The organism is Pontibacter sp. E15-1 (assembly GCF_022601975.1).
In the GTDB taxonomy this organism is placed as follows: Bacteria; Bacteroidota; Bacteroidia; order Cytophagales; family Hymenobacteraceae; genus Pontibacter.
Map to the genome: position 1 here is coordinate 1 of NZ_JAKVIR010000027.1, position 85,987 is coordinate 85,987.

The window sequence follows — 85,987 nt, forward strand, 5'->3', positions numbered from 1 at the left end:
AACTACGAGGGCTACATGCTCAAACTCATCGAGGCCTTTAACCCGGTGGCCGCCGAGGGGGTGATGTGCCGCAACACAGTGTCGGTGGGCTGGGATGGCTATCTCTACGACTGCGACTTTAACCAGATGCTGGAACTGAAGGTGGCCAAGGGCGCGCCGCAGCACATCCGGGAGTTTAACGTGGCGGCGCTGGATGAGCGCAACATCATGCTCAACCAGCACTGCTACGGCTGCACGGCAGGGGCAGGCTCGAGTTGCGGGGGCGAAACCGTGAAATAAGCAGTTTTCTGAAAACATTTGCAGCTGTGTTTGTTCTACTTATGAAACTGCCTATGCAACAGCCACTTATACCCGACGCTGAGAGGCGCCTAAACGGATGATTTAAATTATCGCTAATCCAAAACAAGCATGCGAAACCTTTTGATGATCATACCTCTGGCCTTCATTCTGGTGCTGCCCGCCTGCGGACAAACCACAGACAAAGCATATGACCTGATGCTAAAAGGGATGTATGGGGATGAAGTTTCGCGGATAACGCCGGCGCAATTGCACCAGCAGCTGCAGGACACAAAGGTAAAACCTCTACTCCTCGACACCCGGACCCCGGCGGAGTATAGGGTGAGCCATTTGGCAGGCGCCAGGTTCACGGCTTACAATACGTTCAGGGTTTCGCAACTGCAGGATGTGCCGAAGGACGCGCGCATCGTGGTCTACTGCTCCGTGGGGTATCGCAGCGAGCGGGTGGGGGAGAAGTTGAAGAAAGCAGGCTACAAAAATGTGCAGAACCTGTATGGCGGTATCTTTGAGTGGGTAAACGAGGGGTATCCGGTATACAACCAGCACGGCAAAACCAACCAAGTGCATGCCTACTCAAAAGCGTGGGGTGTTTGGCTACAGGAAGGAGTAAAAGTATATGAGTGAAAAGTTACTGTTATTATTTGTGCGTAACCCTGAACTGGGGAAAGTAAAAACGCGCCTGGCCGCTTCCGTGGGACCTGAGAAGGCACTTGCGATCTATAAGAGGCTCCTGGAGCATACCTTTGCCGTTACCCGGGAGCTTGCTGTACACAAAGAGGTATGTTATTCTGATTATCTGGACGAGCAGGACCTTTGGCCCTCCGAACTTTACGCGAAGCGGGTACAGCCGGACGGTGACCTGGGCGAGAAAATGGAGGCGGTTTTCGCCACGGCTTTTGAGGCGGGGTATAACTCGGTGGTAATCATTGGCAGCGATTGCCTGGAGCTAACCCCAGCCATACTGCAGCAGGCCTATGACGAACTGACGCGGCATGACGTGGTGATTGGGCCCGCGGCAGACGGCGGTTACTACCTGTTGGGTATGAACCAGCTGTACCCGGCGCTGTTTCGGAACAAGGCGTGGAGCACAGAGCAAGTGCTTCCGGCAACCCTCCAGGACGTCAAGGCGCTGCAGCTTTCCCATTCCCTGCTTCCCTGCCTCTCGGATGTGGACCATGCGGAAGACCTCCAGCATACTGGCCTGCTCTAACCGTAAGTTTGCCCGAATTATACGATGCGTGTGTTACTCCAGCGTCAGGTGCGGCATCACGTCGTAGCCATACACATCGTCCCGGAACTGCACCTGCTGCGCTCCATCTGCCCAGGCCGTAAGGTAGACAATGTATAGGGGCAGTGGCTCATGCACTCTCAGGTAGTGGTTGGGCTTAGATTTCATCCAGATTTTGTCAATCTTCTCCGTAGAGTACCCAGACCCTTTTTCCAGGAGGTAATAGGCCAGTTCTATCGGGCGCTCCAGCCGGATACACCCATGGCTAAATGCCCGGTTCGGGTACGTAAACAGAGCTTTATTAGGTGTGTCGTGCAGGTATTGGGGGATAGGGTTCGGGAAGGGGAACTTGACCTGGCCTAGCTCATTCTCACTGCCGTCCAGCTGCACAATCCGGTAAGTATAATTCGTTTGGTCGATCTTGTCCCAGTCTACGCGCCAGGGGTTTACACGCACCCAGCTGTTCCCGATCGGTTTTTCCAGCTTCATGTTCTTTCTTGCCAGGTAACCGGGGTTGCGCCTCAGGATCGGCACTATCTCCTTCACGGCAATAGAGGTGGGCAGGTACCAGTATGGGTTCAGCACCACAGTGGTGAGCCGGCTTTTGATTGGGATGGTAGCCAGGCTGGGCTTGCCCACGATCACGCGCATTTCCATCACCTGCCGCTCGTCTTCCAGCACATGCAGGGTATAATCCGGGATGTTGATCACCACGAAAGCCGGCGCGGGATCCCCAAAAAAAGAATCCCAGCGGGCAAAGCTCTGCTGCAACTGCCAGAGGCGGTAGGAGGGCGGCACATTCAGCGCCCTGACCGTCAGAGGGCCCAGCACACCGTCCGGCACCAGCCCATGGCGCTGCTGAAAGCGTTTGACGGCTGCCACCATGGGAGCCGTGTACAGCATGGAAGGCAGAGTTGTGTCAGGGAGCAGGTCACCGGTCAGCGTCAGGTTCTGTTTTAGCGGGATCACATACTGACTGCTGTCGCCGGGCCGCAGCAGGAGCCTATGCGGAAGTGATTTCCAGCTGTCAGCCTCCGCAAGCGCCTCATACATCAGGATGGCTTGCTCCAGGTTGGCCTTGCTGAAGGGAGACAGGGATGTGTGGGTTTCCTGGGCATACCCCGCTTGGGCTGCCGCATACAAAAGCCAGAGGATGAGAACACGTGCCATGGCGAAAAAATTATATACTCCCTCCTCAAGTATACGCTGGGTGCTATGTTTCGGACATGCCGTATGCGCAGGTGGCGCGTCTTTGCCTTAGGGTTGGGAATGAGGGCAAAGTGGCTCATGGAGAGAGAACTAGCACGGCTCTGCTTGCCTGTTCGCCAGGCTTCAGCATCCGATCACGAAACAAAAGACAGCATCTTCAGTTTGAAAGGCAAATCCCGTGTCATACCTTGCGCTGGCAGGAGATTTGACGACCCGGACCACCATTTAACAAGCAGTAGATTACATGGCAACTGTTATCCAAAAAAGTACACTTCAGTTTTTAGTGGCGCTCACCGAACATAACACCCGGGAGTGGTTTAATGAGAACAAGGACAGGTATGAGGCTGCCCGAAAAAACCACATCAGCTTTCTGGAAGACCTCCTGCAGGAGATGCAGCATTTTGAGCCGGCCGTGCGGGGGCAGAAGGGCAAAGACCTGGTGTACCGGATTTACCGCGACGTCCGGTTCTCGAACGACAAGCGGCCATACAAAGACCATTTTGGAGCCTATATAGCAGAGGGAGGCCGGAAATCGGTATACCCTGGCTACTACCTGCACCTGGCTGGCAACAACAACTCCTTTGTGGCCGGGGGGCTCTGGATGCCCTCGGCGCCGCACCTGAAAGCCGTGCGTCAGGAAATCGACTACAACCTGGGGGCCTTCGAAGCGATTGTGGAGGCACCAGCGTTCAAAGCCATGTTCGGCGACCTGCGGGGCGAGAAACTCAAGACAACGCCAAAAGGGTATGAGAAGGAGAACCCGGCCATCGGTTACCTGCGGCACAAGAGCTGGAACGCCATCATGCCCCTGTCTGATGCGGCTGTATTGCAGGATGATTTTCTGCAAACGGTTTTACACGCTTTCCAGGCCCTGAAGCCGCTGAACGACTTCCTGCAGCAGCCCTTGCTGGACGTGGGGAAAGAAGGATGACATACCTGAAGTGCAGATCACGGACGATGCCTTACCGAGTGTTAGGGTTGCGCAAGCGTGTCTGCCTGCCCGTCTGGCGCCACCAGGTTGGCATGGCGACGGCGCTGCCGGTAGAGGTATAGCTCAACCAGCAGCCACAAAAACACCAGGGTATACTCCAGTGCCACCAGTGCAAGGTCTTCTGTGTAGGCACTTGTGCGGTATGTGGCGTAAGAGAGCAGAATCAAGCCCGACCAGGTAACGGCATACCGGAAGTGGCTCATGGCCGTAAGGGCCAGCAGCGTGGTGATATACCACGGATGTACCGTTGTGGCCAGAAAGAAGTAGAGTGTGAGCGCCGCCGCCATATACCCCGACAGCCTGCGCACAGAGCCTAGCTTTCTGACGGAGGCCATCGCCACGATCCCGCCCAGGGTAGCCAGCGACAGCAGCGGCCCCAGCAAATGGATCACGTTATACCCTGCAAACCGGAACCCCAGCCAGCGCAGCAGGTAGTACACGCTCGCGTTAAACTCGAACCGCTGAAAGTAAAGGTCCAGGCTCTGAAAGAAGTTACGGAGCACAGCCACAGAAACCAGCGGGTAAAACAGGGCGATTACCGTTAAAAGCACGACCCCGCCGAACAGTAGAAATTTCTGCAGACCAAGCTTCCGGAGCAGGAAAGGCAGAAACATGAGTGGGAGCAGCTTGGTGCCAATCGCAAGGCCCATAGCCAGCCCCGAGACGGCCAGGCGCTGCTGATAAAAGAGCTGGTGCAGGCTGAGCAGCAGGAAAAAAATCATAAGCCCCTCGAAGTGCAGGTTGCCTACCAACTCCAGGATCACCAGCGGGTTCAGGGCATATAGCAAGACGTTTTTGTCCGGCAAACCCATCTTTCGCATCAGGCGGAGCAACAGCAACACACTGCCCGCCTCCGCCAGCAATAACACAACCCGCATCACAATAATGTTGGCCAGCAGGTTGCCCGGAAACAGCTTGACGGCCAGCCAGAAAATGCCCTGCGCCACCGGCGGGTACACGCTGTAATACTCCGCGGAATTCAGCTGGAGGTATAACTCCCCGGTAATCCCCGCGACCGGGGCCATGCCAGCCTCCATATAAGCGCTTGGGGTATACTGGTAAGGGTTTAGCCCCGCATGCAGCAGGCTTCCATCCCATACAAACCTGAAGTAGTCGTCGGAGAGGGCGGGGATGGCCGCCAGAAAAAGCAGCCGGAAGAAAAGGGCCGCCGCAATGCCGTGCCACAGCGGCAACCTGCTGTTGATGAGGTATAGGTAGCAGGCAAACACCAGGGCATACAGGGCCAGAAGCTGCGTGAAGTCGGCACGGGGCGTGCTGTAGGCCAATGCCGCGTAAGCAAGAGCCGATACTGCCATCACCCCATAATTTACCGTGTTGCTTTTTTCCATATGCTAGCCGCGCCTGCTGTGTGAGAGCGAATATATGAAAACGGCACCAAACCCAAACGCAAGCAGCACATGGAAAGGCAACTGCTCGTACTGGTGCCAACTGAAAGCCAACCAGATTCCGAAAAGGAAATAAAGCGCCAGCAAGCCTTCCAGGGCCGTTACCAGGCTGATGCTTTTGAGGCGGTAGGCGTGCTTCCGCCAGGTATCCCGCGCTGCCAGGATGTTATACTTGGGTGTCCGGATGAACGGGGTTTTCCGGCCCATATACCCTTCCAGCACCGCCAGGCTGTTGTGCAGCGAAAGCCCCATCGAAATAGAAAGAAAAAGCAGAAACTCCGGCACAAACGCCAGATTGCTGCGCCACCCCCCCGTGCTATGGGCTCGTTGCGCCGACCAGTAGAAGGCAACGAGCCCAGCCAGGCTCAGGAGCAGCGCATACCCTAGCTTATAGAGCGGAGAAAGCGCAGGAGTGGTATGCTTGATGTAAAGCAGCGGCACACTCAGCAAAGCCGTGAGCAGCACACAGATAAAGATGGCACTGTTGAGCAGGTGGAAAAAGGCATGCACCTTCGTTAGGAAGGGGAGCCGGGATTGCAGTACGCGGTGCAGGTGCTTCCGGGCGGTTTCGGCGGCTCCCTTTGTCCATCGGAACTGCTGCGACTTCAGGGCGCCCATGTCTGCGGGCAGTTCTGCGGGGGCCTCCACCTCCTCCAGATACACAAACCGCCAGCCTCTGAGTTGCGCACGGTAACTCAGGTCCAGGTCTTCGGTGAGCGTGTCAGCCTGCCATCCCCCGGCATCCTCGATACAGGCCCTGCGCCATACCCCCGCCGTGCCGTTGAAGTTGATAAAGTGCCCGCCACTGTTGCGCCCCACCTGCTCCACCGTGAAGTGGGCGTTCAGCCCAAATGCCTGCAAGCGCGTGAGTAGGGAGTAATCCCGGTTCAGGTGCTCCCAGCGGGTTTGCACGACGCCCACGCGGGAGTCGGTAAACGCCGGAATTGTGCGTTTAAGGAAATCGGGGGAAGGCAAAAAATCAGCGTCGAAGATACAGATGAATTCCCCGGTGGCCTGTGCCAGCCCATGCTGCAAGGCCCCGGCCTTGTAGCCGGTCCGTTCCTGACGCCGGATGTGCTGGATATTCAGGTGGGGGTATGCCTTTAGTTTTTCCCGGATAATGGCGGTGGTGTCGTCGGTCGAGTCGTCGAGCAGTTGGATTTGCAGGCGCTCCGGCGGGTAATCGAAAGCGGCGATTGCCGTAATCAGGCGTTCCACCACGTAGCGTTCGTTGTAAAGGGGCAGTTGCACGGTAACCTTGGGCCACCGCTGTGGTAGGGGCAGAGGGGCTGCCGCTAGCTTGCCAGATCTTTTGGTACGAAGCCAGTACCGTATCGTCAGGTGCAGCTGTACCATGCTGTAGCAGAAAATAAAAGCAAGACAAAGCCCGTATACCACCAGCACTATCGCCTCCGCCACTTGCATGCCCTCCTCGTTTTGTTCATAAATACTTAAAGATGGTCAGGATGATTTTATAGCCTGCCAGCACAGTGCCTTTCAGGGTGCCTGATACCTTTGAGGTGCCAATGCGTTTGCGGTAAGTTACGGGGATTTCGGTATACCGGATTTTTTGCCGGGCGGCCTTGGCCTGCATCTCCACCGTCCAGCCGTAGGTGCGGTCCCGCATGCCCAACGCCAGGAGTGTGTCCAGCCGGATCGCCCTGAAAGGCCCCAGGTCTGTGAAGCGGGCCTTATAAAGCCAGCGCAACAGGGTGGTGGCAAGCCAGTTGCCAAAGACCTGCTGCGGCATCATGGACCCGGACTCTCGCATGCCCAACGCCCTCGACCCGATGACCATGTCTACCTGCCCGGCCGCGATGGGCTGTACCAGCATAGGCATCTCCTCGGGGTAGTCAGAGAAATCCCCATCCAGAAACACGATGATGTCGGGGCGCTCGTCGGCAGGCTTGGCGGCGGCGTAGGCTATGCCTTTCAGGCAGGCGTTGCCATACCCCGGCGTTGGCTCATCCAGCACGGTGGCACCGGCCATGGCCGCACGCCGGGCGGTGTCGTCGCTGGAGTTGTTGTTCACCACAATCACCTCCCCGACATAGCCCGCCGGGATGGCCTGCACCACTTTGGCGATAGACTGCTCTTCGTTGAAGGCGGGGATGATAACGTTAATTCGGGGCATACGCGCTGGCAAAGTGACAAAGATGCCCATTTTCTTTTTCTGATGCTATATTTGCCGCCATCTTTGGAGTTTAACCCTGACATAGGTTACCTTTGCAGCCCGTCTTTAATTTTTGCATGAAGTTTGTTAGCACATATGTATGATGATTGAGGCACTTTTAAACGAAGATGTTGTGAGAGAGGGAGATATAGCCCCGGATTTCGAGCTGCAACGGCAGGACGGCGGCTTTTTCCGGCTGCACGAAATGCTCAAGGAAAAGAATGTGGTGCTCTATTTTTACCCAAAAGACAGCACCTCGGGCTGCACAAAGCAGGCTTGCAGGTTCAGAGATGAGTACGAGGCGTTTAAGGAGTATGACGCTGAGGTAGTGGGGGTAAGCTCCGACAGCCTGCAGTCGCACCAGAAGTTTGAGCGGGTGTATCACCTGCCGTTTACGTTGCTCTGCGACAAAGGAGGCCAGATCAGGAGCATTTATGGCGTGCCGCGTCGGTTGGGGCTGTTGCCGGGCCGCGTCACCTACATTATCGACAAAAGCAGGCGCGTACGTGCCGTTTATAACTCCATGAGCAAGCCGCTTGAGCACATTGATACCGCCCTGGAGGTGTTGCGCAATATAAACAGCGAGCAAAAGCAGCTAGCTTAAGTACGCTCCGGTTCGTTCGAAGGTCCTCCTGTGGTATACCGCAGGAGGACCTTCGTGCTTTAGCAGTTGTTGCTACTCGTCGGCTACACGATCCAGTTTCGGGCCATTGAAAAACTCCACCCGAAGAAAACCGAAGGCCTTGTTGTAAAGGAGTTGCTTCACGCGGTTGGTGCCGGCGTTGCTCAGGTTAAGCTCAAATACTTCGTAGTACATTTGCCCGTTCACCGCCAGGCTGTCGTGGGTGGGGCTTGTCTCGTCAATCTCCCAAATACCCGTATCCTCTGTCGTCTCACCTGCTTTTTCCCCTACAGACAGCGACACGACCAGATCATTGGGCCTGCTGAGAATGCGTGTGCCGAGCGGGGGCTGGATGTCGCCCAAATCCTCCAGCACGGTCCTGGCGAGTATGTCTACCTGGTCGATGCAGGCATCCTCCGCTGAAAAACCTTCCCCCGGAATACTCTGTGCATAAATCCCCGTGCGGACATACCGAACCTCTGCCCCTGTTTCTGCCTCAAACACAAGCGTGTCGTTTTCTTTATACACCAGCCACTCTGAATCGGCGACAGTAGGCTGGGCAATGGTCACGTTGCCGCACTGCTCGCAGGAAGAAAGCGCCACAGCGGCAAGCAGCAGCACAAGAAAGGAGGTAAAGGCTGTTTTGTTCATGTTAAGGAAAAGGGATATGGTCATTCGGGTCAGGTATGGGACAATTCCCTTCCTAGAGTTAGCCATAAATATACGCGCATTTTTGATGGAGCCATATAGTAGCAAGCCGGGTGGCCCGCTGTAGGCTACGCTAAATCGCCTCACGTGCAGCGAATCGGTGGCTGCGACGGGTATAAAAAGCGATTCGGCCTGTGGGTTGTGTTGGCGCGACATGGGTTTGAAGACAGCTAATGCAAATTTGGCAGGCGGGCACAAAAAAGCCAGCCGCTACAAATTGGTCTAAATATAAACAATTTAGCCCGTTTTGTATGCGGCTGGCCTGTAAATGAGGTATCCGTTCGGGGAATTAGCTTCTAACCGGGATAGGCTGCGGCTTCAGGGTAGGTCTGACGGCCAGCCATATGAGCGTACCGAAAACAATTCCCGTGAAGAAAGCCATGGCAACGATTATCATTCCGTTAAATCCCCGCTGTTCTGCATCATGGTATAGCCAGGTAAGGATAAACACAAGGATCAGTGTGTAAATGCCTATGATGGCCATGAAAATTATATCCAGTGTATCAAGCTTAGTCCATTCCATACAATATTGTTTTATGTAACGCAGCAGCGCCTATACGTTGAAGCGCCCCTCTGTTTAAACTCTGCCTTTGGATGTAGGGTTTAGGACTATTAGAGGAATGATGTGGCGGACTGGAAGAGTTTATACCTCCTCTCAGAAAAACTAGCGAACCGGTAAAGGGCTGGATGTGTGCTGGAACTGCCTTACCCTCAACTGGCAAGTGTATGAAGAAGGATATTGTATGTTAACAGTGCCGCTTAGTGGCGTGGCATAGTGCCGTCTGCAGGAGTTGCGTGTTGCCGCATGAGCCTTAGCAGCATGTCGGTCAGGTATGAACCGCTGTAGGGGCCAAAAAAGCTCATGCTGCGCGTTTCATATTCATCCAGATTGTAGTGCCTGTCTGGGGTTACGTAGCCGATGTAGCCGCCGTTAAAGCTGGTGACGATCGCGTCCAGGCCCTGTCGCCGGGCAGCGCGCTGCAGTTCTTCCACAAACTCACCCGAATAGTCGGCGGGGGCACCCAGCAGCACGATGTTGCCCAATTGCAGGCTCGTAACATAGGCCGGCTGCCTGCCAAACACCCAGCGAAACAAGGCGGGGGCCAGGCGGAGATTCTCAGAAATGCGCCATTGCGGCTCCGGCAACTGCAGGGAGGCCCGGTTGTAGCCCAGCACTGTCATATAGGCCGTCTCTACCTGATACAGTTCCCGGCGCAGGATCGTGGAAAGCCGTTCGCCCACCTCTTCGGTGCTTTCGAAAGAGTCGTGCTGGAGGTATACGGCACTATGGCTGCCCACCGCCCCCGCCGAGAAGGCGGCAAAGGCTACCCGCTCCTCCAGCGCATCCACAAGCACACCGGGGTAATCGCGCGACAGAATGGGCTGCATGGACGGCAGGATGGTGGGGTGTGCCGAGAAGAAGGACAGAATGGCCAGTGTGCCGTCCGGCCGCTCAAATTTCAGGAAGCGCAGCGCGGTATCCCGGTCCTCCCGCGATTTGGTGAGGCGGTTCTTGACAAGGCTCGCCGCGTTCGCGCTGCCGTAGCCCACGCGCGTCGGTTGCAGTTCCTGCCGGGCCAGTTGCATGCTCTGGATAATCTGCTGTGTCAGCCGGTGTACTATCGCTGCGTCGTAGGCCCCGGTCATAACCTTCATACCGACCTTACGCCCCCAGCCGCCAAAACTGGTATGGCTGTGCGTGGCGGAGAGGTATACCTGCTCAGGTTTCAGGCCAAGCCTGGGGTACTCTTTTTCCAGTTCCTTGAGCACAAGCATGGGTACGATCAGCATGTCCAGGGAAACAAAGTAAGCCTGTGTCTGGCCGTTGTCGAAGGCGAAGGTGCGCACCCAGGCCGAGTCGTGCACCTGCTCGTAGTCCATACCCAGGCGCTTGCCATACCCAGCCAGGGGGGCAGGCGGGGGCGGCGTGATGTTGACCTTTGCCCAGCCCACCTGTAGCGTGTCGCCGGTCGTGACGGTGGCGGGGTGACTTTGCAGGTTCCGGACGGTTTTCTCGAAATAGGCGGTTTCTGCATACGGCGTGCGGTCGATGCGCTGTAAGACGCAGGCGGGCAGGAGAAGCAGCAGTAACAGCCAGTACCAGTTCAGGGGGATTTTTCTCAGGGCAACTCTCAATCCTGCGGGTATCAAAATGAGGTGATCGGGACGCAACACATAGGCGCAGCCACAAAAGTACGGCTGTTTTGTGGAAATGCCACCAGAAAAGCGCCCGTCTGCCACTTCTATGCCGCGCATGCTTTCTACTTAGGGCAATATACCTTAAATTTGATGCTCACGGCACTCTAAAAAACAAAAAGCAATAAGGGCAGCGGTTGCGCCGGCACTGCGCAAAGGCGCTATCCGACAGATATCCCTCGGTATAACCGGGACTTCAGGCCGTATTTATCGCTTGCCGGAACTTTATCCTTCAACGTGCTCACGTGCAGCCCGATGGGTAAACTTGAAGCATACGCAACCTTAGATTTCAGCAGTAAAGTATATATGGAACAAAATCTTGATCATCTTTTAAAGATCGCCACAGAGCTTTCGATCACCATCAAGCAGGTGGAGGCAACGGCCACCCTACTCAACGAGGGTGCGACCGTGCCGTTTATCTCCCGTTACCGAAAAGAGGCCACCGGCTCGCTGGACGAAGTGCAGATTGCCGCTATCCGCGACCGGATGGAGCAGCTCCGGGAACTGGACAAGCGCCGCGAGAGTATCCTGAAGTCCATCCGCGACCAGGAGAAGCTGACGCCGGAGCTGGAGGCACAGTTGATGGTTGCCCAAACCCTGGCCGCTCTTGAGGACATCTACCTGCCCTACAAGCCAAAGCGCCGCACCAAAGCCACCATCGCCCGCGAAAAGGGACTGGAGCCGCTGGCCGAGCGCATCTTCCAGCAGGAGAATTTCGACGTGGAGGCCGAGGCTGCCAACTTTATCTCAGAAGAGAAAGAAGTGAAAGACGCCGCGGAAGCCCTTGCCGGTGCCCGCGACATCATGGCCGAATGGATGAACGAGAATGCCGAGGCACGAGCCACCATGCGAAAGCTGTTTGAGAAGAACGGTGTGTTCAAGAGCCGCGTGATGCTGGGCAAGGAGGAAGAGGGCCAGAAATTCAAGGATTACTTTGAGTGGGAAGAGCCGATCGAGAAAGCGCCCTCGCACCGTATCCTGGCCATGCGCCGCGGCGAAACCGAGATGGTGCTGATGCTGAGCGCGCAGCCCGAGGACGAGCTTGCCCTGGCGAAGCTGGAGAACATGTTTGTGCAGGGCAACAACGCCGCTGCGGAGCAGGTGCGCCTGGCAGCCAAAGACTGCTACAAGCGCATGCTCAAGCTGAGTATGGAAACGGAGGTGCGCCTGAGCTCGAAGAAGCGCGCCGACGAAGAGGCCATCCGGGTGTTTGCCGACAACCTGCGCCAACTGCTGCTTTCCTCGCCATTAGGCCAGAAAACGGTGCTCGCCCTGGATCCCGGCTTCCGGACCGGTTGCAAGCTGGTGGTACTCGACAAGCAAGGCAAGCTGCTGCACAACGATACCATATACCCCCACACCGGCCAGCACAAGGCGCAGGAGGCAGGGCAGAATGTGAAATACCTCGTGGACCGCTACGAAGTGGAGGCCCTGGCGATTGGTAACGGCACGGCCAGCCGCGAAACAGAATCGTTTGTGAAAGGCCTGAACCTGCCCAAAACAGTGCAGGTGGTGATGGTGAACGAAAGCGGCGCCTCCATTTACTCTGCCTCAAGTGTGGCCCGCGAGGAGTTCCCGGATCAGGACGTGACGGTGCGCGGCGCCGTATCCATTGGCCGCCGCCTGATGGACCCGCTGGCTGAATTGGTGAAAATCGACCCGAAATCCATCGGGGTGGGCCAGTACCAGCATGACGTGGACCAGGCTGCGCTGAAGCACTCGCTGGATGACGTGGTGATGAGTTGCGTGAATGCCGTGGGCGTGGAGGTGAATACCGCCAGCAAGCAACTCCTGACCTATGTTTCCGGTTTGGGGCCCGCTTTGGCGCAGAACATCGTGGAGTACCGCGACCAGAACGGCCCGTTCAAGACCCGGACGGAGCTGAAGAAAGTGACGCGCCTCGGCGACAAGGCCTTTGAGCAGGCGGCAGGCTTCCTGCGCATCCGCGACGCGAAGAACCCGCTCGATGCCTCTGCCGTGCACCCGGAGAGCTACCCGATCGTGGAGCAAATGGCCAAGGATCTGGGCGTGACGGTGCAGGAACTGACTAAAAGCAGCGAACTGCATAAAAAGATCGACCTGAAAAAATACGTGACCGCCACTGTCGGGCTGCCTACGCTGCAGGATATCGTGAACGAGCTTGCCAAGCCGGGCCGCGACCCGCGCGAGACGTTTGAGGCGTTTAGCTTCACAGAAGGCGTGAACGAGATGAAAGACCTTCGCGCCGGTATGAAACTGCCCGGCATCGTGACCAACATCACGGCCTTCGGCGCATTCGTGGACATTGGGGTGCATCAGGACGGCCTCGTACACGTGAGCCATTTATCGGACCGCTTTGTGAGCAACCCGCACGAAATAGTGAAGGTGGGCCAGAAGGTAGAGGTAACCGTGGTGGAAGTGGACGTGAACCGCAAGCGCATCGCGCTGAGTATGAAGGGAGAGCCAAATACTCCGAAGCCAGCTGGAGGCGGTAACCGCAGCAAAGGAGGCGCTAAAAAGGAGGAGGAGCCGATGGATGATTTCCAGGCAAAGCTTTCCAAGCTGAAAGGTATGTTTAAGTAACAACCTCCCGCTCCTATATAAAAGAGGCCCTGTACAACAGACGTGCAGGGCCTCTTTATTTTGGTTCGACATCATCCATCTGAGTACAAGAACTGTTGTTTTAACACAGCCATTCTGGCCCCTGCGCCGTAAGCGTAACTTGTACTTCCATCTGAAAATGAAACCATTACGAAAATGCGATTAAACTTTCTGAATTATATACTGGCGATGGTGCTCCTGATGGTAGGCTGCGCCGAAAAAGCCGATGCACAGTATGAAGTGAAGCAGGCATACCCCTCCGTAACGTTCGACAGTCCGGTTGAGGCCGTTTGGGTAAACGACGGGCAAGGCCGTCTGTATGTGGTCGACCAGCAGGGCAAGATTTTCTGGCTGCCGGGCAACGAGGCATCCTCCGCAAAACCGAAGCTATACCTCGACATCTCCGACAGGGTGGAGGACGGCGGCGAGATGGGCTTGCTCGGCCTGACTTTTCACCCGGACTTCCAGAAAAACGGGTATTTCTACGTCAACTATACCACCGGAAACCCACTCCAGACCAAAATATCCCGGTTTAAGGCAAACCCAAGCAGCACTGGCCCCGTGGACCCCAATTCAGAAACCATCCTGCTGACGTATGAGCAACCCTACCGCAACCATAACGGCGGCAAAGTGACGTTTGGCCCTGACGGCTATTTATACATAGCGGTAGGCGACGGTGGCAGTGGCGGTGATCCGCAGAACAACGCCCAGGACCGGTCCAAACTGCTTGGCAAGATCCTGCGCATCGACGTGAACAATACCTCGGGCAACCGCAACTACGGCATCCCGGCAGACAACCCCTTTGCAGGCAACGCGCAGGGCTACCGTGACGAGATTTACGCCTACGGCCTCCGCAACCCCTGGAAGATATCCTTTGACGACCAAACCGGGCGTTTGTGGGCAGCGGACGTGGGGCAGAACAAAATCGAGGAAATCGACATCATCGCGAAAGGCGGCAACTATGGCTGGCGCGTGATGGAAGGCTCCGACTGCTTTAAGCCAAACAGCGGTTGCGACGAATCCGACCTGATCAGGCCAGTACACGAATACACGCACGCCGATGGCGTCTCGATTACTGGCGGGTTTGTATACCGGGGCAAATCCATGCCCGAACTGCAGGGCAAGTATATCTACGCCGATTATGTGAGCGGCAAGGTATGGGCGCTCACGGTGAATGAGCAGGGCACCAAAACAGAAAACAAACTGCTGCTCACCACGGGCTTCCCGGTTTCTTCTTTCGGCCAGGACAAAGACAACGAGCTGCTGCTGCTGAGCTATGGCGGCGAGGGGAAGCTGTACCGGCTACACCGCCATGTAAATTAACAACCAAATCAGGCTGCCTCTTTTAAAAAGCAAATCCAGGAGGTTTCTAGCCAATGGGGATGCAGGCTTACCTGTAAGTTGCACTAAAAATCAAGCGAATAGCAGTTAATGCGTGGGCACAGCGGAAACATGTTTTGCACGTGTACTCGTATGCTGTAAGAAACTATTTCAAGATGGAAACATTCAACACGACTTCTTCATATGGGCAGCCGAAACAGCCCATCATACCCCCTACCACTGGCACCAGCCACTTGAACGTTGGGGGCACCGAACGGGTGGCCTCGCTGCTCGGTGGTGTGCTCCTGACGTATTTTGGACTTCGCAAGCCAAATGCAGGCGGATTGATGATGGCTGCTGCCGGTGGCGCGATGCTCTTCCGGGGCGCTACCGGGTATTGCCCCCTCAACAGTGCCCTGGGCCGCGACTCATCCACCGGCACAGGCGCGGCGTTGGAGATTACCCGCAGCCTCACCATACATAAGCCGCGCCACGAGGTATACCAGTTCTGGCGACAGCTAGAGAACCTGCCCAAGTTTATGCACCACCTGCAGGAGGTGCGTCAGTTTGGCCCGAAGCGCTCACACTGGGTAGCCACGGTGCCCAAAGGCCTGGGCACGGTAGCTTGGGACGCCGATATTGTGGAGGAAGAGGAAAACACGCGCCTCGTCTGGCGCTCGCTGCCTGACTCAGATATCGACAACGCCGGAGAAGTCCGTTTTTCTGACGCGCCCGACGGCGGCACCATCGTGCAGGCCACCATCTCCTACAGGCCACCAGTGGGGCAGTTAGGCGGCAGTGTCGCAAAGCTGCTGAACCCGAAGCTGGAGCAAATGGTAGCCGAAGACCTGCACCGCTTTAAAGCCTTAATGGAAACCGGGGAAGCTATCCGTGAAGAAAGCCAGCCACTTGGCTAAGATCCAGTAGCTTTTTCTTAGAAAAAGAGCAGCCAGCGTGCCCTTGTAGCGTGTAAACGATTCGGGACACGCTGGCTGCTCTTTTAATATAGGTGAATTATACTGGTATAAGTGGTATATAGAGGCAGAAATTCTCATGGCGAAGCTCCGGCCTATAAAAAATTGTACAAAAGGGGGTATAAAGTCCGTCAATCGCACAACCCTCCCGACCTTGTCACACGTTTAATTTACCTCACTGCATGTTTAATGCTCACTTCTAAAACATGAAACTTATATATGCACTGAGGCTATTTTTTAAAACAAACTTATAAAAGGAGGACGAATGTTTTATCACGTAAAGGAGTTGCAATTTAATGCACGTGTGTCAAAGCCAGACCCAGGCTTTGCCAGTTTATTGCTTGAGCAGTTTGGGGGTGCCAACGGAGAGTTGGCGGCGGCGATGCAGTATTTTACCCAGGCCTTTGGCATGCGGCAGCCACACCCCGACAAATACGACCTGCTGATGGACGTCGCCACAGAGGAGTTCAGCCACCTGGAGATCGTGGGGGCAACCATACAGATGCTGCTGGGCCCGATAAACGGGGCGCTGAAAGACGCAGCTGACCAGTCGGAGATCATGCAGCTGCTGGATGGCAAAGCCAAGAAAGAAGACTTCATCCACCAGGCCATGGTAAACCCCCAGTTTCTGGTCCTGAGCGGGGGCGGGCCAACAGTGACCAACAGCCAGGGCGTGCCGTGGTCCGGTGCCTATGTAAACTCGAACGGGGATCCTACGGTGGATATGCGCTCGAACATGGCTGGCGAGTCCAGGGCGAAAATTGTGTATGAGTACCTGATGCAGTTTACCACCGACCCTTACGTGAAGGACACGCTTAACTTCCTGATGACGCGCGAGGTGGCCCATTACCAGATGTTTGAGGCGGCCCTGGAGACAATCCAGCCGAACTTCCCGCCGGGAGTATTACAGACTGACCCGCGTTACAGCAACAACTATTTCAACATGTCGAACGGTGCGGATGCCAAAGGGCCCTGGAATGAGGGCAAGAGCTCCGGGCTGGGCGAAACATGGCAGTACGTGGACGACCCGATCAAGCACGTGGTGGAGAGCAACGGCATGCTCGATCATACTCCTCAGGGCACAGACCGCACGCTGAAAAGTGTGGAGGAACACGACAAAAAACTAAGCAAGGAGCGTAGCAAGGAAGTTAAAGACGCCGTGCCTAGCGGAGAAAACCAATGGTGTGAGTACCCGCAGCGTAGCCTCTAACAGGCAGTGTGACATGAGTAACACTTAACGAGCTTACAAACTGGAAAATTCAGAAGAAAACAAGGCAGGGTCGGTAGAGATAGTTTTCTATACCGACCCTCTTTGCTGTTGGAGCTGGGCTTTTGAGCCCCAGTGGCGCAAACTGCGCTATACCTACAGCGGCAAGGTAAAATGGCGCTACATCATGGGTGGGCTGCTGCCGAACTGGGAGACTTTCAACGACCCGATGAACGCAATTAGCCGCCCTCTGCAAATGGGGCCGCTGTGGCTGGAGGCAAAATACAGGTCGGGCATGCCCATCAACGACAGAATATGGTATGAGAACCCGCCCGCCTCGTCTTATCCGGCCTGCATCGCCGTGAAAGCCGCCGGGCTACAGTCGGCGGTGGCGGCAGAGGAGTACCTGCGGCAGGTGCGCGAGGCTGTGATGCTGCACGGCAAGGACATCTCGAAGTGGGAAGTGCTGCGGCAGGTAGGCCACGAACTGAGCGAGCGCAGCCCGGGCCTGCTGGACAGCGAGCAACTGCATGCGGACATGGCAAGCCCCGCTGCCCGAAAAGCGTTTGAACAGGATTTACAGCAAGTGCGTCTGCACGGTATCACCAGGTTTCCGGCGCTCACGATGCGAAGGGAAGGCCAGGATGCGGGCATCATGATGGTGGGCTACAGACCTTATGCCGCGCTGGAGCAGGCGCTAAAGCAAATAGCCCCTGACCTGGAGCCCATTCAACACTCCACCGATGAGCTGGAGCACAGAAGGTACTGGGGGAGCACCACACAGCGGGAAATAGAAGAAGCGATGAAAACCTAACGCGCTGCCTCGCCGTGTTTGCCAATAAAGGAAGGTATACGCATGGCGGCTAAAGATCTCGGTATGCCTCACTCATCACCAATTGGGGTATAAGCCAGAAGGACACTGCCAGGTTGAGCGCTGCCTTTTATAACTGGTGCGTGTTTTGCATACGGAAGTAAATTTCAACCGAGTAACAATGAGCAAGTTAGGCTATATATACTGTGCGTATTTGATGGTTGTGCTGTTACTGGCAGGCTGCAAGCAGGCCAGCGATCTGAAAGCGTTTACCGAAGCGAAATACAGTTTGCTTGGGGTACACAACCTGAAACTGAACGGAGTGGATGTGATGCAGAAACGCAACCCCAGCGACTTTACCACCAGCGAAGGCGACAGCCTGCTTGCCTCTATTTCAGACAATACCCTCCAGGCCAGCACGACTCTTTCGCTGCAGGTGCAGATGCAGGAGCCGGATGTAGCCAGGCAAATGACGATCACGCGGATGAAATGGCAGTTGCTGGTAGATGGAGAAGAAACGCTGCAGGGCGAGGTAAAGGAGTCACTTTACCTGCACGAGGGTCTGAACGAGCTACCGATCCAGACACCGGTCATGATGTCGGAGACCGACGGGCTCCGCAATTACGAGGGGCTCTCCAAACTCATGACGATGCTCTCCCTGAAAAAGGATTTCCGGCAGCGGCTCATCTTCAAGATAAAGCCCACCGTGCAAACGCCGGTTGGAGAAGTGGAACTGCCGGAGTACATCCCGGTGTCTCAGTCAGTGCCCAGTTAATCGACTGCTTGTTTGCCTGAGCGCAACCAATCAGCCTACAACGCAACTTTTAGGTATAAACACGATCAAACTTAAACTATGGAAAACAAACAACAGCAGGAAAACGAGGAAACATACCAGCGCTTTACGGAACTGGTGAACATGGCACCTAAAGAGATTGAAGAATGGCTGAAAACGGATGAGTCGAAGCGCGTGGGGCAGGACAGTGGCGACGGGGAGAGCATCGGGCACAAGTCCGGGCAGCGGATCATCGAAATAAAGCATAAGAAAAAGGCCGATCTAAATGAGCAAGACTATGGGCACATGCGCAAGGTGATCTCCTACATCAGCCGCCACACCGCCCAGGAGCCAGCGCACGACAAGGAAACCAGCAACTGGCGCTACAGCCTCAAGAACTGGGGCCATGACCCGATGAAGTAACGGTGTCACGCACATAGAAGGCTGTCTGTTTAGGCAGCCTTTACTTTTGGGACATCCTCGGGAATGTGTTTTCGTGGGGAACGGCAAGGCTGGGGCGGCAGGTAATGGATAGGATACGAGCAAACTGGCAAAGTACTTGCTATTATACTATCCGTTGCGGCGCTTCCGTTTTAGCTGTAGCACCCACACGCACGACTATACTTTCAGATATGCCATACATGAAAAAACTTACGTTACTGCTGGGGCTGGTGATGGCCCCTCTGCTGGGCCAGGTGGCTCTCGCCGTTCCGGCTCCCGCTCCCGAAGCAAACACGGCCACCACTGTTGGGGCCCGCGACATTGTACAGGAAATAATCAACGTGATTGGGTTGAAGCCCCGGTTTGAACTGCAGGCAGCCAATATCGACAATGCCGCTGCCGTGGTATACAATGGCAAACGGTATATCCTTTACAACGAGCGCTTTCTGGCCTCTATCAACAATGCTGTGCATACCGACTGGGGCGGCGTGAGCATCCTGGCCCATGAGATCGGGCATCACCTCAACGGCCACACCCTGAGCCGGAGCGGCAGCAACCCCGCAGACGAACTGGAGGCCGATGAGTTCTCGGGTTTCGTGCTGCGCAAAATGGGGGCCAGTATGGCGGAGGCCCAGGCAGCCATCGATCTGCTGTCGGATGACGAAACATCCCGGACACACCCAGGCAGGCGCTACCGTTTGGCCGCAATCAGCAAGGGTTGGCAAAGCGCAAACCAGCAGCTGTTGGCCAGCGCCCAAGGTCCCCAACCAGATCAGCGTGCCATTGCCTCCAGACCAGAGACTGCAGCGCGCGCGCAGGCTGCCCCTTCTTCGCAGCGGGTAGCACTGGACAGACGCAGCGTCTTGACGCGGGTGAGCTTTAACAAAGCGCCGCAGGAGCAGTTTTACCTGACCACGCGCCTCAACCTGGTGCACATGACGGCAGAGGGCGTGCGCGTGATTGGCAAGCTGACCAAAACCAACAATCCGAATTACCCCTATTATATCCAGAGTGATTACCTTGACACCGTTTTTGTGACGGACGAGGGCTATTTGGTAAACCGGCGGGGCCAGAAAGTCGGGCACCTGTCTTAGACGACGGCAAAGCAGCCGCACCTTCCGCGAGGTGCGGCTGCTTTGTGATAGGGTAAATGCGAAGCTTTTGGTATATTGCTGCTGCTACCTCATCTGCCTAAACCTGCCGAAACACGAAAAAAACACTTCTCCCCGCACTTCTGTTTACCTTTGCCACACTGCTTTCCAGCTGCCAGGACGGTGGAATAGGGTGTTTGCAGGGGCAAGGCGATACCGTGACCCGGACGCTGGACATTCGTGACTTCGAGGGTGTGACGGTCAGCGGCGACATGCGCGTTTTTATTAAGAAAGGCAGCCCGCAGCAGGTAGAGGTCAAAGGCCAGCCCAATGTTCTGGATGAGCTGGAAACAGCCGTGAGCGGACAGGTATGGGATATCGCTTTTGCCCGCTGCCTCCGTAACCACCAGACAGTACAGGTGTTTATCACGGTGCCCGAGCTGCGCAAAGCACATATCGGAGGCTCCGGGTATGTGGAACTGGAAGACAGGTTTAAGGCCGACGATTTTGACGCCAGCGTTTCAGGATCGGGCAGCATGAAGCTAAAGCTCAATACAGACCGGCTGACTTCCCGTATCAGTGGCTCCGGGTATATAGAGGCATCCGGGAAAGCCGACAGGCAGGAGATCGCCATATCGGGCTCCGGTAACCAGAACAGCTACGGCCTCACTTCAAAAGAAACTGAAGTAGAGATTTCGGGATCGGGCAAAGCCCAGGTTTTTGTGAAAGACCGCCTGGATGTAGACATCAGCGGCAGTGGCCGCGTGCTTCACAAAGGCAATGCCAAGGTCAACGCGTCTGTGTCCGGCTCCGGAAAGGTAATCGGTGAGTAACGAGTTTATACATCAAATCGGCAGCGGCGCGGTGCCGCCACTTTAATTTGTTTAAATATGCGTGTAAGAGTAAAAAACTGTTTGCTGCTGCTGGTACTGCTGGTACTGGGTGTGGCATGCAAAACCAAAAGCGACGTAGACGCTTTTAAAGAGGCAGATTATAGCCTGCAGCAGATTGACAAAGTGGAGGTGAATGGCGTAGACCTGATGCAAAAGAAAGGGCCTAATGATTTCTCGTTTAGCGATGCCGCCAGGCTCTTCTCGGCTGTCTCGGCGAATAACCTCAGCGCTATCTCTACCTTGGGGCTGAACGTGTCGCTGGGTGAGGGGAACGAAAGCCGCAGCATGACCGTGACACAGCTGAAGTGGCAGCTACTGGTGGACGACCAGAAAACCGTGAGTGGGCTCGTGGATGAGCCTGTGGAGCTAAAGAACGGCCTTAACCTGATTACGGTACGCTCCCCGCTGAAGCTGGCAGAGGTGAATGGCCGCACCGACCTCAACAGCCTGCTGCAACTGGCCACGCTCCTGAACCAGGAGAAAGCCGACCGGCCAAAAGTAGTGCTGCAAATCAAGCCGACTATCCTGACCTCTGTCGGCCCTTTTGAGTTACCGGCTTTTATCAATATAAAAAACTAGCCCAGAAGGCATCTTCCTGCCGGTTCATACCTATCGCGTCTGTTCATCCGGGTGGGCTCATAAAATAGGGCCGATTCCAGTCCTCAATTTATACCTGCCCGAGGCCAAACACGTTTCCTGCCCATCACCATCCTGACACCACTTCACATGAAATTACTTACAGCGCTTCTGCTGATGGCTTTGCCTTACCTGGCAGCGGCCCAAAAACAACCGCTGGATCAGGCGCAGTTGCTGCACGACGTGCGGGTGCTCTCCGCTGACTCCATGGAAGGGCGGCTGAGCGGGAGCAAGGGCAGCAAGATGGCGCAGGCCTACATCCTGGGGCGTTTCCGTCAACTTGGGCTGAAGCCGTACGGGCAGGGGTATACCCAGCATTTTAAAATCGAGAATGACAAAAACCCCGTGGTGCAGGCAACCAATCTCATCGCCTACCTGCCCGGAAGCACGGCCAAAGCCATCGTAATCACAGCGCATTATGATCATGTGGGTATCCAGAAAGGGGAGGTGTATAACGGGGCCGACGACAATGCCTCGGGAGTGGGAGCCCTGCTGGCAATAGCGGACTATTTTGCCCGGCACAAGCCGCAGCACACACTTATTTTCGCGGTGCTGGACGGCGAGGAAATGGGGCTTCAGGGAGCAAATGCTTTTCTGGAGAATCCCCCGGTTCCGCTGCATCAACTCCTGCTAAACGTGAACATGGACATGCTCAGCATCAACGATAAAGGTGAGCTATATGCCAGTGGCACATCCCATTACCCGTCGCTGGTGCCGTTCCTGCGTCAGGTAAAGGCGTTGCCGCAGGCCCGGCTGGTGCTTGGCCACGATCTGCCGGAGCAGGGGCACGACGACTGGACCTCCCAGTCAGACCATTTCCAGTTTCACAAGCGCGGCATCCCCTATGTATACTTCGGTGTGGAGGACCATCCGCATTACCACCAGCCTTCTGACACATACGCGCAGGTAAACAAGGCCTTTTACCCGGCTGCAGCTGCCCTTGTGCTGGATTTTGTGCGGATAATGGACAAAAAAGCCTCGCTCTTGCCCGTTAGGCAGTAAAAAATTAATGTTTCCAACAGCGGTGTCCGCATACGCACTCCTATTTACAGTGTCCTCTCCTGAGCGGGGTATAAGCATTAGCTTATTTAGATATAAAGATGAAATAATCGATTTTTGTTCATCCTTATGGCCAACCCGACGTAGAAAGGGGAAACTTCTTCGCAGTAGCGTCCACCGAATAGCGGTATGCAAGCTATGTTTTGTGAGGACTCGGCTATATTTGAATCTTGCGAGGAAGCCTTCATGTACCACTAACCAGTAAACCCTGTCTTGATATGAACAGGAATTTTTACCCTTTCCTTCTGTTTTTTTTCCTGATCAACCTCCATTTCAGTGCTTCCGGCCAATCCATTCTGAGCCGGCGAAGCGGTATCAGCAAAGTGCCGGAGCGGGGCATCGTTATGATGGTGGGAGGCGGCCTGACCGCTGTGAGAAGCAGCATCTGCGGTAGCCCCAGTTGCAACGATTTCGGACCGACGGTAGGTGTGGGGGCGCTGTACAAACTATCCCCATTGCTTGGGGTGAGCGGCCAGCTAGACTATGCCCGCCTAGGCGCCAGCGAGAAAGACCCGCGCCGCCCCCTGGACGTTTCCTTTCGCTCAGAAGTGATTTCTCTTTCCCTGACCGGGGTATATAACCTGCTCGACAGCTACGCTGGCAGCGCCGGGTACCGCTCTACCCGCAAGCGCTTTATAGTGCCATACGCCCGGGCTGGTGTCGGCTTTATTTATTATACCCCTACCTCGTTTCCGGGGCAGGAGCGCCTGAATGATTCTCAGACCACCTACGACCCGGAGAAAAATTATCCGGCTCTGGCCCTGGCCATACCTTTTGGCGGGGGGCTGCGCTTTAGAGTAAACGACGAGTACAGCGTGGCCACCGAGGTAATGTACCATATCACCTCCACCGATTACCTGGATAACATTGGCCCCGAACTGCTGCCTGCTGCCTCCAAAGACCATTATATGCTGGCGGCTGTCAAGCTGATGTATACCCCAAAATTTCAGAACAAGATCTTTTCCAAGAAATACTCCTCCCGCTAAACAGGCTCCTAGTTAGCAGCGCACCAAACCGCTGTGTCGGGCTGCCGTAAAAAAGAGGGCCACAGTGCCTGCACCATCGGCAGTGTGCTCCGGGCGCTCAATTCAAAAATTTATACTTATGAAATCAGACGAAAAGAAGAAGCTGTGGTGGCTGGCCGCCGGTGCGGGTGCCCTGTTGGCCGCCCGGGCCGTGGGCAGAAAAATGACAGCCTACGACTTTAACAATAAAACTGTGCTGATCACGGGCGGCTCGAGGGGGCTGGGGCTGGTGATGGCCCGCCAACTGGCTGCCGAGGGCGCGCGCCTTGTGCTCTGCGCCCGAGATGCCATGGAACTGGAGAATGCCCGCCTGGAACTGGCCGGGAAAGGGGCAGAGGTGCTGGTGCAGCAGTGCGATGTGACGGTTCAGCAGGAAGTGGACGACATGATCACGAACGTGCAGAACGAGTACGCGCCAATAGATGTGCTCATAAACAACGCCGGGGTGATCCATGCCGGGCCCGTGGCGGAAATGACGGTGGAGGATTTCGATGAGGCAATCAAAACGCATTATTGGGGGCCCATTTATACCATACTGGCGGTATTACCTGCCATGAAAGCGCGCGGCGAGGGGATGATCCTGAACGTGGCCTCCATCGGTGGCATCATCAGCGTGCCTCACCTGGTTCCTTACAGCGCGAGCAAGTTTGCGCTGGTCGGGTTGTCTGAGGGCCTGCGGGCCGAGCTGAAGCAGTATAACATAAAGGTAACCACGGCCACGCCCGGCCTTATCCAAACCGGAAGCCCAGGCCATGCCATCATGAAAGGGCAGCATAAAAAGGAATATGCGCTGTTTAAGATCATGGACTCCAGCCCGCTGACCTCTGTGAGCGCGGAGGCGACGGCCCGCAAGATACTGGATGCCCTGCGCCACGGCGACGCACAGGTAACGACCACGCTGCCCGCGCGGCTGGGGGCTTTGCTTCACGGCTTGTCCCCGGAGTTTATGACGGATATGTTCGGGTTGATGAACCGGTGGCTGCCCGGCGAGGGCGGGATCGGCAAGCAAAGGACAACTGGCAGCGAAAGCGAGTCGGCGCTGTCGGAGTCTTTCCTAACCAAACGGACACAGCAGGCGGCACAGCGCAACAACGAATAACGCAGTGCACGCATCAGAATGTACTTCATTGCCGGGTATATACCCCACCAAGTTTAAGGATATCATGGAAATCAAGAAAAAAGAGCGCGTTTACGACGGCTATTTCAAAATAAACAAACTGACGGTTGCGCAAAACGGGCATACCTTCACGCGCGAGCAGTTTGACCGGGGCCACGCTGTTGCCGCGCTGGTGTATGATACTGAGAAGAAGGAGTATATCCTGACAAGGCAGTTCAGGGTGGGGCCTGAGTCGGAGTTGGTAGAGGTGGTGGCCGGTATGATTGACGCGGGCGAGACACCCGAGGAAAGCATTAGGCGCGAGATAGAGGAGGAAATCGGATACCACGTAAACCGGCTGCAGCACCTGCACACCTTTTACTCCTCGCCGGGCGGCACAACCGAGAAAGTGGAGCTGTATTTTGCCGAGGTATCCCGGCAACACGCCACCGGAGGAGGCAACCCACATGAGCACGAGCAAATAGAAATTGTGCGCTATACCGAAGCGGAACTGGATGCACTTGTAACGGCAGATGCCAAAACCATCATCGCGCAGCAATGGGCAAAGCTGCACCGCAGGTAAGCCTGCCAGCCCGGTATATAAATCAAAAGCGCGAGGCTGGGACTAAACCGGCTTCGCGCTTCTGATTTATATGCAGTTTTGTGATAAACGTAGCTTTAGGCACTCCGCAATACTTGCGTTGAAAGGATTACAGTGCATTTATTGGCTACTGCCGCGCAGCATGCTCTGGGTGTCGGCAGCGCCCTCCAGGGTCAGGTACTCTGCCTGCAGGGTCCGGATTTTGAGCTTGTCGCCGGTTCTCAGCTTGCTATCCACTTCGCGGAGGCGTTGGTTCAGCTTGCTGTATACATAGTCCACGTAGTCCCAATCATCCTGGGTCCAGTTGCGGCGCTTTATTCTTACCTCACCCATAAAGGTCAGGTAAGCCTCCCGCAGATTCTGAGGCTGTACATTGTCCAGATCCTTGTACTCCCGCAGTAGTTGTTGCTGCCATTCCATCGTTTTGGCGGGTTGCAGGGGCTGCAGTTGGCGGCGCTCCTGGCGCTCTTCCCAGCGGTTGTAGCGGTCCTGCAGGTTTCTGTATTCATCTTTGGAGCTTGCCGAAAGGCTGTCGAATTTCTGCTCCAGCCGGGCGTTCCGCTCCCGAAGCTCATCGCGCACGGCAGGCCACTCGCGGCGTATGGCCGTGTCTCCCTTCTCCGATTGCCGGTTTAGCCAGGTTCTGAACTCCTCCAGCTCATCCTCAGCGGTCCGGCCAGTTTTCACCACGTGGGCAGTGTCGCGGGTGTCGTTGGCTTCCACGGTTATCTCCTCCGTGCCCTCAACCTGCCGACGGCCCTCACAACCTATAAGCCCGATGCCCAGGCTTGCCATGGCGGTAGTATAGATAATAGAGCTTAAATTATTCATAGTGACTGAAATTTTTGAACATTCTTTTCTTACGGAAAGCGGTAGCCAAAGATATTAGGGGACCTGGAGTATGGGCACATCCTTACTTATCCCATCGCCATACCGGTAATATTTATTGACCGTGACCGACAGCTTACCTCGCGCCGGGATGTTGCCGAAAATCAGGTTAACGGCCGCCTCCTGCGCATGGAAGTGGGGCTGATAGGCCAGAACCAGGGCACGGCTTTTCTCTATCTCCGGAAACTGGTTCAGGGCATAGGCATTGTCGAACAATGTGATCACCGCTTTGTTGGCGTTAGCCAGTTTCGTTACCAGCCCCGCCGCCTCTTTGGTATAACCCAGGTTGTTGCTTGGCCGGATGCTCGGGCCGTAAAGCCCGACCAGCACCACATCATACGCCTGCAGCTTCTGCCACATTGTAGCGGCCTCTTTTGCCGTGGCCTTCCGCGACAGGATATAGTCGGTGGTGGTGGCCTTCTCTTTGATCAGCCGCTGGAAGGCCGTTGTGTTCCTTGCCCCAATGGAGAGGGTGGCGATGCGCGTCTTGCGGCGTTGGCGCACCGGAAGCATGCCTTTCTGGTTGTTCAGGAGGGTAATGGCCGCCTGGGCAATTGCGTGGTTTATACTGTCGGCTGCCGGCGTGTTGAGGTCGGTATACAGATTGGTGAGCTCAATGGGTTTATACTTGTCCAGGCCCACCCACTGCTTGGCAGCCAACACTCGTTTGCAGCGGTAGTCAATATCTTCCTGTGAGAGATCTCCGCGGGCAATGGCGGCTTTTATCGCCTTGATGGCCACAGGCACGCTTTTGAGGCGCTCGATCACGTCGTTGCCCGCCATCAGGGCCCGGGCCTCGGCCTCACCGGGCGGGAAATACTTCGTGACGCCCTTCATCACCATGGCATCCGTGAAGATCAAGCCCTGAAATCCCAGCTCTTTTTTGAGCAAGCCCCCCACGATGGGTCTGGAAAGCGTGGAGGGCAGGTTCGCCGCAGAGTCTAGGCGTGGGATGTGCATGTGCGCCACCATGATACCGCCCAGCCCATGGTCGATCAGCTCCCGGAAGGGGTATAGCTCCAGAGAGTCAAGCCGCTGCCTGTCGAAGGGTATAACGGGCAGGTCGAGATGCGAGTCAACGTCGGTGTCGCCGTGGCCCGGAAAGTGCTTGGCCACCGCCACGATGTCGTTTTCCTGCATTCCCTGCATAAAAGCAAGGCTTTTGCCGGTCACGTCCTGCCGGTTCTCGCCAAAAGACCGGTAACTGATGATCGGGTTGTTGGGGTTGTTGTTGATGTCGGCCACGGGTGCGAAGTTCACGTGCATGCCGAGCCGCTTGAACTCAGCCGCGATCTGCGCCCCCATGCCATAGATCAGGCCATTGTCGGCCACAGCCCCCAGCATCTGCTGAAAGGGATACTGCACGGTGCTGTCGAGGCGCATGCCTACGCCCGTCTCAGCATCCATCGAGATGAGGAGGGGCACCTTGGCCGCCGCCTGATAGCTGTTGGTGAGCTTTGCCTGCCGCACCGGCCCTCCCTGGAAGAAGATTATCCCGCCCACCTTATAGCGTTTGATCAGTCGCATCACGTCCGCCTCATAAGCCGGGCCCTGATTGGAGAAAGCCTCGATGATGATGAGCTGGGCAATGCGCTCGTCCGGAGTCAGGGACCTGAACACAGAGTCGACCCAGTAGGAGTCCGGTTCCTGCAGCGCATCGATCAGCGACATAGGCCGTGCGTACGGCACCCGCTCCATCGCGAGCACTCCCTGCGGCTGCGCCACGACTGCATGCTGCCTGCTGTCGGAGGGGCCGTTGCAGGAGAGCAGGATCCACGGCAGCAGCGCAAGCGCCGGTAGCCAGCGGAGAAGAGGTATAAAAAAGTGGTTCTGTAGATGGGGCATAGTACGATTTAAACGTCGGTTCTTAAGGTTTCGTGCGCTTTTAGGTCGTGCCTTGCTGCGTTCTGACAAAAGTAGGCAGGATTTGCTGCGCCACCCGCGACACAAGGCAGGAAGCCACTACTTTACGACAGTAAGCGGAAAGTAGCTGCAGTTTAACGTGCCGTTTTTGTTTAGAAACTTTATCTTTCCCGAAAATGAGCGCGTTAAGACGGCTCCTGACCATACCCATGCCTATATTTTTATCCGACCCTTACACCGACGAACTGCGCGACGAGCAAACGCATTTTGGGTATAGCTTCCTGCCGGGAGCTCTCTTTGCGGCCCTCCTGGCGCTGATCAGCTTGCTCACGTTTCTGACGGGCGCCAACCTGACCTGGCTTGGCATCTTGCCCCGCAATTTCTTTGGCCTGATTGGGATCGTGACCGGGCCACTTATACATAGTGGGCTGCTGCACCTGCTTTCGAATGCCTTTCCGTTGGTGCTTCTGTCGGGGTTCATCCTTTTTTTGCACCGCCGGTTGGCCACCCGCGTGTTTCTGCTGGTCTATTTGCTGAGCGGGGCCCTGACCTGGCTAATCGGGAGGCAGGCGTACCACGTGGGGGCGAGCGGATTGGTGTATGGCCTGGCGGGTTTCCTGCTGTTCAATGGCTTCCTGCGGCAAAACCGCGGGGCGATGGCCGTCTCGCTGGCAGTGCTTTTTTTGTATAGCGGCCTGTTCTACGGCCTGTTCCCGAACGAAGAGCAGGTATCCTGGGAGGGGCACGTGTCGGGGTTGGTGGCCGGGTTGGTGGCGGCGGTCGTGTATGGCGAGGGTAGAAAAAAGCCTGCAGCCCACCCACCGATCGCGCCGGATGTGGTGCAGCGCCACATGAGCAACACCATGGGCAGGCACTACCACTATTTTGGTATACAGTACACCGTGCGCCCGGACCAGCCCGGGCAAGGGAGGCAGTACACTTATTTGCTGAACACGGCGACAAGCACGGGACAAACACCAACCCAGCAGGCCGCGGCTGCGTCTAACAGATGGATATCAGCAAATAAGTACCATGACCGAAAAAAAACAGGATGAGCAGCGTCTGAAGAAACAGCAGCAGCACATCCGCGGAAATTACCAGCATCAGCCAGAGCTCACTACCGAAAATACTGTAGATCACAAGGGAAAGAACCAGGACGAGATAAAGGAGAGCAAGTGGCCCCTGATCATCACGGGCTTGCTGCTGGCTGCGGGAGTTGCCGCCTACTTTGTATTTCCGGGTTTTCAGCAGGGCGTGCAGCATGGCTGGGACGTGCTGACAAGCGGCGATGAAAAGCGTATCTCACAATGGGTGAGCCAGTTTGGATACTGGGGACCTTTCTTTATCGTACTGGCAATGGTGGCCCAGATGTTTTTGCTCGTGATAAACGTGGTGGCCCTGATGCTGGTGGCGATCATCGCGTATGGGCAGTTCTGGGGATCGCTGATAGCCATTGCCGCAGTGGCGGTGGCCTCGTCTATCGGCTACTGGATAGGGCACGGTGTGGGCGAGGTTGGGGTAGGCAAGCTGATCGGGCAGAAAACAGAGCGCAAGGTGACGGGTTTTGTGGACCGTTATGGCATTTGGGCCGTGATGATTGCCCGTATCTCGCCGTTTCTGTCGAACGATGCTGTGAGTTTTGTGGCAGGCCTCGCCAAAATGGGGTACTTTAAGTTTATGGCGGCCACACTGGCTGGCATCGTGCCCCTGACGGTACTGCTAGCCTGGCTCGGGGAAAACAACGAGCGACTAAAATCCGGCCTGATCTGGGTATCCGCGGTGAGTTTAGGGGCCTTCGTCGGGTATATCGTCTACGACAAGTATATCCGGAAAAGCAATTCCTGAAAGCGTGTGCGTTAGTCGGCTACACCTCTCTGGCCACAAAATTGGCAACTACCGCCTTGGCGTAAATTGGGTATAGAATCGAATATCCCGGAGGCAGAAAGAAATGTTCCACAGACACCACTTTGGTTTCAACAGATTATCCGGGCGGTGAGTGAGTGACTAATTTTTTTAGCTATATAGGTATGGGGTAGTATTAAAACTAAAACATATAGCATATACCACATTAATATTATAGTATATTATTATACAAAAACTGTAATATGCTTTGTTTTTAGCTAAAAATGCCCTTTCGGGCCATTAGCGGTATAAAAGATAACCATTCAGGTTGGCTGTCGTTTAAGCGGGTTATTGTTAACGAAAACGATGTTCCACGAAACGACAACCAATGTTCAGGACAAAATTACTCGCAGCCTTGATTTCCATTATGGTAGCTTTGGCTGAAGAATTTTCCTTATTTACCCCAGAACCCACAACACCACTTACTGAAGAGATTCATACGTCCCTGAAGCTTAAAGCCCCGGACCGAAGCATAGAAGCCCTGCCCCAGCCTGCCACCACCGAAACCATGACTGTTTCCGCATCCGTGTACTTCCCGGTGCCGGGCCAGACGGATGAGACGCCTTTTATCACCGCCGACGGGTCGCGCATCAATCAGAATAACCCAAAGAAGCACCGCTGGATCGCTGTCTCGCGGGACCTGCACAGCCGCTGGGGAGGCGACATCAGTTACGGAGACTCCCTTATGGTGACGGGGGTATCCAAGAAACTGGACGGCCTCTACATTGTGCGCGACATCATGAACAAGCGCATCCGCAACCGCATCGACATACTGGTAGGTGAGAAAGACAAGGTGATGGGCTACTGGAAGGATGTGAAAATTGCCAAATTAAACTAATCTCCCCCAACCTCAGAAACGAACTGCCCCCCTTGCCGTACCCTATCCTTAGCCGCAAAGCGGTGAAACAACAGAGATATGGGGGACAAGAAGCTACCGGTTGAACCGGAAAAACAGGAACTGGAACACGAGCGCTACGAGCTGCTGAACAGGATAGAGGACGCGCTGGAGCTGCCCATGATTTTGTTGGGCTTTATATGGCTGATCCTGCTCGTTGTAGAATTTATTTCAGGGCTTAGCACGGTGCTGCAACTCATCAGCAATACTATCTGGGGGATTTTCATCCTCGACTTTCTCCTTAAGCTTATACTGGCTCCGCACAAGCTGCTCTTTCTGAAGCGCAACGTGCTGACCACTATCTCGCTGTTTGTGCCCGCGCTGCGGCTCTTCCGCATTACGCGTGCCTTTCGGCTCATCAGCACAGTGCGGGCCACCCGTGGGCTGCGCCTCGTGAAGGTGGTTGGATCGATTAACAGGGGTATGCGCAGCCTGACCAAAACCATGTCGAGGCGGGCGTTCGGCTACGTGGCTGCCCTTACACTGGTGGTGGTAGTGGCTGGTGCCGCTGGCATGTATGCGCTGGAAAATGAGCACGGCCTCAAGACCTACGGTGAGTCGGTGTGGTGGACGGTGATGCTACTGACCTCTATCGGAAGCGACTATTTTCCGGTAACCCCGGAGGGGCGCGTGCTGTGTCTGCTGCTGGCTATGTATGGCTTTGCTGTGTTCGGCTACTTCACCGCCACACTGGCCACTTTCTTTATCGACCGCGATGCCGGAAGCGATGATGCCGAGGTGGTGGGCACGCGACAGGTGAAAGCACTGCATGAAGAAATAAAGCTGCTGCGCGATGAGCTGAAGGTAGTGCTCAACCAACAGGAACAGCATCCCTCAAACCAAGGCCAAAACTCCGGGGAGGCATAACACTGCCTTTATACATAGGCGATGCTCACCCAAGTAAGTCGGTTTCATTAATTTCAGCCCTGAAACATATATAAGGTAGTATAAAGAATGGTGCGGTTGTTGTGCAATGCGGCTGTATGGATTATTTTAACGAGAACATTAGAAAAGTATTCTGACGACACCTTGTAGTGAAGTTTGCTTCATCGATGACGATCGCCAGGTTTTCCTAACTGTGTGAGGGTTGGAGTCCTTGTTCCCGGGCCCTTTAGTTGCTATACTCTTTGAGTATCTCAAACCCCTCCTGATCGTTTTGAGCCTCTACCACTTCGTTTATCACAAACTGAATCTCTTCCTCTGTCCAGTTCTCTTTTTCAGCCGCTTTCACAAACACGTCGAGCGCCCCGAAACGGGAGCCCCGCGCCGGGACAGTTGCCTTCACTTTTTTTCGGATGCGCATATACCTATAGCTTTTTGTGCAAATGTACAAAAGCAAATTATTTTATCGATAAGCCATTGGATCGCTATTTTCTGTGTTTAGCCGCCGAATCCGTCTGGCCACATGGTTTATTTGCGTAGATGGCCGTTTTGGCCTGTTTAGGAATTAACCCTTTGCGCAATTGGCCGTTCATTAGACTTTAGCCAACCAGCGAACACACACCTATGGAAAAACAGCTTTTTACCTTTGATGATTTGCAGCACCTCAACGACCTGACGATTATGCACTATGCCATACCGGTGATCGTGCTGTCGGTAGTGGGGGAGTGGCTGGTGGGGGTATACCGGAAGCGAAACTCCTACCACAAAACCGAGTTCATGTCGGCCCTGACCATTGGCGCCGTGAACACGGTGCTGAGCGGTGTGCTGAAGGTATGGCTCTTTAGTGTGGCCCTGGTAATTTATAATGCTGTGCCCTGGGCTATGCCGCGCACGTGGTGGGGCTTTGTGGTGTGCTTCGTAGCCGTCGACTTCTGCCGATACTGGGCGCACCGCATTGCGCACGAACAGCGTTTCTGGTGGGCCACACACGTTACGCACCACTCTTCCGAGCGCATGAACTTCTCCGTTTCGTTCCGCACCAGCTGGACGCAGCACATCAAGTTCATCTTTTTCCTGCCTGTGCCCTTGCTGGGCATTGACCCGTTTACGTTTTTTATATGCCACCAGGTGGCGGTGCTCTACCAGTTTTTCGTGCACACCGAGCTCGTGAAAAAACTCCCTGCACCCATCGAGTATATCTTCGTGACGCCCTCACACCACTGCGTTCACCATGGCTCTAACCCACAGTACATCGACAAAAACTACGGCTCCACGTTCATCATCTGGGACCGGATGTTTGGCACCTTTGAGCCAGAGGTGGAAACGCCCAAGTATGGCCTGACCAAACCCGTTACCTCATTCAACCCGATCTACCTGGTTTTCCATGAGTGGGTGGATATCGTTAAAGACCTGAGGCATACCAAATCGGTGGGGGAGGTATACCGGCTCCTGTTTTACCCGCCAGGGGCTGTTGTAACAGAGCACCAGCGGCAGAGCCTACTGCAGGAGCAACCAGAGGTGGAAAGAAGCATCGAGCGGCCCGTTTTTGAAACAGCAGATACCGCAGAAGCGGTATAAAAATTATCCCGGATTAGAACAAGGAGGGCAGAGTATATACCCTGCCCTCCTTGTTCTTTTGATTCTGTCCAGCCGCAGCGGGGATAATGCACTGCGTTTTCAGGAGCCCTTCGAGTCAGCTTCTCCTGCCTGTATGGATACCGAAGGCGTGGCTGAAAACCATGCAAATGTGAAATGTTCCTTCAACGGCCCTATGGCGTATCCGACGAACCTGATATTTTGGATATGAATATGAAAGAGTTTGATCGGGAAAGACCTGCAATAAGGCTGACCAGACGGATGATTCTGACTTAAGCTATAATCCAGATTTCAGTCATAGTTGCAGCGAAACAGTAGTTATATATCACAGGACTTTCGCAAAGCTGCCCTTGTTGCGTCTTTTGACCAAACGGCAGGCTGCAGACTGCTTTCGCTCCGTGTTTCGATTTGATGCGAAAGTCCTGGAAGTGATTCCATAACCTGCTATAGATGTTTTGCTGTATGTATGGAGGTTTGAGAGTTCATATATGAAGAAGCCATTGCTAGGGGTTGATGCGAGGTGACGGCAAAAAAAAGAGCCACATCGTGTGGCTCCGGGTTGTTTGGTGAACGGTGCAGTGGTATAGGGATCAATAGCTTTCCTGGTGCGTGGCACCGGGCTGGCTCGGATTGCTCTGTGCCTCGCGCGGCACGCCCATTTTTTCCTCGCGGCGTTGTTGGTACTGCTGAAACTGGATCGGCGATAGCACATCCTTCAGTTGTGAAAGCCGGGTCTGGCTGATCATGTCCATCTGCTGCACAATCAGGCGGGGCTCTTTTTTGTATTTCTGCTTTGCGGCCTCGGCGCTTTGCATGCTGGTGCGGTTAATCGACCTAATCTTGCTCGTCTGCTCCGGGGTCAGGCGCAGGTTGCGGGCCATTCCTGCTGTGATCTCATCGGCACGCTGCTCCAATGACTTCTGCGCTGGCTGTGTGGTGGCCTTTGCAGGTTGTTTGGCACCGGTAGTCTGGGCAAACCCGGCGAAGGTGGCAAAGGTAAATACAAAGGCTAAGGCTATTTTCTTCATAAGGCTGTCTCTTCAATCTGGTGCGTCAAAACAATTATCGTTCCGAATTCTGCTTCCTAAGGCTTCTTAACCCGGCTGCACCGACTTTAGTTCTGAAATGGTAAACGCTAGCTCTCGCTATGAAAGTATACTTTGTAAAAATGCATCCCGCGTTCGTTGTCGAAGCCGCGCTCCACGTACTGCTCGCTTTGTTCGGGGTTATGGCCGCTAAACTTGATCTCTATCTGAGTGTCGAGCTTGATGAAGTTCCGGAATTTTCGCTTCATGTTGCGCACGGTGTTTTTGTTGATGGCAAAGTCGGTAAAACCCTCAATGTCGCGCTCTTCGGCAAAGGCCTGGCTGTAGTTTTTGAAGCGCTCCTTGGTTTCGGGCTCGTCTATCACGCTGCTGGTAAACTCCTCCAGGTCAAACATCTCGCTCTTGGAGAAGTAATCCACTGATTTGCTCATAAACTCCACCTGCGCTTTCTTGCTCTCGGTGCGGGCAAACACCTCCTCCGAAAAGTCTTTGCAGAGATTGAGCACAGCCTTGGTCGTGAAGTTGGTGTCCTTGAGCTCGGCCACGTTCAGGAAATCCTCTTTCCAGAACAGGGCATCGGTGCTGTTGGCATCTACCAGCTTTACCCGAAACCCGTCTTCCGCCTCCATGTTGAAGATCATGCAGCCCTTGTCCACGCTCTTCAGGTTCACGCCCGAGTGGTAGTTCACGTTCAGGTCATCGTCTCCGTCCTGAAAAGTAAGGAACGTGTCCTTGTTCTCGGATTTAAAGATGCCCACCGCTTCCACAAACTCGTCTTCCATCAAACATCCGGCAAAGTGCACCACATACAGCTCCCCGCTCTTCACCTTCGGGTGATCCGACTGTGCATAGAGGTGGTTGAGGATATGGATGGAGTACTCAAAAAACTTCGCCGGGTCGCTGAAGATAAGGGCCGAGTAGGCAAACATCTCGTTCAGGGCAATGTCGGAGGTATGGGTGAACCGGAAGAACTCCTCCTGCTTGAAGGGCGCCAGAAAATAGTTCAGCAGCAGGTCGTTCAGCTGCTCGTCCCGTAGGTCCACCGTTTCTTTCGACGCAACTACGCCTTCTTCTTTGGCTTTATTCCCGACCCGGTGCACGGCCAGTTGCTTCAGGCGCACCTGTGTTTTTTCGCTCATAGCTACATCCATCTGTTTCGGGTGCAAAGCTACTATTTTAATTTTTTTGCCGCTGCTTTCTTCTTGCTATTGCATCCGCTTTCCCCGGCCCCACACTCTATATGTATGGGAGAAAAGTTGACGATGGTTTGGCTGAAGCAAATGCCGGATTTTTTACAAGTATTCTGCATAGCCTATACATGATTACGCATAAATGTAAACCATTAGTAGCGTTTTCTGGCTACACACATAAAAGTATATTTAGATAAATAACTGATAATCAGATTTATGTTTTTGGGATTCGGCTTAATTATGTAAAAAGTGAGTTTTTGGCATGGTATTTCCTTTCTGCACCCACAAGCAGCGCAGCTTATCCTATAACAGAGTTTGGTTTAAAGAATCCGATCATGAAAAAGATATTTTTACTTATGGCAGCAGGGCTGGGCTTCATGCTGAATGATGCCGCTGCACAAAGCCAGAACAGGTATAACAGCGGCAGACCGCAGGCACAAGTCACGTCTGTCTCGCCAGTTCGTTTTGGGGTGAGGGCCGGCTTAAACGTGGCCGACTGGGAAGGTGAAACAATGCAAAGCGTGCAGGATCTGGCCGACAGGACCAATGGCACCGTGGCGCAGCGGTCGCGGACGGGCTTCCATGTAGGGGGGTATGTTTCCATACCTGTGCTGCCGGGGTTCGAAATTGAGCCAGGGCTGCAGTACTCGCAGAAAGGAACCGTGTTGCATGGCAAAATACCGGTGGAGGAGCTGGACTTCTTGAACACGAATGTGACCATCACGAACAAAGCCGAGTATATAGACCTGCCTGTGTTGGCAAAGGTATACATTGGCGAGGGTTTCCATGTATTTGCGGGGCCGCAGGTGTCATACCTCGTTTCTAACAAGGTGAAAACCCAGGCGGGCGCTTTGGGCTTTAATGCCCTGAACCGCGAGTTTGATATAAAGAACCAGGTACGAGAGGTGGATGTGGCCGTGACGGGCGGTTTGGGGTATAAGTTCGCCAGCGGCTTCAACATCAGCGCTGGCTACGACTATGGCCTGAACACTGTAGATAAAAACGGGAGCTTCGACACCTTTAACAGGGTGGTAAAAGCCTCCATCGGGTATTCGTTCTAAAGGAGAATAAATATTGTTTGTGTTAATAGATCAGGCTAAAGCTTTGCGGTAGCCTGATTTTTTTTATACCCTCGTGGCTGCGTGTGTCTAGTGGTGATGGTGATGATCGTGGTCGTCGGGGGTACTGTTGTAGTTGACAATGGTGCCCAGCACAAAGAACACAATCCAGCACAGGTATAGCGCCTCGAAGTTCTGTACGGCCTTCCCAATCAGCAGCAGTATAATGTTTGCCACCACCGTCATGACCAGGCCCGTGGCCGCTACAAACTGGTATGAGTTCATCTCCCGGGGGTCATATATTTTTGTGAGTTTCATAAGCGGGTTGCGTTGGTACTTTGCTATTCAGCCAAACGAATTTTTCGCGACAGTGGTGCCATTGGCATCAAATTACTTGCAAAGATAAAAAACCGGGGCTCGGTTTAGCAAGTGGCCTGCTTTTTCCCAGGGTCTGGGGAGACTTTTTAACTCATCCATATCCACGATATACCCCGAGGGCTTCGCCAAATTAGAAATTAAGAATTAGGCATAAAGGCCATTTCTGTGCATATAAAAACAAACACTAATTCTGGTAATTAAATTGGTCGAGTATTGGGTCAACCCGAATAGCGCGCCAGGACGGCTTGAAGAAGGAACGGCTGGCTTCAGAACATGTGCTTCGGCGGCGCGTATACCTCTACAGTATCAAAAGATTCGAACCATGAGCGATAAAGCAGAAGATCAGGAAAAAACTCCTGATAATATCAATAACGATTACCGTGAACGTGTGGGTATGGGAAATCACCCGGACCCATCCGCAAAGCGTAACATTGGCCCTAACGGCGAAACCGAGCGCCCGAACCATAAAGACAAATTAGAGAATCTCCACATTGGTGGAAACGAGACGACGGGCTATGGCGCGAACGATCCAAAAAGCACTGAGTCGTTTGCGCAGGGACCGGGCTTTGAGTTTGAAGGCAGCGATACCGGTATGGACGACAACGTGGCCGGGATCCGGCGCGGCGACCAGCCTTTAGGAGAAGACAAAGAGGAGCCAGACGACGCGGATTACAGCCGTCGCTAATCAACTTTGTTGAGTACACAACAACTAAAAGAAAAGGGGAGCCAAATGGCTCCCCTTTTCTTTTTATGGGTATAAGGTATAAATGCGGTCGATTATTCTATAGCGGCCCGAGGGTTGCTCAATATTATTTCTTAAAAACCACGGCCACAAACTTGGCTTGGTCAAACTCCTGCTTGGCGTCAAAATAAACCTCCTGCTGCTTCGGCGTCAACAAAGTCGTAAGCGCTTCCTCGTAAGCCAGCTCTAATTTCTCCATTTCCTCTTTCAGCTTAACATCCTGTGCTTCGTACGTCTGTACCAAAGCATCTATTTTAGCCAGGTGGCCCCGATTGAGTTCTTTTAGTTTTATATACCCCAACTCATTGAGGTGCAGCTCGCGCGCCATCGTGCGAGTAATCTCAGTGCAGGCCGCCTCAACTCTGGCGTTAATAGGGCCACCAATAGTAGCTTGGGCAGATGCGTTAGCGACAAATAAAATTGATACGAAAGCGAAGAGTAAAAACTTTTTCATGGGTAGGTATAAGTTAAGTATAAAATCAGTACAACTATAAATCAGAATATATAAATATTGTGTTAGTTGAATTGAAATACGGACCTACACCTTTATGGTTGTATAATGCAAATAAAAAAAATAAAAGTTATGCTTATTGCCCTAGTTATTGTATAAGTTAAATAATATATATACTAAAACAAATATAAAGCTTTGCGTTGCTGTAACGCCTATATCTTTTCAAATGTGCAGCTAAATGATGAACAGGAAATCGGGAAAGGAGAGACTAAAAAAAATTAGAGTACGCGATAAAACGTATACCCGTGTATAGACATTGTTAAGAAGGGGCAATGGGGTATGGAGGGGTGAGGGGAGGAGGAGAGCGCTTAGCTAACGAGGTAATCCTCGCGGATGATGTTGAGGATCTCCGGTGATAGGGGCTTGGAGAAAAACTCTTTTACTTCCTGGATGCTTTTGGCAGTGAGGATATCTTTTCTGTCCACTGCGGAGGAAAGCATGAACAGCAGGCAATGCGAAGTTGTGTCAGGAGAAAGTTTCCGGTACTCGTCGATAAACGTCCAGCCGTTCATGCCGGGCATGTTTATATCCAGAAAAATAAGGTCTGGGAAGTGCGCCTGGCCCTTGGAGGATTCCTGCTGCAAGTAATTTAAAGCGTCCTCGGCCCATTCAAAGCTGATGATCTCCTGAGCAAAGCCTTCGTTGCGTATAATGCTCTCGCAAACAAAATTGTTTACCTGATCATCATCTATTAGTATTACCTTCTTTAATATACTCATTACTGAAAAAATCCCTAATTTTTGAAGTAGACGTTAAAAACTGTTCCCTCATTTGGCTTGCTTTCAACTTCTACCTTTCCTTCCAGCATCTCGACCTGGGTTTTAACCAAATGAAGTCCTATGCCCTTGCCTTCAATGCCTTTGTGAAACCGCTTGTACAGACCAAAGATATTGTTCCGCTGTTTTTCAAGGTCAATACCTGAGCCATTGTCCTGTACGCGGAGACAAATATAGTCGTTTACCCTGAATGTGGTAACCTTAATGACAAGTTTTCTGCTCGGGCATTTATACTTTACGGCATTAGAGATCAAATTCAGGAGAATGCTGTGCGCATAGCTCCGTACCGTGCGCAGGGTGGGGGCCTCGCTGAAATCCTGCGTTATACATACCTCATACGTGTCAATTTCGCCCTTAAGCAGTTCCTGCACATCCTGAAAAAGGCACTCCAACGACACCAACTCGTCTGAATTGCCGATCTGGCTCCTGATCGTTAAAATATCGTTCAAATCCCGGATCGTGGTATCCAGGAGCCGGGCAGACTTGATCATGTTGTCTATCACCTTTTGATTGATAGGCGAGCCAAGATCATTGCGGTTATAGATAGAGGTGAGGCCCAGCATGTTGGCAATCGGGGCCCTGAGGTTATGCGACACGATATAGGCGAACTGCTGCAGGTTCTGGTTTTGCTTCTGCAGTTGCTGGGAGAGGACCAACTGCCGGGCCTCTGTCTCCTTGTACGCCGTCATGTCGGAGGCCGACCCGTAGATACGAACCACTTCCCCGAGGTGGTTCTTGCCCGGCGACAGCCGAAGCAGCAACCAGCGCAACCGGCCATCGCTGTCGAGCATGCGCATCTCAAACTCCTGCGTCATACCCTGCAGCACCCGGGGGACTATGTGCTGCAGCAGCGGCTTTTTGTCTTCCTGGTGGATAACGTTCAGCCAGTCAGCGGCTTTCCCCAGATAAAACGCTTCCGCGTATCCTGTAATCTGGGCGCACTGCGGGCTGATGTAGAGAATGTTAAAATCCGCGTTTGCCGTGAAAATAATCTCAGGGATGTTCTCAATTGTGCTTTGGAGCAGGTTTCTGGCATCTTTTATTTCCTGCTCTGCCTTTTTGCGCTCCGTGATGTCCTGCACGGTGCCGTAAAGTTTAATCACCCTGCCCTTTTTATCGCACACAGCCTCGGCAACCTCGTACAAATGAGCCTCCTTTTCCCCGTCGAGCAGGATGCGGTACTCCAGGTTCAGGAGTTGTTTGCTGTCTATCGTGCGCTGGTGCGCCTGCTGCACCTTAACCCGGTCTTCCGGATGGATGCAGGAGAACATGTTATGCCTTGTAGGTATGAATTTGCCTTTTTTGAGTCCATATATGGCGAAGGTGCTGTCTGACCAGGTGAGGACATCCTGGGCGAGGTTATACTCCCAGCTCCCGAGTTTGGCCAGTTGCTGCGCCCGGGCCAGTTGGAGCTCTTTCTGCCTGATAATCTCGAAGTTTTTCTTCTGCTCCGAAATATCCCGTATGTTCAGGGCAACGCCGAGGGTTGTATGCTCAGGGCTCACTACCGGCTGGTACGTGATTTCGTGCCAGTAGTCGCCCTGGCCAATCTCATACATCACGGTCTCGCCACGCATCGCCTTGGCATGATTCTCAACAATGTCTGGTAGCTGCGATGGGGCCATGAACTCCTTCAAACTCTGCCCGGCCTTCAGCTCTTTCAGCAAGTGCCGGTGCACATCGGCAGCGGCCTCTTTATTGAATGAGAGCACGTTCAGGTTCTCGTCTAACAGAAAAATGGACTGTAGCGAGCTGTCGAGCAGGGCCCTCAGGTCGGCCTCGTTGCGCTTTAGCTGCTCCTGGGCGTCTTTCTGCGTCGAAATGTTGATGAACGTGCCGTTCCAGAACACCACACCGTTCTCTTTGGCTGTGGGGAGGCTATGGCCGCGCACCCAGATGTATTTTTTAAGCGTGGGATGCCATACCCTGATCTCCTGTTCCCAGGGTATGAGCTTGCGCGAGCTTTCCTGGGTAGCACGCTGCAACTCTACCATATCTGCGGGGTAAACATTTTTGTATAGCAGCCGCGGGTCGCGGTACACATCCTTCGGAGCCACACCACAAAGCTCCTGCACACCCTCACTGATGTAGTTGAAGCTCACCTTGCCGTCGGCCTCCATCTGGTACTGAAACACTGCGCCAGGTACGCTGGAGCTTACCTCCCGCAGGAGCATCTCATTCTTTTTGAGTTTCTCCAGGGCATCCTCGCGTTTCTGCACATTCACGGCCACAACCAGGCGCGGGTTTGCCTCTTGCTTTCGGGGCAGGCTATGCGACTTGATCTCTACCTTGAACACAGCGCCGTTCTTTCGCCGGTGCAGGTAGCCGTTGCTGTTCAGGATGGCTAAACTTTCAGATCGTTGCAGTTGTTTCTTCAATCTGGCCTGTTCGGACTCAGGCCGTATGTCGAGCAGCGTCATTTGCAGAAACTCAGCCTCAGTGTACCCGTATTCTGCCACGGCGGCTTTGTTCACTTCCAGAAAACGAAGGGTCTCCTTGTCGTATACCCACATGGGCAGCGGGTTTCGGTTGAACAACATCTTATACTCCCGGCGCTGCTGCTGTAGTTCCTCCTCGAGTTTAATCCGCTCGGTAATCTCGACACTGAGCAGCATATTTTCCTGCCGCAGCCATTTGAGGACCCAGTGAATGATGATAGCACCTCCCACAGCGGCAACCATAGCCAGAATCAGGAGGAAAATCTGCGTGTTTACAGAGGAGTTGATGCCCGTGAAGGCCACCTGGACCTTTCGGCCAGCGGCCGCGTTTACCAGCTCGCTGAATTTAATCAGGCGCCGCTCGTGACGCTCATAGCTTGGGTATAGATAACCTTGGGCAAAAGCCTCAGCCTCCTCCATCCGATGCTGATTGCTCAGGCTAACAAGGCTATCGGCAAGTTTGTAATAAACGACTCGCTCTGCCACCACGTCTCTGAGTAGATCTCTTTCTAAGGGTGAACCGGTTGTGCGCTCCAGGCGGTTTATGACGGACGTGTTACGGTTGTGCTCTCGTTTTATTTTTTTATGCAGACGTTGTTTCTCGCTTGCATCACTGGTGTCGATATGCGCCAGCAGCAGGTTCTGGACGTCATCCTGGTTGTGCAAAAGGAAGTTCACCATTTCCAGCTGGCTTAGGGCCTGCAATACCTCGTAATCATATTTTTGCTGCATTTTTCTGGCTACGCTCAGCGAACTGACGCAGACAACCAGCAACACGAAGGTCAGACCCGCGAAAGCAAAGCCGATATAGCGGGCAGTTCGCTCAAAGGTGGTATAACGGGTTTTGTCGTGGTTTGAATGCTGCATATAGAATGCGGGAAATGCGAAATGTTTAAGCTACTCAGTATGGTGAAATTACAAGTCTGCATGTATAAGTAAGGAGCGCTTACCTGCCAATCGACTGCTGTTTAAAGTGTGAAATTAGCTAAAATATTGGCGCGAAACACCTGATAGTCAGATTAAATATAAAATTATTCTGACTGTTGGATGTGAAAATTGTGCAATTCTAAAATAGAATATTATTTAAACCTAAACGCAGGCTCCCAGTTATCAAAACATCCCATAGGTCAGTTGAAAAGCGCGCCAGATTTATGGGAAACATGTAACTGGCTAAGCGAATTATGTAACACATCCGTGTACTCACTTACGTACCTTTGTATAGAAAATCAAGCAGATGTATGGCAACCTTGACTACAGAAGATAAAGTAAAGAAAAGCACATTTCCGGTAGAGGGCATGACGTGCGTCTCCTGTGCGGGCAGTATAGAGAGCATGTTACGGGCGCGCGATGGCGTAAAAGAGGCGAACGTGAACTTTGCTGGTAAAACGGTGCAGATTGCCTATGCCCCCAAAAAGGTGTCGGAGGCCCAGCTTCGCCAAACCGTGCAGGAGATCGGATTTGATATACTGCTTGAGGGCACCACGCAGGAAGAACTGGACGAGCGGCAGGCTACAGCCCTTAAAACGCTTCGCCGCAAGACCGTGGTGGCGGGTGCGCTGGCTTTGCCGGTTTTTGTCATGGGTATGTTCTTTCACGACACGTTTGCCTGGGGCAACTGGGTCATGCTGCTCCTGACGGCGCCTGTACTACTTTGGGCTGGGCAGCGCTTCTTTGTGGGAGCCTGGGCACAGGCCAGACACTTCCGGGCCAACATGGACACGCTGGTGGCGCTCAGCACGGGTATCGCTTTTCTTTTCAGCCTTTTCAATACCGTTTACCCGCAGTTTTTCCTCAGCCGTGGCCTAATGCCGCACGTGTACTATGAGGCCGTTGCCGTGATTATCGCCTTTATCCTGCTGGGTAAGTACCTGGAGGAAAATGCCAAAGACAGGAGTTCCTCCGCCATCAAAAAGCTGATGGGGCTACAGCCAAAAACGGTGCGCGTGGTGCGGGGCGATGCCGAGATGGAACTGAAAATAGAAGACGTGCAGCTGGGCGACAAGGTGCTGTTGCTCCCCGGCGAGCGTGTGCCCGTGGACGGTGAGGTAGCCACTGGCACCACCTATGTGGATGAAAGCATGTTGAGTGGAGAGCCGCTACCGGTTAAAAAGCAACCCGGCGACATGCTGTTTGCCGGAACCATCAACCAAAAAGGGAGTCTACAGCTTGTGGCCCTTAAAACAGGCGGCGAAACCATGCTGGCCCATATTATACGTATGGTGCAGGAAGCCCAGGGCAGCAAGGCCCCGGTCCAGAAGCTGGTAGACAAGGTGGCGGGGATCTTTGTGCCGGTCGTGCTGGCCATCGCGGTGCTCACGCTGGTGGTATGGCTGGTTTTTGGCGGGCAGGCGTATCTGTCGGAAGCGCTCTTGTCCACTATATCGGTGCTGGTGATTGCCTGTCCCTGCGCCCTTGGGCTGGCAACCCCGACTGCGATTATGGTAGGTGTGGGGCGTGGAGCTGAGAATGGCATCCTGATAAAAGACGCCGAGAGCCTGGAGCGGGCGCATCATGTGGATGTAGTGGTTCTGGATAAGACCGGTACGATCACGCTGGGCAAGCCCTCTGTTACCGATGTGGTATGGGCAGACCACCAGGCGGCCCATGCGCAACTGGAAAAGCTGTTCTTTTCATTGGAGGCGCAATCAGAGCATCCGGTGGCGCAGGCAATCTATGTATACTATAAAGAGAAGGGGTATCAGGCCATACAGCCGGACTATTTTAACAGTCTGACAGGGGTAGGCGTAGAAGCTGATTTTGAGGGCAAGCGCTACTATGCGGGCAACGAAAAGCTGTTACGCCAAGTGGGCATACAGGTGGAAGAGCACTTGCTACAGACGGCAAGGCAGCTGCAGGAAGATGCCAAAACCGTTATTTTCTTTGCCGATGACACGCAGGCCCTGGCCGTGTTTGCCGTAAGCGACCCCATAAAACCCGAGGCAGCGGCTGGAATCAAAGCCATGCAAGCGGCTGGGCTGGAGGTATACATGCTGACAGGTGACAACCGGCAGACGGCTGCCGCCGTGGCACGTCAGGTGGGCCTGGAGCATTATCAGGCGGAACTCCTGCCCGACGACAAGGCCAAAGCCGTGAGTAAACTGCAGGCGGAAGGCAAACGGGTGGCCATGGTAGGCGACGGTATAAATGACGCACAGGCACTTGCCACGGCCGATGTTAGTATCGCGATGGGCCAGGGGACCGATGTTGCGATGGATGTGGCCGGGATCACGCTCATGCGCTCAGACCTAAGGCAGGTGGCCAATGCCATAAAGTTGTCCAAGGCCACAGTAAACACCATCCGGCAGAACCTTTTCTGGGCCTTTTTCTATAATGTGATCTGTATACCAATTGCTGCCGGGCTTTTATATCCCTTCACCGGGTTTTTGCTGAGCCCAATGATTGCAGGAGCAGCGATGGCTTTAAGCTCCGTATCAGTGGTGGGCAACAGCCTTCGGCTGCGGGCAAAAAAGCTCTAATGTTTAAATAAATTGTTTAGTTTAATAATTATGTTAAATATGGAAACCTACAAATTTAAAACAACCATTAATTGCGGAAGCTGTGTTCGGGCTGTAACGCCCCATCTTGAAGGACTTCAGGGGGTAGAAGAATGGCAAGTGGACACCGCAAACGCAGACAAAGTGCTCGAGGTGAAAACCGATTCCCTTGATGCGCAAGCCATTCAGCGTGCTGTGGAGAAAGCCGGGTTCAAGGCAGAGCAGATCGCTTAATGCTATTGTCTGAAATTTATATATTAAGAGTGGCCAGCAATTCAATCTGCTGGCCACTCTCTTTTTATAAGAATTAAACACGCAATGTTTCAGCGTGCAAAGCAAGCTGTCTTCACTACCCTACAGTGCCTTTTCAGAAGGGTGTTTAGTTACCTTGGCCAACACTATATAGACCATGAAAGACAGACTGCACAGGAATAGCCCCAGCGACTCCCGGGCCTCCTCAATGTTATTGATATCGCCGGCCCCAATGCTCACGCCCTCAAACCGGGCTGGCCACATATAGATCCCTCCTGCTATATAAACAGCCGCTGCCAGTAAAAATATCGATTGCCTTGGTGTTCGGAAGGCGGCCATAAAATTCAGCGCCGCGGCTATCCCATAAATCGTCATCCAAATCGCAGGGTCCGGATCGTTATACTGCATCACTACAAAGGTGAGGAACAGCACTCCGAAAAATATTCCAACTATCTTTTTAAGCAGCATATGGCAATCAGTTTGTATAAGTCACATCGTGTTTAATGAGCGGTTCGCCGCGCTCTGGCAATCGCCACGCGCAATCATTTCTGGCCGTAAGCTTAGGGTATACCCTTAGCCCATCCTTATGTTATTGCCCCTATCCCTCTCGGGTCTCAGCATTTGGCATTGGCAGTAAATAAAAGAGGCAACTAAAATAGCTGCCTTTTTTATAATCTAAAACTAAACCAACTTTAATATTTACCAGGCCCAACGGGGGCAGATGACTTTTCGGGTGTTGCGTATCTTGAAGCCCAGGACTACCTCGTGACTTCCGGCATGGGTGCTGCCCAGTGCAGAGGTTCCCGCATCGTACGAGTATGCCAGGTCAAGCAGGGGGCTGATGTTTAGCCCGGCCATGGCCGCCACAGATTCCTGGTGGCGGTAAGTTGCCGCAACCCAGAGGCGGCTGTTGAATAGGGCCTTCACGGTGGCATCCACGGATACAGGGCTGGGCTGGGCCATCTTCACCATCACGGAAGGCACCAGCGTTACGTCCGGCGTCAGGTCAAAGCGATAACCGCCCGTCACGAAGTAATGCTTTTGCAGCTCACCCTTGTTGTTTTCGGCAGAACCGGTATAAATAAGGTCCCGTTTGCTGGGCACGAGTTGCGCGCCGGACATCCCCACATAAAACTGCTCTGAATACAGCCAAATCCCCATGTTTAAGTCAAACTTCACTTCGTTGACCCGGCCATCCACCACGGCGGGGTCATTGGTCTTGGCGGTGGTCACGTACGAAGGGTCCAGGCTGTACTGGATAATGCCCGGTGCCACCCCGGCCGCGATGCGCAGGTTTCGGGTAATAGGCTGATGGTAGGCATAGCTCAACGAAAACGTGCCGCGCTTCAGTGGGCCCGTCCGCGTGGACATGGCCATACCCCCCAAGCCATGGTGCGGCCGCACGCGGCGGTAGATGTTCGTTTTCTTGGTGGTCGCCTCCTTCGGCCGCTCCCCTGAGTTGGAAACGCCCCTGTAGGAGGAGGACATGTCCTTGTTAAGGGGCATCTGTACCGTGAGGTAGTAAGATTCGGGGGCGCCCTCCAGCCCTGACCACTGGTGCCGGGTGCCGAGCTTTACATCCGCATAGTCTTCAATGCCCGTAAGGGCGGGGTTGAGCAGGTAATTGTTGAGGGTATACTGCGTATACTGCGGCTTCTGCTGTGCCATCGCCTGGCCAACTGTCAGCAGCACACACACACCGAAGGCTAAAAGTCTGTTCATCCTATACTTATTTTACAATAGTCACACTCCCGGAAATCGGTTTCTCGTTCTGGCCCAGCTCGATGATATAATAGTAGGTGGCGATGGGCAGCTCCTTACCCTTGAACCGGCCGTCCCAAGGCTCTTTATACCCTTCGGAGGCAAACACCATGTTCCCCCACTGGTTGAACACCTTTACCCGGCAGTTCTGGTATTTGGTGATGTTCTCAATCTCCCAGGTATCGTTGATACCGTCCTGGTTCGGGGTGAAGGTGTTGGGCACATTCACAAAAGGAAGCACCGTCACCACCACTTGGTCGCTGAAGGTACAGCCCTCGGCGGTGGTGGCGGTTACCGTGTACACGGTTGTCGTCTCGGGCGTGAGCGACGGGTTGGCGATGGCGGGGTTGTCCATGCCTGTGGACGGCGCCCAGGAATAGGTAAGGCCGCCACTGGCCTGCAACTGCACGCTGCGGCCTTTCACCACGGTCACATCCTCCCCGGCAAACACCTCACTTTCGACCACCTGCACCGTTACGGCCTGCCGCTCGCTGGCGCACGACTGGGCCACTTCCTGCACAAAGAAGGTGGTGGTATGGTTGAGGGACGGGGTATGGAGGGTGCCGCCAATCGCCAGCGGATCGCCGCCGGAGGCACTGGCATACCACTCCAGGCGGCCTCCGTTTCCGGTGGCGGTTAGGGTGGCGCTGTTGCCTGCGCATACCGACGCGCCCGCCGCAACCGGAGCCTGCGGCAACGGGGTAACCGTCACCTGCACGGCGGCGCTCACCAGCGCCTCACACGACTCGGAGGTGACGATGCGCCTGAACCAGGTGGTGTTGGTGAGCGGGGCCGGGGTATAGTCCTGCCGGTTGTTTTGGCCGGGAGCCGTTGTAAATCCCCCCGATGCGCCTGTCGTGCTCTGTTCCCACTGGTAGGTATACTTGCCGCTGCCCCCGTTCGGCAACGTGCCAGTCAGGAGGGCGGGAGCTGTGCCAAAGCAGATGGTCTGCCTGGTGCTGATCTTGTTGTTGCTCATCGCGGGCTTCACCGAAACCATGACCGCGGCGCTCGTGTCGGCGTTTGTGTCTGAGATAACGATTCTTCTGAACCAGGTTTCCTGCGTGAGCGCGTGCGGGGAGTAGCTCTTGGTGTTGCCAGAACCTGTGGCGGTATACCAGCCGGTGGCCGGGCCAACTGTGCTTTGCTGCCAGAGGTAGGTATAGCTGCCCATGCCGCCCACCGGGTCGGAGCCGAGCAGGGGAGCAGGCACGTTGCCGAAGCAGATGACCTGGTCGGCCTGGATGTTGTTGTTGCCCACGGCCGGGGTGATGGTGATCTTCACCTCGTTAGACACAACCTCGCACCCGCCGGCGTATACCCTTCTCCTGAACCAGGTGTCGTTTGTCAGGGCCTTCGGAGAGTAGTTCTTGCCAGTGTTTGGGGTGGGGGCGGAGGTATAGTTTGTGCCGTCCTCGCTGAACTCCCAGAGGTATACATACCTGCCGTCGCCGCTGGTGGGCGTGGAGCCGATCAGGGGGGCGGGCACCTGGCCCGAGTAGATGGTTTGCCCCGACACGATGGTGTTGTTCGCGATCTGCGGGTTCACGGTGACCTGTACCACGTTCGAAATCGCGGTACAGGTGGGCGTGAAGGCAAGACGTCTGAACCAGGTGGTGGTTGTCAGCCTTCCGTGGCTCAGGTCGCGGCCACGGCTGTTCAGCGGCACCGGACGATAAGTGCCGTTCTCCCCGGTAGTCGAGTATTCCCAAGCGTAGGTATAGCCATTGTTGGTCTGCTCAGCCGTGTAGCCTCCGGATGGGAGTGTGCCAGAAAAAGGGGCAGGTTCGTCGCCCTCGCATATCGTCTGGCTCTCGCTGATCTGGTTGTCGCTGATGGCCTCCGCCACGCTTACTTTCAGAAGCGTAGAATAACTGGAACATTCCCCAGACATCACTTTACGGCGGAACCACGTCGTTTGCGTGAGGGCTGCGGCACTGTAACTGGCATTGGTTCGGGTGCCGGGGGCGTTTTCAAACGTCTCGCCGTCCAGGCTGATCTCCCACAGATAGGTATAGGTGCCGTTGCCTCCCGACAGGTTTTTGACCCCGGTGAGCACTGCAGGCGTCTCTCCGTAACATAGGGTGATGTCCGTCTGGGTTAGCTGGTTGTTGCGTATGGCAGGCTGCACCGTCACGAGCACGGCGGCGCTCTCGTCGTTGTCGCAGGTGCCGGATTTCACGACACGGCGATACCATGTATTTGCCGTGAGGGGCTCAGGCGCGGTATAGTTCTGCGCCGTGTTCATCTCGCCGGCGGCGGCGGTGAAAAGGCGGTTGTCTGTGCTGCTCTCCCACAGGTAGGTATAACTTCCGCTGCCGCCCTCGGGCTGTTCTCCCACAAAAGTGCCCGGTATCTCGCCTTCGCAAATGGTCTGCGGATCACGGATGATGTTGTTGCTGATAGCTGGCGTCACGGTCACCTCCACAATCTCCGACACGTCCGTACAGGCAGAGGAGTTCACTGTCCGCCGGTATCTGGTGTTCTGCTGCAGGGCCTTGGGCTGGTAATGCTGAGCTGTGGCACCCGGAATCACGGTAAAGCCTGGGTCAGTGCCCGTGCTGCTCTCCCATACATACGTATAGGTGCCATTGCCGCCCTCTGGCTTGGATCCTAATATCTCTTCGGGGGTTTGGCCGGCGCAGATCACGCTTACAGGCGTCAGGGTGTTCCTCATTAACACTGGGTATACCGTCACGATGGCTGCTGTGCGTGGGCTCAGGCAGCCCTCAATGCTTGCCTGCACATAGTAGGTCTTGCTGTCGTTCAGGGCCTCAATCTCAAAGGCTTTCCCCTCGAAAATCACGTTGCCACCGGTAGCAACGTCAAACCACTGATACACGGTGGCGCTGCCCTGTGCCACGAGCACAGCCTTGTTGCCCGGACCGCAGAGGGCCACAGGCGCTACTGTCGGTGCTGGCGTGGGCGGGCGCACGGTTACCGTAACCCGTCTCCTGACGCTGGTACAGCCGCCCTCAATCGTTGTCTCCACATAGTACGAAGTCGTCCGTGCCAGCACGGGGGTTTCATAGCTTGCCGTATTGCTTAACAGCTTGCCGCCAACCGGGGCATCGTACCAGGCAATGATACCCGACGGGTTTTCAACGGTCAGCACTGTGCCAAAGCCCGGGCAGATGGTGGCGCCGGAAGCGGCAGGCGCGTCTGGCAACGCATTGACCTTCACTTGCACCTGGTCCTGATTCTCGCAGCTTCCAGTGCCGTAGGTATACACGAGGGTAAAGGTGCCGACTGCATCCGGGGTGAAGGTGCCGTTTCTGGTCACATGGCTGGAGCCAGACCAGAAACCGCCCGCCGGAAGTCCATTTAGCTGGAAGGAACCGCTGTTGTGGCATACCACCGCGTCATCGCCTGCCTCCACAGTTGGCACAGGCTCTACCGTCACGGTGAGCTTGTCAAACGCCTTACAGCCAGACGGGCCGGAGTAGGTATAAGTCAGTTCATAGTCGCCGAGCGTGGATGGCGGGGTGAAGGAGCCTGAGGCCGTAACGTGAGGGCCGCTCCAGATGCCGCCAGCCGGGCTTCCCTGCAGCTGCGTGGGCACCGGGGCGTTGCAGACGATTACATCCGGACCCGCCTCCACGATAGGCAGGGGCGTGACGGTAACCGTAACCGTGGCGGAGTTAATGCATCCCGTCAGGGAGTTTCGTCCGGTAACAGTATACGTGGTTGTTTCGAGGGGCTTCGCGATGACCGCGTTGCCGGTGGTGGCGCTCAGGCCGGTGGCCGGAAACCAGGTATAAGTGTCGGCTCCGGAGGCGGTCAGCGTGGCTTCGCCCTGGGTATAGCAAATGGCGGCGGCATCGGTTTTCACCGTGACTTCGGGTAAAGGGTTTACCTCCACCGTGAACGTGGTGGAGCTGGTGCAGCCCGTTTCGCTGTCTGTGCCCTTCACGGTATAGGTTGTCGTCACTTTCGGGTTCACGGTTACGGTGCTTCCGGTGGTGGCGCTCAGGCCCTCGGCTGCCTCCCATATATAGGTGTCTGCTCCGTTCACGCTGATCGTGGTGCTTTCGCCGGAGCAGATGATAGGGTTGGGCGAGTTGGCCTCCAGCACTAGCACCCTGCCAATGGTGATTTCCTGCGTGGCGGCCTCCGACGCACCGCAGTCATTGGTGGCAGTCAGGCTGACGATATACTTGCCCGGGGCGTCAAAATGAATAGAGGGGTATGCCGAGCCACTGTCTGTGCCATCCGCAAACGAGACCGGGGCGGGCCCTGTTATGCTCCAGTTGTATTGGCTGATCGTGCCGGACTGTGGGTCATACGTCGGGCGGTGGTTGGCATTGGTGTCGGTGAAGGAAAGGGTTTGCGGCCCGCAGTACAGCTGCGGCCCCGGCAGCGACACAATCGGCTTGTCCTGAACCACGATCGTTTTCTCCTTCGCTTCGGTACTACAGGTGTTGCTGGATGTCAGGGAGATGGTATAGCTGCCGGACTTCGTGAAGCGGAACGCCGGGTTTTCGGAGGTTTCGTCGGAGCCCTCGGCAAACGCCCAGCCTGTATCAGGGCTCACGCGCCAGGCAAACTGCAGATCCTGGCCGGTGGAGTTGTTCTGGACTGTATACAGGGCAGGGGCGCAGGAACCGTCCCCATGCAGTTCGAAATCGGCGGTAGCCAGATCGCTCACCACAAAAACCTTCTCAAAGGAGCTGCTTTTGCAGGTTGTGCCCGAGCCAACCGGGGTGGATGTCATGCGGATGGTATAAGTCCCCGGCTCACGGAACACGACGGAGGGGTTTTTGGCGGAGCCTCCGCCAGAGCGGTAATCCCAGCCTGTTGCCGGCAGGATCTCCCACTCCACGGTATAGGCGGAGCCCGCGCTGGGGTTCACGGTGTTGGCGTTATACCCAACTATGGTCATGTCCTTGAGCTGCACCGGCACATTCACACAGCCTGTAACCTTATCAATGAAGAAGCCAGCCTCAGGGCCTTTGGATAGTTTGACACCTCCCACGGTGGCGGGCGTGAAGCCACAAGGGTTGCTGGCCGTGGCCGTCACCGTGAAAGCACTGTTCGGCGCGTCTTTCGACGACACCTCATAGGTATGGGTTACTGCTTTCGGGAGGTTTGCGTGCGTGTAGGACAATACGGGCGTGCCGTCGCCAAAGTCTATCGTGTAAACCGTCAGGGGGGAGTTCTCGCTTGTGTTCAGCACATCAAAGGTATAGGTTGCCGGGAGACAGTCGTTAGTGTTGCCCCGGCTGGCTAGCCCCAGACTTGGGTTGCTGCCTATGAACACCCGCTCTGAGGTGGTGCTGGTGCAGCCACTTTCGCCCGTTACCTCCACCTGAAGCTGTAAGAAGCCAGAAGTGGTATAGGAGTGGGTGGCGCTTTCGAAGTCTTTGCCCAGCGTCTCCGTTACCCCATCGCCCCACGAAATTCTGTAGCTCTTGTTGGAGGGCTTGGTGGTCGAGGTGTTCTCGATGGTCAGCACGAAGCTGTTGCTACCGCCGGTAGAGCTGCACGAGGTGAAAAAGTCGATTGGGTCGGCCACGCTGGCGTCCGGGGTGCCGGCAATGTATACCGTTTCAGAGGTGCCCTCGCACCCGTCGGCCTGCACTGTTTTTACCCAGTACTCACCCGCTTCTGTTACCGTGATGAACCGGGTCGTGGCACCTGTGGACCAGAGGTAACCCGTAGCCTCGCTGGAGGTAAGCCGCACCCCCTCGTTATTGCACAGATTTCCGGAGGTAGTGACAGTGGGTATACATTGTGCTGCGTAGACAGTGCCTGGAAACCAACTGCACATTCCAAAAAATAAAATGAGCAAAAAGCACTTGAAATTCGGCTGCATATAAGTTGGCGGTAAAAATTTTACTATAAAAGAGTTTAAGTGAAAAAACTGGACTGAAAGACCTTGCCCGGTAACAACGGGCTAGACGCTCTTCAAATCAGTGAAAATTCATTTTGAGAAATCCATACATGAAGCGGTCGTTGCCTGCGTATCGTCAGAAACAAATACAAATTGCGCATCAATTATTTACTAGGGTTGGAAGCTTAATTCTTATTGACTCATTTAAGTTCAATATCTTATTATGATATTTTTTTTGGATCAATAGGAATATAATTTATTAAGCAGCCCTATCTCTTATAATCTTATAAATATAAAAGAATATAAAGTAGAAGACATAGCGAAATAAGTAAAATTTATTTTCACTCAAAATAGTGGTTTTAAAACCTTTAAGCTTGTTTTTTGAAAAATTTATCTTATGTTAATAATATAGTATATTTTATATACTACAACATATATATAAGTATTATGGCTTATTGAATAATTTTTAGAAGTTGCCCTTGAAGTGATATTCAGGTTTATTGGTATAGTTAAAAATATACTATTTTGATGTTAAATATGTTTTTGCAGGATTCTGTACTAACTTGCGCACGCTAAAAAGGGGCTGTAAAATATGCCGGCCACTCAGCCGTTCATGCATCGGGGAAGGGAAGGGAGTAGCAAAATGAAGCAGAAAGGGTATGAATATAGTTCAATTTATATGTTTAAGGAGACGGGTGCTCCCGAAAGTCGAAAAAAGGCCATTTCGACCACTAAACAACTAATATAGTTAATTTAAAATATTTTAATATTAGATTTGTAATATATTTATTCATTCGCTTTTCTTAATAAATGTAGGCAAAATCACAAACCTTCCGCGGAGCATCGCCGTATTTTGGATCGAGTCTTATATGCCACTCAGCCCACAATTTATTGGACCTAAATGTCCCGCTCATTTGTAGGCAAGTGCGTTCTTAAGCAGGGCCGAACGCTCGGCCGATACACTAAGTTTTTACTGCTACCTAAATGGCTCATCAGCAATGGGTAATGGTTGGTTTTGGGTTGTTGAAGGGAGCAGGATTTAATTAATTTACTTTATGATAGAATTTTTACACTCAGATTATGAATAGGTTCCGACACTACTACAGTTTTAACAGAGTAATGCTGTTAATTCTAGATGTAACTCTTATAGCATCCGCATTTAAATTCTCGAACATTATCCGCTACGGCACCACTGATCTTCAGCAGGAGTACAACATCTTCTTCGTGCTTTTTGCCCTCGTGTGGTGGATCGTTTCGGGTTTCTCTAACTTCATGGTGCGCGTAGACGGGTTCTTCCCCTGCGACCGACGGCTGTCTAACCTCATAAACGCCTTCATTCTGCATGCCTTCATTCTGGCTAGCTGCATTGTGGTGTTCAACCTTGAGGAGCTTTCCCGTTTGCTGCTGCTCTATACCTACCTTTCCACCGCGCTCCTGATTGGCTTCAGCAGGTTGCTGCTTTTATTTGCCTACCGTTATTTCACGAAGTCAGACGTGGCCCATACCCGCTACGTGATCGTAGGAACAGGCCCGGCCGCCATGGGGCTGCACCAGACACTGAACGCCAACGACGACCTCGGCACGAAGTTCATGGGCTTTTTCGACGACAACGCAGATCCCCTCAGCCCTTACAGCAGTAAGGTGAAAGGCGGCGTGGACGACCTGAAGGAGTATTGCCTCCAGCACAGCATCGACGAGGTGTACTATACCTTGCCGCTCAATAACAAGGAGCAGATTGACGACCTCACCGAGTTTGCCGACGACAACTTCGTGTACTTCCGCATTGTGCCTGATTTCAGCGCCATCGTGCAGAAAGACGTGAACATGTACTTCTACCACAACGTGCCGATGATCAGCATCCGCCGTGAGCCGTTGGAGATTGCCTCTAACCGTGTGATGAAGCGCCTGTTTGACGTGGCCTTCTCGCTGACCGTAATTCTGCTGATCTTCCCGATTGTGCTTCCGCTGATTGCCCTGGCGATCCGACTCGAGTCAAAGGGACCTATCTTCTTCAAGCAGTTGCGTCCGGGCAAAAAGAACAGGCTCTTTGTCTGCTACAAATTCCGGACAATGAAAGTAAACAAGCTGACGGAAGTGCAAGCCACCAAAGACGACCCGCGTATTACCCGTGTCGGCCGTTTCCTGCGCAAAACCAATCTGGATGAGTTGCCGCAGTTCTTCAACGTGCTTTTAGGCGACATGTCCGTTGTAGGCCCACGGCCTAACCTGGTGTCGCAGCTGGATCACTACTCGAAGTTGATCACCAAATATAAGATGCGCCATTTCGTTACGCCGGGTATCACAGGGTATGCCCAGGTGAGCGGCTTCAGAGGCGAAACCAAAGAGCTGAAGCTTATGGAGAAGCGCGTGGAGTATGACGTGCGCTACATGGAGAACTGGAGCTTCATGATGGACATGAAAATTATTTTCCTGACAGTTTGGAACATGGTGAAAGGCGAGAAAAATGCATACTAGTACACTTAACGCTACTTCAGAGTTAGAAACTGTTTCTGCCATACCCTCGCCGCCTTTAACACGGAAGCGAAAACTCCTGACATCCCTAATTTCTGCCGGGTCTTTCAACGACTTTGTAGAGCACATATTTTGGCTGTCTAATCACAAGGATTCCTCTTATGTATGCTTTGCCAATGTGCACATGCTTATGGAGGCATACCAGGACCGGGAGTTTAACGACGTGTTGAACAACGCTGACGTGGCTACCCCAGACGGAAACCCCGTAGCGAAGCTTGCCAGGCTGTTTTATGGGCAGCGGCAGGAGCGAGTGGCAGGTATGGATTTGCTGCCCCGGCTGCTGCAAGAGGCGGCGGCCCGCGGAAAGTCAGTCTATTTCTACGGTTCTACGGATCAGGTGCTGGAGGCTGTGGCTACAAAGGCGAAGCAGGAGTTGCCCGATCTGAAAATAGCAGGCTATTATTCGCCCCCTTTTCGGAAACTCAGTGATGATGAGGACGCAGATATAACAGCCATGATCAATGCGGCTAAACCTGATCTGGTTTTCGTCGCCTTGGGTTGCCCGAAGCAGGAGCGCTGGATGGCAGCACACAAAGGAAGGGTAAAGGCCTGTATGCTGGGCGTGGGCCAGGCCTACATGACGTATGCCGGCCTGGAAAAAAGACTTCCGGCATGGGCACGTAACCTGTCGCTGGAGTGGACGTACAGACTGTGGCAGGAGCCTCGTCGCCTTTGGAAGCGATATCTGTATACCAACAGCATGTTTATTCTGCTTACGCTGAAACAACTGTTGCAGGGGCAACCTAAAAAGCTCGCGTAGCCTAACACTCAAAATTGCTGATAAGACAGGGAGTTGATGGATAAAGAAGGGATCAGGAATAAAGTAGCTGTTTACAAGTGGTCATACCTTCTATCTATACCAACTGAAGCTGACTGCACGACCGTGTTTATCGCCAAATGGCAGATGACCCGGTTGTGCAGTCAGCTTTTTTATGCCTTACGGTAGCGTGAATCAGGAAACTTCGGGCCTCATTAAAACGGGTGCATAAAAATTTTTGCAAAATCAACTCTTAAAACATCCAAATATATAAATCTTCGTATTAACAAAAAGTCCGGTAGCACAGGCAGTGCAATTTTCCCGGTCCATAAACTCAGGTTAACACCCTTAAAACCCTTATAGATATATGAAAGCAGTTATTCTGGCTGGCGGCTTCGGAACAAGAATCAGTGAAGAAAGCGGCGTGCGCCCAAAACCAATGGTGGAGATTGGCGGTAAGCCCATCCTTTGGCATATCATGAAAATCTACTCGCATCACAACATCAACGATTTCGTGATTTGCTGCGGGTACAAAGGCCATATGATTAAAGAGTATTTTGCCAACTACAGCCTTTACAACTCCGACGTGACGTTTGACATGCGTAAGAGCACAATGGAGGTGCATAAAAACAACACCGAATCCTGGAAAGTGACGCTGGTAGACACCGGCGAAGGCACGATGACAGGCGGCCGTCTGAAGCGCGTGCAGGAGTATGTAGGTGACGAGACGTTCTGCCTGACCTACGGAGACGGGGTGAGTGACGTGAACGTATCAGAGGCAGTGCAGTACCACAAAGCGCAGGGAACCCTGGCTACCCTGACTGCCGTGCAGCAGCCTGGCCGCTTCGGGGCATTTACCCTCGGCTCAGAATCAACCAAAGTGCCCCAGTTCAAGGAAAAACCGGCAGGGGGCGACATGCCCTGGATCAACGGCGGGTTTTTTGTGCTCGAGCCAGGCGTATTTGACTACATCGAGGACGACACCACAACCTGGGAGCGCGAGCCACTGGAGCAGCTAGCCGAGGAAGGAGAGCTTTCCGCCTATCGCCACAGAGGGTTCTGGCAGCCGATGGACACCTTGCGCGACAAGCATGTGCTGGAGGAGCTATGGCAAAAAGAACAAGCCCCCTGGAATGTCTGGAATCATAAACTGGCGAACGCAGTGAACTAACCCATCCTGCAAAAAATCCTTATCCCTTTCTTAAATAAAGCAATTACACAAGATATGAAAATTCTGATTACCGGAAATATGGGCTATGTGGGACCAGGCGTGGTAGAGCGCCTGCGCGCCGCGCACCCCGAAGCTACCCTCGTAGGGTATGATATGGCTTATTTTGCCTCTTGCCTGACGAATGCCCCTGTGTTGCCTGAGAGCCAACTGGATGTGCAGTTATATGGCGATGTGCGCACCATCCCGGCGGAAGTCCTGCAGGGAGTGGATGCCGTGGTACACCTGGCCGCCATCTCAAACGACCCAATGGGGACGAAGTTCGAAGACATCACGATGGAAGTGAACTACAAGTCGAGCGTCGAGATTGCCAAACTAGCCAAAGAGGCAGGCGTGAAGAACTATGTGTTTGCCTCTAGCTGCAGCATGTATGGCGCTGCCTCAGAGCAAGCCAAGACAGAGGACTCGGAGTTGAACCCGCTGACCGCCTATGCCCGCTCTAAAGTAGCGACGGAGAAAGACCTGCAGCCGCTGGCTGGTGATGGGTTCACGGTAACGTGCCTTCGCTTTGCCACCGCCTGCGGTATGAGCGACCGCCTGCGCCTTGACCTGGTGCTGAATGACTTTGTGGCTGGTGCCGTGGCGACTGGCAAAATCAATATCCTGAGCGACGGTAGCCCGTGGCGCCCCCTGATCCATGTAAAGGACATGGCGCGCGCCATTGAGTGGGCCGTTACCCGAGAGCCCTCTAACGGAGGTGAGTTTCTGGCCGTGAACACCGGCTCGAATGAGTGGAACTATCAGGTGCACGAACTGGCGAAGGCCGTGGGCGAGGTGATTTCTGGCACAGAGGTGACGGTGAATAAAGACGCCGCTCCGGACAAACGCTCGTACCGTGTGAATTTTGACCTGTATCAAGAGCTGGCCCCAAACCACCTGCCACAGTATTCGCTGAAGCAGGCGATAGCGGAACTGCGCGATGGCCTGACTGAAATGGAGTTTAAGGACGGCGACTTCCGCAACTCCCTGCTCATGCGCCTGAAAGTGCTGACAAGCCTGCAGGAGTCTGATAAGATTAACGAGCAGCTGCAGTGGAACAGCAAGAAAACAGCGCCCAAGGCCGAATTTAAAACCGCTTAACCCAGTACCGATGATTTTTACAGAAACGAAGTTAAAAGGCGCTTTCATCATAGACGTAAAGCGCCTGGAGGATGAGCGAGGCTTTTTTGGCCGCTCATACTGCAAGCGTGAAATGGACGAGCACGGGCTGAACACCAACATGGTGCAGGCAAACGTCTCGTACAACAAAAAGAAAGGAACGCTGCGCGGCATGCACATGCAAGTGTCGCCGTATGAGGAAACGAAGCTGGTGCGCTGCACGCGCGGCGCTATCTACGACGTGATCATTGACATGCGCGAGGACTCTGAAACCTATAAGCAGTGGATAGGCGTGGAACTGACCGCCGATAAATACCGAATGCTTTTTGTGCCGGAGGGATTCGCGCACGGGTTCATCACGCTGGAAGACAACAGCGACGTGACCTATAACGTGACCCAATTCTATACCCCCGGCTCTGAGCGGGGCATCCGCTGGAACGACCCGGCATTCAATATTGAGTGGCCGATAGCGCCGCAGGTCATCTCGGAGAAAGACCAGGAGCACCCTGATTTTGAGGAGGCAAACGCAACAACAGGAGGCAAGCAGCTGGCGTAGCGCCAGTGGCCTCACTTTTTCAAACTAAAAAAAGAGATAGCAATGATATTAGTTGATAGCGCACTCGCCAAGCGTCAGGCCGAGAACAAACCTGTTCGAGTGGCAATGGTTGGCGCAGGCTTTATGGGGCGCGGGATTGCGCTTCAAATCTGTAAGTATACTTTCGGCATGGAGCTGGTGGCCATCGCCAACAGAGACACCGCCAAAGCCAAGCAGGCCTATACCCAGGCCGACGTGCTGGACGTGCGGGAAGTAAGCAATCTGTCGCAGCTCGAGGAGAACATCCGCATCGGCAAGTACAGCATCACCGACGATGCCATGCTGTTGTGCGAGGCGGAGGGCATCGACGCGGTGATTGAAGTGACGGGTGCCGTTGAATTCGGCACGAACGTGGCGCTGCGTGCCATCCAGAACGGCAAGCACATCATCATGATGAACGCTGAGGTGGACGGAACCGTGGGGCCAATCCTGAAGGTGTATGCCGACAAGGCTGGTGTTGTGTTTACCAACGCCGATGGCGATCAGCCGGGAGTGGAGATGAACCTTTTCCGTTTTGTGAAGGGGCTGGGCGTAAAGCCAGTGCTGTGCGGAAACATCAAAGGACTGCATGACCCATACCGTAACCCGACTACGCAGGAAGGCTTCGCGAAGAAATGGGGGCAGAACCCGGCGATGGTGACCTCGTTTGCCGATGGCAGTAAGATCTCGTTTGAGCAGGCCATCGTGGCCAATGGCACGGGCATGCAGGTGGCAAAGCGCGGCATGCACGGGCCAACCGTGGCAGGCGGCACGTCACTGAAAGACGTGGTGCAGAACTTATACCCCCTGGAAGACCTGATCGAAGGGCCTGGCATTGTGGACTATGTGGTAGGTGCCGAGCCGGGGCCCGGTGTGTTTGTGCTGGGCACGCACGACCACCCGATTCAGCAGCACTACCTGAACCTGTACAAGCTGGGTGAAGGCCCGCTGTATCTATTCTATACCCCATACCACCTCTGCCATTTCGAAGTGCCAAACACTGTGGCCCGCGCCGTATTGTTCCACGATGCAGCCCTCACACCGATTGGCAAGCCTTATGTAGAGGTCGTGGCCACCGCCAAAACAGATCTGAAGGCAGGTCAGGTGATAGACGGTATCGGACACTACATGACGTATGGCTTGTGCGAAAACGCCACTACAACGGCTGAGCAGCGGTTGTTGCCAATCGGCGTGGCGGAAGGCTGCGTACTGAAGCATGATATCGCGAAAGACAAAGTCCTGACATACGATGACGTGATTCTGCCGGAAGGAAGACTGGTTGATCAGCTTCGCGAGGAGCAGGCGCAGTATTTCGGCGCAGCCACCGATGCGTCCCGGGAGCAATATCTGAAGCATAAGGCCGGAAAAGAAGTATCTTTGTCCTAGGCTCTTGTGCTTTCCTGTGGCAACGCAGGAACAACAATTCTAAGCTGTCGCTTTCGTAGTCAGGTGGTTATACACAGAGGCTCGGGCGACAGCTTTTATTGTTTCAGAATAACGGTACCTTTCAATCGCAAGCGCAGCCATAAGATGAAAAACACGGACATTGTAGGCCTTATCCCCGCTGCCGGCCTTGGAAGCAGGTTAGACCCCATCCCATGCAGCAAAGAACTGTTCCCGGTGGGGTTGGGCCCTCATCCTGAGCATGGGGAAGCGCACCCGAAAGTGGCGGCGCAATACCTGCTCGAGCACATGCAACGGGCAGGCGCGAGCCAAGCCTACATGATCCTTCGCAAAGGCAAGTGGGACATCCCGGCGTATTTTGGGGATGGCAGCCACGTGGGGCTACCGCTTGCCTATCTCGTGATGCGCCACCCGTATGGCACACCTTTTACCCTCGACCAGGCATATGATTTTGTGCAAGGCAAGCAGGTCATGTTTGGCTTTCCGGATATTCTTTTTGAGCCTGCGGATGCGTTTTTGCAGTTGCTTCAGCGGCAGGAGAGCACCCAGGCCGATGTAGTGCTCGGGGCTTTTCCAGTGGCCCGTCCGCATAAATGGGATATGGTCGACCTCTCCAAAAGCGGCCAAGTGACAGCCATCTATCCCAAGCCAGAGCAGTCTGCGTTACGGTATGGATGGGCCATCGCCTGCTGGGGGCCGTCTTTCACGCAGTTTATGCACCAGCACTTGCAAAAAGTGATTTCTGAAATTAACCCCTCCGTTACGGATTTTGAAATCAGTATGGGGAAGGTGCTGCAAGCCGGCATCCGCGAGGGGCTGTCGGTGCAAAGCGTCTGCTTTGACAAGGGCACTTGCCTGGATATAGGCACGCCCGAAGACCTGCGGCAGGTCCTTCGTACTTCATTTTGCTGATTTTCACCCTGACTCTCCATGCGCATACTACTCATACATAACTTTTACAAGCAAGCCGGCGGCGAAGACACCGTTTTCCATGCGGAGGCGGCGCTGTTGCAGGGCCACGGCCATACCGTCGAAAAGCTGGCGCTGTCCAACAACGAGGTCAACACGATAGGGGAAAAGCTAATGGCGGCGTTAGGGGTGGTATACAATTATGGCAGCGCCCGCACCGTCGAGAATGCCCTGCTGCGTTTTCAGCCCGATGTGGTGCATGTGCACAACTTCTTCCCCCTTGTTTCCCCGGCCGTTTTTTATGTATGCCAGAAACACCGGGTTCCGGTTGTCCTGACGCTGCACAATTACCGACTGCTATGTCCAAGCGCCGTGCTGCATTACAACGGCAAGGTGCAGTTGGAGAACATACACAAGACGTTTCCGCTAAGAGCGATTGCGAAGGGTATATACCGCAACTCCCGCATCGAAACAGCTTCTGTGGTGCTCACCACGGGCATACATAAAATGCTGGGCACCTGGCAGCACAAAGTAGACAGATACATTGCCCTGACACCGGGGGCGGCAGACCTATTCCTGGACTCCTCGCTGAGGCTGCGGCCGGAACAGCTGGCCATTAAGCCAAATTTCACGGAAGACCTTGGCGAGGGAGCGCCTGATCGGGAGGATGCTTATATATACATCGGCCGCCTTGCGCCTGAAAAGGGTATAGAGACACTGCTGCAGGCACACCAGTTACAGCCTTTCAAACTCAGGATTATTGGTGATGGCCCGCTGAGAGGGCAGGTAGAACGCTATGCCGCCAATAACCCGAGCGTAACCTACATGGGATTCCGGAAGCGGGAGGAAACGATGCAGCTGCTGAAAAAAGCAAAGGCGCTCATTTTCCCGTCGGAGTGGCTGGAGACGTTCGGGATGACGGTGATTGAAGCCTTTGCCACCGGCACGCCGGTGATAGCCGCCAATCTGGGGGGAGCCGCACACTTGGTGAAGGACCAGCATAACGGGCTGCACTTTGCGCCGCAACAGCCTACTGCGCTCACCCACTGTGTGCAGGAACTTGAGCTGAAGCCAAATTTCCGCGAGGAGCTGGGAAAGAACGCCCGTGCCACCTATCTGCGCCATTATACCCCCGAGGCAAACTATCAACTGCTATTGCAGGTGTACAAGGATGTCATTAGGCAAAAAAAGAGGCCTGCCCCTACAACTGTGTAGTTGTTTGGGCAGACCTCCTCTTTCATATTAAACCGTCTTATACCGCTTTCAGCCGCTGCGGGGACACTTCTTTGGGCTTCGCCTTTTTCGCTTCCTCTACCTCCTGGAGTAGTTCCAGCACCTTTCCGGTTTCCACGAGCAGGTGCTCGCGCTGGCCTTGCCCCGAGTTGCGCACTTTCCGGTGCCCCTTGCAAATAATATACGAGTAGTCTAACCCGATCTTGGTGGCGATGTCATAAAACGGCTCCACCACAAATCCCTCGTTAAAGATCTCAATCATTTTGGTGCCGGGCTTGCAAAAGAACATGCTGATCAGGCCGGCGCCTGTGGCCCCCATCACAATGTCTGCTCTGGAGAACAGCTTGATCTTCTCTTTGATCGTCAGCTTGCTGGAGACAACGGTCTCGAAGTTAAACGGGGCCATTTCCTTCAGCAGTTCCTTTTCGTTCAGCACATTCCGGATAGCAGAGTCGGAGCGGCTGACATAGAGGTTTTTGGCCTCTGGCAGAATCAGGCTGGGCGATTCTGCCGCATACGGCATGAACGACTCCTGAATAAAGTTGCAGAGCCATACCGGCACCAGCGTGTGGTTGCCACGTGGGGCAGTGGAGGCAATAATCCGGTCGGCGGCGATATGGGCATGTGCATCTCCCGAGATGATCTTTTCCTGGGGTATGCCTAGCAGTTCCAGCGTCTCCGTCTGATAGCTGTAACGCAGGCTTGGCACATAAAACCAGTCCACCTGGTCATACAGGCCGCTTTCTTTGAGCAGGTGAAGCCGCGGCAGCACATCGATAAACCAGTGCCCGATGTTGTTGACACCGGCCCCGCCTGTGAGCATCGAAAAGACAGTCCCCTTAAAGCGCGAAGGCGTGGTAAAATACCTTTGCTCAAATATGTTGTTGAGGTCGGGCTCGGTCACTTTGCCGTGCTTGAGGCTCAGCGATACGTTCTCGATCAGGCGGTTGTACTGCGACACCACGGCCACGCTGCTCTCGTTGTCGGTGTATACGCGTCCGTTGGGCACTTCCACTACAATGTAGTCTGTCTGCACCTCTTTCTTGGGCTTCCAGTATTCAGAGCAAGCCTGGTATAAATCGTCTGAGATGTGGAGTTTGGTTACATGCGCGGGGTAGATGGTGTGCAGGGTAAACTCGCGCGGGTTGTTAACGGAAGCGTCCGTTAAGCTGATGCGGCAGACGTCTGCCGGCTTGTATTGAGAGTTAAAAGGGACAATTCTTCCCAAAACCTTCTTCAGTCTTCGGGTGCCTTTCTCGTATTTAGCCTTTATTTTCATAAGTTGGGTTAGCTAACACCTGCTGTCATATAACAATGTATGGTATGCTTCAGGAGTTATGGGGGATTATCTTCCTGTATAATTAACTAAGTTTTTATGGGGTTCTGAGCTAGAGGATTCTCCGTTTTTTGCTTTTGCAATGTGCTTGGTCACTAACTGCGCGGCAACTTCTACGGCGACGTTGTTCCAGTGGGCATCGTCTGCTGGGTATAGCGATACCTGCTTTTGCTGGTATAAGCTGTCAAAGCGATCTTGTATGTTGACGTATTCTACGCCTCTTTGGTCTAGTTTGGCCATTAACCGGGGTAAAAAAGTGGCTTTTTTCTGTGAGGGCAGCAACTGGTAGTAGATATTCTCTTTGTTGGGGATAGGCAAAAACATAAAGCGGATGCCCCGTTTGGCCAAAGCGTCTCTGTAACCTTCCAGTACATCGGCTATCTGGTCAACCTCCTGCTCGCTGAAATCGCGGTTAGCCACCTCGCCTTCGATGAAGAACTCATTGTTGTAGGCAATATACTCCCTTTTTCCTGTGGCGCGTTCGATTGTTGCGAGGGTATACCGGTATAGCCCCAGCTTAGATATCCGGTCGGCGGTTACGGCCAGATACGTCAGCACGGGCGAAGCGTTGATCAGGTTGCCCGTGTAATTGCGCACCTTAGAGCCAAAGCTGTTCTCGCCCGCAGCCGGCAACTCCGGGATACGGCGTTCAATGCTCGAGACAATCACTAACTCAGGGGGCTGCTCCTCAAACCGGTCGGTGGCCAGGAAACGGTTCACAGTGGCCGGGGCAAAGGAGTACACGGGCTTGCCGAGGTTGTCTTCCAGCACCGCGGCCAGTGTTTCGTCCTGCGACAGTTTCGCCCCGGTGATGTTGGAGTCGCCGATCAGCAGCACGTCGTGTTTGGTGTCGGAGTTGCGGTAGCCGTATTCATCTGTGCGCCACTCTACCAGCCGCTTTTTAGCATAGGGGGTACGCGGGGCAAGTTCTCCTTCCTCCACCATCTTCAGGTGCATGTTAGGGTAAAACGGGCCCGACATCACCCGGACGGTGTTCACGGAGATCGTCTCCCATATCCTGAAAGTGAAGTAGTTCATGGGTAACACAAACACCTCCACCAACGGCCACAGAATAAACGGAAACGCAAGCAAGGTCAGCTTCAGCAACAGTTTCTTCACTCCATTATTCGTTTGCATAAACGTTCCTTATTCTCTAAAACTGAAAGTAAATGAATTCCTGGTTGCCGAACTGCCCAAATAGCAGCACGGCGATAATGGCAAGGTAGTATACCCCCCAGCGCACCCACACAGGCCGTTGGGTGAGCAAGGCCGAGACACTGCCATTGCGTTGGATCAAGTGCACCGTCTCCATCACGGCGATAGAGAAAACAGACACCAGAAACACCTTAACGCCCTGGTTCATAAACACATCATGTGCCAAGTCAAGCGAAAAGACTTGGTTTAGGTTCCCCAAAGCGGCAAATGACTGCCCTACTATATAAAAGGCCTCGGAAATCGTGTTGGCCCGAAAGAATATCCAGGAGAAGCACACGAGGAAAAACACCGTGAGCACCTGCACCCACTTGTAGAGCTGCGGGTGACGGGCAAGCCCGATTTTCTGGACGAAGCCATTGCGCTGGGCCTTGGTCAGGATACCGAAAACCTGGTAGATGCCGTGCAAAGCGCCCCATATCACAAATGTCCAGCTCGCCCCATGCCACAGGCCGCTCACCATAAACACGATAAAGAGGTTATAGTACCAGCGCCATTTCACCACCCGGTTCCCGCCCAGCGGAATATACAGGTAGTCGCGGAACCAGGTAGAAAGCGAGATGTGCCAGCGCCCCCAGAACTCAGAGATCGTCTTGGCAAAGTAGGGGCTCCGGAAGTTCTCCATCAGGTTAAAGCCCAACACCTTGGCGGCACCGATAGCGATATCGGAGTAGCCGGAGAAGTCGCAGTATATCTGGAAGGCGAAGAAGACCGTGGCCAGGATTAGCGAAAAGCCCTGAAACTCGCCGGGGTTGTTGTATACCTCGTTCACCATCAGGGCGAGGTTGTCGGCGATGATGATCTTTTTGAAAAAGCCCCAGGCCATGCGGCGCAAGCCCGCCACAATGCGGTAGTAGTCGAAAGGGTGGGACTGGTGCATCTGGCTGAGCAGGTTGCCGGCGCGCTCGATAGGGCCAGCCACCAACTGCGGGAAAAAGGTGACGAACAGCGCGAAGATACCCAGGTGCTTTTCGGGTTTGATGCGGCCATGGTACACATCGATGCTGTAGCTCATGGTCTGGAAGGTATAAAACGAGATGCCCATGGGCAGCAGCAGCTCAAAGGCGGGCATGGCGTAGGGCACATTCAGGCCCAGGGCCAGCTCGCGGGCACTGTCGTTGAAGAAGTTGTAGTATTTGAACAGCAGCAGGATGCCCAGGTTAGAGGCCAGGCTGAGGTATAGCCATGGTTTCCGGCGGGCTTTCTCCTCGTCCGTATACCTGCCCATCGTGCGGCTGCAGAAGTAATCGACCAGGGTAGAAATAACCAGTATGATGGCATAAGCTGGCTTCCAGGACATATAAAAGTAGTAGCTAGCCAGAAGCAGAAGCAGCCATCGCCTGTTGTGCGGGGTCAGGAAGTACAGGATAACTACTATCGGGAAGAAAATAAAAAATTCAATCGAGTTGAAGAGCATACATTCTCCAGGTTAAAAGGGTGTGTTTCGGTTTAATAAACTTAACTGAATGATTTTGAATATGCTGCAGTTTCGTTTACCAGGTAGTGTAGAGCGTTGGTGCATTAAATTTATACCCTATTATATAGATGTTGAGACAAAAGGTTGTGCCATTCACTATATATTTTTTCAAATAAATAGAAAACACTATGTATGACCATTTCTGAGGCATACTAAAAAATTATCTGGCTAAGTGGGCACCTTTTTTCGAGGCCGTACGTACATGGGCGCAAACCGCAAAATTTCGGTAACCTAGGTATAGCAAAACCGTTATATAGGTTTCCGATACACAAGCCTAACCACCACAATTACCCTATGCCCTTATATGTTTACCTGCGCCAGGCACTTTTTGTCGTCCTGCTTGCCTTTTGTGGCAGTGGGGTTGTAGCAAATCCGCGCGCGGAAAAGGTTGCTTTTGCAATCTCAGCCCCTCAGGATGTCCAAGCCAAGCCCTCTTTGGTCGGTGCCATCACCATCAGCTGGTCGCCCGTGTCGGGTGCCACGTCCTATGAAGTGGAGAAGTCTACCACCGGCCAGACTGGCACGTTTATCCGACTGCAAACAGTTGCGGCTCCCACCACCACTTTCCGGCACACCGGCCTTTACTACAATCAGAAAGTCTACTACCGTGTTAAGGCGATTAATGGGGGAGATGCCTCTCCTTATAGTATAGTAGTGAGCGGCACCACCCATCAGCAAGGCAAGGTGTATAAAATAATGCCTCTGGGGGACTCTAACACCGAGGGAGGAAGCAGTGCTGTGGCCAAAGAAAACAAGGCGGCCTACCGCGACAAGCTAGCGGATCTGCTGGATGCCTCCCGGTCGCAAGGACTGTATGATTTTGTGGGAAGCGAAAGCACAGGCAGCGCACTCATGCGCGACACCGACCATGCAGGCTTCGGAGGCGCCCGTGACGAGGATATCGCCTTGCTGCTGAAAGACGGGAGGTTTGAGTTTTATTCCAGCGGAGAATACCGTGGACCTGGAAATGGCCCTTATCTAGACAAATATAACCCAGACATTATTTTGTTGCACATTGGCACAAACTGGGTGGACGGCAGTGCGAACGCCATGACCGATATAAAGAATATTTTGGATCAGGTGGATGCGTACGAAGCACGGGTGGGAAAAGAAGTCACCGTCATCGTGGCCAAGATTATCAAGCGCGTCTGCTATGAGGGCAATTGCGAAACCCCAACGGAAGCACAGAACACCTTGCAGTTCAATCAAATGCTAGCTTCTTACACTGCGCAGCGAATAGCCGCTGGCGACAGGCTGGAACTTGTGGACATGCAGGACGGAGCCGGTATTATATATAAATACGTTGCAGACGGAGGCGACATGGCAGATTATCTGCATCCTGCGATGACTGGCTACAATAAAATGGCCCCGGTATGGTACAGCGCCCTGGACAAGCTTCTGAACGTGCAGCCTACGGCGCCGGACACACAGGCTCCCCAAACGTCTATTACCGTCAAGCCGAAGCCAGACGCGAACAGCAGTGCCGCCGCCTTTACTTTTTCGAGTGATGAGAGCGGCGTGACCTACCAGATCAGCGTTGACGGAGGAGCCTTTGTTCAGGCTACCAACCCAATCACCCTGAACAACCTCGCCGACGGCCCCCATACCCTGCAGGTGCGGGCCATTGATGCCGCCGGCAACATTGACCAGTCCCCCGCCGCGTATACCTGGACGATCGACACCAAGGCCCCGGCGGCCCCAGTATTGGCAGCGCCTACCGATGGCGCGTTCCTGGCCACCGACAAACCCACTTTTTCCGGGACGGCGGAAGAGGGCAGTACCGTTACCGTGTTGGTAGATGGTACGGCGATTGGCACCACAACGGCCACAAACGCGAACTGGTCGCTAGTACCCACAGCAGCGCTTGCTGACGGGACACACAAAGCCATGGCCAAGGCAACCGATGCGGCAGGCAACGAAAGCCCTGTCAGCAACACCAATACCTTTACGGTAGATGCCACAACCCCCGACACAAAAATTGAAACGGCACCTGCCGCCATCACCAACCAAAAGACTGCCGCCTTCACTTTCTCCAGCAACAGGCAGTACGTAACGTATGAGGCGAGCCTGGACGGAGCGGCATTTGCCACTGTCAGCAACCCGCTAAACCTGAGTAGCCTTTCAGATGGAAGCCATACCCTGCGCGTCAGGGCAAAGAACCAGGCAGGCACCCTCGATCCGAGCCCCGCAACGCATACCTGGGTAGTGGATACCCAGGCACCCGCCGCGCCCCTCATCACAGCTCCGGCAGCAGATGCCTTGCTGAATACCAACAAGCCTGCTTTCTCCGGGTCGGCAGAGGCAGGCAGCAATGTGGCACTTTATATAGGAGGCAACCAGATTGGCAGCACAACGGCTGCAACAGACGGGACGTGGCGTTTTGTGCCTGCTACGGCACTGGCAGAAGGCACACACCAACTGACGGCAAAAGCCACAGATGCGGCGACAAACACCAGCGCAGCCTCCGCGACCCGAACTTTCATGATAGACAGCAAGGCACCGGAAACGACAGTTGTGGAAGGCCCCGACGCCGACAGCAACAGCAAGGAGGCCCGGTTCAGCTTTAGCAGCAACGAAGCGGGTGTGACTTTTTGGGTGAGCCTGGATGGGGCAGCATATGCGGCAACCACAAATCCTTATACCGCCTCAAACCTACAGGAAGGGCCTCATACGCTTTCCGTGCGGGCAGTGGATGCCGCCGGAAACACCGATGCATCTCCGGCTTCCTACTCCTGGCGCGTAGATACGCAAGCCCCGGAAGCACCTGTGCTGCTGGCCGTGTCAGAAGACCGTGGCCCTCAAGCGAATGATCAGGTTACGTCCGACAACTCCCTTGTTCTCTCCGGAAGGGCAGAGGCAAACGCCACCGTGACCCTTTCAGAAAAAGGGACAGTGCTCGGCACAACAAAGGCAAATGCGACCGGAAACTGGTCTTTCAGCTACGAAGCCACTGCCTTGGTGCAGAACACATACCTGTTCAAGGCCACGGCCACAGATGCAGCCGGCAACACAAGCGCAGGGAGCACCCCGCTTACAGTTATCGTGGACCTGACGGCACCTGAAGCAACTGTTTCCAAAGCCGCAAATGCCCCCCTGAACGCTCCCTATCAAATCAGCATCACCTTTACGGAGGATGTATACACACTGGCGTCCGCTGACTTCAGCGTCACGAACGGCACACTCAGCAACCTTACCGGACTGACAAAGGCAAGCTATACAGCCACGGTCACGCCTGCCGCAGACGGGGCAGTACAGGTGAAACTTCCGGCTGGCAAGGTGACAGACCTGGCCGGGAATCTCAACAAGGCCTCAAACCAGCTGGAGTCGGTATACGATGCGACGCGCCCACGCCTGACGATCAGCTCGGAGGCCCCTTCTATAGTGAACACCGCATTTACCGCCACCTTTGCGTTCAGCGAAGACGTGACTGGTTTTGAGTTGTCGGATATCACCCTCCTGAACGGGACGGCCAGAGACTTTGCGACAGTGAACGGCAGTACGTATACCGCACGCATCGTTCCGACAGCAGACGGCGAGGTGCACGTGCAGGTGAACGCTGACATGGCTTTCGACGCGGCAAAAAACGGAAACATCGCCTCTGCCTTGCTAAAAAGGACTTATGATGTGCAGCAGCCAACCGTGGTGCTGTCCACAACAGCCCCAAATCCTACCAAAGCGCCTTTTACCGTAACGGTTAGTTTCAGTGAGCCAGTACTGGGCTTTACTGCCGAAAGCTTAAGCCTGACAAACGCATCTGCCTCCCAGCTAAGCAAGGCAGATGCCCAAACGTATACCGTGCGGGTTACGCCGGCAGCCAGCGGGGAGGTTGCTGTGTCCCTGGCCGCAAACAGCGTGCAGGATGCCGCCACTAACGGCAACCAGGCATCCAATCAGCTGAAATTGCTGTATGATGCCGACCGCCCAGCCATATCACTGACCACTACAGCGCCCGGACTGACGAATGCGCCCTTTACCGTCACGTTCAATCTCAGCGAGTCAGTCACTGGGTTTGATCTTGCCGACATCACGCATACGAATGCATCAGTTGAGAAACTGGAGCAGGTTTCGGAGCTGGTGTACACGGCCCGGATCATACCTGCCCAGAACGGGAAAGTAACCGTGCTGGTGCCCGCCGATAAAATGCAGGATGCCGCCACCAACGGCAATACTCCTTCCAACATACTGGAGCTGACCTACGACGGCACAGCCCCGACCGGATATACCGTTCGTTTTGGCGTAGACAGAGTGGATGTGACGAACCAGCGCGACGTGAACCTGTTGCTGGACGGAACAGAAAAAGGAACGACGTATACCTATACCCTTGGCAGCAGCAACGGCGGCACCCCCCTTGCCGGAACGGGCCGTGTGGAAGCCACAAGCTTTTCGATTGCCAGCCTGGACCTGTCGAGCTTGCGAGACGGCACACTGACTGTCACGTTATTCCTGACAGACGATGCCGGGAACAAAGGCCAGGAGGTGACCGCCCAAGTGGAGAAGTTGACGAAGAACGTGGAGTTGGTGCAGGAAATGGCCCGCATTAAAGTGCTTTTCAAAACAGCGTTTAAGGATGTGCCACTCCCCAACACAGCGCAGGTTACCTATACCAATGGGGAGACGGAGACGCTCACGGTGACCTGGCAAAAGGGAACCTACAATGGCAGCGTGCCCGGCACGTATACCCTGACGGGTGTGCTGGAGCTGAAGGAGAACACCTCGAACATTTACAACAAAACTGCCAGCATCGTGGTGGAGGTAGCTCCGAACCAGCCCCCGACAGCCATCGCGCTCAGCAAATCCACATTCCGCCCCGACATAGAGTCGTTTGAGACCATCGGAACGCTGTCTACCACCGACCCGGACGACGAGGACTTTACGTATGCGCTCGTGCCAGGGGAGGGAGGCGCTCACAATCAGTTGTTTGAGCTTAGCAAGGGCAATGAGTTGACGCTGAGATCGAACCTGGGCCTGTCAGGAGTGTCTAAATTTACGATTCGGGTGCGCAGCACCGATCCGTATAAGAACAGTATTGAGCAGTCCTTCACCCTGACCAAAACCCTGTACCAGCCGCAGGAGAAAATCAAGCTGGTGAATGCCTTCTCACCCGATGGCGATGGCATCAACGATACCTGGACGGTGCCGGAACTGCGCTACTACAATGCCGTTGAGGTAGAGGTGTTCGACAGGGCGGGTGTCCGTCTGTTCCATACCACGGATCCGGAGGAAGGCTGGGATGGCAGGAGTGCCACAGGCCGCGTGTTGCCAGGCTCGTATTTCTACATTATCCGGATAAAGGACATTGACTTGGTGCAAAAGGGAGTGCTGACTGTTCTTAACTAGCAGAAAATGAAGAGACTTTTACTATGTATCGCCTTGGCGCTGGCTGTGTATACTGTGCAAGGCCAGGGCAGAAAGCAAATCGCCAATTTCTCCCAGTACAAACATTTCTACAACCCCTCGCTGACAGGGTATGACGGATCCGTTGTCCGGACGCTATACCGCAACCAGTGGACGGGATTTGAGGACGCCCCTAAAACGCTGCTCGCCACGGCCGAAGTGGATTTGGGCATGCTGGGCCACAAAAGCAACAATTATCGGTTTGATGGCCGCGAGAGCCGGGGAGCCGCCGTGGGCACGGGAGCCAGGCATGCGTTGGGTTTAATCCTGCTTCACGATCAGTTTGGGCCGGCAAAAGAGTCGCTGGTGGGCCTCAACTATGGCTCAGCTATCAGGCTGTCGGAATCTGTCAGCCTGCGCTGGGGCTCGGCCCTGACCTACCGCATGCAACGCTTTGATGGCAACAGCCTGACCGTGGATCAGGAGAATGACCCCCGTTATACCGGCGTGCTCGGCAACAACAACCGCAGCAACACCCTGGACCTCAACCTTGGCTTGTCGCTGGTGACGGCGCGCTATTATGTGGGCTATGCCATGCAGGACATAACGGCTGGCTCGGTGGTGTCGTCGGGCGATGATTTCCTGAGGGACTTTTATACCCGCAAGCACGTGGCGCAGGCAGGCTACAGGGCCAGCCTGGGCGGAGACTGGGGCTATTCGGTCAACGGGATTTATCAGTATGACAAGCTGGCCCGATCCACGGTAGAGGGGCAGGTAAAGGCGATTTACCAGCATGCTTTTTGGGCTGGGGCCGGCTACCGGAACGACCAGGCCTATAACCTGACGGCTGGCCTGCGCCTCGGGGAGTTGTCGGTGGGCTATACCTACGAGACCCCGATCCAGGATGCAAGCGCCATCACAAAGTCCACAAACGAGATTGCGCTGAGTTATACCCTGATGCCCAGCAAAACAAAAGCCCACAGCAAGCTTCCCCAGATCTGGTAAGCATGGTGCCACGCGCCTGCGCGCGGCTGGTCTTAGGTTCCATGCGCTGTTGATCACACCACTTCCTAAACTATCCTCAACTTACCGCTGTTGGGAATAGGCTAGGCTGTAATGTTATGATGCGCTGAACGGGGCTGGCATGTCGCGCGTTTATACCCTGTCGGGGTTGGGGCTGCGAGTGAGAAGTGCTGCGGGAATCATTTTTAGGGAGCTTTGGGCCGCATATTAGCGAATTTGAATTTTCTAATAGAACCAAGCCCCTAAAACAGCGTACTGATAAACAAATGATTGCGCCCGGGCCGAGCTGGCTCTCCGTAAAACCTATGTTCACCCAGACAACCTCATTTGCACACGGGTTGATTCTATGCTGGCCATTACCCTTATTCATCATCAGAAGCAACTCATGAAGCATATTTCTCCTTCATATAAATGTATACCTCTTGCACCTCAACCCTTTGAAAGCCCCGCCCCACTTCAGGCACTAAGGCGATGGGGGCGAGGGCTGGCAATGCTTTTTATCTGCTTCAGTTTTCTTGCGCTCTCTGTCTCTGCCCAGGAGAATGCCACGAAGGGGTGCCTGCCCGGGATGGTGCACTATTTTGGCCTGGATGAAACCGCAGCGGGCACTTATACCGATTATGTCGCTACAACCCCAGCCACTTGCAGCACATGCCCTATACCGGCGGCGGGCCTTTTTGCTGGCGCGCAGCAGTTCGAAGGCAAAAGCAAGGGACTTATGCTGGAAGACATCCAGCATTTTGAATGGGGCCCCAACAGCAGCTTCACCATCGAGCTTTGGGTAAAGACCAGTGCCTCCTCCTCCCAAAACCAGGTGCTCATCGGGCGCGACGGAACTGAGTCGCCGATGCTATGGTGGCTGGGAATCAATAAAAACGGAAATCCGGAGTATGTGATGTATGACCGCAGCAACACCGGCTTTTCCACGGTAGGGGAGAGCGTGAAAGTGAACGACGGGAAGTGGCACCATCTGGCCGTTGTGCGCGACGGCCGCCTCCGGCTGAACAAGCTCTACGTGGACGGGTATACCGTGGGCAACTACCAGTTTGATTACAAAGAGAGTTTTGAGAGCACTGCTCCCGTTAACATCGGTTTCCTGAACCTCAACAACGGCTACGGGTACAAGGGCTTGCTAGACGAGCTGAAGGTGTACGACAGGGCCCTCACGGAGTCAGAAATGCGCGCGCAGTACAATGGCGGTGCCGGCAACTACTGCGGCCCCCAACTGGTGAAGCCCCAATTCATGTCTGCCCCTGTAACACACGGTGTAGCGGGCCAGCAATATGCCTACAGCCCCAAGGCGGTCGGAAACCCAAAGCCTAGTTTTCAGTTGGTGTCTGGCCCTGCCGGTATGATTGTGAACGCCGCTACCGGTGAGGTGACCTGGAAACCCACAGCGGAGGGAAGCTATGAGGTGACCATCAAAGTCCAGAACTCGGTTGGCGAAGACACGCAGCGCTATACCATCAAAGTGAAAAAAGACCTCGGGGAGAAGGTGGGCCTGTTGCACCACTGGATGTTGCATGAGATCAGCGGCACCCGCTACCGCGACTTCTATACCCCTTACGATGCGGTTGCCACAGCCGAGACACGGCCAAAACCAGTGTCGGGCGTGGTGTCCGGAGCGCAGGAGTTTGATGGCGTGGACGACGGGCTGGACGTGACCGAAGGGTATAACTTCGACTGGAAAGCCGACGAGAACTTCAGCCTGGAGCTTTGGATGCGCACCGAGGCCAGCACCGCCGGAAACCGCGTGCTGATCGGCCGTGACGCCAAAGACTCTGAGGCCCACTGGTGGGTTGGGGTGGATGAGCAGGGCCGGGCGGGCTTTCAGCTGCTCGACCTTTCGTGGCAGGGGGTATACGTGGGCCAGCAGGGCCCGAAACTGAACGATGGCCAGTGGCACCAGCTGGTGGCCGTGCGCAATGGCGCTGGCAGCCTGACTGAATTATATGTGGACGGTGCCAAGGTGGCGCAGGGCACGCATACCTATACCAGCGGCTTCGACAGCGGCTCGCCCGTGAACATCGGTTACCTGAACGACGGCGGCGGCTATCACTTTGAGGGAGTATTGGACGAGATAAAACTCTTTGGGCGCGCCCTCACCGCGGCAGAAGTGCAGGAGCGGTATAGCAGCGTGTTTGAGGCTATCACGGAGCTCGTGCGTTTCGAGGGTGCGTATGCCAACGGCGTGGTGCAGCTGACCTGGGAGACGGCGGCAGAGGCTGGCTTGCTTAATTTTGAGATACAGCGCGCACCCGACACGGAGGCTTTCGAGACTATCGGCACAGTGGAGGCTAACGGCAACAGCAACACCAGCCAGATCTACAGTTTCAACGACACAGACCCTTTGCCCGACAAGGCCTACTATCGCCTGAAAATCAACAACCAGAACGGGACCCATACCTATTCCAACATCATCCTGATCAAAATGGGAGGGCTTACTGCCACCTATTTCACTCTATATCCTAACCCGATAGCGTCCGGGGAGGTATACGGCGCGCTCACTAACCTGCCAGCCGGCGAAACCGTGCTGTATTACGTGACTGACCTGGCGGGCCGCAAAGTGCTGGAGCAAACTGCACAGGTAGACGAGTTCGGCGAACTGAAACTCGCCATACCTATCACGGAGCGGTTTGTGGCTGGTATTTACAATGTCAGCGTTGTGACGAGCAAACGTATAGTTGCCCGGAAATTGATGGTGCAATAACATGGCCTTGGGGCAGTTGTATCGCATTTTCCTCCAAATTAAAATGGTATCACACCGGCGTGTTTCATTAATTGAGAACCCTGCCTGTTTGCTGCCGTAACATTCCAAAAACACAGGCTGTGTTGCTTGCACCGCCCTCCCTGGCCCATGGCTTGTGTGTTTTTTATACCCCATTTATTGCATCATTTAATTAGTACGTTCCATAGATAATTACTCTTATGAAGAACCTTTACAAAGTCGGGAGAAGAAAATCTCCGCTTTTAAAGTTTTTGCACCCTTTCAGCATCACGCTGCGCCCTTTGCACATGGTTATGCCATGCCTTGTTTTGCTGGCTTTATTGTTTACACAAGTGGCGTGGGCGCAGCCCACGGGCTTCGCTGAGGAGGAGGTCGGCGACGACTGGGAAGCGGCCGTCGGGCTCACATTCTCCACAGACGGCAAGCGCATGTATGTGTGGGAAAAGGCCGGGAAGGTATGGATTGTGGAGAACGGCGAGAAAGTGCAGACCCCACTCATCGACATTAGCGAGGAAGTAGGCAACTGGGGAGACCACGGGTTGCTCGGTTTTTCCCTCGACCCCAACTTCGATACCAACGGTTATATATACCTGCTGTATGTAGTGGACAGGCACCACCTGATGAACTTCGGGAAGGGAACCTACCGCCCCTCAGCCAATGAGTATAACGCAGCCACCATCGGCCGCGTGACCCGTTACACAGCGAAAGCCAGTGATGAGCGCCACACAGTAGACATGAACTCCCGCAAGGTATTGCTGGGAGAAACCCCGGAAACAGGTATTCCGATATTGTACGTGTCGCATGGGGTGGGCTCGCTGGTTTTCGGAGCTGATGGATCATTGCTGATTTCGGCCGGAGATGGCGCTACCGCAGGTTGGCTTGACACAGGGTATAACCCCGCAGACCCGAACGACACTTTTGTGCCGCAGGCCTTGGCCGATGGCATCATCACCCCCAAAAACGACATTGGCGCTTTCCGGTCCCAACAGCTGGAGTCGCTGAACGGTAAAATCCTGCGCATCGACCCCGCTACCGGAAAGGGTATGCCCAACAACCCGTTTTACAGCAGCGCAAACCCGGATGCTGCAAAGTCGAAGGTATGGGCGCTGGGCGTGCGCAACCCGTTCCGATTTACGCTGCGACCTGGCACTGGAAACGCCAGCAACCCGGGCGTGTTATACCTGGGTGATGTGGGCTGGCAGGACTGGGAAGAGCTGAACGTGGTAAAAGGCGGCGGCATGAACTTCGGCTGGCCTATTTACGAGGGCCTGGAGAAGCAGCGCTATTACTTCCACAAGCAAGTGCCGAACACGACCACCAGAAACCCGCTTTTCGGAGAGGGCAACTGCACACAGGAGTACTTTTATTATGGCGACCTGCTCCGGCAGCCCGTTGCCACCGGAGACCCCTATTTCTACAACCCCTGCCGCTTCGAAGTGGCGATCCCGGAGGGTATAAACACATTCGAGCACGCCCGCCCGGCCATTGATTGGGTAAACAGCGTGGCGGATCAGGATGACAATGGAAACGTCGTCATTCCGGAGGCCATCACCAGAACAGGGATCTTCACAGGAAATGACGCCGACGTCATCAGCATCGGTGCCGCTGGCTCTCCCGTTGCAGGCACACCGTTTTACGGCAGCTCGGCCACGGGCGGCATCTGGTATACCGGCACTGCGTTGCCCGCTGAGTACCAAAACACCTACTTCTTCGGCGACTACGGCGCAGGCACCATCCGGAACGCAACATTTGATGCAAACAACAACCCGAAAGCCATCCGCAATTTCATCGACGAAGGCGCAGCAGTAGTGGCATTTGGCATGAATCCGGTGAGCGGCGAGCTTTACTATATCAACTATGCCACGCAAATCAAAAAGATCATATACTACGGGGAGAACATCCCGCCGAAAGCCGTGGCAGAGGCCGACAAGCTGTATGGCTCCAGCCCACTGACCGTTCAGTTCACTGGCAACAAGTCCACCGACTCGGAGGGGCATGCCCTCACGTATAAATGGAATTTCGGGGATGGTTCCGCCGTGTCGACCGCTGTTAATCCGCAGCATACCTTCACGGGAACAGAAATCGGCAAAATCTTCCACGTAACCCTGACGGTAACCGATGAGAAGGGAGCAACCGCCTCGGCCAAACTCAAGATCACACTCAACAACACCCCTCCGGTGGTCAACATCACCAGCCCGGCAAGAGGCACGAAGTACCCCTTGACCGACCGGACAGAGTATATCCTGAAAGCCGCCGTGGCAGATGCCGAGCACAGCGCCAACCAGTTGACCTATGAGTGGCAGACGGTGATGCACCATAACACGCACCAGCACCCTGAGCCGATCGACAATAACCCAGAGACCACCACGCTGCTTACGCCGATCGGATGTGACGGGGAGACATATTTTTACCGCATTCACCTGAAGGTGACAGACGCGGGCGGCCTGTCGGCCACGGATTACGTAGACATTTACCCGGACTGCAGCGCGGGCACAGTGGCGGCAGTGGCCATCGCTTCCCCCTCTGATAACTCGGTGCACGCTGTGGGCCAGCCCATACCTTTCCAGCTCTCGTTTGGCGAGGCCACCCGAGAATGGGCAAGTGTGCAGTACTTTAGAGGCACGACACTGTTGGATGAGGTCTTTGAAGCGCCTTTCAGCTTTACCTGGGCCGGGGCACCCGCAGGTTCATACAGCATCACGGTAAAAGCGACGGATGTGGCCGGTCATACGGTTGTTTCCGCCCCGATTAGTATTTCCGTAGGGGAGGCCAGCCAGCCAAGCTTACAAAGCTGTCTGCCGGGCCTGCAGCATTATTTTGGAATGGACAACGAGGCAGGCTCCCCACAGCAGGATTTCGCCTCCGCCACAGCGGCCGTTTGCGCCACTTGTCCGGAAAGCGCCGAAGGCAAGTTTGCCAAAGCCGTGCGATTTAATGGTCAGGCCACAAAACTGGACATCGAAGACGGCACAAAATTCAACTGGGGCAAAGACGCCAATTTCACGATTTCCCTCTGGATGCGCTCTGAAGCGGCCTTGCCCAACAACGCCGTGATTGTGGGCCGGGATGCGAAAGACTCTGAAGTGCATTGGTGGGTAGGTATGAACACGAAAGGCCAACCCATGTTCATGCTTAAGGATCTCGACCATGTGGGCATCTACATCGGCGAGAAAGGCCAGCCGATCAACGACGGGGCCTGGCATCAGGTAGTGTCGGTGCGCGATGGCAGTAATAAGAAGTCAAAGCTCTACATCGATGGCGTTTTGATGGATGAGGCTGAATACTTCTATGAAAAAGGGTTCGAAAGCGCTGACGCCATCAATATCGGCTACATGAACCGCGACAACGGCTACCATTACAACGGCGACCTGGATGAGCTGAAACTCTACAACCGTGCACTGACGCAGGAAGAAATCGTGAGCTCCTTCAATGGCGGGAGCGGTGTATACTGCGGCTCTACCGCCCTCGGCATGACAGACAACAACACCTTCGCCGGTACTTACGAGGTGTTCCCGAACCCAACCTCCGGAGAGCAACTGCGGGTGTATGTTTCATCGCTGGAGCCAAACGAGCAGGTGCAGCTGGTGCTCACAGACCTGACCGGGAAAACCGTTCTAACGCAAAAGGCAGCGGCTCGCCCGGATGGCACGCTACAGACCACTATCGCACCGAAAAAAGCCATTTCAGCCGGTATCTATAACCTCTTGATGCTTTCGGATGCCCGCAAGCTGAACCGGAAAGTAGTTATTCTGGAGTAAGTTGAATTGCCAGGATTGAATCATCACTGTTACTTCCGCCACGAACGTTGATGGACAGTAAAGTTAAGGCCCTGCTCAATAGAGCGGGGCCTTTTTTGTTGCCATATACCAATATCAAGTGATCGGTACGCATAGATCCTCTTCATGGCGCCCCGAAAGCTTTCGGGGTGCCTCGCAAGCAGTCCAACCTGCCGCACATTGCCCAACAAGCCAGTGTTTGTAGCGAGATAAAATAGATATGCAGTGGGTATAAAAATCCATACCACCCAGCTCCTTACGGGAGTTGATGCATTTCAATCTCCACTGCTTGTTATCCTGTAAGGGTTTTGGAAGAAGGAGGCCCTTAACGCCGTAAGTATAATTTGGCTAATACTTTCACCTGATCTGGAAACAGATCTTCTATACCCCCAATTAATTGAACAGTTCGCATACCTGGTAGGAATGCGTACTAGGTATAGCTGAGGTATGGATAAGTTAATCAGAGGAATAAGAAAAGTAGCTATATAAAAAGGAGGCCCTGCAATTGTTGCAGGGCCTCCTTTTTATATAGCTACTTTTTAAGAGTTGCCTATTGCTTTATCAGCTTAATCGTGTTGCTGGTACCTTTGCTGTCAGTGTACTTCAGGATGTATAGCCCACCGCGCAGATTGAGGCCGCCCAGGTTCAGTTCCAGCTTGTTGTCAGTCAGGGTTGGTTTGCTGTCTTCGTAGAGCACGCGTCCGTCCTGGCCATAGATGGCAACTGCTGCCAGCTCTGTTTCCTCACTTCCAAAGTTCACCGTCACCACTTCATGGAACGGGTTAGGGTATGCAGTGGCTGTAGAGAAGAATGGCTCCTGCGTAGCGGCTTCTGCATTAGAAATCTTCATGGCCGAGATGTTCTCACTGCCTGATGATAGCCTGTTTCCGGCAATCGGTCGCTCCATGTCTCCGTTTGGCAGCTGCCATCCCACGGCCAGGTTGTCTCCGCCACCTTCTTCTTTGCTCAGTGCCTCTATGTAGTAGCGTTTTCCTGCCTCTAAGGTCACCTTATGCGACTTTTGGGAAGAGTACTTATCCCACTCACGGGGGTTAGTCCAGCCAGTCACGTGTGCGAGTTTTACCTTTTTTTCCGGGTTCTCAGAGGTGCTCAACCACAACGCTGCGTTATTGTCGCCTGATACCCAAAAGATGTATTGGCCACTGGTAGGAGCAGTTATGTAGCCACTGATGCGCTGGCCGTAGTTGTCGCCTACATTAGAGGGTGCCTCAAAAGAGCTCAACTCAGTAGTTTTGCTCGGTTTCTTGTCAACAGGCACATCGCTTACGCTATGGCCAGACACGTTTAACCAGATATCATGCCTAATTCTACCGTTTAATTCGATGCTGGTAATTGGCGTAGTGGTGTTGCTATCCTCTTCTTCGATAGGGGATAACCTTTTTCCGGCGACAGGACGCTCCATACTGCCGTTTGGCAGCTGCCAGCCCACAGCAAGGTTATCGCCACCAGCTTGTTCCTTCTGCAGGGCCTCGATGTAGTAGCGCTTTCCTGCCACCAGCGTTACCTTCTCAGACTCTTGCGAAGAATACTTATCCCATTGGCGAGAGGTGGTCCAGCCATTTACATGAGCAATTTTCCGCTTGCTGTTTGGGTCTTCTGATGTGCTCAGATAGAGATGTGCGTCATCATCACCTGCGATCCAGAAGGTATACTGGCCGCTAACAGGGGCCGTTATATAGCCGCGGATGCGCTGACCGTAGTTGTCGCCGATGTTCGTCGGTGCCTCAAATGATTTTAGCTCCGATGTCTTGGTAGGGGTAGATGAAAATGGTATCGCACTGATGCTGGAACCGTAGATGTTATCCCAGTATTCTCTTGTGATCATTCCTGAGCCAGTTGCTGTATCGTTGCTTTCGTCATCTTCAGAGGTGTTTTTCGGAGTCTCAGCATCAACTTGTATGGATGAGCTTGACGAGCTAGTGGAAGCACCGTCGTTGTCATAAGCTATGGCACTGATGGAATGTGTGCCAGGTATAGCGTTCACCCAGGCAAAGGAGTAAGGAGCGCTCGTGTCTTCCCCTAATTTTGTCGATCCCAGGTAGAACTCTACTTTTGTAATGCTACCATCTTCGTCTTTAGCTTCTGCGGTAAGGTTTATTAACCCCTGAAGGAACGTCTTTGGCATCGTTAGGCTAACTGTAGGAGCCTGGTTGGCAGGAGTTGAGGTACCGGATCCATTTGGGCCAAGTTCAATACCATTCTGCTTTAGCTTTTTATCCCATCTCTTGAGTTCGTCCTTTTCCGTGTTTTTGGAGATTGGGTTTGGCAGTAACGTGTTGTTCTTAAAATCGGCATTTTCTGCCACAGAGATATCGTTGCGGTAGGAGCGGTGAGGCCCCCAAGCGAGCACCCCAATTACGTTATTGTCTATGGTGTTAGAAAAAGTGGTTCCGAGGCGGTTGTAATCTTTGCTCCAAAAACCAGAGGTGTTCATTTTGAAGCTGTTTCCGTTCTCGTAAGTGGCTGCGTTTACAGCTGTGTTGTGGTGGTAACGGATGTCATGACCCGCCGCGATGCCCATAGAATAGTTGCCTAAGCCAACCAAATGATTTTCATAGGCATCAATGTAGGCCGGGCACTCGTTGATGCCGCCGTCACCGTCGGCAATTATACCGCCACCAGCATACTGAGACGCAGTAGAGGGGATCGGGAAGGCACCGTAAATCATGTTGTTATGGATGCGGATTGGGGAATCAGATGTGCCACGGGAGTTGTGCATACTGATATTATCTTCCACCTGAGATTTATCAGCCTCGTTTGTCACCTGGTTCCAGGCTATTTCGGCATGGCGGATGCTATTTTTGAAGTTAAACTGCACAAACTGGGCCATGCTCGTTCCGCCATAAACCCGGCCATCGATATTCTTGGCGATGTTGTAGCGGATCTTGATTGTCTCGGAGGCAGAACCGTTGCCTTCGTAACTCTTGCCTATATAGATACCTGCCGTGTTCTCCATGTAGCAGTTCTCAACCACTACATTCTTAAACACATCTATACCCAAAAAGCGGCGGGTTTTCTTGTAACTTTTATATGGAGTAGGTGTAATTCCGTAACCACTCGTGTGGCGCACTGTCAGGTTTATATAGTTTCCTAAGCTTCTGATAAGCGGGCCTGCGCCACGGATATTGGAGTTCTCGATAATAACGGTTTCGTTGGTCCTGATTTCCACGGCAGCTACTTCTGAGTCTCTCGACTCCCAGTTACCGCTGTACGTACCACCTTTGGTGATCACGAGCGGGCCACTATACTTTTGGGCAAATGCGTTGGAAAAAGAACAGAGAAACAAGGCTACTAACAGGGCCGGAGCAAGCAAAATAGTGCTAGCGCCCTTCCTTAGTGGAGGGTATGAAGTGTTCATCTACTTTGGCTAAAAGGTGAAATTGTACTTAAAAAATAGTCTTTAGTAAGCTCTCCGGTCGTTAGCGACTATTGGCGTAGTGGCTAATGAGATAAGTGGAGGCTTAACATGAAAGGGGTATTCGTTGGCGCTATTTTTAAGACTTCATGTATAAGTTGTTGCAAATATAATGACGAAAACTTTGAAAAAACTAATTCATCTTAAAATATTCTGAAAAAAGTGATATTATATAAAAGATGCTATATTCTAAATATATATAACAAGTGTCTGGTATTCAATAGGTTAAACCTTTTTTTAATACTGCTAAAAAGGTTACGTTTTTTTAAGCGGGAAGCTGATCAAATCAGCTTTGCATTTGAATAAAATTCCAGAATTGATGGGTTTGAAATAAGGTATAGAAGATAATGAAGAATGGCAAAGCGGGAATGGGAAACTGGAATTCATAGCATATAACTAAACATGAACTGTGTTAAAAGTCAAGCTTTACAGGAGTAATTATTAGCAAAATCAGCCTGATAAGGTATGCCTGACTTGACGATGGCAAAAGCCTGCTTGAGGAGCTTGTTACAGACAGCGATCAGAGCCAGCTTGCCGTTCTTCCCCTTGCCCACGAGCCGCTCGTAGAGCGCCTTGCAGGCGGCGTTCGATTTTTTGGCCGAGAAGCTGCACATAAAAAGCTTGCTCCTGATCAAGCCTCCCCCCATTTTGGTGATCCGCACCCTGCCCCTGACACTGGTGCCGGATGTGAACTCCCGGGGCGACAGGCCTGCCTTGGCAATCAGCTGCCGGTAGTTGTCCACCTTCTGAAAGCCTCCGTAAAACAGCAGCAGCATAGCCGCCGTTTTTCTGCCAATCCCGGGAATGGAGGAGAGCAGTTTGATCTCCCTCTCATAAGTCTTCTCCAGGGAAGAAAGCAAGCGCTCCTCCATCTCGCGGACCTGCTTTTCAAGCAGCCTCAGTGTCTGCCTCAGGCTTTTGACGGCCACTTGGCTCACCACTGGCTTCCGGTCTAACGCTTCCAGGGAGTTGATGACCATGGTTTTCTGCTTGATGAGCTGTTCGATTACCTGCTCTAGTTGCCGGCATTCCACGATGACCTGCTCCTCCGGCTGCCAGCAGTCCACCTGGTTGTGCTCCCCGAAGCGCATGATCCACTGGGCGTCCTTCCTGTCGCTCTTCCCTTTGCCCAGGCGCATCTGAATGTAACGCTTGATGACAACGGGATTCACCACGGCCACCTGCGTTCCCTGCTCCACCAGGTAGTAAGCCAACTGCAGGTAGTAAACACCGGTTGCTTCCATCACATACAGACTGTCTGCCCCGCAGCGCTTGACCAGCAGTTTGAAGCCAGCCTTGTCGTTGCCTGCCTCCATGTGCTGTGCCTTCCCATCAACCAGATGGCATATCACCAGCGACTCTTTACTTACATCAATGCCTACTACTTTCTGTTCTGCTTGTGGGACCATAACTTTAAGTATTAGTAAGTGTGTAAACTAGATAAACTTGAAGAGGAGACTATGGCGGCTTTCTCTATCCTGATGCAAGCTTCAATGCTTTATGGAGCTGTCCGAAGTAACCATAGAAAAGGAAGGGGATTCTCATGTTTAACAGGCTCTAAAGACCAAATACGCTTAGAAATCTTTATCCCTCCTCTCTACTCTTTGTATACAAGTTAATATGTAATGACAAACATAGGATATGCTTTGATGCTGTTAGTCTCTTTTGGGGTATTGGGTGAGGCGAATTTAAGTAAATCAGGATTTACATTATGACGCAGAGATATGCTCTGAGCGAACACTATGAGAATACAATCCTCCGCTAAAAAATGGTTTTGCCTTGGTAACTGGATAGGGGTAGTTTTTCGACACGATGAAATAGCCTGTCAGTACATTTGGCAGTGCATAACTCCCAAAGGCATATTGTCTACTGGTGTGTTAAAACATATAGCAGCCGTAAACAGAAAGGCCCGCAACAATTGCTGGCCTTTCTGTTTACGGCTGCTATATAGGAGAAATCAGGAACTACTTCATGTATACTTTAAGGCTATTTGAGTTGCCTTGATTATCTGTGTATTTAATTAGATAAAGACCTGCTTTCATCTTCAAACCCGAGAGATCGAGTTCTAGTTTACTGTCTTCTAATTCCACTGAATTGCTCTGGTATATAACTTGTCCAGTCGGACTCAACAATACTAATTGTTGCAGTTCCATAATCTGATTCCTGAAATTAAGTGTAATCTTACTGCTGAATGGATTTGGATAAGCGATGGTTTTTTGAGAATTGATGTCAACATCAGCGATCTCTAATGTTGATGCAACAGCTGTTGTACCAACGGTTGTAGTATAAGGCGAGAGTCTATTGCCAACTATCGGTCTTTCCATTATGCCGCTTGGCAGCTGCCATCCTACGGCCAGATTGTCGCCGCCGCCGCCCTCTATGTGCAGAGCTTCAATATAGTAACGCTTACCTGCCTGAAGCATGATCTTAGCGGATTGCTGTGACGGGTACTTAACCCACTCGCGTGAGTAAGTATAGTTGTCTGTAAAAGCAATCCTGACTTTGGAGGCAGGGTCCTCGGTGGAGCTCAGATAAAGTTCTGCTTTATCGTCGGCAGCGATCCAGAAGGTGTACTGACCATTCTCTGGGGCTGTAACAAATCCTCGGACACGCTGTCCGTAATTATCGCTCACGTTGGAAGGAGCCTCAAACAGCGTCAACTCAGAAATGCTGGTGGGGGGACTAGCGGTCGGGATGTCACTATAGTTGGTAGAATGCACATTAGACCAATATTCTCGCGTAATTTTACCTGTAGTGGATGGTGTTTCTGGATTTGTAGAACCGCCTTTACTTGGTCCCAAGACTATATTATTCAGCTGAAGTTTTTGTTGCCAACTCAAAAATTCGTCTTTCTCTGTTTGTTTCGTTATTGGGTTTGGCAGAAATGTATTGTTAGAGTAAGTTGCTTTTTCGGAAACAGATATGTCATTACGGTTATTAGGGTAGTTCCAGGCCATAACTCCTATTACATTATTTTCAATCAGATTATTGAAAGTGATATTTTTGTTATAGTAACTCAAGTTGTGTGGTAGGCTCTAAAGGTAAAAAGAAAAATGGTTGGCTAACAAGAAGCCAAGCACCTTTAGCAG

The 85,987-nt window shown here is 53.7% G+C and carries 65 protein-coding genes; 40 read left to right on the top strand and 25 right to left on the bottom strand.

The features are described from left to right. The 3 genes from MKJ04_RS17650 to MKJ04_RS17660 form a co-directional block, all read left to right on the top strand. Positions 1 to 279 (top strand): DUF3641 domain-containing protein (locus MKJ04_RS17650; RefSeq protein WP_241642989.1); only part of this gene is annotated, 279 nt, incomplete at its 5' end. Between the two features lie 129 nt (positions 280 to 408). After that, entirely contained in the window at positions 409 to 921 is a 513-nt protein-coding gene (locus MKJ04_RS17655) for a rhodanese-like domain-containing protein (RefSeq protein WP_241642990.1), read from the top strand. Then, positions 914 to 1,507 (top strand): TIGR04282 family arsenosugar biosynthesis glycosyltransferase, encoded by a 594-nt coding sequence (locus MKJ04_RS17660; RefSeq protein WP_241642991.1) that lies wholly within the window; start codon positions 914 to 916, stop codon positions 1,505 to 1,507. The genes MKJ04_RS17655 and MKJ04_RS17660 overlap by 8 nt, the downstream gene beginning before the upstream one ends. 33 nt (positions 1,508 to 1,540) lie before the next feature. Here MKJ04_RS17660 and MKJ04_RS17665 read toward each other — a convergent pair whose 3' ends face one another. After that, positions 1,541 to 2,695 carry a murein L,D-transpeptidase gene (locus MKJ04_RS17665; protein ID WP_241642992.1) on the bottom strand — a complete coding sequence of 385 codons (1,155 nt, stop codon included), beginning with the start codon at positions 2,693 to 2,695 and terminating at the stop codon, positions 1,541 to 1,543. Positions 2,696 to 2,978: 283 nt separating this feature from the next. Here MKJ04_RS17665 and MKJ04_RS17670 point away from each other — a divergent pair, with 283 nt between their 5' ends. Continuing rightward, the gene (locus tag MKJ04_RS17670) at positions 2,979 to 3,665 is read left to right on the top strand and encodes a DUF2461 domain-containing protein (RefSeq protein ID WP_241642993.1); all 687 of its coding nucleotides are present in this window, start codon (positions 2,979 to 2,981) and stop codon (positions 3,663 to 3,665) included. 41 nt (positions 3,666 to 3,706) lie between these two features. Here the strand turns inward: MKJ04_RS17670 and MKJ04_RS17675 are convergent, their stop codons facing one another. From MKJ04_RS17675 to MKJ04_RS17685, 3 genes are read right to left on the bottom strand one after another with little or no spacing between them, the layout of a single operon-like run. After that, on the bottom strand, positions 3,707 to 5,074 hold the full coding sequence (locus tag MKJ04_RS17675; protein ID WP_241642994.1) for a glycosyltransferase 87 family protein: 1,368 nt from the start codon (positions 5,072 to 5,074) through the stop codon (positions 3,707 to 3,709). Positions 5,075 to 5,077: 3 nt separating this feature from the next. Next, complete coding sequence (locus MKJ04_RS17680) at positions 5,078 to 6,556, bottom strand: cellulose synthase family protein (protein WP_241642995.1); 1,479 nt, start codon at positions 6,554 to 6,556, stop codon at positions 5,078 to 5,080. A gap of 16 nt (positions 6,557 to 6,572) precedes the next feature. After that, positions 6,573 to 7,265 carry a glycosyltransferase family 2 protein gene (locus MKJ04_RS17685; RefSeq protein ID WP_241642996.1) on the bottom strand — a complete coding sequence of 231 codons (693 nt, stop codon included), beginning with the start codon at positions 7,263 to 7,265 and terminating at the stop codon, positions 6,573 to 6,575. A 172-nt stretch (positions 7,266 to 7,437) separates the two neighbouring features. Here MKJ04_RS17685 and MKJ04_RS17690 point away from each other — a divergent pair, with 172 nt between their 5' ends. Beyond that, positions 7,438 to 7,908, top strand: coding sequence for a peroxiredoxin (locus MKJ04_RS17690; RefSeq protein WP_241642997.1), 471 nt, complete (start codon positions 7,438 to 7,440; stop codon positions 7,906 to 7,908). A gap of 72 nt (positions 7,909 to 7,980) precedes the next feature. On the opposite strand, the gene MKJ04_RS17695 is transcribed toward MKJ04_RS17690, so the two are convergent. From MKJ04_RS17695 to MKJ04_RS17705, 3 genes are all read right to left on the bottom strand, one after another. Beyond that, a complete protein-coding gene (locus tag MKJ04_RS17695) occupies positions 7,981 to 8,790 on the bottom strand; it encodes a hypothetical protein (RefSeq protein WP_241642998.1) in 810 nt (269 codons plus the stop codon). A gap of 133 nt (positions 8,791 to 8,923) precedes the next feature. Then, positions 8,924 to 9,157 carry a hypothetical protein gene (locus tag MKJ04_RS17700; RefSeq protein ID WP_241642999.1) on the bottom strand — a complete coding sequence of 78 codons (234 nt, stop codon included), beginning with the start codon at positions 9,155 to 9,157 and terminating at the stop codon, positions 8,924 to 8,926. Between the two features lie 236 nt (positions 9,158 to 9,393). Beyond that, positions 9,394 to 10,890, bottom strand: a complete 1,497-nt coding sequence (locus MKJ04_RS17705; RefSeq protein ID WP_241643000.1) for a neutral/alkaline non-lysosomal ceramidase N-terminal domain-containing protein — start codon at positions 10,888 to 10,890, stop codon at positions 9,394 to 9,396. A gap of 246 nt (positions 10,891 to 11,136) precedes the next feature. On the opposite strand from MKJ04_RS17705, the gene MKJ04_RS17710 reads away from it, so the two are divergent. From MKJ04_RS17710 to MKJ04_RS17775, 14 genes are all read left to right on the top strand, one after another. After that, positions 11,137 to 13,392, top strand: coding sequence for a Tex family protein (locus MKJ04_RS17710; RefSeq protein ID WP_241643001.1), 2,256 nt, complete (start codon positions 11,137 to 11,139; stop codon positions 13,390 to 13,392). A gap of 174 nt (positions 13,393 to 13,566) precedes the next feature. Next, entirely contained in the window at positions 13,567 to 14,733 is a 1,167-nt protein-coding gene (locus MKJ04_RS17715; protein ID WP_241643002.1) for a PQQ-dependent sugar dehydrogenase, read from the top strand. Positions 14,734 to 14,906: 173 nt separating this feature from the next. After that, the gene (locus MKJ04_RS17720) at positions 14,907 to 15,647 is read left to right on the top strand and encodes an SRPBCC family protein (protein WP_241643003.1); all 741 of its coding nucleotides are present in this window, start codon (positions 14,907 to 14,909) and stop codon (positions 15,645 to 15,647) included. Positions 15,648 to 15,969: 322 nt separating this feature from the next. Beyond that, positions 15,970 to 16,914, top strand: a complete 945-nt coding sequence (locus MKJ04_RS17725) for a manganese catalase family protein (protein WP_245402694.1) — start codon at positions 15,970 to 15,972, stop codon at positions 16,912 to 16,914. A gap of 79 nt (positions 16,915 to 16,993) precedes the next feature. Further along, the gene (locus tag MKJ04_RS17730) at positions 16,994 to 17,725 is read left to right on the top strand and encodes a DsbA family protein (RefSeq protein WP_317246729.1); all 732 of its coding nucleotides are present in this window, start codon (positions 16,994 to 16,996) and stop codon (positions 17,723 to 17,725) included. Positions 17,726 to 17,903: 178 nt separating this feature from the next. Continuing rightward, positions 17,904 to 18,497, top strand: a complete 594-nt coding sequence (locus MKJ04_RS17735) for a hypothetical protein (protein WP_241643005.1) — start codon at positions 17,904 to 17,906, stop codon at positions 18,495 to 18,497. Between the two features lie 78 nt (positions 18,498 to 18,575). Then, the gene (locus MKJ04_RS17740) at positions 18,576 to 18,917 is read left to right on the top strand and encodes a DUF3140 domain-containing protein (protein ID WP_241643006.1); all 342 of its coding nucleotides are present in this window, start codon (positions 18,576 to 18,578) and stop codon (positions 18,915 to 18,917) included. Between the two features lie 218 nt (positions 18,918 to 19,135). Continuing rightward, on the top strand, positions 19,136 to 20,029 hold the full coding sequence (locus MKJ04_RS17745; RefSeq protein ID WP_241643007.1) for a membrane-binding protein: 894 nt from the start codon (positions 19,136 to 19,138) through the stop codon (positions 20,027 to 20,029). Positions 20,030 to 20,244: 215 nt separating this feature from the next. Beyond that, positions 20,245 to 20,859 (top strand): head GIN domain-containing protein, encoded by a 615-nt coding sequence (locus tag MKJ04_RS17750; RefSeq protein WP_241643008.1) that lies wholly within the window; start codon positions 20,245 to 20,247, stop codon positions 20,857 to 20,859. Positions 20,860 to 20,916: 57 nt separating this feature from the next. Continuing rightward, complete coding sequence (locus tag MKJ04_RS17755) at positions 20,917 to 21,498, top strand: hypothetical protein (RefSeq protein WP_241643009.1); 582 nt, start codon at positions 20,917 to 20,919, stop codon at positions 21,496 to 21,498. A 147-nt stretch (positions 21,499 to 21,645) separates the two neighbouring features. After that, positions 21,646 to 22,557, top strand: coding sequence for a M28 family peptidase (locus MKJ04_RS17760; protein ID WP_241643010.1), 912 nt, complete (start codon positions 21,646 to 21,648; stop codon positions 22,555 to 22,557). A 275-nt stretch (positions 22,558 to 22,832) separates the two neighbouring features. After that, complete coding sequence (locus MKJ04_RS17765) at positions 22,833 to 23,600, top strand: outer membrane beta-barrel protein (RefSeq protein WP_241643011.1); 768 nt, start codon at positions 22,833 to 22,835, stop codon at positions 23,598 to 23,600. 118 nt (positions 23,601 to 23,718) lie between these two features. Next, positions 23,719 to 24,738, top strand: a complete 1,020-nt coding sequence (locus tag MKJ04_RS17770; RefSeq protein WP_241643012.1) for an SDR family NAD(P)-dependent oxidoreductase — start codon at positions 23,719 to 23,721, stop codon at positions 24,736 to 24,738. 64 nt (positions 24,739 to 24,802) lie between these two features. Beyond that, positions 24,803 to 25,318, top strand: coding sequence for an NUDIX domain-containing protein (locus tag MKJ04_RS17775; protein ID WP_241643013.1), 516 nt, complete (start codon positions 24,803 to 24,805; stop codon positions 25,316 to 25,318). A gap of 138 nt (positions 25,319 to 25,456) precedes the next feature. Here MKJ04_RS17775 and MKJ04_RS17780 read toward each other — a convergent pair whose 3' ends face one another. Beyond that, the gene (locus MKJ04_RS17780; RefSeq protein WP_241643014.1) at positions 25,457 to 26,167 is read right to left on the bottom strand and encodes a hypothetical protein; all 711 of its coding nucleotides are present in this window, start codon (positions 26,165 to 26,167) and stop codon (positions 25,457 to 25,459) included. A 54-nt stretch (positions 26,168 to 26,221) separates the two neighbouring features. Next, a complete protein-coding gene (locus MKJ04_RS17785) occupies positions 26,222 to 28,069 on the bottom strand; it encodes a glycoside hydrolase family 3 protein (RefSeq protein WP_241643015.1) in 1,848 nt (615 codons plus the stop codon). 227 nt (positions 28,070 to 28,296) lie between these two features. Here MKJ04_RS17785 and MKJ04_RS17790 point away from each other — a divergent pair, with 227 nt between their 5' ends. The 4 genes from MKJ04_RS17790 (at position 28,297) to MKJ04_RS17805 (ending at position 31,751) form a co-directional block, all read left to right on the top strand. Further along, entirely contained in the window at positions 28,297 to 29,142 is an 846-nt protein-coding gene (locus tag MKJ04_RS17790; RefSeq protein ID WP_241643016.1) for a rhomboid family intramembrane serine protease, read from the top strand. Then, entirely contained in the window at positions 29,120 to 29,932 is an 813-nt protein-coding gene (locus MKJ04_RS17795; RefSeq protein ID WP_241643017.1) for a TVP38/TMEM64 family protein, read from the top strand. Before MKJ04_RS17790 ends, MKJ04_RS17795 begins: the two co-directional genes overlap by 23 nt. Before the next feature lie 433 nt (positions 29,933 to 30,365). Further along, a complete protein-coding gene (locus MKJ04_RS17800; protein WP_241643018.1) occupies positions 30,366 to 30,827 on the top strand; it encodes a hypothetical protein in 462 nt (153 codons plus the stop codon). 78 nt (positions 30,828 to 30,905) lie between these two features. Then, positions 30,906 to 31,751 carry a potassium channel family protein gene (locus MKJ04_RS17805; protein WP_241643019.1) on the top strand — a complete coding sequence of 282 codons (846 nt, stop codon included), beginning with the start codon at positions 30,906 to 30,908 and terminating at the stop codon, positions 31,749 to 31,751. A gap of 244 nt (positions 31,752 to 31,995) precedes the next feature. Here the strand turns inward: MKJ04_RS17805 and MKJ04_RS17810 are convergent, their stop codons facing one another. Further along, a complete protein-coding gene (locus MKJ04_RS17810; RefSeq protein ID WP_241643020.1) occupies positions 31,996 to 32,187 on the bottom strand; it encodes a hypothetical protein in 192 nt (63 codons plus the stop codon). Positions 32,188 to 32,390: 203 nt separating this feature from the next. On the opposite strand from MKJ04_RS17810, the gene MKJ04_RS17815 reads away from it, so the two are divergent. Next, complete coding sequence (locus MKJ04_RS17815; protein ID WP_241643021.1) at positions 32,391 to 33,344, top strand: sterol desaturase family protein; 954 nt, start codon at positions 32,391 to 32,393, stop codon at positions 33,342 to 33,344. A 608-nt stretch (positions 33,345 to 33,952) separates the two neighbouring features. On the opposite strand, the gene MKJ04_RS17820 is transcribed toward MKJ04_RS17815, so the two are convergent. Together MKJ04_RS17820 and MKJ04_RS17825 are read right to left on the bottom strand one after the other, a co-directional pair. Then, positions 33,953 to 34,390, bottom strand: coding sequence for a hypothetical protein (locus tag MKJ04_RS17820; RefSeq protein WP_241643022.1), 438 nt, complete (start codon positions 34,388 to 34,390; stop codon positions 33,953 to 33,955). 107 nt (positions 34,391 to 34,497) lie between these two features. After that, positions 34,498 to 35,547, bottom strand: a complete 1,050-nt coding sequence (locus MKJ04_RS17825; protein WP_241643023.1) for a nucleoid-associated protein — start codon at positions 35,545 to 35,547, stop codon at positions 34,498 to 34,500. A gap of 386 nt (positions 35,548 to 35,933) precedes the next feature. Here MKJ04_RS17825 and MKJ04_RS17830 point away from each other — a divergent pair, with 386 nt between their 5' ends. Continuing rightward, on the top strand, positions 35,934 to 36,659 hold the full coding sequence (locus MKJ04_RS17830; protein WP_241643024.1) for a porin family protein: 726 nt from the start codon (positions 35,934 to 35,936) through the stop codon (positions 36,657 to 36,659). An 87-nt stretch (positions 36,660 to 36,746) separates the two neighbouring features. On the opposite strand, the gene MKJ04_RS17835 is transcribed toward MKJ04_RS17830, so the two are convergent. Beyond that, a complete protein-coding gene (locus MKJ04_RS17835; protein WP_241643025.1) occupies positions 36,747 to 36,974 on the bottom strand; it encodes a hypothetical protein in 228 nt (75 codons plus the stop codon). A gap of 382 nt (positions 36,975 to 37,356) precedes the next feature. Here MKJ04_RS17835 and MKJ04_RS17840 point away from each other — a divergent pair, with 382 nt between their 5' ends. Further along, positions 37,357 to 37,719, top strand: a complete 363-nt coding sequence (locus MKJ04_RS17840) for a hypothetical protein (RefSeq protein WP_241643026.1) — start codon at positions 37,357 to 37,359, stop codon at positions 37,717 to 37,719. Positions 37,720 to 37,843: 124 nt separating this feature from the next. Here the strand turns inward: MKJ04_RS17840 and MKJ04_RS17845 are convergent, their stop codons facing one another. The 3 genes from MKJ04_RS17845 to MKJ04_RS17855 form a co-directional block, all read right to left on the bottom strand. After that, the gene (locus MKJ04_RS17845) at positions 37,844 to 38,230 is read right to left on the bottom strand and encodes a DUF2806 domain-containing protein (protein WP_241643027.1); all 387 of its coding nucleotides are present in this window, start codon (positions 38,228 to 38,230) and stop codon (positions 37,844 to 37,846) included. A gap of 365 nt (positions 38,231 to 38,595) precedes the next feature. Further along, positions 38,596 to 39,006, bottom strand: coding sequence for a two-component system response regulator (locus MKJ04_RS17850; RefSeq protein WP_241643028.1), 411 nt, complete (start codon positions 39,004 to 39,006; stop codon positions 38,596 to 38,598). A gap of 14 nt (positions 39,007 to 39,020) precedes the next feature. Continuing rightward, positions 39,021 to 42,368 (bottom strand): PAS domain S-box protein, encoded by a 3,348-nt coding sequence (locus MKJ04_RS17855; protein ID WP_241643029.1) that lies wholly within the window; start codon positions 42,366 to 42,368, stop codon positions 39,021 to 39,023. A 371-nt stretch (positions 42,369 to 42,739) separates the two neighbouring features. On the opposite strand from MKJ04_RS17855, the gene MKJ04_RS17860 reads away from it, so the two are divergent. Both MKJ04_RS17860 and MKJ04_RS17865 read left to right on the top strand, forming a co-directional pair. Beyond that, positions 42,740 to 44,977 carry a heavy metal translocating P-type ATPase gene (locus MKJ04_RS17860; protein ID WP_241643030.1) on the top strand — a complete coding sequence of 746 codons (2,238 nt, stop codon included), beginning with the start codon at positions 42,740 to 42,742 and terminating at the stop codon, positions 44,975 to 44,977. 39 nt (positions 44,978 to 45,016) lie between these two features. Continuing rightward, positions 45,017 to 45,229: a heavy-metal-associated domain-containing protein gene (locus MKJ04_RS17865; protein WP_241643031.1), complete on the top strand. Its 213-nt coding sequence runs from the start codon at positions 45,017 to 45,019 to the stop codon at positions 45,227 to 45,229. Between the two features lie 120 nt (positions 45,230 to 45,349). On the opposite strand, the gene MKJ04_RS17870 is transcribed toward MKJ04_RS17865, so the two are convergent. The 3 genes from MKJ04_RS17870 to MKJ04_RS17880 all read right to left on the bottom strand — a co-directional run bounded on the left by MKJ04_RS17870 (position 45,350) and on the right by MKJ04_RS17880 (position 52,691). After that, positions 45,350 to 45,715 (bottom strand): transmembrane 220 family protein, encoded by a 366-nt coding sequence (locus MKJ04_RS17870; RefSeq protein ID WP_241643032.1) that lies wholly within the window; start codon positions 45,713 to 45,715, stop codon positions 45,350 to 45,352. Between the two features lie 231 nt (positions 45,716 to 45,946). Beyond that, complete coding sequence (locus MKJ04_RS17875) at positions 45,947 to 46,969, bottom strand: type IX secretion system membrane protein PorP/SprF (protein ID WP_241643033.1); 1,023 nt, start codon at positions 46,967 to 46,969, stop codon at positions 45,947 to 45,949. A 7-nt stretch (positions 46,970 to 46,976) separates the two neighbouring features. Further along, positions 46,977 to 52,691 carry a gliding motility-associated C-terminal domain-containing protein gene (locus MKJ04_RS17880; RefSeq protein ID WP_241643034.1) on the bottom strand — a complete coding sequence of 1,905 codons (5,715 nt, stop codon included), beginning with the start codon at positions 52,689 to 52,691 and terminating at the stop codon, positions 46,977 to 46,979. Positions 52,692 to 53,960: 1,269 nt separating this feature from the next. On the opposite strand from MKJ04_RS17880, the gene MKJ04_RS17885 reads away from it, so the two are divergent. The 8 genes from MKJ04_RS17885 (at position 53,961) to MKJ04_RS17920 (ending at position 62,558) form a co-directional block, all read left to right on the top strand. Further along, positions 53,961 to 55,316, top strand: coding sequence for an undecaprenyl-phosphate glucose phosphotransferase (locus MKJ04_RS17885; protein WP_241643035.1), 1,356 nt, complete (start codon positions 53,961 to 53,963; stop codon positions 55,314 to 55,316). 187 nt (positions 55,317 to 55,503) lie between these two features. After that, positions 55,504 to 56,133, top strand: coding sequence for a WecB/TagA/CpsF family glycosyltransferase (locus MKJ04_RS17890; protein WP_241643036.1), 630 nt, complete (start codon positions 55,504 to 55,506; stop codon positions 56,131 to 56,133). A 364-nt stretch (positions 56,134 to 56,497) separates the two neighbouring features. After that, entirely contained in the window at positions 56,498 to 57,301 is an 804-nt protein-coding gene (gene rfbF, locus MKJ04_RS17895; RefSeq protein WP_241643037.1) for a glucose-1-phosphate cytidylyltransferase, read from the top strand. A gap of 54 nt (positions 57,302 to 57,355) precedes the next feature. Continuing rightward, positions 57,356 to 58,438, top strand: coding sequence for an NAD-dependent epimerase/dehydratase family protein (locus tag MKJ04_RS17900; RefSeq protein WP_241643038.1), 1,083 nt, complete (start codon positions 57,356 to 57,358; stop codon positions 58,436 to 58,438). Between the two features lie 10 nt (positions 58,439 to 58,448). Then, complete coding sequence (gene rfbC / locus MKJ04_RS17905; protein ID WP_241643039.1) at positions 58,449 to 59,012, top strand: dTDP-4-dehydrorhamnose 3,5-epimerase; 564 nt, start codon at positions 58,449 to 58,451, stop codon at positions 59,010 to 59,012. Between the two features lie 42 nt (positions 59,013 to 59,054). Beyond that, positions 59,055 to 60,416 carry an NAD(P)H-dependent oxidoreductase gene (locus MKJ04_RS17910; RefSeq protein ID WP_241643040.1) on the top strand — a complete coding sequence of 454 codons (1,362 nt, stop codon included), beginning with the start codon at positions 59,055 to 59,057 and terminating at the stop codon, positions 60,414 to 60,416. A 144-nt stretch (positions 60,417 to 60,560) separates the two neighbouring features. Further along, entirely contained in the window at positions 60,561 to 61,346 is a 786-nt protein-coding gene (locus tag MKJ04_RS17915) for an NDP-sugar synthase (protein ID WP_241643041.1), read from the top strand. 18 nt (positions 61,347 to 61,364) lie between these two features. Further along, entirely contained in the window at positions 61,365 to 62,558 is a 1,194-nt protein-coding gene (locus MKJ04_RS17920; RefSeq protein WP_241643042.1) for a glycosyltransferase family 4 protein, read from the top strand. Positions 62,559 to 62,595: 37 nt separating this feature from the next. Here the strand turns inward: MKJ04_RS17920 and MKJ04_RS17925 are convergent, their stop codons facing one another. The 3 genes from MKJ04_RS17925 to MKJ04_RS17935 form a co-directional block, all read right to left on the bottom strand. Continuing rightward, positions 62,596 to 63,855 carry a glycosyltransferase family 61 protein gene (locus MKJ04_RS17925; RefSeq protein WP_241643043.1) on the bottom strand — a complete coding sequence of 420 codons (1,260 nt, stop codon included), beginning with the start codon at positions 63,853 to 63,855 and terminating at the stop codon, positions 62,596 to 62,598. A gap of 66 nt (positions 63,856 to 63,921) precedes the next feature. Further along, a complete protein-coding gene (locus tag MKJ04_RS17930) occupies positions 63,922 to 65,049 on the bottom strand; it encodes an alginate O-acetyltransferase AlgX-related protein (RefSeq protein ID WP_241643044.1) in 1,128 nt (375 codons plus the stop codon). A gap of 16 nt (positions 65,050 to 65,065) precedes the next feature. Then, the gene (locus MKJ04_RS17935; RefSeq protein ID WP_241643045.1) at positions 65,066 to 66,541 is read right to left on the bottom strand and encodes an MBOAT family O-acyltransferase; all 1,476 of its coding nucleotides are present in this window, start codon (positions 66,539 to 66,541) and stop codon (positions 65,066 to 65,068) included. 354 nt (positions 66,542 to 66,895) lie between these two features. On the opposite strand from MKJ04_RS17935, the gene MKJ04_RS17940 reads away from it, so the two are divergent. The 4 genes from MKJ04_RS17940 to MKJ04_RS17955 all read left to right on the top strand — a co-directional run bounded on the left by MKJ04_RS17940 (position 66,896) and on the right by MKJ04_RS17955 (position 79,444). Further along, complete coding sequence (locus tag MKJ04_RS17940; protein WP_241643046.1) at positions 66,896 to 71,938, top strand: Ig-like domain-containing protein; 5,043 nt, start codon at positions 66,896 to 66,898, stop codon at positions 71,936 to 71,938. Positions 71,939 to 71,944: 6 nt separating this feature from the next. Continuing rightward, complete coding sequence (locus MKJ04_RS17945; protein ID WP_241643047.1) at positions 71,945 to 72,940, top strand: PorP/SprF family type IX secretion system membrane protein; 996 nt, start codon at positions 71,945 to 71,947, stop codon at positions 72,938 to 72,940. 508 nt (positions 72,941 to 73,448) lie between these two features. Then, complete coding sequence (locus tag MKJ04_RS17950; protein ID WP_241643048.1) at positions 73,449 to 75,668, top strand: LamG-like jellyroll fold domain-containing protein; 2,220 nt, start codon at positions 73,449 to 73,451, stop codon at positions 75,666 to 75,668. 218 nt (positions 75,669 to 75,886) lie between these two features. Then, positions 75,887 to 79,444 (top strand): PQQ-dependent sugar dehydrogenase, encoded by a 3,558-nt coding sequence (locus MKJ04_RS17955; protein ID WP_241643049.1) that lies wholly within the window; start codon positions 75,887 to 75,889, stop codon positions 79,442 to 79,444. A gap of 568 nt (positions 79,445 to 80,012) precedes the next feature. Here the strand turns inward: MKJ04_RS17955 and MKJ04_RS17960 are convergent. The 3 genes from MKJ04_RS17960 to MKJ04_RS17970 form a co-directional block, all read right to left on the bottom strand. Then, a complete protein-coding gene (locus MKJ04_RS17960; RefSeq protein ID WP_241643050.1) occupies positions 80,013 to 82,841 on the bottom strand; it encodes a PA14 domain-containing protein in 2,829 nt (942 codons plus the stop codon). 476 nt (positions 82,842 to 83,317) lie between these two features. Continuing rightward, a complete protein-coding gene (locus tag MKJ04_RS17965; protein ID WP_241643051.1) occupies positions 83,318 to 84,307 on the bottom strand; it encodes an IS110 family transposase in 990 nt (329 codons plus the stop codon). A 555-nt stretch (positions 84,308 to 84,862) separates the two neighbouring features. After that, complete coding sequence (locus tag MKJ04_RS17970; protein WP_241643052.1) at positions 84,863 to 85,918, bottom strand: PA14 domain-containing protein; 1,056 nt, start codon at positions 85,916 to 85,918, stop codon at positions 84,863 to 84,865. Between the last annotated feature and the right edge of the window lie 69 nt (positions 85,919 to 85,987).

Coding starts and splice junctions, on each gene's coding strand:
- MKJ04_RS17655 (WP_241642990.1), top strand. CDS start 409: ATGCGAAACCTTTTGATGATCATACCTCTGGCCTTCATTCTGGTGCTG.
- MKJ04_RS17660 (WP_241642991.1), top strand. CDS start 914: ATGAGTGAAAAGTTACTGTTATTATTTGTGCGTAACCCTGAACTGGGG.
- MKJ04_RS17665 (WP_241642992.1), bottom strand. CDS start 2,695: ATGGCACGTGTTCTCATCCTCTGGCTTTTGTATGCGGCAGCCCAAGCG.
- MKJ04_RS17670 (WP_241642993.1), top strand. CDS start 2,979: ATGGCAACTGTTATCCAAAAAAGTACACTTCAGTTTTTAGTGGCGCTC.
- MKJ04_RS17675 (WP_241642994.1), bottom strand. CDS start 5,074: ATGGAAAAAAGCAACACGGTAAATTATGGGGTGATGGCAGTATCGGCT.
- MKJ04_RS17680 (WP_241642995.1), bottom strand. CDS start 6,556: ATGCAAGTGGCGGAGGCGATAGTGCTGGTGGTATACGGGCTTTGTCTT.
- MKJ04_RS17685 (WP_241642996.1), bottom strand. CDS start 7,265: ATGCCCCGAATTAACGTTATCATCCCCGCCTTCAACGAAGAGCAGTCT.
- MKJ04_RS17695 (WP_241642998.1), bottom strand. CDS start 8,790: ATGTCGCGCCAACACAACCCACAGGCCGAATCGCTTTTTATACCCGTC.
- MKJ04_RS17700 (WP_241642999.1), bottom strand. CDS start 9,157: ATGGAATGGACTAAGCTTGATACACTGGATATAATTTTCATGGCCATC.
- MKJ04_RS17705 (WP_241643000.1), bottom strand. CDS start 10,890: ATGCGCGGCATAGAAGTGGCAGACGGGCGCTTTTCTGGTGGCATTTCC.
- MKJ04_RS17710 (WP_241643001.1), top strand. CDS start 11,137: ATGGAACAAAATCTTGATCATCTTTTAAAGATCGCCACAGAGCTTTCG.
- MKJ04_RS17715 (WP_241643002.1), top strand. CDS start 13,567: ATGCGATTAAACTTTCTGAATTATATACTGGCGATGGTGCTCCTGATG.
- MKJ04_RS17720 (WP_241643003.1), top strand. CDS start 14,907: ATGGAAACATTCAACACGACTTCTTCATATGGGCAGCCGAAACAGCCC.
- MKJ04_RS17725 (WP_245402694.1), top strand. CDS start 15,970: ATGTTTTATCACGTAAAGGAGTTGCAATTTAATGCACGTGTGTCAAAG.
- MKJ04_RS17735 (WP_241643005.1), top strand. CDS start 17,904: ATGAGCAAGTTAGGCTATATATACTGTGCGTATTTGATGGTTGTGCTG.
- MKJ04_RS17740 (WP_241643006.1), top strand. CDS start 18,576: ATGGAAAACAAACAACAGCAGGAAAACGAGGAAACATACCAGCGCTTT.
- MKJ04_RS17745 (WP_241643007.1), top strand. CDS start 19,136: ATGAAAAAACTTACGTTACTGCTGGGGCTGGTGATGGCCCCTCTGCTG.
- MKJ04_RS17755 (WP_241643009.1), top strand. CDS start 20,917: ATGCGTGTAAGAGTAAAAAACTGTTTGCTGCTGCTGGTACTGCTGGTA.
- MKJ04_RS17760 (WP_241643010.1), top strand. CDS start 21,646: ATGAAATTACTTACAGCGCTTCTGCTGATGGCTTTGCCTTACCTGGCA.
- MKJ04_RS17765 (WP_241643011.1), top strand. CDS start 22,833: ATGAACAGGAATTTTTACCCTTTCCTTCTGTTTTTTTTCCTGATCAAC.
- MKJ04_RS17770 (WP_241643012.1), top strand. CDS start 23,719: ATGAAATCAGACGAAAAGAAGAAGCTGTGGTGGCTGGCCGCCGGTGCG.
- MKJ04_RS17775 (WP_241643013.1), top strand. CDS start 24,803: ATGGAAATCAAGAAAAAAGAGCGCGTTTACGACGGCTATTTCAAAATA.
- MKJ04_RS17780 (WP_241643014.1), bottom strand. CDS start 26,167: ATGAATAATTTAAGCTCTATTATCTATACTACCGCCATGGCAAGCCTG.
- MKJ04_RS17785 (WP_241643015.1), bottom strand. CDS start 28,069: ATGCCCCATCTACAGAACCACTTTTTTATACCTCTTCTCCGCTGGCTA.
- MKJ04_RS17790 (WP_241643016.1), top strand. CDS start 28,297: ATGCCTATATTTTTATCCGACCCTTACACCGACGAACTGCGCGACGAG.
- MKJ04_RS17795 (WP_241643017.1), top strand. CDS start 29,120: ATGACCGAAAAAAAACAGGATGAGCAGCGTCTGAAGAAACAGCAGCAG.
- MKJ04_RS17805 (WP_241643019.1), top strand. CDS start 30,906: ATGGGGGACAAGAAGCTACCGGTTGAACCGGAAAAACAGGAACTGGAA.
- MKJ04_RS17810 (WP_241643020.1), bottom strand. CDS start 32,187: ATGCGCATCCGAAAAAAAGTGAAGGCAACTGTCCCGGCGCGGGGCTCC.
- MKJ04_RS17815 (WP_241643021.1), top strand. CDS start 32,391: ATGGAAAAACAGCTTTTTACCTTTGATGATTTGCAGCACCTCAACGAC.
- MKJ04_RS17820 (WP_241643022.1), bottom strand. CDS start 34,390: ATGAAGAAAATAGCCTTAGCCTTTGTATTTACCTTTGCCACCTTCGCC.
- MKJ04_RS17825 (WP_241643023.1), bottom strand. CDS start 35,547: ATGAGCGAAAAAACACAGGTGCGCCTGAAGCAACTGGCCGTGCACCGG.
- MKJ04_RS17830 (WP_241643024.1), top strand. CDS start 35,934: ATGAAAAAGATATTTTTACTTATGGCAGCAGGGCTGGGCTTCATGCTG.
- MKJ04_RS17835 (WP_241643025.1), bottom strand. CDS start 36,974: ATGAAACTCACAAAAATATATGACCCCCGGGAGATGAACTCATACCAG.
- MKJ04_RS17840 (WP_241643026.1), top strand. CDS start 37,357: ATGAGCGATAAAGCAGAAGATCAGGAAAAAACTCCTGATAATATCAAT.
- MKJ04_RS17845 (WP_241643027.1), bottom strand. CDS start 38,230: ATGAAAAAGTTTTTACTCTTCGCTTTCGTATCAATTTTATTTGTCGCT.
- MKJ04_RS17850 (WP_241643028.1), bottom strand. CDS start 39,006: ATGAGTATATTAAAGAAGGTAATACTAATAGATGATGATCAGGTAAAC.
- MKJ04_RS17855 (WP_241643029.1), bottom strand. CDS start 42,368: ATGCAGCATTCAAACCACGACAAAACCCGTTATACCACCTTTGAGCGA.
- MKJ04_RS17860 (WP_241643030.1), top strand. CDS start 42,740: ATGGCAACCTTGACTACAGAAGATAAAGTAAAGAAAAGCACATTTCCG.
- MKJ04_RS17865 (WP_241643031.1), top strand. CDS start 45,017: ATGGAAACCTACAAATTTAAAACAACCATTAATTGCGGAAGCTGTGTT.
- MKJ04_RS17870 (WP_241643032.1), bottom strand. CDS start 45,715: ATGCTGCTTAAAAAGATAGTTGGAATATTTTTCGGAGTGCTGTTCCTC.
- MKJ04_RS17875 (WP_241643033.1), bottom strand. CDS start 46,969: ATGAACAGACTTTTAGCCTTCGGTGTGTGTGTGCTGCTGACAGTTGGC.
- MKJ04_RS17885 (WP_241643035.1), top strand. CDS start 53,961: ATGCTGTTAATTCTAGATGTAACTCTTATAGCATCCGCATTTAAATTC.
- MKJ04_RS17890 (WP_241643036.1), top strand. CDS start 55,504: ATGGAGGCATACCAGGACCGGGAGTTTAACGACGTGTTGAACAACGCT.
- rfbF (WP_241643037.1), top strand. CDS start 56,498: ATGAAAGCAGTTATTCTGGCTGGCGGCTTCGGAACAAGAATCAGTGAA.
- MKJ04_RS17900 (WP_241643038.1), top strand. CDS start 57,356: ATGAAAATTCTGATTACCGGAAATATGGGCTATGTGGGACCAGGCGTG.
- rfbC (WP_241643039.1), top strand. CDS start 58,449: ATGATTTTTACAGAAACGAAGTTAAAAGGCGCTTTCATCATAGACGTA.
- MKJ04_RS17910 (WP_241643040.1), top strand. CDS start 59,055: ATGATATTAGTTGATAGCGCACTCGCCAAGCGTCAGGCCGAGAACAAA.
- MKJ04_RS17915 (WP_241643041.1), top strand. CDS start 60,561: ATGAAAAACACGGACATTGTAGGCCTTATCCCCGCTGCCGGCCTTGGA.
- MKJ04_RS17920 (WP_241643042.1), top strand. CDS start 61,365: ATGCGCATACTACTCATACATAACTTTTACAAGCAAGCCGGCGGCGAA.
- MKJ04_RS17925 (WP_241643043.1), bottom strand. CDS start 63,855: ATGAAAATAAAGGCTAAATACGAGAAAGGCACCCGAAGACTGAAGAAG.
- MKJ04_RS17930 (WP_241643044.1), bottom strand. CDS start 65,049: ATGCAAACGAATAATGGAGTGAAGAAACTGTTGCTGAAGCTGACCTTG.
- MKJ04_RS17935 (WP_241643045.1), bottom strand. CDS start 66,541: ATGCTCTTCAACTCGATTGAATTTTTTATTTTCTTCCCGATAGTAGTT.
- MKJ04_RS17940 (WP_241643046.1), top strand. CDS start 66,896: ATGCCCTTATATGTTTACCTGCGCCAGGCACTTTTTGTCGTCCTGCTT.
- MKJ04_RS17945 (WP_241643047.1), top strand. CDS start 71,945: ATGAAGAGACTTTTACTATGTATCGCCTTGGCGCTGGCTGTGTATACT.
- MKJ04_RS17950 (WP_241643048.1), top strand. CDS start 73,449: ATGCTTTTTATCTGCTTCAGTTTTCTTGCGCTCTCTGTCTCTGCCCAG.
- MKJ04_RS17955 (WP_241643049.1), top strand. CDS start 75,887: ATGAAGAACCTTTACAAAGTCGGGAGAAGAAAATCTCCGCTTTTAAAG.
- MKJ04_RS17960 (WP_241643050.1), bottom strand. CDS start 82,841: ATGAACACTTCATACCCTCCACTAAGGAAGGGCGCTAGCACTATTTTG.
- MKJ04_RS17965 (WP_241643051.1), bottom strand. CDS start 84,307: ATGGTCCCACAAGCAGAACAGAAAGTAGTAGGCATTGATGTAAGTAAA.